This window comes from Chondromyces crocatus (genome assembly GCF_001189295.1).
Lineage (GTDB): Bacteria > Myxococcota_A > Polyangia > Polyangiales > Polyangiaceae > Chondromyces > Chondromyces crocatus.
On record NZ_CP012159.1, the window covers coordinates 6,680,043 to 6,794,813 of the forward strand.

Genomic DNA, 114,771 nt, shown 5'->3' on the forward strand with positions numbered 1-114,771 from the left:
GGGCGGTCCGAGTCGGAGAGGAGCTCGGGGAAGGTGACCTGGTGGCCGATGGAGGGCTTGCGGTCGATCTTGACGCCGGCCGGGTGGGTGCGCGCGACCAGATCGCCGAGGGGATCGGCGGGGGTGGGGCGCTCGCGGGCAGGGACGCGCAGGAGCGCGACGGCCGCGAAGACGATGCACGCGCCGCCCAGGGAGGCGAGCACGAGGGCGCCGGCGCGCGAGGGGCGGCGGTCGGCCTCGGTCTCCTGGATCTGGTCGAGGTTCCGGATGGCGCCAGGGTCCACGATGTCTGCTCGGTGGCTCATTCGCTCCTCGAGGGGTCGCTCAGGTCGTCGTCGTCATGGGCGGGGGATGCCGCGCCTTCAGGGGCCGGCGCGCCGGCGTCGGCGGCGCGCTTCTCCATGTGGTCGAGTGCAGTGATGCCCGCGAGGCGGAGGCCCGCGCCGTAGACGGTGCGGATGGCCTCGACCCACGCGAGCCGTGCCAGGGTCTTGTCGCGATCCCAGTGGGCCTCCCAGCCCGGCTCGGCGGTGATCGCGGCAGAGGGAAGGATGGCGTCGTTCTCGCCCTTGAGCCGGGTCCAGTAGCTCTGGAAGGCCTGCGAGAGGTCCTGGAGGTAGAACAGGGTGCGGTGGGGCTCGCGCAGGGTGGCCGCCTCGGCGATCACGGCAGGGAAGCGGCCGAGTCGGGCGAGGATGGCGAGCTCGTCGGGGTGCGTGAGCTTCTCGGCAAGGGTGTCGGTGATGGGCGGGGGCGTGAGGCCGAAGACCTCGCGGGCGCGGCGCAGGACGGAGCAGAGGCGCGCGTGGCCGTACTGGAGGTAGAAGACCGGGTTGTCGAGGGAGGCCTTCTTGGCGATCTCGAGATCGAGGTCGATGACGTTGTCGCTGCGGCGCGAGAGGTAGAAATAACGGAGGGCATCGGCGCCCGCGCCACGTCGGCCGGCTGCGTGGTCGATCTCTTCGACGACCTCTTCGACGGTGATCAGGTTGCCGAGGCGCTTGCCGAGCTTGTACGGCTTGCCGTCGCGCAGCAGGTTCACGAGCTGGTAGAGCAGCACCTCGAAGCGCTCGCTCGGGAGGCCGAGGGCGCGGAGGGCGCCGCGGACGCGCGCAGTGTAGCCGTGGTGGTCGGCGCCGAGGACGACGAGGAGGCGGTCGTAGCCGCGGGCGATCTTGTCGGCGTGGTAGGCGATGTCGCTGGCGAAGTAGGTGGTGGCGCCGCCCTGCTTGCGCACGACGCGATCCTTGTCGTCGCCCTCGGCCTCGCTCTTGAAGTAGAGGGCGCCGTCGCGCTCCTCGAGGTAGCCGTCGCGTTCGAGCTGGGCCAGCGCGGCGCGGACCCGGCCCCAGCGGTGCAAGCTCTCCTCGGAGAACCAGACGTCGTGGTGGATGCGCAGCTCGGCGAGGGTGCGGCGAATGCCCGGGAGCATGCGAGAACCCGGGACGCCATCGAGGATGCGCGCCGCGGCGACGCGGGCCAGGGTGGAGGGATCGGGATCGGTGAGCGCGGCAGGGTCGTTGTCGCGGATCCAGGTGGCGAGCTCGCGGACGTAGTCACCGCCGTAGCCACCTTCGGGGTGAGGGACGCCTTCGAGGGCAGCGCGCACCGAATCCCCGAGCAGCCGGATCTGGTTGCCGAAGTCGTTGATGTAGTACTCGCGGACGACGCGATGGCCTGCCGCTTCGAGCAAGGCGCCCACGGCGTCACCGAGGATGGCGCCGCGGCCATGGCTGATGAGCAGGGGGCCGGTGGGGTTGGCGCTGACGAACTCGAGGAGGATGCGCTCTCCCGTGGCAGCAGGAGCGCGGCCATAGCCGGTGCCCTGGGCCTGCACGTCACGGAGGACGCGGTGGAACACGGCGGCCTGGAGGCGGAAGTTGAGGAAGCCAGGACCCGCGATGTCGACGGTGCGGAACGCGGGGATGCGGCGCAGGCGCTCGGCGAGGAGGTTCGCGAGGTCGCGGGGAGCGCGGCCAGCGAGCTTCTGGATCGCGAGGGGAGCATTGGTGGCGAGGTCGCCATGCTCCGCGCGCTTGGGACGCTCGACCGCGAACGCCGCGCCCGTCACGTCCGCTGGAAGCTCGCCCGAGGTCGCCAGATCGGCGAGCGCGGCGCTCACGAGACCTTTGACCTGTTCCTCGATGCCCATGGGTGACATCCGCTGTAAACCACAAGGTGCGACATCGCCAAATTTGAGGCCACTGTACGGATGACGATGGCCTCGGGCGGGCGGACCGGAATCCCGGGCCTGGCGTCAGGCGCCGGTACAGGTCGACGGGAAGATGCGTTGACACCGGCTCGTAGCGTGTGCCGAGGTCCTTGGACGTACGGAGGATCCCGACGGAGATGCGCTCGCGAACGGTGAAGCTGCTGTCGCCAGGAGGCCTCCCGGCGCTCGAAAGATCGAAGGATCCGCGGCTCTCTTGGCCGCAGCACGCGCTTCGTCCCACGTCGGTGAGATGGCTGTTCGGCAAGCGGATCCACCGGGGTGGCGACGAGTAGCACCTTCACACCGAGAAGCCGCGCACCGAGACGTCGCGCGCGCTCGAAGATCTGCTCTCGTGGCATTTCCGCATCGTGGAGCGACGCGCGCTCCCACTCGATGTTTGCCGGTCCGAGCATGCTTTCGGTGCCTGTCACGAAGGTCGTGAGGGGCTAGACTGCTCCCGTGCTCGTCGGTGCCGATCTCGGGATTTGAGCGGTCCACCGGCGAAGTGCCATGGCTTGGAAAGGAGATCCAATGCTGCCTGTTCATACAAGGGTGCTGGGAATGACGGCTGCTCTCGTCCTGCTCGGGATCGGGGTCGGCTGCGGTGGTGACTCGTCGGAGACGACGGGCAGCGGGGGCAGCGGCGCGGGAAGCCCGACGAGCGGCGGTGGAAACAGCAGCGGCGACGGGGGATCGCTCTTCCCCTCGGGCCCTGGCGGAGGTGGCCAGGGCGTCGGAGGCAACAACGGCAACTGCAACCCGACGCTCACCGGCATCGTGCGCGACTTCAAAGCGTACAACGGTGGCAACGGTCACCCGGACTTCGAGACGTTCGGTGGTCAGGGGTTGAGAGGTATCGTTCGCGAGGATCTCGGCGAAGACCACAAGCCGGTGTACGCGCACGGCGGAGGCACGGCGCACACGACCGGGCCCAACGAGTTCAACCAGTGGTACCGCGACGTGGCCGAGGTGAACCACCGCATCGAATTCGAGGTGCAGGGCACGGTCGACAACAACGGCCTGTTCACGTACGCCAACAGCGCGTTCTTCCCGATCGACAACCAGGGCTGGGGCAACGAGGGGAACGCGCACAACTTCCACTTCACCTTCGAACTTCACATGACGTTCAAGTTCCAGGGCGGTGAGGTGTTCAGCTTCAGTGGCGACGACGATCTGTGGGTCTTCGTGAACAACAAGCTCGCCATCGATCTCGGCGGTCTGCACAGCGAGCTGAGCGAGACGCTGACCCTCGACGACGCCAAGGCAGCGGAGCTGGGGCTCGTGCCGGGTCAGGAGTATCCGCTCGACTTCTTCCACGCAGAGCGGCACACGACGGAGTCGAACTTCAAGGTGCAGTCGACGCTCGACTTCACCAACTGCAACCCGATCATCTTCTGAGGCCGAGGGTCTGGGGGGGCGCCTCTCTTCCTGGATACGCCCCCGCTCCAGCCCCCATCCCCGCTCAGTCCTGGGCTCGGGCGCGCTCTCTGATCTGCGCGAGGACCAGGTCGATCTGGCGCTCGGTGTCCTCGCGGGTGCCGCTGTTGTCGATCACGAAGTCGGCCGCCGCCACCTTGTCGGCGAGGGGAAGCTGGGCGGCGATCCTGGCGCGCGCCTGGGCCTCGGTCGCGCCGTCGCGGGCCATGGCCCGCACCACCTGGACCTCCTCGGGGACGGCCACCACGACGAGGGGCCTGAACATGTCGGCGAGCCCGTTCTCGACGAGCAGCGGTGCCTCGTAGCAGGCGACCAGCTCGCCGCGCTCCCGGAGCGCGAGGGCTCGGCTCATACCGAGGGCGCCGATGCGGGGGTGCAGGATGCCGTTGAGGCGGCGGCGCTCGTCGTCGTCGTTGAACACGATCTCGGCGAGGCGCGCGCGGTCGAGGGTCCCGTCCGGGCGCAGGACATCGTCACCGAAGGCGCGGACGACCTCGGCGAGGCCTTCGCTGCCAGGGAGGACGACCTCGCGGGCGAGGACGTCGGCGTCGATCACCGGGACGCCCTGGGCTTCGAGGCGTCGGGCGACGGTGCTCTTGCCCGAAGAGAGGCCCCCCGTGAGGCCGAACAGGATGAAGCCCACCTACCCTGAGCCTCCGCCGAGGGCCTGGATGAGGTCGCGCATGCGGGCGAGGTCGGAGTCGGTGAAGCGTTCGTCGAGGAGGTCCGAGGCCAGCACATCGACGTCCCGCGCGAGGTGAGCGAGCGCTCTCTGAAGGATGTCGTCGTGGTCGAAGGCCAGGGGCCCCGTCCGCTCGGTGCCCGATTCGAGGCGGTAACCCAGGTCGGCCGAAGGTTCGAGACGCCACCAGCGGGCTTCGTGCGCATCATCACCCGCCTGGGCCTCCCCGAGGCGGCGGGGCGGGACGAGGGCGAGGTGCGCGACGGAGACCACCCACCCCCGCGGGTCCCGGCCCGGCTCGGAGAAGGTGTAGACCTGCTCGAGGTGGACGCCGCGCAAGCCAGTCTCTTCTTCCAGCTCCCGCGCGGCCGCTTGTTCGACCGACTCACCCGGGTCGCAGAAGCCACCCGGGAGCGCCCAGCGGCCTTCGTACGGGTCTTTGCCTCGTCGGATGAGCAGTACTTGCAAGCCGGGTTGGGGACCACTTGCACTCACATCCGGAGCAATCACGACTACATCCGCGGTCAGCGAGGGCTTGGGGTACGACCTGCTTTCAGCGTGTGCGCTCATGCGTAATCAGCCTACCTCACGGACATCACAACTTCCGAGCACTTAAGTATGGTTCTCAGATCAAATACGCCTACGATGGACCTGTGACGGCAAAGCTCGAGACGGTCGCAGATGCCCGGCCGAGCATCCTGCCAACGCGGCCCGAATCGCATCAGCGGCCGACCGCGGAGGGGCTCGCTTCGTGGCTGTCGCAGATCGATGTCGCGGTAATCGAGGTCGATGGGGATGGCCGCATCATCCGGATGAACGCTGCCGCAGAGCGTTTGACGGGGTGGTCGTTGGCCGAAACGCGTGGTGCCGCCGTGGACGAGGTGGTGCGCGTGGTCACGCCCGATCGCGGAGGTGACGTCGATGACGACGGGGAGCGCGAAGAGATCAGTGGATCCTCGCTTCTGCCCGAACTCTTCGGGGCAGCACCGACGGGTGGCGACGATCGAAGACATCAGACGGCGCTGATTGCGAGACGCGATGGCGAGCTGATCTCGATCCGTCACACGGCCGGGATGATGCCGGCGCGCGGGGGTGAAGGAGCCGCGAGTCCGCAGAGGGTGCTGCTGTTCCGCGAGGTGACGGCCGCCGAGGAGGCCGCGCAGAGCGTGCGGTCCGACTCGCTGACGCATCTGCTGGATCGGCGGAGCATCATCGAGCGGATCGATGTGGCGCTCCAGGACTGCAGGACGAGCGGGGCGACCTATGCGCTCTGCTACATCGATCTGGACAGCTTCCGGCTGGTGAACGCGACGTGCGGCCACGAGGCAGGCGACGATCTGCTGCAGTGGGTGGCGACGCGGGTGAACGAGGTGGTGGGGCCGAACGATGCGGCAGGGCGCATCGGGGGTGACGAGTTCGCGCTGCTGCTGGCCGGTCGTGGGGAGCGAGAAGCAGAGCGGATCGCGAAGGAGCTGCAGCTCGCCCTGCTGGAGTTCCGTTTCGGCTGGGCCGAGAAGACGTTCTCGATCGGGGCGAGCATCGGCCTCGTGGTGATCGGTCCGCAGTTCGAGCGCGCCGCCGATGTGCTGAGCGCGGCGGACTACGCATGCCGGGTGGCAAAGGAGAACGGGCGCGGACGGCTGCAGGTCTACCTGGACGACGACAAGATGGCCGCGAGCCGTCGGTCGATGCAGTGGGTGGCGAGCTTGCAGCGGCACCTGTCCGAGGGGCGGCTGCGGCTGTACGCGCAGGGGATCTACCGGCTGTCGATGCTCGACGATTCGCCGAACAGCGTGGAGGGGCGCAGCGTGCGAAAGCCAGGCGCTCACTTCGAGGTGCTGGTGCGGCAGGTGGACGAGGACGGGCGCGCCGTGTCACCGGTGGGGATCATCCACGCGGCAGAGCAGAGCGGGCTGATGCACGTGATCGACCGGTACGTGGTGCGACAAGCGCTGCGGATGATCGGTGCGTTGCCGCCCGCTGCGCTGCGGCGGCTGGATACGTGCTCGATCAACCTGTCGGGTGTGTCGCTGCTGCGCGAGGGGTTGCTGGACTTCCTGGTGGAGCAGCTGCACCGGGCGCAGGTGCCGCCGAGCAAGATCTGCTTCGAGATCACCGAGACCGCCGCTCTGGCAAACCTGGGCGAGGTGCTCTGGTTCATGCAAGAGATCGGCGCGATGGGCTGCCGGTTCGCCATCGACGACTTCGGGAGCGGACACGCGTCCTACGGCTATCTGGAGAGCTTGCCGGTGGACTACGTGAAGATCGACGGGATGTTCATCCGCGATCTGGCGGACAACTCACTGCACCGCGCCATCGTCGAGTCGGTGCAGCGCATCGGTGCCACGCTGGGAATCAAGACGGTGGCAGAGCAGGTGGAGAACGAGCTGATCTCCAACATGCTGCGCGACATGGGCATCCACTACGGTCAGGGCTGGCACTTCGCTCGTCCCCGACCGCTGCTCGATCTCTGCAACGAGCTCCGCGAAGGGATCTGAGAAGGGGGGCGCTGCCCCCTGCGCTTCTGCTGGTCGCTCTCCCGCGGCAGGGCGATGGCGCGACTCTTTGCGCTCCGGATGGTCAGGGTGAGCTGGCTCTACGCCGCGCAGCAGGAAGGGCGGTCTCTCTCGGAAGAGACGGGGGCAGACGTCAACCGAGGATCTCCGTCGATCGGGTGATGCGGACGCCTGCGCTGCGGAGTTCGTCGAACGTGCGCGCGACACCTTCGGGTGAGATGCCTGCAACGGCGTCCTCGATCAGGGCAGTTCGATAGCCACGCTCCGCGAGGCCGAGAGCAGCAGCACGTACGCAGTAATCCGTCGCGACGCCGTACACGAAGAATTCGGGCGGCGTCTCGGTCGCTGCGACGAGGTCACGCACGAAGGGGTCGGCGAGCGGGTTGATGAAGAGGCTGTAGACCTCTTTCTCGAAGTAGACGCCTTGCGTTTTTCCCTGGAGAAGCTCGTCGAGGGCGACAGACGCGAGGGGGGCCTCGGGGACGTTGGGAAGGAAGCGGAAGCGGGGCGGGAGGGTGCCCTCGACCTTGAGCCAGCCGGGGGTCCCCTTCACACAGTGATCAGGAAAGTTCGGCTTCGTGGCGTCTTCCGGCGGTGGGACGTCGTTCGAACCGAACTCCCATGCATCCCAGGCGTGGGAGTCGACGGAGCCGAGGATGGGGATGCCACGAGCGACGGCATGAGCCGTGAGACGCCTGTACAGATCGTTCGGTGAGCCCTTCACGTACAGCGATCCGGTCTCCAGGCAGAAGTCGTTCTGTACGTCGACGTCGACGAAAACACGGTCGATCTTCATGGTGCCTCGGCCTTTCCTGGCAACGGTCCCTCAGTCTTCCTTGGCAACCTGATGGGACGGCGCAACCCGTGCTCTGACCTCATCGATGAGGCGGGTGAGTCCAGTCGAACGCTGTGGGGTGAGCGGCGTCCAGGGGTCTCCGTCGAGCCGCCGCAGCGATGCAGGGAGCGAGGCCAGCTCGCGCTTCGCGCGTGCCCGGATCGCCGAGAGCGGCTCTGCCGGAGCGAGCCTCTTCCCGCCACGCACGATCTCGGCGAGCAGCGGCGCCGTGCCCTCCGGTCCGTGCTCGTCTGCGAGGGCAATGATGTCCCCCGTGATCTCTCCATCAGGGCCGTGCGAGCGGAACACCTGGTGTGCCCCCGGAAGGGTGGCCTTGCCTTCGGAGAACTTGGCGATCGGGGCGCGGTCCTCCCCTTCCCCGATCTCGACGAGCTTGTACACACCACCGAGCGCAGGCGCGTCCCGCGAGACGACGAGATCGGTGCCCACGCCGTAAAGATCGATGGGCGCCCCCGCGTTGCGAAGGGCGGCGATCTTCAGCTCGTTGACGTCGCCAGAGGCGACGATCTTCGCCTGTCGACAGCCGGCGTCGTCGAGGATGCGGCGGACGCCCTTGCTGAGTGTGGCGAGATCGCCCGAGTCGAGACGGACGCCCTTGAGTTTGTCTCGTGCGATGGCCGCGGCCCGCTTGGCTCCTTCGAGGGTGTCGTAGGTATCGATGAGCAGGATGGAGGCGTTCGGGAAGATCTTCACATAGCCTTCGAAGGCCGCTTCTTCGGTCGGATGCGCCATCGTCCACATGTGGGCGGCAGTGCCCGTGACGGGGATGCCGTAGCGCATGCCCGCCTCGACGTTGGAGGTCGACGCGAACCCGGCCGCATAGGCAGCGCGGGCGGCGTCGACGGCCGCGTCGAAGTGGGTGCGCCGCGTCCCGAACTCGACGACGCCGGCCTCTCCGGCGCTGAGCACGATCCGCGCCGCCTTGGAGGCGACCATCGTGGCGTGGTTCACGGCGGAGAGGACGAAGGTCTCGACGAGCTGGGCTTCGATGAGAGGTGCCGTGATCCTGAGGACTGGCTCCTGCTCGAAGAACACCGTCCCTTCGGGGATGGCCCACAGGTCGCCATGGAAGCGAAAGTCGCGGAGGTAGGCGATGAACTCGGGCGTCATCGCGTCCGCGAGCGAAGGGACGGTCTTCAGGTAGGCGATCTGCTCGTCGGTGAAGCGAAGGTCGGTGAGGTACGCGATGACGCGCTCGATCCCCATGGCGAGGAGGTAACGCCGCTCCTCGGGGAGCCGCCTCACGAACATCTCGCAGGTCGCCGTCCGCGAGGCCATGCCGCGGTGGAAATACCCTGCGGCCATGGTGAGCTGGTAGAGGTCGGTTTTGAGTGCGTCCACGGTTGAGGACGTAGAGACGCGCCAGGCTCCGGTCAACAGAAGACGTCGGACCGCCTTGGCGACATGATGCCGTGCGCACTAAGCTCCCGCGCCATGACGGCTCAGATCCTGGATGGCAAGGCCATCGCGCAGAAGGTCCGCTTGGAGGTACGCGAAGGGGTGGCGCGCTTCTCCGCCGCGCACGGGAGGCCCCCGGGCCTCGACGTGCTCCTGGTGGGCGAGGATCCAGCGAGCGTCATCTACACACGCAACAAGGAGAAGGCATCCCACGAGGTCGGGATGCGAGGGCGGCTCCATCGGCTCTCCGCCGACACGACCGAGGAGGAGCTGCTCGGGAAGATCGCAGCGCTCAACACCGATCCGTCGGTCGACGGCATCCTGGTGCAGCTTCCGCTGCCGAAGCAGATCCGCGAGGCGCGGGTGCTCGACGCGGTGGATCCAGCGAAGGACGTCGACGGGTTTCATCCAGTGAATGCCGGGCTCCTCGCCACGGGCCGCCCCGCCCTCGTGCCCTGCACGCCGAAGGGATCGATGCGCTTGCTCGCCGAGGCCGGCGCGCACCTCGCGGGCGCTCGCGCGGTGGTGGTGGGCAGGAGCAACATCGTGGGGAAGCCGATGGCGCAGCTCCTGCTCGCGGCGCACGCCACCGTGACGCTGGCGCACTCCCGCACCCGCGATCTGGGTGCCGTTTGTCGTGAGGCAGACATTCTCGTCGCCGCAGTGGGTCGGACGCGCCTCATCCAAGGCGACTGGATCAAGGACGGCGCCATCGTGATCGACGTGGGGATGAACCGTGACGACGACGGGAAGCTCGCTGGTGACGTCGACTTCGATGCAGCGCGGAGCCGTGCTTCCTGGATCACACCCGTTCCGGGCGGCGTGGGCCCGATGACCATCGCCACCCTGCTGGAAAACACGCTGCACGCTGCACGAGCGCGCGTCGGCGACGGTTGATTCCAGGGGCTCCGTCCCTTGCCGCGAACAGGCGGCCGTGCTTCCTGAACGTCATGCTTGGTCAGCGCATGACGCGCCCTTTTCTTCATGCCTTGTCTCTCCTGACGGCGGCACTCACCACCTTTGCTGCCGCGGCGTGCGGGGGGGATGAGGCCGGAGGCTCAGGCGGTGGCACCACGACCACGACCACCTCTTCCACGGGTCCAGGCCCTGGAAGCGGAGGAGCAGGTGGACAAGGTGCAGGGGGCGAGGGGCAAGGCGGGAGTGCGTCGCCCGACTGCGGACCTGAAGAAGAGGGAGGCGGTGGGGAGCCGACGCTGACGCTGGACGACGTCCTCGCGTCGCTGCGTACCGATCGGGACGGCACCCTGCACGAGATCTCGCTGACCCGAGGGTGGCCCGCGCTGCTTCCCGACGGCTATCTCTTCGTGTCGACCAGCAGCAACCTGACCCATGTCGCAGGAGATCATGACGGCTGGGTGGGGGCACCGCTCACCGCGGACCAGGGCTTCTCGTGGGCGCTGGTACCGATCGCCTCACCGGGCGGAGGCTACAAGTTCACCGACCTCACCGCTTACGAGGCCGATCCCTGGGCGCGCTCGTACACGGTCGACAGTTTCGGAGAGCTGAGCTTGATCCGGCCATCGATTGCCCACCTCGATCGGTACCGCGACCTCGGTGACGCCGACCTGAAGCCGCGGGATCTGCGGGTGTGGGTCCCTCAGGGGTCGATCAATCGCGTGCTCTACGCACATGATGGCCAGAACCTGTTCTTCGACGGAGGGCCGTTCGGCTCGTGGCGGCTGGAGCAGAGTGTGCCTCCCGGGGTGCTCGTCGTCGGGATCGACAACACGAGCGACCGGATGGACGAGTACACCCACGTGACGGACACCATCGGCGGTAACACGGTCGGGGGGCAGGGAGATGCTTACGTGCGCTTCCTCGGTCGAACGGTGCGGCCCTTGATCCAGGCTCGCTATGGCGAACCAGGGCCCCTCGGGGTGATGGGCTCGTCGCTGGGTGGCCTCATCAGCCTGCACATCGCGGATCGATGCCCGGGGGTCTATGCCTTCGCGGCCAGCCTCTCCGGCACCGTGGGCTGGGGCAGCATCGGCGACGGCAACCGCAATGAGACGATGCTCGAGCGTTACACCGCGCACACCCGGCCGGTCGCCTCGCGGCTGTACCTCGACGTCGGCGGTGGGCCTGGCTCCGGCTGCGTGGATGCCGACGGGGACGGCATCGAGGACGATACGGACAGCTCCCCCGACAACTACTGCGAGAACGAGCAGCTCAGGCGGCAGCTCGCGGCAGGGGGCGCGTACACGGAGGGAGCCAACTTCGACTTCGCGTGGCACGAGGGCGCCATTCACAACGAGGCCGCATGGGCAGCGCGCGTGGGGAACCCCTTCTCGATCTTCGCGGGCCTGTGACACAGCCCCGGCAGGTTCTCACGAGGAGGGTTGCCGCCCCCCGCTGGGCAGCCGACGCGCAGGCCGGGGCCTGACAGAGCGCTCGCCCAGGCTCTCCCGTCATGCGATCGGCTGCTCCTGCCACGACTCCTCCGGACCACGATGCAGCCACCCTCTGGCGAGGTCGCGAGGCGCAGGTCCGGGCGCTCCTCGGCCCCTACGGCAGCGGGGACCTGCTCCCGGGTGACTTCCGCGTTCATCGGCTCCTCTCGGGCCGCGACTTTTACGAGGTGCGCATCGAGGGGCCAGGGGGGGCCCACGGCGCTCTCTACCTCGCTCCCCGCGGCGCGTACCCCGGAGAGACCATCGTCCTGCCGAGCCTGGGGGTGCGGCTCATCTTCGACGCCTCACCCGCAGATGCCCCCTCCCCTCGCCCCGCCCTCGAGCGGCTCCTCGACATCATCCGCAGCAACGACGACGGCCATTTCTGGGAACGGCCTCCGCAGGAAGAATCCGACACGGAGGACAGGCGCATCGAGCCCCTCGACGTCGTGGTGCCTCTGGGCCTCCTGCTCACCGCAGCGCTCCTCGCCCGCCGCCATCTCGCAGGCCGTCACCACGCGCGCGCGGCATCACCGCGCCCACATCAGCCGGGTGGCGTCCTGTCCTCGCGCTTCACACTCGCCGCACTGCTGCTCGTCACGGTGCTGACGGCGATCCCGCTCGCCACCGCCGAGACCGACGACGCCTACACCGTGCTTCGTTACGCGCGGAACCTCGTCGAGCATGGCGAGTTCACCTACAACCTCGGCGAACGCATCTGCGCGCTCACCTCACCGCTCCACGCCCTCCTCCTGGCGCTCCTTTACCGCCTCACGGGTGAGCTTCTCCTCCCGGCCAGGGCGCTGGGCGTTGCCTGCACCCTCGCCGCTGCCGCATCCCTCACGCTGTCCTTCCGGCGGGACGGCACTGCCCTGCGCTGCGGGCTCGCGCTCTTCATCGCCTCCCCGTTCGTCCTCTACTGGACGTTCGGCGGCCTGGAGACGCCCTTGCTCGCAGCGCTCCTCACCTCATCGACCGCGCTCGCCCACACGTCGCGACGCGCGCCCGACGGGACCTCGACGCCCGGCCTCCTCCGCCAAGGCCTACCGTTCTTCCTCGGTGGCCTCGCCGTGATCACCCGCCTCGACGCGATCACCTTCGTCGGCCCCCTCCTCGTCTCCCTGGCCATCCACCCCGGGCCCACCAGCCCCTCGCCAGGACGGCAGTGGGCGGCGCGCCTCCTCGACCTCGTCGCCTTCGCGGCCCCCCCAGCCGCGTGGTTCACGTTCGCCGGCAGCTATTACGGCCACCTCTTGCCCACCAGCTTCTACGTCAAGACGCCTCGCCTCGACGTCCCCTGGCTCCTCGCCAATGCCATGTACATGGCCGACTTCGCGCTCGTCTCTGGCCTGCTGGTGCTCCCTGGCGTCGCCGCCTTCCTCGCGATGAGCAGCACCTCGTACCGCGCTGCAGCCCACGACCACCTTCGCCGCTTCGGGGGCATCCACGCCGGCCTCGCTGGTGTGGCCGCGTATGGCCTCATCGCTGCCACCACCCACCTCTTCTATGCGTTCCGGCTCTTCATCCCCTTCCTGGGCCCAGCCGCGCTCCTCACCGCGGATCTCGTGGCTGGCCTCCGCCGCGCCTCCACGACGGACGAGGGGTCCACGCCTCCCCGGGACACCTCGCCTCCCACGACCAACACGACGGCCACGCCCTCGCTCACGCCTTCATCCCCCACCGCCGCTGCAACTTCCCCCCTCGACCGCCTCTTCGCCGCCAGCACGCTGGTCCTCCTCGCCCTCCAGGGGCTGAGCGCCCTCCAGGTCGCCATGCCCTCCGGCAACCTCAGCGGCGCTCGGACTGGCGAGATGCGTGACCTCGGTGCCCCTGACATGACGGCGTGGGTGCGGCGCTTCGCGGAGCCCGCCGACACCCTGCGGGACCACTGGCAGCGCCAGCCAGCGAGCGCCGAGCGCCCCATGCGCATCGCCACCTTCGCCGTGGGAGCCCTTGCGCACGCCCTTCCCGATGCCCGCGTCTACGAGCAGCACACGGCGTACCGCCACGCCTGCCGCCCCCGGCCCGGCGTGCTGGCCAGCACCGCGGACTACGTCTGCGTCCTTTCCCCCATGCCCGAGGAGACCGAGCTGGACCTCGACCGCTTGCAGCTCGTCTTCGAGACGCAAGCCGAACTCTCGGGCACCGTCCGTCACTACCGGGTCTATTTCAACCCGACGCCAGCGCCCCAGATCCTGCCACCACGCATCGATGCCCCCTGCCTGCTCTGACCGCGACCGCGTCCGGGCCGCCTCGTCTCGCAGCGCACGCTCGGGCCTCGACGCTACTCCGCTTGCCCCCCTCGCGCCGCCCAGGCCTCGGCCACCTGCTCTGCCAGCGCACGCACCGTCAGCGGCGACGAGCCCTCGGCCTTGTTGTTCACCAGCACGAACGCCGGGATTCCCGCCGCCGCAGCAGCGCACACGATCTCGACCACCTCGGCCCGCATGCGGGGGTCCGGCTCGACGATGCGATTGAACGGCGCAAACCGCGCCTTGTCCGCTTCGTAGGCACGCCCGGGCTTCAACGAGAGGCGCACCAGCACGAACGGCGCCTGGGTCACCGGCACGGTCTCCGCCTGGGCTCCCGGAAGCGGCATCGACCGCCAGTAGGAGTAGGCATGCGCCACGCCATGCGCGCGCAGGACCTCTGCGTAAGCCGGTGTCAGGTACGCCCGCTCCCGCAGCTCCACCGCGTAGCGCAGCCCGCGGGGCGCCTCCGAGAGGAAGCGGTCCAGCCGGTCGAGGAAGGCGGGGAGCGGCAGCCGGTTCGCCGCCCCCACTGGCGGCATCTCCAGCAACACTGGCCCCGCGTGCTCGCGGAACGAGCCGAGCAGCGGCCGCGCGTGCATCGCCTCGAACACCTCGACCGACAGAAAGTCCGGGTTCGGCGTCACGGTCGGACCGCGCTCGTCCTCGGGCAGGCCCGGCGCCATGAACACCTGCGACATCACCGCGTGGGGTGCCTTCGACACACACTGGAAGCCCGGCGGGAGCTGCCGCGCATAGCGAAGGTAATCGCCATCGGGCACGGGAGCGTAGAAGCTCCGATCGATCCCCACCGTGGTCAGCAGCGGGTGCTGTGCGTATTCGAGGAGGCCATCGTGCGCCAGCTCCTTCACGCTCCGCGCGCGCGAGTAAACGATGCCCGCCCACCCAGGAAAGCTCCAGGTGCTCGTCCCGAACCGCAGCCCTGGGGGCAGGCGCTCGGCGATCGGTCGCGCCAGGGCATGCTCCTGCTCCAGCGCACGCGCCATCGCGCCATCCTCCCTTTCGGCGGGGGGCGCCCCTCGGTCCTCGAGGGGCGAAGGCGGTGGCTGCTCGAACAACGAAAGCTGATGACTCGCAACACGGTGACGAGGGCTCACCCGCGTGAGCATACTCGCCGCAGCAGCAATGCAAGGGCTCCAGCACCCGCAATCGCACCGCCGGTGCTTTTTGCATTCTCCACCGTCGCGCATCCGCTACAGCTGGCAACTTCTCGACGCTCTCCGGAATGGCTTGATGACGCGGAGCCGTGCGCTCGTTCGGCGGTCGCAATCGGCGCCGCCACCGCAGGCTCGGGAGCGCGTGGGACCACGGCGCCCGGGAATGGCCCGGTCACCACCAGCGTCATTCCCTCGTCCTGCATGTTGAGGAACAGCGCCCGTCCGTCGGGTGAAAAGCAAACGCCTGCCAGCTCGCTCGCGCTCTTCGCATTGCGGCCGAACACGTAGGTCTCCCCGCGCGCGTTCATCACGACGATGCGTCGCTCCGTCTCCCCATCCTCGGCCATGAACAGCTCACCGCCAGCCGAGAAAGTGATGTTGTCGGGCATGTCGAGCGCCTTGCGGTCCGTCGACTCGCCCACCACGACCAGCGTGTCTTCGCCGTCCTCCCCTCCGGGTACGTAGCGGAAGATCTGCCCCGCCTCGACCGGTCCCCCCTTCGTCGCGCACAGGTAGACCGCGCCTCCGTGCCGCGTGAGCCCCTCGCCTCGGCGGAAGAGCGCGGCACCTCGCGCCTGTGCCTGCAAGCGCACGGAATCGGTGCGGGGGTCCGGATCAGGGATGTCCACCCAGTCGACCCGGACCACCTCTCCGGGACGGAGCCTCGCCGACGTGTCCAGCCGGTCACGCCCGATCACCCGCAAGGCCTGAAGCTTGCCGACGAAGGGCGTATCGAGCCGCTCCGGAAGGAAGCGATAGAAGGCGCCGTCGACACGATCTTCGCTCAGGTACGCGATGAGCGTGTCCGGATCGACCACCGCCGCCTCGTGAAAAAAGCGACCGTACGCTGGGATGCGATGCGGTGGCTGGATGCGATCCGCATCGGTACGGCAGAGAAAGACATAGCCGTGGCCCGGCTCGACGGTCTCCTCGCACGAGAGCCATCCCCACGGGCTCACGCCGCCCGCACAGTTCAGGTGCGTCCCGCCGAGCACGAGGTTGCTCGATAGCAGCTCGAAATCGTCGGCGCGGAGCACCACCCGCGTCACGCCGCCCATCCCCTTCGGGTCGAAGGCCTCGGAAGGAGGCGCCTGACCGGGTTCCCATGGGCCGTACTTCGCCTTGCCGGGGACGTTCTCGTGGTTGCGCATCAAGATCAGCGTGTCGTCCGGCCCCTCGAAGCACCCCATCCCGTCCGGACGACCGGGGACCCGGTAGCCGTCGTCCATCCGGTCCATGGACCGTTGCAGGACGCGGTACGAGAACCCCTCGGGCAAGTCGAAGATCTTCTCTGGATCGGGCCGAAGCGGCCCCAGTGGAGAGGCGATCGCGCGCCGCTCGAACAGCCCTGCGAAGGGGACTGCCGCGGCCGTCGCCGCCACCCCTCGGAGGAAGGCGCGACGACCGCTGGAAGCGTGGCGCTCACGACCGAGCGTGGAAAACGGACCGGAACCTGGCTGCGCGCTCGGCGATCGAGGATGTCGTCCCATCAGGCGCGCCCAGGATAGCGCCTCGGCGCCAGCGCATCGACCCACGATGTCCACCGCGGAGCCCCGGTCGCCGTCGCCGGTTCGTATCTACCGGTCCACGATGTCCACCGCGAAGTCCAGGTCGCCATCGTCGGTCCGCAGCGTCAGCGTCGTGGCTCCCACGTCGCTCCCCACGATCACGAACACCGATCGTGGCGTGGTGCTCACATTCCTCCGGTAGTCCGTCTCGGAGCGCGACAGCATGTCGACGTACGCCGGGTACACCGTGGCAACCGCGGCATGCTCCACCTCCGCGGTCGCGTTCTCGCACGCACGACCGTTGTAGGTGCAGTGGAACCCCAGGGCGATCCCCTTCGTGAGCGTGATGGTCTCCTCATGGCTGTCGAGCTCCGCCTGGGTCCCCACGGGAGACACCGTGAGCGCGGACAGGCTCGGCTCACAGCCCAGCAAAAGCCCCGAGAGAAGTGGCAACGGCAGCGCGAGACGACGGATCACGGCAGCACCTCCAGCTCCAGGGTCGTGGTCAGTCCGAGCGCCTCCACCTCCACGGTGGTGATGCCAGCTCCTCGAGCTACCAGCCTCCGGCGGTTGCGCATGCCGTCCTCCAGCACCTGCACCACCTCTGGATCAGCACGCCACGTGCTCACCGCCTCGCCGAGCAACCGCTGCGGCCCGGCGTAAGGCTGGGCCGAGATTCCCAGCTCGTCGCCCACGAGGAGCTGCACCCGGCCGGGCAGATCCCCCACCTCGACCCCTTCGTAGGTGTGGCGATGGAGTCGGATCGCATCCGGCGTCTGCACCCACACATGAAAGAAATCCAGCACCGTGCCGCCCGTCAACACGAGCAGCGAAGCCACCCCGGGAGCGATCCCGTCCACGTGCACCCCGCTCACGGTGAACACCGTGGGGTCCGCCGAGGCGAAGGTGAGCGGCGGCGAGGCGCTCCCCTTCGAGGTGACGGAGACATCGATCGGCAGAGAGGCACCAGTCGCCACCGGGGCATCGATCCCGCCGACCGCGCACACGAGATCGGTCGGAGCACACTGCGGACTCGCCTGGGTTTGCCCCAGCGCCCCCGTGGAATCCTGCGCGCATGCCGTGAGGGCAGGAAGGAAGAGGAATGGCCAGAAACGCATGCGCGCCCCAAAGCAACTCGTATGCCTTGCTCGGAGGTCCTACGAATCCCCTGCATGTCGAGACCTCCGAGATCTCGCCGCCCCCGCCGCCACGCCGCATGCATGACATCTGCGTCACGGGGGAGAACCCGCGCCCCGTTTCATGAAACTCCCAGCCATCGACGCACGTGCTCGGGAAACGCCCCGGTTCGCGAGGCGCGCATGTCGATGGGCCTTTACATACATCTGCTGCAGAAGACCGCTCGGACGCGACGAACCCGGACACGCCACCGACGCTGGCACCACCGAACGGACACCAGATGAACTGACGCAATGCCCCTGCTCGGAAGCTGCCACTGCGGCGGGACGCACTTCGAGGTGAGCGACCCGCCATCCAGCATCACCCGCTGCAATTGCAGCTTCTGCTTCAAGCGCGGTGTGCTCTGGGCCTATTACTCGCCCGATCGATTCAAGTTGCTTTCGAACGAGCACGACGTGATTTGCAGCCGCAATGGCGTCATCACGAACACCCCTGCAACGCCTGTGGATGCGGCACCTGTACAGAGAGCCCCGAGTGGACGACCGAAGGTCAGGATCCTTCGAAAAAGTGCATCGGCATCAATGCGAGGCTCTTTGATGATTTCATGCTCGACACCGTACCTACGGAATCTCTGGACGGTAAGAATCTCTGGTGGTGCTCGAGAGCGACGGCCAGGCAGCGCTGGGACATGCGCAGCCTTCACCCGCATGCGCCAAGGGATCGACATGGATGTCGGCCGCCCATGGACGTTGGATCGCGGAAGCACCGTAGGACGAAGCGCTGACCGGCGACGCGGGGTGCGCCGCCGATCCACCGGTCAGGTGTCGCGCGTCACCCCTTCTCGGGGGTCGTCAGCTTGAGCCCCACCACCGCGACCAGCAGCAACCCCAGGAACATGAGCCGCGCCGGCGAGAGCGACTCGCCGAACATCAACGCCCCCAGCACCGTGGTGCCCACGATCCCGATCGCCACCCACACGGCGTAGGCCGTCCCCATCGGCAGCTCGCGCACCGCGACCCCGAGCAACCCCATGCTCGCGATGATGGTGAGCACGGTCAGGATGCTCGGCAGCGGCTTCGTGAAGCCGTGCGTGTACTTCATCCCGATGGCCCAGCCGGTTTCGAGCAACCCCGCAATGACGAGCAAGAACCAGGACATGACGAACCTCGTGCGTCGTCTTGTCCTGACCGGGTACGGCGCGTCTCGTCCGGGACCCTCGCCAGGGCCACCCTCTTGCGTGCCGCCTAGCTATGGCGGCAGGCACGACCCACGTCAAGCACGACCCGGCGCCGAAAACCCTGGACGAACCTCCCCCTTCGACCCATGCGCCGGCCCCCGCATCACAGCGCGGGCGTGAACAGTGGTTCCCCGTACTCCTTCACGCCGAACTGCCCGATCAGCGCTCGCCCCTCCACCGACCGCAGGAAACGCACGAACGCCTGCGCCCCCTCCCCCTCCGCGTCTCCTGGCGGCTCGAGCACCGAGTAGGTATTCCTGAGCTCGCTGTCCCCCTGGAACACGATCACCAGGTCCAGATGTCTCCTCTGCGCCAGAAATGTCGCCTTGTCCGACAGCGCGAAGGCTCCCTCCTTCGACGCGCGCACCAGCGTCTCGGCCATTCCGGCGCGGGAGACCACGACGAAGGACGCCGCCGTCGGGATCCCCGCCGATTCGAAGACGACCTCCTCCCGTTGATGCGTCCCCGACCCGTCGCCTCGCGACACGTACTTCCGCCCCGATCCTGCGATCCGCCGCATCGCCTCGCGCACGTCCCCTGCGCCTGCCGTCACCGCCACCAGCCCGGCCGGGCCGACGATCACGAACTCGTTGTGCATGAACGGCGTCCGACGCCCGATCCGCCCTGCCGCGAGTGCCGCCACCTCCGCCGAGGGCGCGTGCGTCACCGCCATGTCTGCCTGCCCGAGCTGCGTCGCCTCCAACGCCTTCCCCGAGCCGACCGCGGTCACCTCCACCCGATGGCCGCTCTGCGCCTCGAACGCCGGGAGCAGCACGGCCAGAAGTCCCGAATCCTGCAAGCTGGTCGTGTTGGATAGCCGCAGGACCTTCCCTTCCTTGCTCCGGCTGCACGCCGAGAGCAACGCGACCATCACAGCAATCCCCACGATGAGCCGAAGGCGCACCTGCATGAGCCCAGTCTCGGCGCACGCCTCCGGGACGGCAAGCACCCGCGCTCCCTCGACGCGCGACGTCAGGCGTCAACGCACGACGTCAGCGGTCCACCGTGACTCCACGGTACAGTCCCCTTGTCGCGCGTTGATGCCCTGCGTCGAGCCTGGGCTCGACCGCAGGACCGCCTCGATGGGCCGTGATCCGCTCGCCGATCAGGAGGCCGCGTCGGCGATCGCCTCCGTCGCCGGAACGACCATGGTTTCCGCCTGCGCCGCTTCCTCCCAGGCTTGCATCGACGGCAGCGACAGCACCGCCGTCATGTACGCCTGCGCGACCTCGTCCACCGCCACCCCGTACGTCCGGAAGCGGGTCACCACGGGCGCGTACATCGCATCGGCGATGGTGAAGGAACCGAACAGGAACGGCCCCCCCGCGCCGAACTGCGCTCGGCACGACCGAAAGCTCTCCTGGATCCGGTCCACGTGCACCAGGGCCGCCGCTGGCACCTGGAAGTTCGCCACCCGCCGCCGGATGTTCATCGGCATCGCAGCCCGCAGCTCGGCGAACCCCGCCGCCATCTCCGCGCTCACTGCCCGCGCCACCGCCCGAGCCGCCCGCTCCTCCGGCCAGAGGCGCGCCTCGGGGAACAGCTCGGCCACGTACTCGCAGATCGCAAGCGACTCCCAGATCAACAGGTCTCCGTGCCGCAGCGCCGGCACCTTCCCTGACGGTGAGTGACGCCGGATCACGTCACGGATCGGCTCCTCGGGGTTCCCCAGCGCGATGAGGACCTCCTCGAAATCGACCCCCGCCGCCTTCAGCGCGAGCCAGGGCCGAAGCGACCACGACGAGTAGTTCTTGTTCCCGATGAAGAGCGTGAAGTCAGCCATCGGTCCGAAATTACCAGAGCCCTGCAAGGCCGTCAGGGCACGTACTCGTGCGCTCCCACGTCGGGCAGGCTGATCCCGTCCAGATTCCCGTCGACCGGCCGCGGCACCCCTCGGTTGTCCACCGGGGGTGCGTGCGCGGGATCCGCCGCGTCGATGGCCGCGCTCCCGGGCGCGAGGAGCAAGCTCCCACCGGCCACGTCGAGGAAGGGATCACTCGCGGGCAGCAGGTTCCCGCTCATCACATCCGGCTGCGTCCCGCGCAGAGGGTTCGCGTTCGTCCTCCAGTACAGGTTGTTCGCCACCACCACGCGCGGAAAGAGCCCGGCCACACCGTTCACCCAGACGGCATTCGCCCTGTCGCCGCTCACCCCCTGCGGCACGACGAACGAGTTGTTCCTCACCTCGATCGACGACGCGGCCGCGTCTGCCGCCGTCAAGGCCAGGCACTTCGACGTGTAGACCCCTTCGTAATCCGTCCGGTAGAACTCGTTGTTCACGATGGTCGCTTTCACCCGGGTGCCCGCGGGCGAGGTGACCGCTCCGCACGTCCCCGAACCCGTCTGGTTCACCAGGTACTCGATCGGATCGAAGATGGAGTCTCCGGGCCCCGGCATGAAGCGGTTCCGCTCCGCCACGAGCTCGTGCGACACCGCGGTCGCTGGCAGCCCACCGACCACCCGGAATCCCCGGCCCCCTGCGCACAGCGAGTCGCGGAGCACGATCTGCACCCCACCACCGAACGTCTCGAGCGTCGCGCAGTACATCGTGCCGTTGAGCTGCGTCGTCGACCTGAGCTCCACCCGCTCCGCCGTCAGCGCCAGCGTCCCACCGGCGAGAGCGGCGGACGATGCGCACGCAGGCTGGTTCACCGGACAGGTCGTCAGCGCCCCGCCCGCACTCGACACCACGCGCAGATCCCGGATGCTCGTCGGCGTCGGATCGGCATCCCCGAGGGCGCGCACCGACACGTTCCCCTGGATCTCCGTGCTCGGCCCGTACCCTTGCAAGGACACGTGCGGCCGCATCGCCACATCGCCCGCGTACTGCCCGGGCCTCACGCACACCACGCCAGGGGATGGCGCCGCCGCGATCGCTTCCGCGATCGTCGCGTGATCGTCGGGCACCCGGACATCGCACACCACACAGTCCAGGTCCTCGGGCGCCGAGCACCCCGCAGGACAGCAACCGTCCCCGCTCACGCAGGCGGTGACGGGCGCCGCGGCACAGACCACATCGCACGTCTCCGGGCTGCCCGAGAGCACCTCCTCGGTGCACGCGTCTCCGTCGTCCGGACAGGTCGCCGGGCAATCCCCATCGCAGGTCTCCCCCCCCTCCACCACCCCATCGCCGCACACGGCTGCGGTGCCACCGGCGCCCCCCTGCGCCCCGGCTCCCCCCGCACCGCCCTGCGCCCCGGCTCCCCCCGTGCCCCCCTGAGCCCCGGCCCCACCAGCGCCCCCCTGCGCTCCTCCTCCACCAGCCCCGCCCTGACCGTTCGTCGTCCCCCCTCCGCCTGGCCCCGTTCCGTCTTCCTCGCCACCACAGGCAAAGAAGGCCGCCGAGACCACGGCCACGAGCCCCCAGAGGGCGGACCCCCTCCTCCCTCGGGCGAGCGTGACGAGCGACGAAGACCCAGACAATCCAAGCAACCCGACCATGGCGGTGCAGGGTAGTGACGAAGAGGGAACCCTGTCGAGCTGAAGCGCTCCTTCAACCCGTCACGGCATCCCGCCCGACCCTCCGTCCAGCGAGAGCCCAGCCGCCAGATCCAGCGACACCAGCGCCTCCTTCGTCACCTTCGGCGCCAGCACCTCCAGCGTCTTCTGCGCCAGCTTCCCGAACGCCTCGCGCGGCTGCACATCGTGCTCGGCGAGCCCCACGGCGAACGGCTTCACCGTCCTGATCACCGCGTTCACCGGCATGTTCCCCTGGAACCGGAACGTCACGGCGAGCTCCACGGACTTCATCACCTTCCGCTGGTGCAGCAGAAACTCCCCCGTCACCTTCAGGTTCACGCGCCGCTCCGACCCGCTCCGCTTCCCCAGATCGGTCTCTCCTTCCACCTCGACCAGCCGGATCGCGAACTGTGCCTTCGCGTTCTTCTCCCGGACCTCGGCCGGCGTGTCCGGTGAGATCTCCAGCCACGTCAGCGCGTGCTCGTTCTGCTTCTCGCTCTTCGACTCCGCGCCGAACGCCCCATCCGCTCCGGCCACGGTCTGGAACAGCTCCAGCTTCCCGAGATCCACCGTGACCAGCCCCGTCGTCTTCGTCAGATCCGACGGATCTACCAGCAGCTCCCCCCCGGCCGCCCCGCTCACCCGCCCCCGGATCTTCTCCTTCGGCGCATCCATGAGGAACTCGACCTTGCTGCTCGGCGCATCCACGGCGAACCGCAGCACGCTCGGCGCGGCCGGCTTCGACGCCTCCAGGCTCGTCGCCTCCGGTGCCAGCGGAGCCTTCTCCCCCTCGCAACCGATCCCCCAGGTCGCCCCCATGACCAGGAGCCCGGCGACGACCAGCGCCCTCGATCCACCCATCGTTCCCATCCTGTCCGCCTCGATGTGCTCAGCCTTCACCGCGAACTCCGCGCAGCATCGCACCGCATGATGGCGCCGCCGTCGACGGGTTCTCCACGATCATCCACTGGAAGGACATGCTGGCCGGAGCGCAGCCAGACAGATCTGCCGCTCCGACCGCACCCCATCGAAGAGGCGCAGCCTGTCGATCAGCCCATGAAACCGATCCGCACCAGGATCGTCCCCTCCCACCACGATCGGACGGTTGTGCTCCTGAGGCAGGGCACCCACCGGCGCAGTGGCCACCCGGGCACCGTCGATGTAAAGCCTCCCCTCGTTCCCGTCGTACATGCACGCCACGTACGACCACGCCGCCCCTCGAAGCGCTTGCGGGCTGGACCGGAGCACCCCCCCCATCTGGGGAAGGTGGCAGTCCACAATCCCGTCCTCGTTGACGAACAAACCGAAACGCAAATCGCTATCGACGAGCCCCATCCGCTGCCCCGGTGCCGGCAGCGCTGCGGGTTGGACCCATAGCTCCACCGTCAGGAGGGTGAAGTCGATCGACGGGTTGTAGTCGATGCGCGCATAGCTCCCGCCGTCCATCCGCAAGGCCTTACCGCCCCTCCCGGGCTCGAACCGCGCATTCCGGACGTCCACCAGGTGATTCCCCCTGCCCGAGCGGTCCTCGATCCTTCCCGGCCCCGAGACGCTATCGCCGCCCCCGTGGAACCCATCATCGAACGGGTGACAGGCGACCAGCGTCGGATCATTCGCGTCACAGAAGGGCCCCTCGATGGGCGCATCGCCTCCCGCACCGCCATCACCGCCTCCGCCTTCCTCGCCAGCGCCAGCGCCTCCCGTCCCGCCTCCGGCGCCACCCATCCCGTTCGACGGCTGCTCCCCCGAGGGCGACATCGCCCGCGGCCCGGTCCCGTCCACATCCAGCACGCAGGCCCCGATCAGCAAACCGAGCGCGAACACTGACGCACCGCCGCACCGCCTCATGCGCACAAATTATCCCACGCGCACCACGACCGATAGAGCGCTCACCTCACCCGCCTGGCCATCGTCCAGTGACACCAACATTCTCTTCCCCGCGCTCGCTCCCCGCCCGCGCCATGGCGCAGCTGACGCCCTTCGGTCGAGTGCGCCGGAAGCCGGGCCCTCCCGCACAGCGTGACCGAGTGGCAGGGGGCCCACCGTCAGGCACGACGTGTGTATCGACAGGATTCAACCAGGCTGGCTGCGCTCTAGCGGCTCAGTGAAAGGAAGCATGGAACAGGTACAGGTCACCTTCCGCAACATGTCGACCTCGGACGCCCTCGAGAAGCTCGCGAGGGAGAAGGCCGACAAACTCCAGCGCCTCTTCCCCCGCATCACGAGCTGCCACGTGGTGGTCGAGACGACCGCCAACAGGACTGCGAAGGGGAATGTGTGCCACGTGCGCATCGACGTCTCGGCCCCTGGCGCCGAGCTCGCCGCCCACCATGAACCCCCTCCGCACACCTTCGATGACGCCTACTCGGCCATGCGCACGGCGTTCGACATGATGCGTCGACAGCTGGAGCAGCACTTCGACAAGCTCCGCGGCGACGTCAAGACACACGGGGAACCTCTGCCGGGCTTCGAGGCCACCTACGAACCCGCGCAGGGCAAGGAAGGCCCCCACAAGACGAAGACCGCGCCCGTCCACTGAAGCGCGGAACGCCGCTCCCCGGCCTCCTGGGGCCGGGGGGCACCCGCGCGGCGCCCGGGTAGCTCTGCGGGCCGTTCACGCCCCGACGCCAGAGGAGCACGCCTCAGCGGCGGAACTCGGGCTGATCGAGCACCCGGAGCCAGGTCCCGTCCGCCTGACGACGGGCCACCTGGGCGCGCGCTCCCGCGTCGTCCCGGGGGCGCACCGTGCGCGTCACCGTGGCCGGCGCCGCCATCCTCCCGCACGCCCGCGCCGCGCTCGCCGTGCGCCGGGATCACCCCCTCGCGGGCAAGAAATCCATCTCCCTCGCCGCGCTGCTCGAGCCCCCCTCGTCTGCCTCACCCGCGGCGCCGGCATCCGCACCGCCTTCGACGACGCCTGCGCCAGCCGCGGCCTCCGGCCTCACGTCCCCTTCGGAGCGAGCGCGCCCGACACCGTTGCCGCCCTCGCGATCCGCGGCCTCGGCGTGGCCCTCCTCGCCGAATCCATGGCCCGCCAGCACCGCGCCGAGCTGCACGCCCTTCGCATCACCGACCCGGAGCCTCGCGCGCAGTTCGGCCTCTTCTGGCGAGCAGGACAGACGACCAACCCGGCCGCCCACGCCCTCCTCGGCTACGCACGCGACACCTTCACGCGACCTCGCTGACTTCCCGAGACCTCGCCGATCATTGGCGACGAAGCGCCACCTCCACGCGCACGATCCCCCCATCGCGACCCGACACGCTGCGCTCCTCACGAGCCAGCACCTGCGCTGAACGCACCCGGAAAACCCGGCACATCCTGTGCCCAGCGCAGGGGGCATGAAAACTTCCTCCACGATTGCGCTTGCCCTGCTCCTTGGCCTCTTCAGCGCCGCGTGCGAGGACGACCGCAGCAACACCACGGGTACGGGAACGACCAGCGACCCCACGAGCAGCAACGGCGCCGGAGGCGCGGGCGCGTCGGGAGGTGCGGGTGGCGCCGGTGGCACCGGTGGCGACGGCACCGCGTGCGACACGCTCCCGACCGACGGCCTCTATGCCACCTTCGTGATCACCGGCGAGCAAACTTATCACGCCTCGATCACCAACCCCGATGGTGTGCAGGAAGCGCTCGCGCTGTGGGCTGGAGAGGCGACCGCCAGCATCCCCATCGGCAACCTCGTCTGCGAGCCCGCGCCGTGGAACTGCGGCTGGAGCTGGCATCAGGACCCTGCCACCGTCCGGCTCGCCGAGATGACGATCGAACTCTGCGACGGCACCCCCAGGCTGGTCGAAGCCGGGTGCGCAGACTTCGGAGGCGGCCAGTTCTGCCCGTGGCTGGCGGAACTCACCCAGCTGCGCGACTGCCGCACCGACACCGCTTGCCCCCTCGTCCCCCGCTGAACCACCGCCCACCGCCCTTCCCCACACGCCCGCGCCTCGTCCGATGGCGCCTCACTCGACGCACACGCCCCTCGTGGGCAATGCATGTCGCCCATTCTCGCCCCGAAGCGAATGCATCGTACGAGCCGTCCCGCGGCCGCTCGACGCCTCGTGATAGCGTGGTCTGCCATGACATTGCTCCCTCGGCTGGACGACATCGAAGACATTCGCCAACTCAAAGCCCAGTATGCGGTGCGCGCCGACGCCGTGTTCCGCACGCCGGGGAGCGCCACCGCCGCAGCGCTCGGCGAGCTGTTCACCAATGACGCCATCCTCGATCTCGGCCCCTTCGGCCGCTACGAAGGCAAGCCCGCCCTCCTCAATGCCTTCGAGAACATCCTCCCCCAGAGCACGATCTGGAGCATCCATTACATCGTCAACCCGATCATCACCGTCCAGGGACACCAGGCGCAGGGGAGCTGGTACTTCTTGATCTTCGCCCAGGCGAATGCCACCCCCCGTCCCCCTGCGGCCCCGATCTACGGCGGCTACAACGACAAGTACAAGAAGTCCGGCAATACATGGCGCATTGCCGAATCCATCTCCTTCTTCACGCAGCCGCTCCCCTGACCTCGCGCCTCATGCACCGAAGCGCGGCGCTCGCCTCCCCTCCCCCTGGACTCCCCCGCTTCACCCCGCCGACGGCGGCGGCACCCCCAGCGGCTCCGCGGCGAGCTTCCCGGCCACGCGTTGCAGCAGCGTCGACAGCAGCGCCTTCTCCTCCTCGCTGAACCCCTCGGTCAGTTCCTGCTCCAAGGCGATGAGCGCCGCCCTCGCCTTCGGCAGCCGAGCGCGCGCCTTCCGCGTGAGGCTGACCAGACTCCCGCGCCGATCCTCCGGGTTGAGCACGCGCTGCACCACCCCGTCGCGCTCCATCCGGCCGAGCATCTCCGCCATGGTCGGCTGCTCCACCCTCGCCCAGCGGGCGAGATCCTTCTGCGACATCGACCCTCCGTCACCGAGCGCGTGCAGCACCGGCATCTGGCTCATCCCGAAGCCGAGAGGCCGCAGCAGCCCCTCCTGCTGGCGCAAGAGCGCCCGCGAGGCGACGTTGATCCAGAACGAGACCGTGGACTCCGGCTCCCAGTCGTGCGGCGCTCCATCCTCTTGCATAGGCCCCTATATTAAATTACATCGGCCCCTATGCAAAAGACGAAAACGATCGGCATCGTCGGCGGAGGGCCTGGAGGACTCACCCTCGCGCGGGTCCTCGCCACCCGGGGCATCGTCTCCACGGTCTTCGAGCGTGACCCGCACCCCCTCGCGCGTCCCCAGGGGGGCTCGCTGGATCTCCACACCGACTCCGGGCAGCGCGCCCTGCGCGAGGCTGGACTCGAAGCGCAGTTCAGGGCCGTCGCCCGGTACGACGACCAGGGCGACGCCATCTACGATCACCACGGCAAGCTCCACTTCGCGAACACCGACGCCGCGAGCGGAGACCGACCGGAGATCGACCGCACCCAGCTCCGCGCTCTCCTCCTCGACAGCCTCCCCGACGGCACGGTTCGCTGGGACAGCCGCGTCACCGCCATCACCCAGGTCCCGGGCGGTCGCCACTGCGTCGAGCAAGACGGCACCTCCCTCGGCGAGTTCGACCTCGTGGTCGGCGCCGACGGCGCGTGGTCCCGGGTCCGACCGCTCTTGTCCAGCCACATGCCGACCTACACCGGGGTCCTCTGCATCGAGCTGTGCATCGACGACCTCGACGCCCGCCACCCGGCGCTCGCAGCGCTCGTCCCCCACGGCAAGATCTCGGTGGTCGGCGACTGCCGAGGCCTCATCGCCCAGCGCAGCAGCAACCACCACCTCCGCGTCTACGTCATGTTCCGCATCCCCGAGGCGCAGCTCCAGGGGCTCATCGATCCTGCACATCCCGCACGCGCCCGCGCCCAGCTCGAGGGCATGCTCCCTGGCTGGGCGCCATCGATGCTCGCGTTCATCGACGCCGCGAACGACACCATCCACGTGCGCCCCCTCGTCGCACTGCCCGTCGGGCACCGCTGGGCGCACCGCCCTGGCATCACCTTGCTCGGCGACGCCGCCCACGTCATGCCGCCCTTCTCGGGCGAAGGCGTGAACATGGCCATACTCGATGGCCTGGAGCTCGCGCTGGCGCTCGCGGGCAGCGCCGAGAAAGATTCCGATGAAAACGACTGGAATCACGCCGTGGTCCGTTACGAAGCGGCGATGTTCGAGCGCGCCGCCGCCGCTTCTGCAGGCGCCATGGAGGGCCTCGGCTTCGTTTCGGAGCGAGGCCTCTCGCACGTCCTCGAGACCTTCAGCGCGCTCCATGGCGCGGCGATCCGCGATCCCGCGCTGCAGACGGGCTCCGTACCGACGAGACCGTGCGCTGCCCCCTCACCCTGGCGGTGACATGCCCTCGACATCGAGTTCGGCGAACTCCTGGCGACACGATCGATCCCTGGTGCGCGCCGTCACGCACCATCGCCGGTTCTTGGTCAGCGTGTTGGCCCGATGTACTGTCCGCGCATGGAACACCTGTTCCTCACCCTCGCGCTGACCGTCCCCTGGGCCGGGTTCTTCGTGTTCCTCTTCTGGCTCTTCATGAAGCGTCACCAGGCGGTCGCTACCTGGGAGAACTCACCGGACGGCATGCTGTACCGCGAGGCGCTCGGGTCGTATTTGCTCGCCAAGGCCCGCCTCGAACACGCCGCGCTGGTGCCGAGCCCTCCCTCGATCCGCGCCTCGTACCACGGCGTGATGGTGGGACGGCGCATCCAGCGCCGCTTCACGCAAGAGCCTCGGCAGCAGGTGCAGATGCGCGTGCAGATGATCCTCGTCGGTGGCCATCACCTCACCAGCGAAGGCACCGTCACCGTACCCGTCGCCGAACTCGGCGACCTCGTACCGGGGCACCTCTTCAGCGTGCTCTACGATCCTCGCGATCCGCGCCGCTTCTACATCGACACCCTGCGTCGTCAGCACATCGTGCTGGATGGCGTCATCCACCGCACCCGCATGGCCGAGGAGCAGCTTCGCACTGCCCAGGCATTCCATCAGCCCGCCCCCCCACAAGGTCAACCGCAGACGCCGTGGTAGACGCACCAGGCTGGGCATCAGCGATACCCGCCCGGGTGCGCGGGTATCGCTGATGCCCGCCCGGGTGCGCGCCGTCACGCCTCCAGGCGGTGCTTGGTCACCCTGTGGGCTCGGTGTACCGTCTGCGCATGGAACGCCTGTTCCTCAAAGAACTCTTCATCGCAGCCCTCTGGGGAGCGCTCTTCCTGACCGTCGTCGGGATCGTCTTGCTCATCGCGTACGGCATCAGATTCTTCCAGAAGCGCCAGCAGGTGATCACCACCTGGGAGCGCTCACCGGACGGCCTGCTGTACCGCGAGGCGCATGGGTCGTGGTTGCTCGCCAAGGCCCGCCTCGAACACGCCGCGCCGCTGCCAGTCCCCCCCGTGGTCCGCGCCTGGGAGTACAAGGAGAGGAGTGGACGGTACGTCCAGCACCGCTACACGGAGATGCCTTGTCAGCAGGTGCAGATGCGCGTGCAGATGCTCCTCGTCGGTGGCCAGCAGCTCACCAGCGAAGGCGTCGTCACCGTACCCGTCGCCGAGCTCGGCGACCTCGTGCCGGGGCACATCTTCAGCGTGCTCTACGATCCGAACGACCCGCGCCGCTTCTACATCGACACCCTGCGCCGCCAGAACATCATGATGGACGGCCCCATCCACCGCACCCGCGTCGCCGAGGAGCAACTCCGCGCCGCCCAGGCGTTCCATCAGCCCGCCCCCCCACAAGGTCAACCGCCGGCACCGTGGTAGACGCACCACGACGGCACGACGGACAGGACCTCACCTCGCCCCGCGAACGATCGACCTCCGAGATGTGCCATCAGGCGCCGCCGGCGAGGCTTGGTCCCCCCACCCACGCGATGTAGCGTCGTCGCATGTCGCCGACGCTGCCGGTGGCTTTACAGGTCTGCATCATGGTGTTCGCGATGATCGGCGGACTCCATGTCGGTGCCCTCTCGAGACGCGTCCAGAGGGTCAACGCCTGGAAGGCCTCACCGGATGGCAAGATCTACCGCGAGGCCTCCGCATCGTGGTTGCTCGCCCAGGGCCGGATCGAACACCTCGCGCCCGTGAAGTACTACGTCATCCCATCGTCGCCACGCCGTCCGGTTCACATGGCGACCGAGGATCGCCCTTGTTAGGTTGCGGCCCGATGGAGAACGACGCCGCACCGCACTCCACGCCGCCCGAAGCGTGGCCCCGGGCCCGCCACCTCGCGCTCGCGCTCCTCCGTCCTCTCGGCCGGTTCCTCCACGTCCAGGCCGCCAGCGGCATCGTGCTGCTCCTCGCGTCCCTCGTGGCGCTCGCGTGGGCCAACTCCCCCTGGGCCGCGTCGTACGAGCACCTCTGGCACACGCCGATCCGCGTCGGCGCGGGCGCGCTCGTCTTCGAGCAACCGCTGCACTTCTGGATCAACGACGGCCTGATGACGGTCTTCTTCTTCGTCGTCGGCCTGGAGATCCGCCGCGAGATCCACGAAGGCGAGCTGGCCGATCTCCGGCGCGCCGCCTTGCCCATCGTCGCGGCGCTCGGCGGCATGGCCGCCCCGGCGCTGATCTACCTCGCGGTGAACCCCGAGCTGCCCGGGCGCAACGGCTGGGGCGTCCCCACGGCCACGGACATCGCCTTCGCCGTCGGCGTCCTCGCGCTGCTCGGCAAGCGCGTCCCTTCCGCACTGCGCGTCCTGCTCCTGGCCCTCGCCATCATCGACGACATCGGCGCCATCCTGGTGATCGCGCTCTTCTACACCTCCGGCGTCCTCTGGAGCGGCCTCCTGCTCGCGGGCGCAGGCGCCCTCCTCGTCCTCGGCATGCAGCGCTTCGGCGTCCGCTCCCCGTGGGCCTACGTCGCTCCTGGTGCCGTGATCTGGTGGGGCATGCTGAAGTCGGGCGTACACCCCACCCTCGCAGGCGTGGTCCTCGGCCTGCTCACCCCCGCGCGCCCCTGGTTCGGCCAGGAGGGGTTCCTCTCCGTCGCCAAGCAGAGCGTCAGCGACTTCGAGCGCATCGCCAGCTCCAGCGCGCAGGACCTGCACCTGCTCATGGCGCCCCTCGTCCGCCTCGATCAGGCCCGCCGCGAGGCCCTCCCCCCCGTCGTCCGGCTGCAAGCCTTCCTCCACCCGTACGTCGCGTTCGGCATCATGCCCCTCTTCGCCCTCGCCAACGCCGGCGTCGACGTGCGCGGCGTCTCCTTCGAGGCCTCGGGCGTCTCGCTGGTCATGGTCGGCGTGGTCGCTGGCCTCGTCGTCGGCAAGCCCCTCGGCATCGTCACCGCGAGCTGGCTCTCCGTGAAGCTCGGCCTCGCCGCCTTCCCGCGCGGCGTGAAGGTCCCCGGCGTGCTCGTCGTCGGTTGCGTCGCCGGCATCGGCTTCACCATGGCCATCTTCGTGGCCGGGCTCGCGTTCGACAGACCCGAGCTGCTGGGCGCCGCGAAGCTCGCCGTGCTGCTCGCCTCGCTGACGTCGGCCGTGATCGGGCTCCTGGCGGGGCGGCTGATCTTGCCGGCGCATCAAGCGCCCGACGTCGCCGCAACCACCCCCGACGACGCCGAACGCTCGAACGAGTACTGATCCCCGCGCGGGCCTCGACGGGGATGGCGTCACGACGATCGGGGGTCCAACGACATCGACGATCCAGGTATGCTCGCCCCACGGTGGGAGGGGATCACGACCAGGAGTTCTCGCGCACGGCGACGACTGGTCGAGGACGCCTCCGCATCAACACGCATCAGCGAACGAAACGAGAGTCGATGCTCATCACGCAGACCCAGCTGGCAGCCTTATCGGAGCACGCAAAACATGAATTCGAAGAGGACCTCACACGACAGTTGATGGAGCGGCACCCATGGCGACGATTCGAGGGCATCGCCGAGGCATTACGCTTCGTTCATGACGAGACGCAGCGCGCGGTCGCCCATCGGATCACCGCGAAACCATCGATCGAGAACTACGTCACGGCCTCCTGGCTGCTGGGCGCCTCGGTCGACACCCACGGCGCCGAGATCCATGCCATCGTGAGCGACCTCGAACTGGCGCAGCATCATCGCTCCTTGAAGGCGCTCGACTACGCCCACCAGCACCGAGGCGCCCCCCATGAGTGACTATGGTGACGTGGTCGAGGCGTGCCTGAAGCGAGAGTACGTCATCGTCGTCGGAGCGGAGGACTACTACGATCGCGCTGGAAACAAGATGATGTTCATGGCGCATGCCGTGCGTTACGTGCGGCTGTACGCGAGACGTTTCGACATCACGACGGTCCTCTACTTCCGGGGCAGTGCGCACACGACGGCACAGACGAATGCTCTCGAGACGTCGGTCCGCAAATACGGGGGAACGCCGAAGCCCGTCCGACAATGGAGCGACGTCGCTGCCCACATCAATACGAAACGAGTGAACGGATGCGCGAAGCGAGTGCAGGTGCTCATCTTCTTCGCGCATGGCTCACCTGGCCAGATATGGCTGTCCGCCAGCGAGAAGCTCTTTCTCACAGCGGCCGAGGTTGCCAGGGTGGATGCCAGCTCGTTCGTCCCCAAGGACGACACCAACCCTCGTTATTCGTATCGGCACGTGACTTCCTGGGCATGCCAGACAGCGAACGCCGGCAACACGGGAAGCGCGGAAGACAACCTGAAGGCAAGCCTCGCCCAGACCATGGCGAATACCTGGGACATCGAGGTATACGCCTCCATCACCCAGACCGATTATACAAAGACATGGGCTGGCTGGCATCCCCTGGACACGAATGCCGATCGACACCACATCGACAATGCGGTCTGGGAAGAAGACGGTGCTGACGGCAGCGTCAGGTCGGGAACCGGCAGCGACCAGGGCACCATGCCCAGCGGCATGTATGTGCTTCGCCCGGGCCAGACGTCCGGCTACAGAACCAGGAGTCTCGATTGACGAGGCTCACGCCGAGGCATGCGTCGAGAATCGCACGGGTCGCGATCATCCTGGGCACCCTCATCACAATCGTGATCATAACGGGCAGAGGTCGTCAGATGCAGCACGAGCGACGAGGTGGGTTTCAGTGGAAACCCTTCGAACCTGAAACTCTCGACCGATTCATCGAGCAAGGAGAGGAGGCGAAGAACACCGCGACCCGGCGCACCTCCGTCGAGATGGCGATCCACCCGCAGCACGAAGACCCAAAGCTCGACGAGAGCTGGCTCTTCATCGAGACCCGAGACGCCACGTCCGAGACCGTTCTCTACGCCGGACCATTCACGCGCAAAATCATGCGAAGCGACGTCCCCCATGCCCACGAGTCGACGAGTCTCTTCCTGTGGGCATTTCATCGAGATTCGGGGACCTTCCTCTCCTGGAAGAGCCTCGAAAGCTGGCCCGTGTTCACAGGGAAGCCGATGATCCTCGATCTCTATGACGAATACCGTGACGACGCCGGGGGGTGGTTCCGTCTCCGCTCGGCCGCCGACTGAGGCCGAGGAAGCGCCCCACGCCGGGCGCAGCGCGCTCACGGCGACGGCGCGCGCTGACGGGCTGCGCTGCGGTACCTCTGCGGAGCGCTCCCCGTGACCCGCTTGAACGCCGTGCTGAACGAGCTCTCCGACGCATACCCCAGCGACTCCGCCACCCGCGCCACCGGCGCGTCGCTGTCCCGCAGCGCGCGCTCTGCCAACCGCATTCGCCATTCGGTGAGATAGGCCAGCGGCGCGACTCCCGCGACCGCCTTGAAGTGAAGGGCGAACGACGTCCTCGACATCGCCGAAGCCCTGGCCAGCTCGTCGAGGTGCCAGGCGCGCGCAGGCTCCCCGTGCATCAAGCGCAGCGCCGGCGCGAGGCGAGGATCGCTGAGCGCCCGCAGCCGCCCCGCCCCCTGCTCACCCCCCGCATTCCCCGGCTCCCCCAGGCCGCTCAGGTACACCCGGAGCGCATGCAGGAACATCAGCTGCGCGATCTGCGTCGCCGCGAACTCCGAGCCCGCGCTGCCTCCGCGGTGCTCCTGCACCAGCCGATCGATCAACCACCGCAGCGGCCGGGCCTCGTCGGACGCCGCGCGGATGTGGATGCGCGGCGGCAGCTCGTCGAGCAGCAGCCGACCGCTCGTCGGGTCCAGCGCCACGTGCCCCCCGAGCAGCGAGAACATCTCCCCCTCCCCGACCCGACCGACCCGCAGGCCAGGGTCCGCGAACAGCAGCTCGGCGTCGACCGGCGGCACATCCAGCGCGCTCCCGATCACGAACGGCCGCTGTGCCAGAAGCAGCAGCACGTCCCCCTCTGCCAGCAAGCTCGGCGCCTTCTGCCCCTCCAGGGTCAACCAGCACGTGCCACGCATCAGCACGAAGAACTTCAGCTTCTGCGGCGGCGGAAAGCGCACCGCCCACCGCCCACCGGCCACGAGCCCACCCGACACCACGGTCTGCGCCCGCATCAGCGCGAGCACTTCGGAGAGAGGATCCTGGAGCACGGCTGAACTCCCGCGAAGATTTCCGGTACGGCGCAGCATTCTCCGTTCAACCGCGCGCGTCCAGGATCCCTTCACCGTTTGCCCTTCTGGAGGATCGACATGCGCACCCCTCAAGCTCCCATCCCTTCCGGTTTCGACGCCTTCACCACCGCCGCCGACGTCCTCCGCGGCGTGGACCTGCGGGACAAGACCGCGATCGTCACCGGCGGCTACTCCGGCCTTGGCCGCGAGACCGTCCGCGTCCTCCTGCTCGCAGGCGCCCGGGTGATCGTCCCGACCCGTGACGTCCCGCGGGCCAAGGCCGCCCTCGCCCACATCGACGGCGCCGACGTCCAGCCCATGGACCTGCTCGACCCCGCCTCCATCGACGCCTTCGCCGCCCGCTTCCTCGCGACCGAGCAGCCCCTCCACCTCCTCGTGAACAGCGCCGGGATCATGGCGCTGCCCGAGCTGACCCGCGACGCACGCGGCTTCGAGGCGCAGTTCGCCACGAACCACCTCGGTCACGTCCAGCTCGTCGCGAAGCTCTGGCCGGCCCTCTGCCGCGCCCAGGGCGCCCGCGTCGTGTCCGTGTCCTCCCTGGGCCACCGCTTCTCGCCCGTGGTCTTCGACGACCTGCACTACCAGCGCCGCCCGTACGATCCCTTCGGCGCCTACGGACAGTCGAAGACGGCGAACATCCTGTTCGCGGTGGCCCTGGACGAGCGCGGCAAAGACCACGGCGTCCGCGCATTCTCCCTCCACCCTGGCAGCATCGTGGGCACGGGCCTCGACCGCCACGTCCCCATCGCGGCCCTCGAGGCCGTCGGCATGCTGGATGCGGACGGCAAGCCCATCATCGCCCCGACGAAGGGCTTCAAGACCGTGGAGCAAGGCGCCGCGACGCAGGTCTGGTGCGCGACGAGCCCGCAGCTCGCCGGCAAGGGCGGCGTGTACTGCGAGAACGTGGACATCGCCCCGCTGCGCGTCGTGCCCCCCGGCACCACCTTCGCGATCCGCGACGCCAGCATCATCACCGGCGTCCTGGACTACGCCGTGGACCCCGAAGCCGCCGCCCACCTGTGGGAGGTGAGCCGTGCGCTGCTGGGCCTCGGCGACCTGGAGGCGTAGCGCTCCCGCCTGGGGGCGCGGCCCTCCGAGCGACATTCACGAGGTCCCGCCCCTCTCCTGCTGCCTCTCGCCCCGACCCGCCCCGACCCGACCCGACCGAGCACCCTTCGAGGACCGCTCCTCTCATGACACCGCGTTCGTGCCATCCACCTGCGTGCGGCGTGACGTGGTGCTGGCTCGCGTATCCGGCGAGGCAGGTCCTTGCAGGAGATGTTCCACTCGACGCCTCACGTTCGCCATGATCGTCCCGACGAGACGGACACGACGCGCCCCGGCCCACGGCATCGCGCTGGCAGCAGGAGGTCACGCGCTGAAGAGGCATGCCAGCGTGGGGGTGGTTGCCCCACGCCGGCGCGTCATGGCTCCCTACATGCCGAGAATCACAGAGGTTCGAGTCGTGAAAGGCGCTTCCGTGGTGAGGGTTCGGGTTGTCGTGTCGCCGGACGCGCTTCGCTGGGCAGGGACTGCGCTTCCCTGAATCGTATGTTTGATCTACGTGCCAGCGAATCCGCTTCACGTGCCAGCGAACGAACTTCACTGGACGGTGAATCCGCTTCACGTGTCAGCGAATCCGCTTCGCGTGCCAGCGAATCCGCTTCACGTGTCAGCGAATCCGCTTCGCGTGCCAGCGAACGAACTTCGCTTGGCAGTGAACCACGTTCACGTGACAGGGAACGTCCCTTATCCCACCCTGTGCGCAGGCATGCCTCAGGGAATGCTGGTTCACGTGACGTCGAACGTGCTTCACGTGGCAGTGAATGAACTTCGCTTGGCAGGCAACGCCGTTCACGTGCCGTCGAACGAACTTCGCTTGGCAGGCAACGCCGTTCACGTGACGTCGAACGAATTTCCCTCGGCAGCGAACCGCATTCACGTGACAGGCTGTTCGCCCCATCCTCCCTCCTGCGCGAGCCTGCCTCACTGGTGTCGATTCACGTCTCAGCGAATGAATTTCGCTGAGCAGCGATCGGCCTTTCACGTGCCGTCGAATGGATTTCGCCTGGCAGTCAATGCGCTTCGCGTGCCGTCGAACGAATTTCGCGTGCCGTCGAACGAATTTCGCGTGCCGTCGAACGAATTTCGCCGAAGGGCAAACGCGCTTCACGTGCCAGCAAGCACACTTCTGGAGCTGTCGAACGTCCGTCCATCGACAACGGTCCAGAAGCGACGCCACGCCCCTTCCACCCATCGCCCAGAAAGCGCTGGCGGCAAGGCGGCAGACGCTGACCGGATGGGAGATGACCACGACGCTCGGATCCCGCGCCTCGGGTGCGACGGGAGGCCCTCCGCGGTACGCCTGCGCGCTCGACCGCCGCGGTAGAGGACGCGCGCGTCGTCTACCGTGCTTCGGCGCTCCATGGTCCCCGGGCGTCCGAAATCCAGGCTGCGTCAGTCTGCGCATGGAGGTGATGGGAGCCCGTTCCCAAAGCCTGCAGGCCGTCGCACCAACGCTCGAGCGGCTCGATGCCCTTCAGCTCAGACGGCGCAATGGCCGCCGCCGACGTGAGCGTGGACGGCCAGATGCGTGATGGCCATCGGCGGCATGCACGAGGGCAATCAGGGAGCGCGATGGCCATCCTGCCGTGCGAGCGCCCCTGGCGAAGGCACGCACGACGCGGCGGCGCTTTGTCGTCATCGTGCGATGGTTGCCACGGAGAGCGGGCTTGCGCTCCTGATCACCCAGCATGCCGTCGCCGGCACGTGCCCATGAATCTCTGGACGAGCGAGGCCGCGAGACCGGCAATTCTCGTTCGCAATGCGGAATGCCCACGTCTTTGCCCCGATCGGGCGCCCTCCATGCATCGAAGAGATAGCCGAGGAGGGGTATCGTGGTAGAGCGCTCGTATCCTCAGCAGCCTGCGGGATGACCCGAGACATGGATCGTGCCCATGGCGGGCGTCGGCGCGAACTGCGCCATTCCGCAGGCCCAACCTCGTGACCCGAGATCCGTGACACCCCTTCAGCCGCCGTCTCCTTCTGCTGAGAAGCGCGCCTGGCGTGACCGCCGGCTGGCGCGGTTGCGTGCAGTGGAGCCGTTGCTGCTGCCGTTCGTGCTGGTGGCGGCGTTGATGGCCTGCAAGACCGGGCGGATCGACATCTACACGTGCTCCGATCCCTGCAAGGAGTGCGAGGAGCCGTGTGCGTGCCCCGATGGGACGTGTGTGCCGCTTCCGCCGCTCGGCTGGGAGGGGCCGGTGTTGCTCTGGCACGGGCCGCCCGAGGAGGAGCCGGCGTGTCCTGCACGCGCGCCGGCGCCTGTGTACGAGGGATATCGGGGGCTGAAGACGATCCCGGAGTGCGCGCGGTGTGAATGCTCGGCGCCGACGTGTGCGCTGCCAGAGCGGGTGAGCGCGAGCGCGCAGAGTGATGTGTGCGGGGTAGGGCTGGAGACGAGGGTCTTTCCGGAGGGCTGGGACGGGTCGTGTCTGGCCATCGATCCGCTAAACGCGCCGCGGTCGCTGCGCGTGGGGGCGACGAGCGTGGGGGCGTGCGAGCCGGTGACGGTGAGCATCCACAAGGCGTCGTTCGGGTGGGAGACGAAGGCGAAGGGGTGCATGCTGGGGTGGCCGGCGGAGGCGTGTCCGCGGCCGTACGAGGTGTGCGCGCCGCGGGTGGAGACGGCGCGCGATGGCTTCGAGCTGTGCATCTATCAGCCCGGGAGCGGGAAGACGGAGAACGCGAAGCCGGGGTGGGGTCCGTCGTGCCCGGCGGGGTTTCCCCAGGTGCGGGTGTTCCACGGGGGGGTGGCGGATGATTCGTGGTGTACGCCCTGCAGCTGCGGCGAGCCGGAGGGGAGCGTCTGCGATGGGCGGTTGACGCTCCATGAGGGCGTGGGCTGCCAGGGGGACCAGCAAGAGGTTCCTACTGGGTTGAATGGCAATGCTTGCAGCGTGCCTCTGAATCTCATTCCGGAGATACGCAGCGTTGAAGTCGAACTGGTGAGGGATCAGCCAGGCAGTTGCAAGCCGGCAGGTGGAAATCTGGTCAACGGAGGAATGCTCCTGGAACCAGCCACATTTTGCTGCCGGTAGATCCACCTCGTCATCACACGATGTGAATGGTGCTCGTGGTGCGAACGACGCGACGAATGCGGCTTTATTTCGTTCGGATGGGGCTCGGCAGCCTGGTTTGTTGCGGCGTGGATTCAAGCGTCGAGCAACAGATTGGCAAGGTGACTCCGCAATGCGCAGCGGGGGAATGTGATGAAGCAGTCCCACTCGGCTGGAAAGGGCCGGTATTGCTCTGGAGCGGGACGCCTGCGCTTGCGCCACGCTGTCCGGATGCCGCACCCGTGCTGGTGTACGAAGGCCACACGGGGCTCCAGACGCACGGCGTGTGTGGCGACTGTGCCTGTAGTGATGTGGAGTGCTTGCTGCCTGCGGGTGTGACCATCACCAAAGGGAACTGCGGAGGACCTCTGATCGATGTGTACGCGCCACCCAACTGGGATGGCTCTTGCTGGGCCTTCCCGCCCATCCAGGACCCTGAAGGCGCTGTCTTCTGGGGCTCTTCGCGAACCGAGTGCCATCCGCTCCTCCTTCAGCCGGAGAAGCAAGCCACGTACTCCTGGGAGACGTTCGCTCGGGCGTGCTCGACCTCCATTGGACACAAGGAATGCGAGGACGATACAGAAAGCTGCTTGCCGCCACCGACGCCAGGGTTCGCGCGCTGCGTTTTCAGCGCTGCAAAGGCCAATGACTGCCCGGCGGGATATCCCGAGATGCGTCGTTTCCACGAAATGGTCGAGGATCGTTCGTCCTGCGGTCCGTGTCGCTGTCTGCCCCCGGAGTCGAGTGCATGCCACGTTTTCTTCGGCTTGAGTGAAGACAGTGAATGCACCATTCGGATGCTGGGGACGATGGTGGGCTACGATCTTGGCGTCTGTCAGCTCACGTCGGTACCGCTTCAGTTCGCAAGCATGAGGGCAGAAATCAGGCGGCTCGACCCTGGGAGCTGCACGCCTCAGGGCGGAGAGTTCCTCGGGGGGTTCGAGCCGACGCAACCCACCACGTTCTGCTGTGAGCCCGGCGGGTGAGGTTCGAGTTGCGCTCGCGGTGATGTCCTCATCACCTGGATGTCCTCACGAGTGATGCGCGTCCGCCCTGCGAAGGCTGGCTAGGATGCGAGGAGCGCGTCGTTCCGCGCGCGCTCGCTCTGGAGATGGCGCGCTCATGGCGATGTCGGTCTCACGCAATCAGCCCGCGTTCCCCTTCGTATCGGCTTTTTCCCCGCGTCGCCGTCGAGGTGTTCCGTTCCCCCGAGCGCTGCTTCTCCTCGTCGCGGTGCTCGTCGTCAGCGCCTGCGGTGACGCCGGCGCCCCGCTTCTCTGGTCGAGCACCTCCCAGGCCCTCTGGGAGGCCTCCCCGATCCCGCCGATCCCGCCGCTCCTGTGCCCTGGTCCCGACGAGGGTCCCTCCCCCTTCCCGCCCGATCTCGTGCAGGGGGGTGCGCAAGACCAGCGCGACACAGGAGATCGTCTCCTTCGGGGAGCTCTACGAGCGCATGACCGATGTCGTCACGGGGAACGTCGAGCACCGCTACCATGTTCACAACGACGAGCGCATCGTCTCTCTGGTACGGCGCTCGACAGCACAGGGCACGCGCACGCTGCACGTCCATGCCGACCACCTCGGGTCGATCGATGTGCTCACCGACGGCGTGACCGGCACCGTCACTGAGCGGCGCAGCTACGATGCCTTCGGAGCACCGCGCCATCCCGACTGGGGTTCGGGCCAGCCGCCGTCACTCCACGAGCTGTCATCGCTTGGCTTCACCGGGCATGAGGCGGACCTCGACATCGGCCTCGTGAACATGAAGGGGCGCATCTACGACCCCAAGCTCGGTCGGTTCCTCACGCCGGATCCGCTCGTGCCGCGGCCCCTCTTCGGGCAGAGCTGGAACGGCTACTCGTACGTACGCAACAGCCCACTGTCGCTGGTCGATCCCAGTGGGTTTCAAGAGCAGCCACCTGCAACGGAGGAGGGATGCTCGCAGGGCTGCACCATCTGGGTGTTCGGTCCGCCCCGTGAGCCGAAGCCGCCTGCACCGCCCAAGGTCGTCGAGGGCAACCTGGAGGAAGCCGCGGGCGTCGGCTCGACGCAGGCGCCCGGCGATGTCGGGACCTCCGGGGTCCGTAGCGGGTGGAGTCCGCAGCTCCCAGCCACACTGCAGGCGCTAGCCCGTGGTGACGCCATCGCTCGGCGCATCATGGATGGCGTCCACCTCGGGATGGCCAGGATGCTGCTGGAGTCCGCCAAGCTCGGCATCCTGGGTGGCACCAGCCGCATCTACGTCGCCTACACCACGATCACAGCGGCCTGGAATGGCTACAAGGAGAGCGGGCTGCCCGGCGCCCTCGATGCAGTCAACCCCGCCAGCCAGATGGTCGAAGCTGGCGTGGAGGCCTACGAGGCCGCTGCCGCCGAGGACTGGGAGGCCGCAGGCGCCAGCTTGTTCAAGGCCGGGTCGATCGGGATGTCCATCCTCGCCACCGCTGTCGGGGTTGGGGGCGCCATCACGGCCACCGTCGGGTCGACGGCGAAGGCGGCGGGGAGTGCAGTGAAACCGGGGCCACAGGCAACAGTTCCATACAAGCGGCCTTCCGGAGCGACCACTCCAGCACAACGGGCATCAGTTCAGGGCAAGCCCTGCGTTGATTGTGGCGCAGTAACATCCAAGCAGGTGGCAGATCACAAGACTCCCTTGGTGAAAGAACACTATGAAACCGGCAGCATTGCTCCGGAGCGGATGCGCAGCATCGATGCCGTACAGCCGCAATGCCCCACGTGTTCGGCACGTCAAGGTGCGGAGTTGAGCCGATACGCCCGCGAACAAAAGGTACGACTCGGCCAAGGGAATCCATGATGAAAGGAACACGCTTGGAACAGATCGCAACGTGTCAGCGCTACGGCGCGAAATTCGATCCTCCCGCAGACGATATGAAGGCAGGGGTGGCTCTCAACGTGCGTGAGCGGCTTCAACCGCTCAACGGGCTTCGACATCCACCAGAGGGAGACACGAGTGGGTGGTACATCTGGGCAGGTGAAGGCGACCCGAGCGAAGACCCGGAGTTTTTTCAACCGCTACACATCAAGCATCTGCACGTGTGGTGTCCAGAGCTGGTGCGGCTCCTGGCACTACCACCAGGCTGGAGATTCCTGATCGCAGACAATCATGAAGATGTTTGGGAGGACCCAACATTGCTGAACCCCTGACGACAACCACGTTGTCGAGGGCAATGTGGATGAAGCCGTAAAGCCGCAGGCGCTGGTTCGATCCAGGCGCCGGTCGACGTCGGGACCTCCGGGGTCCGCGGGGCTTCAAGAACAGCCACCTGCGACGGAGGACGGGGGCTCGCAGGGCTGCGCCGTCTGGGTCTTCGGTCCTCCCCGCGAGCCGAAGCCGCCCGCGCCACCCAAGGTCGTCGAGGAAACCTGGAGGAAGCCGCAGGCGCCGGTTCGACGCAGGCGCCAGTCAAGCTGGGGACGTCAGGGGCTCTGACATCCTGGCTTCCTCTGCCCCGCTCGCCGGCGCCAGGCCATGGCGCAGACCAACCCGAGCATCAGGCCAGCCCTGCAGCTTCCCGCGCCGCTGCGTGCCCCCCCGAGGGCGCAGCCGCCCGTCGCCACGAAAGGTGCATCTTCCCCGTCGTCGTCGAGGCGGGCGCACCCGAACACGCCGTCCCGGTCCGCCAGCGGCGAGCAGGTCGCGTCGGGGCCGCAGCGCTGAGGGTCGCCAGGGAAGCACAGGGCGCTGCACACCAGGGACGCGCTCTCGTCGAAGGCGGCGCACAGGCCGAACTCGCAGGCGTCGTCGCTGCCGCACGCCGAGCCGATCGCGCCAGGGCTGGGGCCCGCAAACCGACAGACCTTGCCCTCGGGCAGGTCGCGGTCTCCTGCCCCCTCTGCGGGCGTCGACGCGCCCAGGTCGCCGCAGCGCATCCCCTCGCCGCACGCTTCCTCCTCGGTGCAGGCCTGGGTGCAGAAGGCGAAGCTCGGCGCATCGTCGGGGGCGAGGCAGAGCCCCGAGGCGCAGTTCCGGTCGACGACGCAGCGCTGGCCGAGTTCCCTGGAGGTGCCCTCGACCAGGGTGAGCAAGGGCGCGAGGAAGGTTTCACGGTGCGCGTCCACCCGCACGGCCTCGGAGCCCGCGGAGCAGGCGCCGTCGCCGGAGGAGATGATGCCGAGGAGCACCTCCGCACCGGCGCGTGTGGCGAGGGCTGGGCCTCCGGAGTCGCCGGAGCAAGGCTGCGCGGGATCGGGCTCCACGCGGAAGGTCGAGGAGGCGATGGTGCCGATCGTCGAGCTGCCTTCGCGCTTCTGCGCCGGGAGGGGGTCGTCGCCAGCGACCTGCCCGAAGCCCACGATCCGGAGGCGCTGGCCTTCGTCCGCGGTGACGAGCGCTGCGGCGTTCAGGGGGATGGGGGCCACCTCGAGCGGAGCGCGCAGCACGAGCGCGCCCAGGTCGTGGGCCGCTTCTCCGAGGCGGTAGCGGGGATGAAGGAAGCTACGGACGAGGTCCACCTGCTCGCCCTCGTTCAGGGCGCTGCCCACGAGGAGTGCGTCAGGCAGCGCGTTGACGACGCAGTGGGCCGCGGTCAGGACGAGCTGGGGGCTGACCACGACGCCGGTGCAGCCGATCTTGCCACCGCGCACGAGGCCGACGACCGCGGGGTCACCCAGGGTCAGGGTGCCGTCGGTGATCCACGCCCTGCCCTCGGCGAGGCGCTCGGCGTCGAGCAGTCCCGTGGTGGAGGCGCCTGCTTCGGTCGCGCCGAGCAGTCCCGCGGTGGAGGCGCCCGCTTCGGTCGCATCGAGCGCGCAGCCGGCGGCGAACGGGACGCCGAGCAGCGCTGCCGACAGGGCCGCCGGTCGCAAGGCCGACGCGGCTGGCAGCCTCGTACCCGCGAGCCGCCGGCGCCCCCCGTGGCTTGCCTCGCGCTGCGCCGGCGTGCGGTGCTTCATGGCTTCGACGGCTGGCCTGGACGACGGGCTCCAGGGCTCAGCGCGGGCGGCCGCAGTTCCCGGCGGCGCAGCAGTAGCTCGGGCCCGGGTTCTGCGTGAGGATGCAGTTCACCACGGCGCCGTTGCACCGATCGCAGGCGCCGCCGGGCAGCGTCCAGTACCAGCTCGACGCGGTACACCCGTTCTTCGCGTAGCAGGAGTCGTGCACGTCGCAGCACTTGCCCTTGCTGCCGCAGCTGTTGACGGCCCAGGTCGGGATGTCGCAGCCGTGGCTGTCGTAGGCTTGCTCGTCGGGGGAGACCGAGGCGCGGCCCTGCATGTAGAGGGCGGCGCCGATGGCGTCGCTCAGGCTGGGCAGCTCGCGGAGCTCCTGCTTCAGGCCTCCCGAGGCGGCCTCGACCTCCTGGCTGCCCCCGGCGGCCGTGAACACGGTCCACCGGATCGTTTCGTCGTCGTCGCCTCCCAGGCGGTAGTCGACGGAGAACTGGCGTGCGCCCACCTGGTCGTGGATGGCGACGTGGACGTGCGCCGTGTTCACGCGGGTGGCGTGGGCGACGCGGTTGTCGCCACTCAGGGTCAGCGAGTCGGCGCTCTCCTGCTCGGCGCCGATGTCCCGCGAGGCGTCACGCGCCTCGTCCGCGGGCTCGGCGAGACACCCTGCCACGACACCGCTCCCCAGCACCGCGAGCGCGAGAGATCCAGCGAATCGGAGCGTTCTGTTCTTCAATGCGTCCTCATTTCGGTTGGAGTGTGCCAGCCTCACCAAGGCCCGAGCGCCATGAGCCGTGACGTGCACGGTTCATGGCAGCCCGAGGCCCGGGGCCACCGTGACGCACTCTACAGGCGGGAGGACGGCGGTCGTCAGCTTGCATTCGCGCGCGGAGTTTGCTCCGCGGTTCGCTTTGAAAAAGTCGATGGTCGCTGCATTCATTTCGTGTGCTCCCACCCCGCAATGAGACGACACACTGCGTCGAGCAAGACACCGAGACGTCGCGACGAAAAACTTCCCCCGGCGCTGTCGCGAGTCGGCCGTAGATTCTAAAATGAACACGTGCGTGACATGCGGAGACAGCGCCCGCACCACGCCTCGCCATCATCCTCGACCGTGTGCGACGGCGCCATCACCAGAGCCCTGCCGCGCTGCGCCTCACTCACGGTCGCAGTCCCACCACGCCATCGGGTGCGCCCCTCGGGGAAGCCTGGCAGGATGGCGGCGATCTACTCGCACGGACGCTTGGGCCTGCCCCGGCTCAACATCAGCTTGTATGGCTCTCGGCGCCACGCCAGGTACACGTCGCCCGAGGGGGCGTAGCCCACGGCCGGACACCCCCCCGTCGCGTCGATCACATCGACGACGCTCGGCGGGCCAAACGTGTGTCCCCCATCGTCGGAGGTCTGCAACACAGTCGCCCAGGGGCGGCCAGGAAGCTCCCTGTGACTGCGCGCGACGACGGCTTTTCCAGTGAGCGACGAGGCCAGCTTCGCGCAGGTATTGGGTTCGTCCGGTGGCATCAGCTCCACCTCGGGCCCGAGCATGTTCGAGGCTGGCGAGAAGCTCCGCACGTGGACGGTGCGATTCGCTCCTTGTTGCCAGAGGACGAGCGCCTCTCCTGCGTGGTTGTCCACGATCTGGTGGCGCGATGGTGGGGTTGTCGAGATCGTTATGGTCGCGGGCGGTCCGAAGCTCAGCCCGTCATCATTCGAAGCCGCAATCAGCAGCTCGCCGGCGGGGCTCGCCCTCCACGCGAGGACGAGGTGTCCGTCGACATAGGTCAGGGCAGGGTAGCTCGATCCGTACTCGACCAGAGAGAGCGGAGAGAACGACTCACCATTGTCCAGAGACGTGGTGATGCGGCCGCCAATCGGACTCCAGTAGTCCGAGTGCGTGTCCCAGGCTGCCACCACGATCCCATTGGGACCAGTCGCCACCTGCGGGACATAGGACGCTGGACTCAGCGCAACCGTGGAGGTTGCCGGGGACGATAGCGACATATGGGCGCGATTGTAGAGGATGGTCCCGGGACCATCGAAGAACGTCCATACGAAGTGCGCCGCCCCGCCTCCGATCGCCAGATCGATCTGTTCTGCGAAGATGCCTTCGACGACCACCAGTGGCGGAAGAAACGACGTGCCATCGCTCATGGTCGCGAGGAGCCCCCTGTTGGCCCAGGCCAGCACCGCATGCTCACCATTCATGGTCAGCGCATGCACGGGCGCGTGCTCGCCTCGCGGCGGGCTCAGGGGGGCCGCGAACGTGAAGCCTGGTACAGCGGCCGGTCCGCTGCCCGTCACGAACTCCCAGCTGCTCCCGCCTCCCGTGAGCGCTCGGCCGTGGCGATCGCGGACGTCTGCGGCGAGGGTGACCCTGGCTCGCTGATTGGGCGGCAGCGTGTCGTGAGCCGTGAATGTGAGGTCGTGTCCAGAGACCTCGATGGAACCCATCACCAGGACATCTTCGACCCGAACTGCCAGACTCGATGCCGACACCGTAGCTGCATCAATCGGCTCCGACGCGCGCAACCGGATCACGGTGTTGATTGCGACGTCATTCGAGTCTGGAGCTGGACACGGGGTGAACTCCAGGGGGGAGGGCGCGCCGCCTGCGCCGCCTGCGCCGCCTGCGCCGCCTGCGCCGCCTGCGCCGCCTGCGCCGCCTGCGCCGCCTGCGCCGCCTGCGTCTGAGCCGGTCCCAGCGCCAGAGCTTTCTCCGGGTCGGTCTGCGCTGCATGCGGCCATGGCAGAGAGACAGAGTAACTGGGCAATGATGCCGGATTTCATCACCGTGGAGTCTACCATCGTTCGAGTCTGTGCAGTGGCGCGCGGCTGCCTGGACCATGGCTCATCGGGCCAGGCGCAAAAGCCCGCCGATGTGCTTCCCCTCTCTGCTTCCATCACCGCGATGGCAGGGCACGTACTCACCGCTGGAAGCACGGGGCTCGCGCGAGGCACGCTACTCCTCGGCCATCACCCGTGCAGCTGGGCCGGCAGGTCCGGGATCCAGGATGGTTCGCGGCTCGCTGGTAGGAGATCCAGCAAGCAGCGCAGGGGTATCAGGGCCCGGGCTCGTCGACCATGAGCTCGATGAAGTGCCGGACGCGCGGCTCCAGGAGGCGTTTGCTGGGGTAGAGCGCCACGACTTTCCCCTCGCCTGCCTCGAGGTCGGGGAGTACCCGCCGGAGGCGACCGGCGGCGAGATCCCTGGTGACCAGGAAGTCCGGGAGAAAGCCGATGCCGAGGCCTGCCCTCGCGGCATCCCGGATGGCTTCGCCGCTGTCGAGCCGCAAGCGGCTGCGGCCCGGGGCCTTGATCCAGGTGCCGTCGTCGCCGCGAAACCGCCAGCTCTGCCGCTGGTTGCGGCTGCTGAAGTAAAGGCAGTCGTGGGCGGCGAGATCGTCGAGGGAGAGCGGCTCGCCGCGTTCGGAGAGGTAGGACGGTGAGGCGCAGAGTACGGGCTCGAATCGGGCGACCACCCGGGAGACGAACCGCGTGTCCGGGGTCGTGACGCCGATGCGGACGGCGAGATCGAAGCCCTCTTCGACGAGGTCGACCACGCGGTCGGTGAAGCTCACCTCGGCCTGGATGGCGGGCCAGGCGCGGAGGTATTTCCGGAGGAGCGGGAGCACCACGAGGCGGCCGAAGGCATCGGGGACGGTGAGCCGCAGGACGCCACGCGGTACGCCGCTGCGGCCGGCCACGCTGGCCTCGGCTTCGTCGACGGAGGCGAGGATCTGGAGCCAGCGCTCGTGGAACACGCGGCCTTCGTCGGTGAGGCCGAGGGTCCTGGTCGTGCGGTTCAGGAGGCGGGCGCCGAGCCGGTCTTCCAGGCGGAGGATGGCTTTGCCCGCGGCCGATCGGGAGAGGCCCATGGCCTGTCCCCCGGCGACGAAGCTGCCTGCGTCGACGACGGCCATGAAGGCGAGCACATCGTTGAGGTTGGTGCGCAGCATCAGGATGGGGTTCCGGTGGTTCCGGGGTGGCCGTGGGACAGGGCCTGCGCCTCGGGTGGTTCGCTTCTGTGTGGACGTCCATTCGTCAATCGGCCGGCTACATGAATCAACGCCGCGTCGAGGTCACGGGGGCATCGGTCCCGGTGGCGTAGATGATCAGGAAGGAAGACAGAGATGACCACCAGTGTCAGGACGTACGATCACGGTGTTCCCTGGGAAGGGGATTTCGGTGTCACGCAAGCCTACAGCGTCAACGGGACCATCTACATCTCGGGTCAGTTTGCCCACGATATGCAAGGCAACTTCGTCGGCGAGGGCGATTTCGAGGTGCAGGCCCGGCAGACGCTGGAAAACCTCGATCGTGTGCTGACGGGGTTCGGCATCACGAAGGAGAACATTGCCGAGCTGGAGATCTTTCTCGTCGACACGAAAGCGCATTTCCAGCCCTGCGTGGCGCTGCTCAAGGCCTACATGGGCGGCCATCGCGCGGCAGGCACCCTCATCGGCGTGGCGGGGCTGGCGTTCCCTCATCAGCTGATCGAGATTCGCGCCGTCGCGCACGCGAGCTAGCGCGGCGTGCGCTGCGTTGACGCTCATGACGCCATCTGCGACCCTGGGTCAGAGCGATGCGTCAAAGCGAATTCGAAGCCAAGGTGCTGGATCTGTGGACCCGGACCCGGATTCCGCTGACGCGCGCCAATGTCCTGGTCCACACCCGGGCGTCCCGCGCTCAGATCGAGCGGGGGATGGACGAGATGCTGAAAGGCGGCCTCGTCGAGCTCGACTCGGATGACCAGGGGGAACTCTTGTGGACGGTGCGGGGCGCGGACCGGCCACGATCGGGGCCGGAAACGTTCGCCGAGCTGGAACGGCGGGAGCGGCTGGAGGGGGAGGTCGACAGGCTCCGGTCCGGCGCGAACCTCGCGCTGCGCGCGGCGGGGTTGCCGACGCGGTCTGCGCCGGTGGAGGAGAAGAAGTCGCTGATCGCCTCGGGGGCGCTGTCGTTCTTCTTCGGTCCCATCGGCTGGCTGTACGCGGCACCTCTCAAGGAGGCGTTCCCCGCCATCGTCATCTACGTGCTGCTCTGCGCGCTCCTCCCGAAGTTCTTGCTGGTGTGGATCCTGGGGCTCGTGAGCCCCGTCTCGGCCATCGCAGGGATCCTCTACGCCTGGAGCTACAACCACGAGGGGCGACGCGCTCCGCTGATCGGGAAGGCGAAGGACGCGCTGCCGGTCCGGCGGCTGCGCTGAGCAAACGGCTGCTGGAGGAGGGGGACGCCGCGAGGGTTCGGTCCGTTCGCTTCGTTCTGGCAGGATCGGGCAAGTCGTTGGCCGTGGCCGGCTCACGGTCGCTGCATGCGTGGTGGTCTGCTCCACCGCCATGGACACCTACGGCTATGCAGCGCACTCCGCGGACACGCCTCTCGCTCCCTTCCACTTCAAGCGTCGCTCGCTTCGCCCGGACGACGTGGCCGTGGAGATTCTCTACTGCGGCGTCTGCCACACCGACCTGCACATGGCGCGCAACGACTGGGGAGTCAGCCAGTACCCGCTCGTGCCCGGTCACGAGATCGTCGGGCGCGTCGTCGACGCCGGGGTGAACGTCTCGCGGCACCGCGCCGGCGACATCGTCGCGATCGGGACGTTCGTCGATAGTTGCGGGACATGCGCCCCCTGCCAGCGCGGCGACGAGACGATGTGCAAGAAGGGCGTCTTGCTGACGTACAACGGCCTCGATCCGTCGTCGGGGGAGATGACGCGCGGCGGGTACTCGAAGCACATCGTGGCGAGGGACCGCAACGTGCTGCAGGTGCCGAAGGCGCTCGATCCCTCCCGGACAGGGCCGCTTCTGTGCGCAGGGACCACCATGTACACGCCGCTCGAGGTCTGGAACACCGGGCCAGGGATGCGCGTCGCCATCGCCGGGCTCGGCGGGCTCGGGCACCTCGGTGTGAAGTTCGCGGCTGCGCTGGGCGCGGAGGTCACGGTCATCACGCGCAGCGCCGCCAAGGCAGAGGAGGCCAGCGCGCTCGGAGCGCACCACACGCTGGTGTCGACCGACGCCGCGGCCATGGCACGTCACGAGAGCGCGTTCGATCTCATCGTGGACACGATTCCCGTCGCGCACGACCTGAGAGCCTATGTGACCTTGCTCGATCACGACGGCACGCTGGTGAACGTCGGCGCCATCTCCATGCCCGTGGAGGTGGACATGCTCCCCCTCGTGGTGGGAAGGCGTCGGATTGCCGGCGCAGGCGCTGGCGGGAACCGCCCGACGCAGGAGATGCTGGCGTTCTGCGCCGAGAAGAATGTGCTGCCGGAGACCGAGCTGATCGGGATGGAGTCCATCGCGGAAGCCTTCGATCGCCTCGAACGGGGTGACGTGCGCTACCGCTTCGTCCTCGATGTGGGGGCCTTCAAGCTTCCGTGATCCTGGCGCGGAGGCGCTCGGCGTCGCGGCGCGGAGGCGCACCGAACAGGCGCGCATACTCGCGCGTGAAGTGGGTGGTGCTCTCGTAGCCCACGCGTGTGCTCACGGTGCCCACGTCGAGCGCTTCTCCGAGCAGGAGGTGTCGCGCCTCCTGCAAGCGTAGCTGCTTCTGGTACTGCAGCGGGCTCATCGCGGTGACCGCCTTGAAGTGGCGATGAAACGAGGTGACGCTCATCGCCGCGTCGCGTGCGAGGTGCTCGATGCTGATCGGCTCGGCGTAGTGCTCCCGCAGAAAAGCGACCGCCCTGGCGATCCGTGCGACGTTCCCCTGGTCGAGCGCGAGGGTGCGCAGCATGGATCCGCGCGGACCGCTGAGCACCCGGAACAGGATTTCGCGACGCACGAGGGGTCCCAGCAGCGCAACTTCGTCCGGGTGCTCGAGCATGCGCAGCGCACGCACCACGGCGTCGAGCAGCTCCGGGCTGGCCGGCCCGGTGAGCACCGCCGTCGAGGCCTCTTCCGGTGGAGGCAGTTCGAGATGCATCTGGGCAATCTCGACGAGATGGAACTCCATCGCGAAGGCGAGGTAGGGGACCGTCAGGATGCGTCCGGTGACCGGCACGGCGACCGACACGACCAGCTCATCGCCGGGACCGTACTCGTAGACCTTCTCGCCGTTGGCGATCTCCTTTCGCCCGTCGATGCCGATGCACAAGCGCGGTGTGTAGAGAACGGGAGACGGCGGCAACGGCGCGTCGAGGCGCAGGAGCGTGACGCCTTGCAAGGCCGTGGGCGTCTCGCCCGGCTGGCCACTCAGGCGATGCGCGAGCGTGCGTAGCTCTTCGATTCCCTTCATCGTGCTCACGCTGAGACTAACCATCCCGGGCAGCGCCGGGGGTTCGATGCGTGAGGCGCTCGGGCGGCCGCGTGTGGCCGCGTCGACGTCGCGCCACCTGTCCTGCGGTCAGCCTCGCGCCACCCGTCCGGCCGGGGTCATCACGGCGTCGGTCAGGCTTCCGTCGATCGTCACCTCGGCGCCAGGCCACACGACGCAGCCTCGCAACGTCCCGTGCCCGAGGACGCGGGCGCCGGCGCCGACCACGCTCGCCTCGACGGTCACCCCGTCGGCCACGACCGCGCCCGCCCCCACGAACGCCCCCTCGCGCCGCCCCTGCAACCAGCGCGCGTTCGCCCGCAGGTAGGCCGCGACGGTGCCCACGTCGTCCCAGACCGTGGGCGCGGGGAAGGTCGACAGCGCGCCGCCCTGCCGGAGCCAGGGCAGGTACACGTCGCCCACGAGGCACCCCTCGGGTGGCAGGTCCCGCCGCAAGGCCGCGCCGACGACCTGCACGCCCACGAAATCGCCGCCCGCGACCTCCTCGCCGAACCGCTCGCCGCGCAGGCGCACCACCTCGCCCTGCGCGCCCACGCCGACGGTCCCCACCCCAGACTCGCGGGGGGCCACGGCCAGGGTCGCGGCGACGCCAGCGTGCGCGTGCCGCGCGTGCCGCGCATGCCGCGCATGGGCGGTCACGAGGGCGGCCACATCGAGGTCGATCAGGATGTCGCCGTTCCACACCAGGGCGTCGCCCTCGCCGAGCCAGGCGGCGGCGTTCGCAACCCCGCCCGCGGTGCCCAGGATGGTCGCCTCACGCACGACGTGCACCGGGAGCGCCAGGGGGCCGAGGGCCTCGGCGCCGAAATCTTCGGCGCGGTGGAAGGTGTTCATCACCACATGCTGGACGCCTCCTCGGGCCAGGCGGTCCACGACGTGGGCCAGGAGGGGTCGATCGCCCACCCAGACCAGGGGCTTCGGGCGCTCGTCGGTGAGCGGCCTGAGCCGCGTTCCAAAGCCTGCCGCCAGGATCATCGCGCCCGTCATGCGCGCGCACGCTACTCCCCGCACGCGCGGACGGACAAACTGCCGAAAATTCGACGCCCCCCCGGGGCGCGTGCTACCCCCCGAGGCGTGCGCTCGCGCTTCCGTGATCTCGCTGTCCTCGCCGCGCTAGGCGCGCTCTCGGCGTTCGGCGCCGTGCTCTCGCCTGGATGTGGCACCGACGCCGTGGGCGTCGATGCCTGCCGGCAGATCGAGGACGCACGCTGTCAGGCCGCCTCCGTCTGCGGATACGACGAGGCGCAGGTCAAGACGTGCCGGGAGTTCTACCGGGACCAGTGCCTGCGGGGGATCCAGAATGCGGAGCATGGCGAGCCGGCCGAGAGCGAGGTCGAGGGGTGCATCGCGGCGGTCGAGGCCGTTCGCGACTGCGCCGCCGCGGGGACGCCGACGGTGGGCGAGTGCAGCGGCGTGGTGCTCGCACCGACCGCCGATGGCTCGGTCCCTCCTTGCCTGATCATCACCGAGCAAGTGCATCGTCTCCAGGCATGCGCCTTCGTGGCGACGCCCCCCTCCGGCGGTAGCGGTGGCAACGGTGGGTCCGGAGGTGATGGCGCGGGCGGATCCGGCGGGTCCGGCGGCTCTGGAGCCGAGGACGGCTCCGGCGGATCGGGAGGACCGGCGAACTCCGGGGGCGCAGGGGGTTCGTCCATGGGCGCTGGCGCGTCAGGTGGCACGGGCGGCACCGGTGGCGCCGGCGGTGCGGGCGGGGCGTGAGGACGCGGGTCACAGCACGAGCGATTCCTGCATTTCAGGTGGCATCGGCCCTGTCCTTGGACTAGTTCCGGGTCGCAATGGTCTGCGCGAGAGCCCTGGCCTCCCTGGCCCGCGCCGCCTGGTTGGCCGCCTTCACGGCGACCCTCGGCGGTTGCGCCAACAGCAGCGAGGATCTCGGAACCTTCGAGACGGCGACGGCGATCGTGATCGATCCGAACGCCTTCCCTCGCGGCCTGCCCTGCACCGACGCGCCAGGCGCCATGCAGAGCTACGTGGCCACCCTGATCGATCACACGGATCCGAGCGCGCCGTTCGCGCTGCCCTCGTCGGATCCCCTGCCCTGCTCCCAGCAGACGCAGTTCCGCTACGTGGTCCCGGGGCACGTGTACGCCGCCTCGGTCGACGGCTACGAGCAAGCGTCCAACGTGCTCGTCCCGCGCGGCGGTCACGGGTCGGGCAGCCGGAGGATGAAGCTCGGTACCGGCGTGCGGCGGGACGACGATCGGCGCTGGACCACGCTGCCCGACGTCACACCGCGCTGGCGCATCGACTGCGCCGAGCAGGCCGCGCAGGATGGCGCGTCGCTCAACATGGGCGGCTGCCAGCTCGTCTCGGATCGGGGGACGAGCGCGGTGACCGCCATCCAGTTCGATCTCCAGGCCACGCTCGGCAGCCTCCGGTGCGCGACCGAGGACGGCAGCGGTGAGGTGTCCCGCTTCGACGTGATCCCCTCGGACGGCGCCCAGGCCGAGATCGTCGACGTCCCCTGCCCTCCGGAGGGCCCCATCCGCATCGAGGAGGGCGTCTCCGCCGGGCGGGTGTACACGTTTCGCATCGAGGCCCATGGCCCGCGCGCGACGTACGCGGCGAGCTGCGAGGCGGTCACGGTCGAGAACCGCACGGTCTCGGCGGTGTGCTCCCCGCTGACGGCGAACGGGGTCCTCAACATTCCCGTCGACGCGGTGGTCGAGGCGTCCGGGCTCACCTGCGGGACCACGCTCGGCAACTACATCGTGCGGCTCTCGTCGCTCGCACTCCCGCCGACCATCGACGCCTTCGAGTCGAGCGCGCTGCACTGCACCGAGAGCGCGCGCTTCACGACGCTGCCGCCCGGCCCCTACGAGGGCGCCGTGTACGAGCCCGGCGAGGCGGGTGGCGCGCCGATCGCGATCTGCCAGGGTGAGGTGTCCCCTGGCACCACCACGTTCGCGACCTGCGCGGCCGCGCCCTGACTCTTTCTCTCTACATCACCTGCCCGAAGCATCAGCGGTTCTATGGAAGACACTTCCAATATCCAGCAGAAGGTCCCGGTCAGCATCCAGGACGAACTCCGGACCAGCTACCTCGATTACGCGATGAGCGTGATCATCGGTCGTGCCATCCCAGATGTGCGTGACGGCCTGAAGCCGGTGCACCGCCGCGTCCTGTTCTCGATGCACGAGCAACACATCGGCCCTGGCGGCGCGCACAAGAAGTGCGCGCGCGTGGTCGGGGACGTGCTCGGCAAGTACCACCCGCACGGTGACATGTCCGTGTACGACGCGCTGGCCCGCATGGCCCAGCCGTTCAGCCTGCGGTATCCGCTCATCGACGGGCAGGGCAACTTCGGTTCGGTCGACGGCGACTCGCCGGCGGCCATGCGTTATACCGAGTCGCGGCTGGCGCGCGTCGCAGTCGAGCTGCTCGCCGACATCGACAAGGAGACCGTCGATTTCTCGCCGAACTACGACGACTCCGAGCTCGAGCCGGTGGTCCTGCCGGCGAAATTCCCCCAGCTCCTCGTGAATGGCTCCGGCGGCATCGCCGTCGGCATGGCGACCAACATCCCGCCCCACAACCTGGGCGAGATCATCGACGCCACCATCGAGATCATCCGCAATCCCGAGGTCACCCTGCCCGAGCTGATGCAGCACGTCCACGGGCCCGACTTCCCCACCGGGGGGCTGATCTACGGCAAGAGCGGGATCCTGCAGGCCTACACCACGGGGCGTGGTTCGATCACCATGCGCGCCCGGAGCTCGGTCGAGAAGACGCACAAGGGCGACCGCGAGGCGCTGATCATCTCCGAGATCCCCTACCAGGTGAACAAGGCCCGGCTGGTCGCGAAGATCGCCGAGTGCATGAAGGAGAAGCGCGTCGAGGGCATCAGCGAGGTACGCGACGAGAGCGACCGCGAGGGGATGCGCATCGTCATCGAGCTGAAGAAGGACGTGTTCCCGCAGGTGGTGCTGAACCAGCTCTACCGGCTCACCGACCTGCAGACGACGTTCGGGGTGAACAACCTGTCCATCGTGCAGGGTCGCCCGGCCGTGCTGTCGCTGAAGGAGACGCTGGAGCATTTCATCGAGCACCGCCGCGAGGTGGTGACGCGGAGGACCCGCTTCGAGCTGCGCCAGGCCGAGTCGCAGCGCGAGCTGGTGGAAGGCCTGGGCATGGCCACCACCGACATCGACCGGGTGGTGGCGACCATCCGCGCGTCCGCCGACACCGACGAGGCCCGCACCCGCCTGTGCGCACTGCCCCTGCGCGGGCTCGGCGAGTTCCTCCGCCGCGCCGGCCGCCCTGATGAGGAGTGCGAGAAGGCCGACGCGGCCGGCGACTACTTCCTCTCGGAGCGGCAAGCCAAGGCCATCCTGGAGATGCGCCTCTCCCGCTTGACGGGTCTGGAACGCGAGAAGCTCGCCAAGGAGTACGGCGAACTGGCGAAGACGATCGAGCGCCTCAGGGCGATCCTGGCCGACCAGGAGCTCTTGATGAACGTCATCGTGACGGAGCTCGAGGAGATCAAGACGCGCTTCTCCGACGAGCGCCGCACCGAGATCGTGGCCGCCGAGGCCGAGATCAACGTGGAGGATCTGATCCAGGAAGAGGACATGGTGGTCACGGTCTCCCACGCGGGGTACGTGAAGCGCACCTCGGCCTCGATTTACCGGGCGCAGCGGCGTGGCGGGAAGGGCACGCTGGGGATGGAGGCGCGCGAGGAGGACTGGGTGAGCCAGGTCTTCGTCGCGTCGACCCACTCCCACGTGTTCTTCTTCAGCGACACCGGGAAGGTCTTCGTCAAGAAGGTCTACGAGATCCCCCAGGCCGCGCGGAACGCCAAGGGGCGCGCCATCGTGAACTTCGTGGGGATGGAGCCCGGCGAGAAGGTGGCGGCCGTGATGTCCGTGCCGCGTCTGGAAGAGGGTCGCTTCGTCGTCACGGTGACGCGCCGTGGGCAGATCAAGAAGACGGCGCTGCTCGAGTACGAGAACTACCGCGACAAGGGCATCATCGGGGTGCGCATCGAGGAGAGCGATCAGCTCCTCGTGGCGGCGCTGACCGATGGGACGCAAGAGCTGGTGATCGCCACCCGCACCGGGATGAGCATCCGCTTCTCGGAGGAGCAGGTCCGCGCGACCGGCCGCGCCACGATGGGCGTGAAGGCGATCGAGCTCGAAGAGGGCGACGAGGTGGTCGGGATGGGCACGAGCGGCGACGGCCGCGATCGCGTGCTGGCCGTGTGCGAGCGCGGCTACGGCAAGCAGACGCCCATCGAGGAGTTCCGGAAGCAGAGCCGCGGCGGCAAGGGCGTGATCCTGATCGACGCCAGCGAGCGCAACGGCCCCGTCGTCGGTGTGGCGATGGTGTGCACCACCGACGAGGTGCTGCTCGTCACCGACAAGGGGCAGATGATCCGCACCAAGGTCAGCGAGATCCGCGAGACCAGCCGCAACGCGCAGGGCGTGCGCCTGATGAACGTGGACGACGGCGAGCGCGTGGTCGCCATCGAGGCGTTCGCCGCCGACTCGGACTCCTCGGAGTCCACCGAGCACGCAGAGGGCGCCACGCCGCCCGAGGCCTCTGCCGGTGCCAACGGCCACAGCGCCGATCCCACGCCGGAAGCCTGACACCTCCCGGGGGGACGATCGGCGCGACGCCGGACGCCTCCCCGGTCACCCGGCGCCCCCAGCGCCCGCTCGCCTCCCCTCCCCCCATCGACGCCCACGCCGCTCCTGCGCGAGCAGTGACGCGCTCATCAGGCTCGCGCGACGACGTGCGCGCGCCCCCTGAGCGGAAGGCCGCGTGGCGCACGCATCACGGATTCACGCTTGGTGTTGCTTCACGCCGGGATCGGCGTCGCTGTCCGGCTCGGCAAGAAGCGTCGGAGCTTGAGGCCGAGCAGCGACGTCTCCTGCGTCTTGCGGATGTACCCCGATGCACCGCATTCCTCGGCGAGACGCGCCAGCTCGAGATCCGGCCGGTCAGAGAACAGCACGATGGGACAGTGATGCAGGCCGCTGCGGGCCGTGATCTCGACGAGCTTGTCGCCCGTGAGCGCAGGCATGCTCACGTCCATCAGCACCAGATCCGGCTTCTCCAGGACGAGCGCGCGCGTGAAGCCGATGGGGCTCTCGAGCCCGATCACCTCGTAGTCCTCTTCTTCGAGGACACACCGCACCACCTCTCGGATGATCGAGCTGTCGTCGACGATGAGCACCTTGGTTCTTCGGCGGGACGGCATGGTGGTGACCCAGCAGTACCACAGCGCCGCGTTCCATGCTTGTCCCGGGCGGGCCGGTGCCACCGAAGGTGGCGCGTGGACCCTGAGGCGGTCGTTCTGGAGCAGATGGTCCTGGCATGCGTCCTGCCACGTCTTCGGTCGAGGCGCCGCCGAGCCATCCTGCATGCCTGAGGCGCGCTCTCCGCCAAGGTCCCCCCGTGCCCGCCATCAACCCCATCCCGCAGCCCTCCGAGCCCTCCGAGCCCCCTCAGCCCACCGGGGTGAAGGCGTACGCCGCCTGCATCGGCTGGGGGATGAAACTTCTCGTGCTGTCACTGCTCTTGCTCGAAGGTCTGTATCTCGTTCTGGGCAATCTTTTCCTGGGTCTCGGGGGGTTGAAGCGTCTCGTGAGCTGGGACCCAGAGACGTTCACGATGGATTACGACGTCGCCTGGTCGCTGTGGCCAGGGCACGCGCGGGTCCGGAATTTCAAGATCACGGGCCAGGACACGGTGCTCCAGTGGTCGATGGACATCGAGAAGGCCTCGGTCCAGGTGGAGCTGGCAGAGCTGTTCGACCTTCGTTACCACGCGACGCGTGTGAGCGCGGAGGGGGTGGTCTTCAAGCTGCGGTTCCGCGTGAGCGACGAGGTCGCCGACAGCGCGTACGCCAGGGCCCTGCCCCCCATCGCCGGGTTCGCCGATCCTCCGCTCGCCTTCGTGGGCCCTGTCCTGGAGCCGACGGACGCGGACTACCATCTCTGGACCGCACACCTGGAGAACATCGACGCCCAGATCAAGGAGATCTGGGTCGAGGGCTACCGCTACACCGGCGACATGCACGCCAGGAGCGGCTTCTACTTCAAGCCGCTGCGCAAGTTCTCGCTGGATCCTTCAGGGGTCGAGATCCGATCCGGGGAGCTTCAGACCGCGGATCACGCGGTGCTGCGGGGGATGGAGGGCTACCTGTTCGCGTCCGTCGATCCTTCCGACATGGAGTACGCCGACGTGGCGACGATGCTGAAGGCGACCCAGCTGCACGCCATGCTGGAGGCGCAGGTGCCGGGGCTCTCGTTCATGCGATCGCTCACGGGAGACGATTTCCCTCGATTCCGCGACGGGAGCGGCGCGCTGTCGCTCGATGTGCGGGTCGACCGCGGCGTGCTGTCGCAAGGCAGCCGCGCTCGCTATGCGACGGAACGGCTCGACGTCGACACCCTCGATGGGGGCGCCACGGCCGCCCTGGAGGCCGATCTGCGGGTGCACGAGGGCCGCACCCATCTGTCGGGTGACGTGGACCACGCCACCCTGCGCTGGGCCCGTCCTTCGGGCGGCCCGGTGGCGGTGGTGAACGGAGCGCGCGCCACGCTGGAGATGCCCGCGAGCCTCCTCGAGCCCTGGCTGGTCGAGGACTATGCGCTTCAGCTTCCGTCGGTGCGCGTCCCCGATCTGCGGCGGTTGCTCCCCGACCGTCAGAGTCCCGTGCAGTTCACGCGAGGGTCGGCGGCGTTGCGCGGGGCCCTCTCGGGGCACCGCGGTCAGCCCGGACGAGGTTCGCTGCACGTGGATGTCTGGAACGCCGCCGGGAGCTGGAAGCAGCTCGCGCTCGGGGCGAGCGTGGGCGCGAAGATCGAGGTGGAGGGGGTCGATCTCGTCGGGAAGACGGCGACGCTGAAGGGCACCGCCGGCATCGGGAAGGCCCATGTGCGCGCGGGAGAATCCGCTTACGAGGACTGGTGGGCGCGCGCTCGCTTCAGCGGGGTGAAGGTCCGGCTGGGGAGGAGCATCGATGTGCGTGGCAACGCGAAGGTGGCGATGCGCGATCTGGATCCGTTCGTGGGGACGCTGGTGGGGATGGATCTCTTGCCCGGCTGGTCGAAGCCGCTGATCTCGTCGAAGCAGGTGGACACCGACGTGAACGTGAACAAGCAGGGTACGCGGCTCTCGCTGGGGGTGCAGGCCATCGCCGGGTCTCAGCGGGTGACCGGGTTGCTGGAGCGGCGCCAGGATGACGATCGCGGGGCCTTTCTCATCGAGAGTGGACCGCTCTCGGCCGGCCTTCAGCTGGGTGCGGATGGGGTGAGTGTGAAGCCGTTCGCGGGTGGCGGGTGGCTGAAGGAGCAGCTCGCCGCATTGCGGGGGTGGCGCTGAGGGGCGCGGATCCCGGCGCTCCGGCACGGGTCCTCCCACGCCTCGCGCATGCACACACTGCACGCCGACGGGTTGAAGCCCCAGTGGGATGGGGTGGTCGTGGAATGGAGGATCAGCCTTCGAGGAGTTCGAAGCGGATGCCGGCTTGCTGGAGGCGGTCGATGAGGAGGTTGCCCATGGCGATGGCGGGGGTGATGACGCCGGTGTGGGGCGGAAGGCGGTCGCGGTCGTGGGCGAGGCAGAGGGCTGACTCGGAGAGCATCTTGGCGGTTTCGGTGTAGCCGGGGTCGCCTCCGCTCACGCGGGTGACGATCTGACGGGTGGCGGCTTTGCCGCGGAAGGTGACCTGGAACCAGGCGCGGGCGCGTTCTTCGGCGGTCGGGCCTTCGCCGGGGTTGCGGATCTTGCCGAGGAGGGCGCGGGCGGGGGGGATCTGGGAGAGGGCGAGGAGGGCGCCGAGGCCGGCGAGTCCGGCCGCGAGCTTGAAGGTCGAGCGGACCTGGGCGTAGTGGCCGTAGCGGAAGTCGGGGCCGTAGGCGTCGAGGGCGCGGGCGCTGCGCAGGACGATCTGGGGGTCGATGGTGGGCAGGGGGCAGACCCAGGCGCGCTGGTCGCGGTCGTAGTGGATGCGCGCTTTGATGCCGCGGGCCTTGCGGGGGGCGGGCTCGTAGGAAGGGGTGGAGGGGGGGCGCTTGGGTCGATGGCGCATCGAGCCCATGGCGCCGATGGCGGAGTGCAAGGTGCCGCCGGAGAAGGTCCCCTGGGCGCGGACGAAGCCTTCGAGGTGAATGGGTTCGCCAGCGGGCAGCTTCTCGACGGTGAAGAGGGCGCCGAGATCGTGGGGGATGCTGTCGAAGCCGCAGCAGTTGACGATGCGCAGGCCCTTTTCACGGGCGGGGGCGTCGTAACGCTCGAGGCAGAGGTCGACGAAGTCGGGCTCACCCGTGATGTCGACGTAGTCGGTGCCCTCGGCGACGCAGGCGGCGACGAGGGGTTCGCCATGGCTGGCGTAGGGGCCGACGGTGGTGATGATCACCCGGGCCTGTCGCGCCATCGCTGCGAGGGAGGCAGGATCCGCGACGTCGGCCTCGATGACGCCGACGCTGGCGGGAAGGCCGAGCTCGGTCTGGAGGCGCTCGAGTTTCTGTGCGCTTCGACCCGCGACGGCCCACGGGAAGGGCGAGGCGCCGGCACGGCGCGCCAGGTACTCGGCCACGAGGCGGCCGGTGAAACCGGTGGCCCCGAAGAGGACGATGTCATGGGTGCGGTCGCGGTTCATCGCCTGGCCTGATACCACGGGGCCGAGAATGACGGGGGAGTCCAGCCTCCGAGGGATTTCTCGAGCTGCTGGGCGACGGCGATGGACATGTGATCGCGGGCGTGCGGGGCGACCACCTGGACGCCGAGGGGGAGGCCATCGCGGTTCAAGCCGAGGGGGACCTGGGTGACGGGCAGCTCCATGACGTTGAAGATGGCGGTGTAGGCCCAGCGGAGGGGCGAATAGAGCGAGTGGCCGTGGAGAGGGGCCGGTACGGGGTGGGGGGGGTACAGGAGGACGCCGTGGTCGCCGAGCAGCTCGGCGATCTCGGCGCGCAGCTCGAGGCCGAGCTTCTCGGCCTGCGCCATGCGGCCCGGGAGGCGCTTGCCGACGTCTTCCAGAAAGGCGAGGGCGAGCGCGGGCAGGGTGTGGGGGGAGCGGCCGAGGGGAAGGCGCAGGAGTTCTCGGGCGACGGAGATGCGGCGGCCTTCACCGAGCAGCTCGGCGAAGGAGGGCGTGGGGTGGTCGGACACGAGGTTGCCGGCGGCGACCATCGCGCTCCAGATTTCGAGGGTGCGGGACAGGTGCGCGAGGTGCGCGGGGCGCACGGTGGCGCCGCGCTGAGCGAGGGCCCGGGCGGCGCGCCGCTGAGCGTCGAGCAGGTCGGGGTGCACGCGGTGGAGGCCGTCACCCTCGATGACGTGGACGACCATCGAGGCGACGTCGACGGTGCTCGGATCGCCCAGGGGGAAGACGGTGCAGGCCGGATCGTCGGGGTGAGGACCTGCGAGGAGCGCGAGGAGGGGCATGAGGTCCTCGGCGCGTCGGGTCAGGGGGCCGGTGGTGATGTAGCGGAGCGTGTCGCCCGAGGGGCGCGGGAACTGGCCGGAGCTGGGGACGAGGCCGCCGGTGGGCTTGTGGCCGAAGACGCCGTTGAAGAAGGCGGGCATGCGGATGGATCCGGCGATGTCGGAGCCGAGGCCGATGGGAGCACCGCCCACGCCGACGATGGCCCCCTCGCCTCCCGAGCTGCCTCCGACGGTGCGACGGGGGTCGTAGGGGTTGTTGGAGCAGCCATAGACGCGGTTGTTCGACTCCATCCACATGCACAGCTCGGGGGTGTTGGTGACGCCGAGGGGGATGAAGCCCGCATTGCGGAGGCGGGTGACGGTGACCGCGTCCTCGCTGGCACGCAGCCCTGCGCGCGCGAGGAGGCCAGCCGAGTTGGGCATGCCGACGACGGCGAAGCTCTCCTTGATCGAGCAAGGGACGCCGTGAAATGGCGGGAGCGACTCGACGGGCTCGGTGGCCACACGGGCGTCCGCGACGCGAGCTTCTTCTCGCGCGGCGTCGAAGCGCGTGGCCACCATGGCGTTGATCACCGGGTTGACGCGCTCGATGTGGCGGATGTGCGCGTCGACGATCTGCTCGGACGAGGCAGCGCCAGCGCGGATCATGGCGGCGAGGCGGGTGGCGGAGAGGAGCAGCAGGGGGTCAAGCACGTGGGTCGGATTCTCCAGGGGGTGGCGGCTCGAGCCAAACGAGCGTCGCGCCCCAGCCGCCGCGGGTGGCAGGCGCGTCGCGATAATCGCGGACGGCAGGATGGCGGGAGAGCACGCGGCGGACGACTTGCCGCTGCACGCCTTTGCCGCGGCCGTGAATGACCCGCACCTCGTCGAACCCGCGGGCCTGGGCCTCGGTCAGGTACTCCTCCACTACCGAGGGGATGTCGCGCGGCGCAAACGTGTGCAGATCGATGGAATCCTCGATCGGCATGACGGCGATGGCGTCGGGATCGAGCGCCGCCTCGTCGTCCTCGTCCAGGGGCGGTTCGCCCTCGTCTCCGGTTTCCCCACGATCCCCCCGGCCTGAGGTCCGAGGCGCGGGCCGCTCGGTCAGACGGGAGAAGAGTGCGTGAAACCACCGAAGCACCGTCTCTATGTAGCCGAGGGAGCGGCGCTCGAGCCAGCTTGGTAGCGTGCAAAGTCGGCACGTCGCCGACGGTCAGCGGGCGCATCACGCACGGTGACCCGCTCTCTCAGGCCAGCGATTCACGTCTGGCCGCGGTTCGGAAATGCAATCGTGAGGTGGGACTAATTCTTGCTCGGCCTGCGACTTCAGGGTTCTGCTTTCAGGGTTCTGCTCCTGCCCGGGTCAGGCCCTGCCAGCACGACACTGACACCAGGAGGACGGCATGAAGACGCTGCGCGTACGAGACATCATGACGACCGACGTCCACACCCTGCATGCAGGGATCTCGGTGATGGAAGCCGTTCGCAAGATGAGCGAGTGCGGCATCAGCGGAGCCCCCGTACTCGACGCAGGTCGAATCGTGGGGCTCGTGTCGAAGAGCGACCTGGTGACCCCAGGCAGGGCCTACGAGAAGGAGCCGCGGTACACCATCGATGGCCTGATGAGCCGCGTCGTGTACGCGGTGCGGCCAGGCGACCCGGTGATGACGGCCGTGCGGTTGATGGTCGCCGAGAAGATCCACCGGGCCGTGGTGGTCACCGAAGAGGGGGCGCTCGTCGGCATGCTGACGCCGATGGACATCATGCGCGCGCTGGCGGAGGGTGATCACGTGCAGGAGGGCGACTACGCGCTCGAGGCCCGGCGCGAGATGCACCCGGATCCCGAATTCGCCGTGGGTTACGGGGAGCGGTGGGGGGCCCAGCTGACGAGCTGATCGGTCGCGGGGCTTCTCGCGAGCGCAGCCAGCCACGGACGAGGCTCGACCACGGCGCTGGAGGTGGTCTGGACTTCGCGCGGGCCGCGGGCTAGGACTCGCCGCCCCCGCGCGCCCCTTCTGGCCCGGGGCCACGCTGTGCCTCTTTCGATCGATCAGCTCCGCACGCTCCTCGCCGCCCACCCCGTCCTCCTCGCGCCCATGGAAGACGTGAGCGACGTCGTCTTCCGCAGGCTCTGCCGGTCCCTGGGCGCCGAGCTCTGTTACACCGAGTTCGTGAACGTGGAGGGGTTGCTCCGCGGGTGCCGGACCGCGCGCCGGAAGATGGTGCTGCCGGACGACGACACGCCGACGGCGATCCAGATTTACGGCTCCAACCCGGAGCGGCTGGCCGAGGCCGCTGCCGTGGCCGAGGAGGCGCAGCCCGCCTTCATCGACATCAACTGCGGCTGCTGGGTGCCGAAGATCGCCGGGCGCGGCGCAGGCGCCGGCTGGCTCCGCGATCCTGCCGCGATGGTGGAGATGGCGCGGATGGTGGTGAAGAGCGTGTCGATGCCGGTCACCGTGAAGACGCGGATCGGGCTGGGACCCGAGTCCGAGATGCCGATCATCGATCTCGCCAGGCGCCTGGAAGACGCGGGCGTCGCAGCCCTGACCATCCACTGTCGCACGGCGAAGATGGGCCACAGCGGCGCGGCCGACTGGAGCTGGGCGGCACGCGCCCGCGAGGTGGTGAGCATCCCGGTGATCGTCAACGGGGACATCCGCTCCGGCGAGGATGCTCAGCGCGCCCTCCGCGAGACGGGCTGCGCTGCGGTGATGGTGGGGCGTATGGCCATCGACCACCCCTGGATTTTCCGCGAGGCCAGGGCGCTCATCGAACGCGGCGAGCAGCCGGTGCTGCCCACCCCCGAGGAGCGCCTCGATCTGTGCCGACGGCACCTCATGGCGAACGTGGAGACCCGCGGCGAGCACGCGGGGGTACGGGTGACGCGGCGGCACCTGAGCGGCTACCTGCGTGGTCTCCCCGGGGCCGCAGCGCTGCGCCGCGAGCTTCTCTTCTGTGACTCCCTGGAAGGCTGTCTGCAGATCCTCGACGCGGCAGGGCAGCGGCTGGCGGCCTGAGCGCAGTCGCGCAGGCCCTGACTACGCCTCGCCCACGGGCCCGGATGCCTCGTCCGGCCGGCCAGGTGAGCTGTCCTCGCCCAGCGGATCGTGGGGGAGCGTGCCCCGATGAGACCGGATGAGGAGGTGCGGCGTCGTGAAGAGGAAGTTGGAGACGCGCGACGTGTAGATGTCGGCGGACCGCTCGATCTGACGGGCGAGATGGCTCTTGTCGTTACCGGCGCGCATCAGCAGGCCCCAGCGGGTGTTCGGGTATTCTCCGGAGGCCCGCGCGAGCGGGGCGATGCGCGCGTCGAGCGCGACGAGTTCGGTCTTGAGTTCGGTGACTCGGGCTGCCAGCTCCTCTTCGGACTCGCCTGCGGGCCCATAGCCGATGCGCCGACGCTGCTGTTCCAACCTGAGCCGCGCGAGGCCCCGCTCCAGCCGCTCCTTCTGGCCCATCAAGGTCGAGAGCCTCGCCTCGTCCGGACGCGCCTTGTCGATGGCGCGGATCTCCTCCTCGAGTTCCCGCAGGATGAGCGCCGTACGCCAGCGGAGCACGCTCTTGGAGACGTGCACGTCGCCGTAGATGTGATCCCCCACGTAGAGGATCTCGTCCCCGCTCAAGCCGAGGTGCTGCTCGACCTGGCCGGCGTGGCCACCGAAGTAAAAGCCTCCCGGGCGGACGCCCGTCTGGGAAGGGCGTAGCAACCCTTCCTCGGTGACCACCTCGAACAGGGGGCTTCGGACCGAGAAGAACTCGGGCTTGCGCGCGGCCACGATGACCACGTCGAACAGATCGCGCCAGGTCGTGCCTTCGGGCAGGAAGGCGTCGAATGCGTAGCGCATCATCGACCGGGTGTAGATCCACTCCGAGTTGGTGATGAGCACGAGCCGCTTGCCGGCGTGCTTCTGATCCAGCAGCGCCAGAGGGGTCTCCGGATCGAGCTCCACGAAGCGATCCGGGTCGGCCATGATCTCGTCCTTGAGCGCCCCCTCCATGTGCGCCGCGTCGAGCTGCTGCTTCACGAGGCGGTACAGGTCGGTGTAGCCGAGCACCCCGGGTAGCCGCCGCTCGTCGAGGAGGTCGACGAGCTGAGCGTACATGCACCCCTCCGACAGCGAAAACAGGGTGTTCAGAAAGACCCAGCGTGACTCGGAGAGATCGACGATGGTCCGGGTGTAGATCTGGCGCTGCTCTTCGAAGTCGAGTGCCCGGGTGCCGTGGAACGCACGCTTGACGTAACCGAAGCGATTGACCTTGAGCAGGTTGCCGAGCTGGGTGTCCAGGATCAGGCCGCGGATCACCAGCTCTGGATCGAACGCCAGCTCGCTGACGGGCCATCCTTGGCTGACGAGGTGCTGCTGCAGGTACTCGTAGGCACGCCGCTCCCAGGTCTCCACCCTGTAATGGATCAGGGTGTAGTCCATGTCGTATCCGATCGCCTTGATCGACCGGAGGTTCAGCGTTCGGTTGCAGTAGATCCCGCGAGCGCGGGGCGGAGGGGAAAAGAGAACGTCGGGAGTTACCGTCGCGGTCATCGTGAAATCTTGGAAGTCTGACGAGTTCAGAAGCCGCGGCCGCGGGACCGGGCCGGGAGTGACAGTGGCTGGGCGCGAGGAGGAGACGTGCTGGGGCGGGTCTGCGCACCGAACACCCGGGAAGCGGGGGCGGTCCCGGCCGAGGAACCAGCTCGAGGCCGCGCCGCGGGGTCTTCTTGCTGGGCCCGGGGAGGCTCCTCGTCGCGCTCCCCGTCCTCGGCGCGGCGCACCTCGAGGCCGAGCATGGTCAGCGCTTGCTCCAGGGTCAACGCCGTGCGTACCGCCGCCAGCTCGACGCCCATCGCCTGAAGCGTCATCGCGATCTCCGGGCTGAGTCCGGAGAGGATGGTCGGGGTGCCCATCAATCTGGCCGCAGCGGCCAGGTTGGTGAGCACCGCGCACAAGTGACTGTCCATGATCCAGACGCCCGTGAGATCGATCACGAGCCCCTTCGCTCCGCTCTCATGGATCGCGCGCAGCACGTCCGTGTTGAGCTGTTCGGCGAGGTCGTCGGTCACGTCCCCCTGGAGCGGGACGAGGATGCGATCCCACAGGTTGATGATCGGTAGACGCTTCAGCTCCATAGAATCTCTACGGTTCGATGTCGGCAACCATGACGGTCGCGTCGTCGTGAGGGCGGCGGTACTTGCTCATCAGCGTGCGGCAGGCCTCCTTGGCGTTCTGCCCCCTGAGCGCGGACGGATCGATGCGCGGGGAGACGCCGTCGGAGAGGAGGATCAAGCGATCCCCGGGGGTGAGCTGGACCTCGAACAGGCGCGTGCGGCGGAGGGAGGCGCCTAGAATTCCCGGGCTCGGCACCCAGGGGATCCGGGTCCCCAGGCTGAGCAGCTCCACGTTCCCGACGCTACATCCCTCGAGCTTGCCGTCCTTGCAGACGCACACCATGGCGGCAGCGCCGCGGGTACCGCGAAGCCGGGTGTGGAGCAGGTCGATGAGCTCGCTGACGCTGGCGGTGGGCGAAGATTCGGCAAGGGCATCCAGACCCACCGCCGAGGTCTCGGCAGCACGATCGCCGTGGCCCAGAGCGTCGATCACGACGAACAGGTCCACGCCGTCGATGCGCCGGGTGAACACGGCGTCTCCGGACTGCTGCTCGCCGTCCTTCGGAATGATGAGATAATCTATCGAGACCTTCACAGGTGAACCTCGATCTCGATACGGGTCCCCTGAGGCCCGGAGTCGATGTGAAAGCGATCGGCAAGGCGCTTGACGCCGAGCAAGCCGCGGCCGAGCCCGGTCTTGCTCCGGTACCGACCAGCGAGCACCTCGGTCAGGTTGGTGATCCCAGCTCCCTGATCGAGGGCGACGACGATGAAACGAGCCGGCGGATCCCGGCGGAGGATCATTTCGATGCTCCCTCCAGGCGTGTAATGCACGATGTTGCGAGCGAGCTCGCTGATGGCCGTGGCGACCTTGTGCGAGACGAAGCTTCTCGCCCCGGCACCGTCGCAAACGTCCTTCGCGGTGACGCGCGCCGTGCTGATGTCTGCCTCGTGCCGGATGGGCAGGATCTTCGAGTGGAATGCCAGTCTCTCGCCTCCGAGGGCGGTGAGATCGGCCTTGAGACGTGGAAGCCGGGCCGGCTCCACGTAGAGGCGCGCTCTCCGCTCGATGCTCGGAAGCAGCACGCCGAGATCATCGAGGGTGAAGCGAGCAGGATCGATCTCGGCCTCACGCAGGGCCCTGGTGAGCAGCCCCTCCGCGTTCATCGTGGAGAGGTAGCCGAGCAGCACCTTCCTGATCTGGTCGTATGCGGGGGTCATCAGGTGGCAGCGAGGTGGTCAGGTTACCGGGGCGCTCATCACACGTCGAGGTCGCGCACCGGCTTTCTCGATCACGCCGCTGCAGTCGAGGCCGCCCCCGACACGCGCCGCAACGCACGCAGCTCGCTCCTGGCGAACGCAGCGCCCAGGGCATAGCCACGGAGTGTCAACCGCATGTGAAGTGCGTCGACGTACCCCTCCCGATGCAGCGACGTGATGACCTTGCGGATGTCACCGCGTCGCACGCGGAGCAGATCGGTCAGGACCTGCAGGTTCACCAGAGCGCCTTCCGACTGGAGGTCGAACAGCGCCCGAAGCACGTGGGGGGCGAGCTCTTTGGTATCCATGATGCGCAGCCTACCTGGCCGTCTGAACGGCCGTACAGTTTGTGGCGACGATTTTTACGGGATGTGTGTGTCCGTGATAGGTCGACCCCGTGGCGCCCACTCCCCTACCCCCCCAGGCCGTGATCCTCGCCGGGGGACTGGGGACGAGGATGTCTCCGCGCACCACCCGGACGCCCAAGTTCCTGCTCCAGGTGGCTGGTCGACCCTTCGGCGCCTGGCTCCTCGATCGCCTGGTCGAGGCCGGCTTCGGAGAGGTCATGCTATGCATCAGCCACCTCGGCGACGAGATCCGCGAGGTCATCGGGGAGCGCTGGGGACCCCTCGACGTTCGGTACTCGGATGAAGGCCCCGTGAGGCTGGGCACGGCCGGTGCCCTGCGCGCCGCCCTGCCGAGCCTCGCCCCGACGTTCCTGGTGACCTACGGGGACTCCTATCTGCCCTTCGACTATCACGCCCCGCTGCGCGATCTGGAGGAGCATCCAGCAGCCCTCGGCACCCTGGCGGTCTACCGCAATCAGGATCGGTTCGACGCCTCGAACACGGCGATCCGGGAGGACCAGGTGGTGCGCTATCACAAGCGCGCCATGACCGATCCGCCGGATCCGGAACTCGATCACATCGATTACGGCGCGATGGCGCTGCGTCGAGAGGTCATCGCGGCGCTACCCGAGGGGAAGGTCATGGGACTGGACGCCGTGCAGCAGGAACTCGCAGCGCGCGGTCGACTGCGCGCCTTCCCCGTGGCGACGCGATTCCACGAGATCGGCTCCGAGTCCGGCCTGCAAGCTCTGGAAGCGTTCCTGGGCGGAGCGGCGCCGGTGAGGCCGGCGGAAAGAGAGCAGCGTTCGTGATTGTCTCCCGCGCCCCCGTGCGCTTCTCACTGGGCGGTGGGGGTACTGATTTGCCCGCTTACTCGGATCGCTTCGGCGGATACCTGGTCTCCGCATCCATCGACAAATACATCTACGTCACGGCGAACAAGCGATTTCATCGCGACATCCGGCTCGCTTACTCGAAGACGGAAATCGTCCCCTCCGTCGACGCCATCGAGCACCCCATCTTCCGTGAGGCCCTGCGGCTCGTGGGAATCGAGCATTCGATCGAGCTGACCAGCGTGGCCGATCTCCCGGCGAACTCGGGCCTGGGCTCCTCGAGTTCGTTCACGGTCGCGCTTCTCAACGCGCTCCACACCTACAAGCGGGATTTCGTCTCTTCCGAGCAGCTCGCACGGGAGGCTTGCTCGATCGAGATGGATCGTCTGGGTGAGCCCGTCGGTCGGCAGGATCAGTACATTGCGGCCTACGGAAACATCACGGCGTTCACCTTCGAGACCGATGGCTCGGTTCACGTGGAGCCCGTCCCCGTTCGTGACGAGGTGATGGAGGAGCTGGAGTCGAACCTGCTCATCGTGTGGAGCGGGATCGAGAGACCGGCCCGGGTGGTGCTCGGCGAGCAGCGGGAGCGCATCACGCAGCTGGAGGCCGACGTGATCGAGCGCATGCACCGGATCAAGGAGATCGGTCACGAGGTCCGACGGCTCCTCGTGGCAGGAGCGCTGGACGAGTACGGCGACCTGCTCCATCTCCACTGGACCCAGAAGCGACGGCTGGCCTCGAAGATGACCGATCCGGTCATCGACGAGCACTACGAGGCAGCCCGCACCGCCGGAGCGCTCGGCGGCAAGCTGATGGGCGCCGGGGGCGGTGGGTTCTTCATGTTCTACGTCCGGCCAGGCGATCGGCGCCGTGTCATCGAGACGATGATCGGGCGGGGGCTCCGGATCCTCCGGTTCCGCTTCGACCTCGACGGGGCGCGCATCGTCGCGAACCTGCACCGGTCGTAGATCTGGGCAGCCGGCTCGGGGCCCGGCTATACATCGGCCATGTCCACGACCGAAGCGTTCGTCGATCAGTACCTCCGCGAGACGGCCGAGATCGCGCTGGCCACCCGCCGCGACGATCTCGCCGCGGTCATCGAGGTCCTGTTCAGCGCTTACCAGCAGGACAGGACCATCTACACCTGCGGGAATGGCGGCTCGGCCGCGAACGCGAGCCACCTGGCGTGTGACATCTCCAAGTTCACGTGGGTCGAAGGCAAGCGCCGCTTCAAGTGCACCTCCCTGTGCGACAACGCTGCGCTCATCAGCGCGCTGACGAACGACGTGGGCTTCAACCGGATCTTTCTGGAGCAGCTCGAAGGCCGGATCGTCGCGGGAGACGTGCTCGTCTGCCTGAGCGTCCATGGAGGCTCGGGCGCCGACAAGGCAGGTCCGTGGTCCCAGAACCTGGTGTCGGCGGCAGACTGCGCGAAGCGCGCCGAGGCAAAGGTCGTCGCGCTGGTGGGCTACGATGGGGGAGCGCTCCGGCAGATGGCCGATGCGAGCGTGATCGTCCCTCCCACCCGGGGCGGCACCACGTCGACGCCGCACGTGGAGGGGTTCCACGAGGTGTACCATCACCTGATCTGCGAGCGGCTTCGTCAGCTCGTGGCCGAAGCCTGACGCGAGGTTTCCATGGCGGGTCGCCCGGGGATCATCCTCGATCGTGACGGGACGATCATCGACGTGGTGCGCGATCCCGAGCTGGGGGTCGTGACCACGGCGTTCCACCCCCGGCAGCTCCGGCTGCTGCCAGGTGCGCTGGAAGGGATGCAGCAGCTCGTGGCCGCTGGGTTCACCCTGGCGATCGCCACCAACCAACCGGGGGCTGCGAAGGGCCAGATCCCCTGGGATGCCATCGAGCGCACGAACGGCGCGCTGCTGGATCTGCTGCGAAGCGAAGGTGTTCCCATCGAGGCACTCGAGGTCTGCCCTCACCACCCCGAGGGAGGACCGGGGGGAGATCCCGCCCTGGTCGGGCCCTGCGCGTGCCGCAAGCCAGCCCCCGGGATGATGACGAAGCTGGCGCGAACCCTCCATCTGGAGCCTTCGTCGACGTGGGTCATCGGGGACACGCCGAGCGATGTGACGGCAGCGCGCGCCGCCGGGATGAAGGCTGCACTCGTCTTCGATCCTCGCCGCTGTGAGCTGTGCCCGCTACGCGGCGGCCCTGAGGCTTCCTGTCCATCGACACGGCCGGATCTCGCTGCTCCCCGCATCGACCGGCTGGCCGAGTCAATCATCGCTATTTCGGCGCGAGCTGACCGATGAGCGGGCCGACCCGGCGCGAGAGAGGCTCTCTCTCGATGGTGGAGATTCCACTCGGATCAACGGGAGGCAGCTGGCTGATACGAGCTACCGTCGTGCCATCCGGGCCCAGACGGAGGAGTGGCTCTGCAACGAACATGGCGAACGACGCATACTCGTAGAGCCACTGAGCCAGCATCATCTCCGATTGCTCGGGCCCTGCCAGCACCACGGCATTCTCGATGACGGGCTCCGGATTCACCGTGCCGTCCTCTGCTGGCGCGGCGCCCCGGAAAAGGACGTCGTAGATCCCTGCTCCGCTGGAAAAGGCGCTGAGCTGCCAGCGGACTTCGTCGCCGTGGCCTCCCTCGTCGACGTCGGCGAGGATCGTACGGACGGCCTCGTTGAACAGCGCAACGATCGCCTTCGGCCCGGTGGGTCGGGGTGCGTGGACCGCGACCATCCCCGCCTGGATCAGCTGGAAGATCTGCCGGGTGGCTTCAAACTCGCCCTGGCCGACGACGCGCGCGATCTCTGCGATGGATCGGTGCCCATCGATGGCTTCCCAGGTCTGACGCAGGTCCTTGGCGGGCAGCGCGCGTCCAGCGATCCGCTCGGGGACGTGCTGAATCGAAGGGATCCTCTCGCGGAAGTAGCGCCCCTCGTCCATGCGGCGCACGGCCTCCATGAGAAGGCTGCTCACGGCGAGGTTCTGACGGCTGGCGATCTGCTCTTCGTCGAACCGCTCGAGGAAATAGAACACCCCATCCCCGGCAAGCAGCACCTGGTGGGCGATCTCCTCCGCTTGCCGACCCAGGAGCTGATAGAGGCGCGCTCGCTCCAGGAATCCGAGCCGCACGGCGACCTCGCCGAACCGCTGCTCGGGGCTGGTAGCGGCCAGGGTCGCGTCGATCTGCTCGCGACTCAGCGCGCCGTAGCGATAGAGCACCTCGCCGATGCGGTCGCTTTCGACCGCGGAGCGCGCACCGATGACGGTCCCGGCATCGAAAAAGAGCGAGCGCCCGACCGATCCATCGACGACGACCAGCTCTCCGTCCCAGCCAGCGTGGCCGACCAGAGAAATGATGTCGCAGAGCGCACCTGGCTTCGTGATCTCGCCGGCGAGCCGGACGACGGGTCCGTCTTCTTCGTCCCGCCGACCGTCCTCGCCGACGAAGCGCATGAAGACGACGTGCTCCGGCGAAGGCAACAGCCGGAAGGCTCCTCCTCTCGCCCGCAGCCAGCGGCTCGCTGCCTTGCCAACCGGGTGGGCGGTCCCGGTCGCGTCGATGCGTACCAGGTCCTGGCGCTCTGCGCTCATCGGTTACCCCCGCTTATACCAGCATCTGCGTCCGTAGGAGGTCCCTCGTGCTACCGTCCGCGCGTGTCCGCGCCCATCCCCAGCTCACCTACCGATCTCGCGTCCTCGCTCGGTCAGGCTCGTTACCTGGCGGATCCACCGCTCGCGCTCGCCCTCTGGCTCGCCCTGAAGATGGATCGCCCGCTCCTGCTCGAAGGACCCGCGGGCGTGGGGAAGACGGACCTCGCCCGGGCCTCCGCCCAAGCGCTCGGGCGCCAGCTCATCCGCCTGCAGTGCTACGAAGGCCTCGACGAAGCCAGAGCGCTCTTCGAGTGGGACTACGCCAAGCAGATGCTCTACACGCAGCTCCTGCGTGACTCGATCGGACGGGAGCTGGCGGACACGGCCGGGATTTCCGAAGCCGTGGAGCGACTCGCGGGAAGCGAGGATGTCTTCTTCAGCGAGCGCTTCCTGGTCCCACGGCCGCTGCTGGCAGCGCTGCGGAGTCCGGACCCCGTGGTGCTCCTGATCGATGAGGTCGACCGGGCAGACCCGGAGTTCGAGGCCTTTCTGCTCGAGGTGCTGAGCGAGATGTCCGTGAGCATCCCCGAGCTCGGAACCCTGCGCGCGATACACCCACCGCTCATCCTGCTCACCACGAACGCCACCCGAGAAATGACGGAAGCGTTGCGCCGGCGCTGCTTGCACGCCTTCCTCGACTACCCCACCCCGCAGCGAGAGATCGGGATTCTTCGGCTCGCACTCCCGGGGATCGAGGAGCGGCTCGCTGCACATGTGGCAGCCTTCGCCGCCGCGCTGCGCCAGATGGACCTACGCAAGCCGCCAGCGATCAGCGAGACCATCGACTGGGCGCGCGCGCTTCTGCTGCTGGGGCGGCAGGAGATTGATGCGGACATCGCGCGAGATACGCTGGGCGTGTTGCTGAAGCACCAGACGGATCGCGAAGCGGCAGAAGAGCGACTCGGACAGCTCGTCCGCGCAGCAGGGCAAGGCAGTACCTGAAGGGCGCCTCGGCAGGACGCCCCCCCTCCGCGCTCCCCATCGCGCGATGGACGCTCGCCGAGACGCTACCTGAGCTCGACCACGCGCTCGCCGAACAGCTTCTCGATCCGCCCCAGCATCACGTCATTCGGCTCGATGCGCAGATCTCTGCCCAGCGAGAGCAGCGCCTCCGCGCCATCATCGAGCTGGATCACGAGCTGAACGGGGCAAGCGCCTGGGCTCGCGCGGAGGAGCGCTCCGAGACGATCGAGGTGCTCTCGCCGTGCAATCCGTGATTTGAGGGTGATGGCGACGCTACGCGTCTGCGACAGGATCGCTTGAGACAGGAGCTGCGCCTCGTCCAGCAGCAGCGTCGGCTCACGAGGCGCCGCCTCGGCATCCTCGGATCCCTCTTCGACCATGGGGAAACTCACCTTCCCGGAGATCAGCAGCGGGTCCCCCTTGTTGAGGAGATCCGCGAACGCGTCGATCTGCTTCTCACGAACCTTCACCTCCACGCGCCCGTTGGTGTCCTCCAGCGTGAAGAAGGCGAGCTTCCCGCCTCCCCCCTTGAAAATTCGCTCGCGGTAGCCTTCGACGACCCCGCCGACCCGGACCCTGGACCAGGGATCCATGCTCGCCAGCCCGCTGATCGGGACCACCTGAAAGCGCGCGAGATCCATGCCGTAGCGATCGAGCGGGTGTCCGGAGACGTAGAAGCCGAGTGATTGCTTCTCGCGGCTCAGCGTCTCGCTCTGATCCCAGGGCTCGACCGAGGGATACTCATCCAGCCGCGGTCCCGCGGCCGGCTCCGCCTTGGCGAACAGGCCAAACATGGACGTCTGCCCGCTCTCTCGATCCTTGCTCGCGCTACGCGCTCGTTCCAGGGCGCGATCGATGGCCGCGAAGGCCCGCGCTCTGGAAATCCCCTTCGCCTGGAGGCTCGCCTCGAAGGCCCCGCACTGCACCAGCGACTCGAGTACCCCCTTGTTGACACGGCGGGGATCGATCCTCTCGGAGAAGTCGAACAGGTCCTTGAAGGAGCCGCCGGACGTCCGCGCCTCCAGGATCGCCTCGATCGCTGTCTCCCCGATGCCGCGGATGGCGCCGAGACCGAAGCGGATCTTGGGCTGGTATGGGTCCTTGAGCCTCGTCCCACGGCCCTTCGCGTTGCGCGCCTTGCCATTCGCGGTGCCGTCCGGCGCGCTGTACACCACCGTGAAGTCCATATGAGACTCGTTGATTTCCGGTGGCAGGATCTCCACCCCCCAGGCGCGCCCCTCCGCAATGATGCGCACGACCTTCTCGATCTTGTCTCGATCCGCCGTCATCAGCGCGCAAAGGAACTCGACCGGGTAGTGCGCCTTCATGTAGGCGGTCTGGTAGGTGAGGAGTGCGTATGCAGCGGAGTGGCTCTTGTTGAAGCCGTAGCCAGCGAAGTATTCGAGTAGACCGAAGATGCGCTCGGCATCCTCGATCTTCACGTCCTTCTTCAACGCTCCTTCGACGAAGACGGCCTTCTGCTTCGCCATCTCCTCGGGCTTCTTCTTGCCCATCGCGCGACGCAGCAGATCAGCGCCGCCGAGCGAATACCCGGCAAGCTGCTGCGCGATCTGCATGACCTGCTCCTGGTACACGATGACGCCGTAGGTAGGGACGAGCAGATCATCGACGAGCGGGTGCATCTTCTCGATGGGCTTGCGCCCATGCTTGCAGTCGACGAAGTCCTTCACCATGCCCGTGCCGAGGGGGCCGGGACGGTACAGCGCCACCGCGGCGACGATGTCCTCGAACAACGTGGGCCGCAGATCCTTGAAGAGCTGCTGCATCCCGCTCGACTCGAGCTGGAACACGCCGGTCGTCTCCCCCGACTGGAGCAGCTCGAAGGTCGCCGTGTCTTCGAGCGAGACGGTGCGGATGTCGAACCGCTCCTCCGGCGGCTTCGCCTGTTGCTCCGGGCGCTTCTGGATGAGGTTCGCCGCGATGTCGATGACGGTGAGCGTCTTCAGGCCGAGGAAGTCGAATTTGACGAGGCCCGCGAGTTCGACGTCGTCCTTGTAGTACTGAGTGACGAGGACATCGCCGTTCTTGAAGCAGGGCACGTGATCCCAGAGTGGCCCCTCGCTGATCACGACACCGGCGGCGTGCATGCCTGCGTGCCGGGTGAGGCCCTCGAGCTTCTGCGCCTGTTTCAGCAGCTCGGCGACCGTCGGATCGCTCTCCTGGAGCGCCTTCAGCTTCGGCTCGATCTCGAGCGCTTCCGGGATCGTGTACATCACGCCGGGGCTCTTCTGCGGGACCAGGCTCGCGATCTTCTGGGCCTCGTTCGCGGGGAACGCCATGGCGCGCCCGACGTCCTTGATCACGCTGCGCGCCTTCAGTTCGTGAAAGGTGGCGATCTGCCCGACGGAGTCCTTGCCGTAACGCTCGGCGACGTAGCTGATCACCTTGTCGCGTCGATCCATGCAAAAATCGACGTCGAAATCCGGCATGCTGACGCGCTCTGGATTCAGGAAGCGCTCGAAGAGGAGGTTGTACGGGAGAGGATCGAGATCGGTGATCCCCATCGCGTACGCGACCAGTGAACCGGCCCCCGAGCCGCGGCCCGGCCCGACCGGGATGTTGTGCTCCTTGCCGTAGCGAATGAAGTCCCAGACGATGAGGAAGTAGCCCGGAAAGCCCATCTTCACGATGACGTCGAGTTCGATCTGCAGGCGCGCTGCATAGACGCTTTCGTCGATGGTCTTTCCCGTCCTGCGAATCTCCACCAGGCGCTTTTCCAGCCCCTCCTTCGCCACGTGGCGGAAGTACGAGTCGGTGTCGTAGCCGCTCGGAAGCGGAAACTGCGGGAGCATCGGCTTGCCGAGCTTCAGCTTCAGCCCCGAGCAGCGTTCGGTGATCGCCATCGTCGCGCGCACGGCCTCGGGCCAGTCGCGGAACCGGTGGACCATCTCCTCTGCCGGCTTGAGGAACATCTCGAAGCTGCCGTGGTGTGCTTCCGTCGCTTCCGCGTAGGTGCGGTTCGCCGCGATGCAGGAGAGGTAGAGCTGCCCCTCGCCATCGTCGCGCTCGGCGAAGTGAGCGTCATTGGTGGCCACCACCGGCAGGCCGAGATCTGCGGCTGCCCGTGTGAGGATGCCGTTCAGCACCGTCTGCTCGACGAGACCGTGATCCTGCAGCTCCACGTACAGGCTGCCGGGCTCGAAGCAGGCCCTGAGCCGATCGAGCTCCGCGCGCCCTTCGCCCTCGCCCTGTTCGAGGATCCGCTGCGCCACCACCCCACCCATGCAGCCGCTCAGGCCGATGATTCCCTTCTGGTACTTGGCGACGGTGTCGAGGCGAACGCTGGGGCCGAGCCCACTCGCAGGCTCGACATGACCCGCCGAGACGATGCGGACCAGGTTGTGGTAGCCCTCCTCCGAGGCAGCGAGCAGCACGAGGTGGTCGAGCGGCGTCTCGTCCGCACCATTGCGCGCCACCTGGGGCGCCCCCCAGCCACGCGCGACGTTGACCTCGCAACCGAGGATCGCGAGGAGGCCCTTTTCCTGGCACGCCTTGTAGTGCTGGATGGCGCCGAACATGTTTCCATGGTCGGTCAGCGCCACGGCCTTCATCCCCAGCTTCTTCGCCTGAGCTGCGAGGTCCTTGACCTTCAGCGCCCCATCCAGGAGCGAGTACTGGGAGTGAACATGCAGGTGAGTGAATTCAGCGGTCACGGGAGTAGGTTCGTCCGGTGGGGAGGATCATCGACGATGAGGGTGAATGGTGGCAGTTCGCCCGGCGGGGCGCCCGAACCACCGCAGAAACCTTGGCCCCGACACCGCATTCCGCTACGTCGGGGGACGCTGCCGATCGTGTCGTATGCACCTTTGGCGAGGGCTCTGGTCAGCCTGCGTCGAGGACGGCATAGCGCATCGCGGCACAGGGATCGCCCTTGAAGAAGGTGGTGTGATGGCGATAGCCTCTGGCACCATCCGTGGGCTTGCCTGCTTCGGAGCGCTCCGTCGCTCCAGCGCTCTGAAAAAGTGAGGTTCAGCATGCTTCTCCGCCGTTTCGCCATCGCCGGGTCCATCTCGGTCGCGCTGTTCTCTCTTATGGGCTGTGGCTCTGGTGACACCGATCCGTCGCCTGGTACGCCCAATCCCGAAGAGGAGGTCGGCAAGGTCCCTCCCGGCCCCCCTGCTGAGAAGCCGGGCAGCGGCGAAGGAAAGGTCTACGCCGTCGACCAGCTCTTCCTGGGGGAGACGGATCGCAGCGGTGCCAAGAAGGACGACGCCTGGAAAGACTACGGCTTCAACCTCGATGGCAAGATCTCGGATGCCACCTCGAAGGGGCTCTGCAAGCCGGTCGGCACGGCGACGCCCAGCTCCGTCTACACCGACGGAAATAACGGCATCGATAACTCCTTCGGCAAGAACGTGCTCTCCATCATCACGGCTGCCGAGCCCAATGCATCGGCCGAGGTCACGAAGTCCATCAATGAGGGGGACTTCACGATCATCCTCCAGGTCACCGGACTCGGCGCGGACGCGGCCTACAATCCGCTGACGTCGCGCCTGTTCGTCGGTGCCTCCATGGGATCGGCGCCGGCCTGGGACGGCAACGACGAGTGGCCGCTCGTGCGCGAGTTCCTCAACAACCCGAGCGATCCGAACAGCTCCAAGGTCGTCTTCTCCCAGAGCTACGTCACCGACAACACCTGGGTTTCCGGCACCAAGACCACCCTCGATCTGACGATCGCGGTCGCTGGCTACAACATCAGCCTCCCGATCACCAATGCCCTCATCGCAATGGATCTCAACGCCGAGCACACGGGCGCGAACAACGGGACCATTGCCGGCATCCTTCCGACGGAGCAGCTGATCGCGGAGCTGAAGAAGGTCATCGGCGCGATCCAGCCGTCCCTTTGCTCGGGTTCGGCCGCAGAGACCATCTTCAACAACATCCGGCAAGCGTCTGACGTCCTCCAGGACGGCACCCAGAATCCCGAGAAGGAGTGCGATGGCATCTCCATCGGGATCGGCTTCAACGCCAAGGAGATCAAGCTCGGCGCCGTCGCCGATGCGGCTCCCCCGGCGACCGATCCTTGCGACGCGCCCCCCTCTGACGGCTGAGCATCCTTCTGGCGTCCAGCCATGCGCGATGCCTCGCACATGGCGACGCCTGCGGGGGATCTCGGCGAAGCAGCGTTCGCGGCGCCTCCCCTCCTGCTGTCAATAGCGCTTCACAAACGCATATCTCCCTCGCGGGGAACATCGATCCTCTGGATCCATGTTCCGCGGAGAACTTTCCTTGTTCCGCCGGTGCAGGGATTTGTCTACAAGGCAACTTCAGGCCGAGGGGAGCGAGCATGCCTCTTCACATCCAACGGGACTGAGGACGCCGAACCCCCGGATGAAGATCACGCCCAGAGCAACGTCCAAGTCACGTCGAGCGGATGCTGCTCAGCTCGGGCCGAAGTCCGGGCATCTTCAGAGGAGATCAACTTTTATGCGTAGACTCGTCGCCCCCATTCTGTGCTCCGTGATGATGGTCGCCACCGTCGCCCTGGGCACCGGCTGCACGGCCAAGGCCTCCTTCAACGCAGGCGCCAACCAGCCCGAGGCTGCCCCGGCCCCGGCCCCGGCCCCGGCCCCGGCCCCGGCCCCGGCCCCGGCGGAGAAGAAGCGCCCCCGGATGCGCATGGGCTTCAAGATGAAGGGCTTCCAGCTCGAGCTGCCGGGCCCCATCAACTTCGAAACGGGCACCGCCAAGATCAAGCCCGAGAGCGAAGAGGTCCTCACCATCGTCAGCGACTTCCTGAAGTCCCGCTCGGATGTCTCGGTCCTCCGTATCGAGGGTCACACCGACAGCGTGGGTGACGATGCCAAGAACCAGACCCTCTCCGAGCAGCGTGCGCTCGCGGTGGCGCAGTGGCTCGTCGCCAAGGGCAACGACTGCAAGCGCCTCCTCCCGGTCGGCTTCGGGGAGACCAAGCCGGTCGGTGACAACAACACCGAGGATGGCAAGGCCCAGAACCGCCGCACCGAGTTCCACATCGCGGCCCTCAACGGCAAGGCCGTCGAGAACAAGCCCGTGGACGGTGGTGGGAAGGCCGCGGGCGATCCCTGCAAGTGAGCTGATCCGAGCCCCAGGCCCACCCCGCTTCGCCACCGGCGACCACGGGTGGGCCTTCTCATCAGCGATTTCCCTGCTTGCTCCTTCGCTCACTTTCGCCCAAGTTCCCCGGCATCATGCGAAAGCGGAAGCGCTCGCACCTCATCTGGACCGCAGCCTTCCTCCTCGTCACGCAGGCAGCGTGCGACGCCAAGACCGGCGACGTTCGGGAGTGGACGCCCTCCGACCATGACCAGCCGGCGAGACCCGGGGCCCAGGTCTCCGCACGCCCCGCCGGTGAAGGGTTCGATCCCGGTCTCGTGGATCTGGCCTGGCAGCGCAACTGCTTCACCTGCCACGGCGCGCGTGGACGAGGAGACGGCCCCCAGGGGCCCATGGTCCGGGCGCCCGATCTGACGGACCCGGCCTGGCAGGGCCGCGTGACGGACGCCCAGATCGCCGAGACCATCCGCAAAGGCCGCAATCAGATGCCAGCCTTCGATCTGCCAGACCAGGTCATCGAGGGTCTGGTGCAGCGCGTCCGAGCGTCCCGTGCCCCCTGACAGCCCTCATTGACTTCCGGGAGCTGGCTGTCCACGGTTCGCGACGCCATGGAGGCCAACCCGTCTCGCAACCGCCTGCGCCGCTTTGCGCCCCTGCTTCTGGCAGCTGGCCTGTTCGTCTCCCTTTCCCCGCTCCTCCAGAACGCGCCCAGCGAGCGCCAGGTCGAGCTCCGCCTGCGCGATCCCTCCACAATCATCGGCCTCGAGACCTCGTGGAGCGAGGGGACCGACGCCGACCTCGGGCTCCCGGTGCAGGGCAGCTCCTGGCGCTTCACACGTGGCCAGGCCCCCGCTTCGCTCCGCAACAGCGTCCGCCTTCCGGATGGCACGTACACCCTGGAGGTCACCGTCATCCGCGATGAAGACCGCGACATGACGCGACGTGCCATCACCCTCGGGGACGCCGAGTCCATCACCGTCTCGATCCACTGAAACGGCAAACGAGCCCCACCAGCGCCACCGTTGCACCGAACGCCAACGCTTTGCGTCAGAGCCCGCGAGACGCGCCCCCCAAACATCGATTCTCGCCCACACCTGGTGAAGTTAGACCTGTGTCCCTCGGGCCTCGCATCGGGTCTGCGGCGCCACCCCGACTCTCCAGAAGTCAGCTGCAAGCTGGGCCTCAACCTACCGAAATCATGAGTCTATCTCCCTGATGTGACTCCACGGCCGGCGTTGGTCCGGGACATGCGAACGAATTCGCTTGCTGCGTTGCCCCAGGAACCGTTAATTCTTGGCCCGAAGCTCTGGGGAGTGGCACTTTATCCCACACAACCTTACTCGCCCTCGCTGAGACGTGACGCACGTCTGTCCAGGAGGGAGCGATATGCGGCTTTAGCGAAGCCGTCAGAAGCGACAACGGAGGATCAATGAAGATCACCCCCTGGTATCTGGTTGCCCTGACCCCTTTTGCAGCCATCGGTTGCAGTGGTGCCTACCTGGGCCATGCAGCGGTCGTTGCGCTCACGGTGGGCATCTTTCTGGGGACGCTCTCACTCGGCAGCACCCCTCCCCCTGCGTCGCCCCCCAATGCTCCTGCTTCGTGACACGCCCACGCGCGTCTCGTGCATCAGAGGTGAATCCCTCTCTTCTCTGAATCCAGCCGCGCTGGTTCGCACGAGGCCATGACGCACGACGCTACGGTCGGTCGACTGAAACGGCTCGAAGAGTTCACCTTGATGGACCTCGAGGCGGTGAACCTCGTATTGAGGGGTGACTCCGTCATCGACTGGCACCGGCTGGAGCTGAAGACCGAGGAGGAGGCCCGAGCGCTCCTTCTCGCGCAGGAATTCCGGCCCGATGAGCCGTCCGATCGCGCCCACCTCGAGAACCTCAAGAACGAGGCCATCGGCTATCTCCGCAGGCATTTCGACTTCCCGATCCCGAGCCCCGTCGCTCGCGCGTCGGTCGAAGACCTGCTCCTCCTCGCGTCGGGCAAGGGCCACCGGCAGCTGTGTGCATGCACGATCCTCAAAGCAATGCACATCATCCATCACGTCGCCGGACGTGAACTCCTCTTCTCCATTCCGATGTCCGACCAGGATGTCTTTCACCTGGTGGAGGAGAAGGTCTACCGCGTCATCGGCGGCATGCTCGCCGCTGGCTTCCCGATCACCGAATTCATCGGCGGCAGGAAAAACAAGGACTCGCTCTACACGAAGCTGCTCTCGAAGACGGACACCACGGCGTCCGCCATCTACGACAAGCTCCGGTTCCGGATCGTCACGCGCAGCGCAGACGACCTCCTGCCCGTATTGCTCTACCTGACCGAACGGCTCCTCCCGTTCAACTACGTCACGCCAAAGCAGAGCATCAATACGATCCTTCATTTCAGATCGTATTGCGATAGCAAGCCCTTGCTACGTTCCCTGCTGTCGCAGCTGCAGACGGAGGTCGACGACGACCTCAAGGTGGGAGACAACAGCTTCAGCGACCAGGACTATCGGGTCATCCACTTCGTCGTGGATCTCCCCGTACGCCTGCCACAAGAAATTCTGGAGATGGCTCCGCCCGCCGCGTGGTCGCTCGGACCGCTCGTCTTCGTCCTCTGCGAATTTCAGCTGCTCGACCGGGACACGGAAGCTTCGAATGAAGTCGGCGACGCGAGCCACGCCCGGTACAAAGAACGTCAGAAGCAGGCCGTGAAACGGCGACTCAAGATCGGCGTCCGGCCTCTGCGTGAGCCAAAGCGCTAGATCGGGGGCGCTCCTCGCTCGTCGAGCTGGCCACCCCCTCACCTTGCTCGATGCGTGATCGAGCCCCCCCTCTCCCCGATCCTTCCCCCCTGCTGTCGAATGCCTGGTGCGCCTAGATCCGGCTCTTAAGGGCATCACGGTCCAGCACCACGATTCGACGGCGATCGATCTCGATCACACCCTTGCGACGCAGCTCACCGAGCGTCAGCGTCACGGTCTCGCGCGTCGAGCCAATCATGCTCGCCATTTCCTGGTGCGTGAACGGCGCGGAGATGAGCACGCCGCGCGGGTCAGGGATCCCCCAGCGGGTCGCCGCCTTCAGCAGGAACTCGCAGAGGCGCGCTTCCACGTTGCGGAAAAGCATCGACGCGAGCCGCTCCTCTGTATCGGTGTGGCGTTCGATGAGCGAGCTGACCAGCACGGCCGCGAAGTTCGCGTCGCTCGCCATCAGGCTCTTGAACGTCTGCAGGGGCACCTGGAGCGCCTCCACGTCCTCCGTGGCGATCGCGCTCTCCCGGTGGGTGGTGACACCTCCGAGAGCGGCTTCACCGAGCACATCGCCAGCCCCTCGGTACCCGAGGGACAGGGTCTTGCCATCGTTCAGGCCGCGCGTCAGCCGAACCCGGCCGAGGCTCAGCATGGAGATGGCGATCGCCGCCTCGCCTTGCGTGACGAGAGGCCGCCCCTTGGCGATGCGCTGAATGGTGCCCGCCTCGGCGAGAATGGTCTGCGACGCCGGTGAAGCGGCGTTTCCAAGCGCTCCTCGGCGGATGATCCGGCGCTTCCGCGCGTCGAGATCAAGGGCCCCATCAGCCGCCAGGGCGCCTGGCTGAACCCGAACGTTCCGTGCTGTCGCGTCCTTACCCATCATCATCACGTGCTGCTCCTGCTTACGGTATCGCGGTCATTTCGCTGTGGGGTCGGGTCCGGGGCCCTTTACCCCTGTGCACCTGCGGTCCTGGGGGGGTACCACAGGCGAGCGGTCAGCGGCGCCGAGTACACACTCGTCGACGTGCCACGGCCCCCTCTGACGAGGAAGTGCCAGGCATCGACGCGCATCGATCTTGCATAAACTGCATTTGACATACCCGGAGCGTGGCTCGTACCTTTCGAACGAGCCGGGCTGCACTCGCTAGGAAGGTTCCTCCCGAGGCAGGCTAGTTCGACCGCTCTTCAAAAGTTACGGACGTTGGATGCGCCTCTTTAGCGGCAAAGTAGTCCCCCTTGCGGAAGAACTGATCACCGCACTCGTGGAAAACAAGGATATCGAGTGCGAATCGAAGCATGAGGCAACCCTGGACCTCCAGGCGGTGTTTCACAGCTATCTACAATCCGAACGTGAGGCGACCGAGAAGGCCAAGGACATTCTCCAGGCGCGCGGTCTCCCTCAGAGTGAATTCAGCCGGATCCGGCGACTCGCTGCCGAGCAGAAAGGCATCAAGGTCGGCGAGGACGTCCTGGATTACCTGCTCGATCAGCTCATCGAGATGCTGCTGCACTCGCACAACATCGATGAAGTGTTCGGTGAGGACCACGACCTCCGCCGTCGGATGCGCCCGGTACTCCGGAAGTACCTGGAGCTCGACGAGGCGCTCGACGCCGAGGTCCGCAGCAAGCTGCGTCATGTGCAGGAGGGCTCGCGGACCTGGGAGGTCGAGTACAAGCGCGTCATGGACGACATCCAGCGACGCAAAGGGCTCGTCTGACGATCGTTCGGCGGCGGGCCTCTTTCCCCCCGAGCACCTACCGTTGACGATGAACGCCTTCCTGGTAGGGATGAGGCGCGCGCCGGAGCTATGATCGCACCAGGCGCGACGGAACTGTGAACATCAGCGCCCGACGGCCAGTGGAGCCCGGCTCCTCTCGGCTTCGCGCGTCGCACGAGTGCGCGCTCAGGGCGGAGGTTGAGGATGAGCTGGGTCCCCAAGATCGAACAGAAGCGGCACTTCTGCCACAAGTGCAAGAATGAGCTCGTCTTCGAGGTGAAGTTGCAGCGGGCGGATACGTGCCCGCACTGTGGCGTCGACCTCCACTGCTGCAAGAACTGTCAGCACTGGGATCCGTCTGCGCACAACCAGTGCAAGGAGCACATCGCCGAGTACATCCCCGATCGGGAGCGTGCGAACTACTGCACCTTCTTCACCTTCAAAGATGGTGTGCCGGAGGATGGCTCGACCAAGATCAACGCCGCTCGTGCGAAGCTCGACGCCCTCTTCAAGAAGAAGTAGTCAGAGCCTGGGAGGATCACCATCATGTCCACGCAGCCCCGCTACCTGGTCACCGGCGGCGCCGGTTTCATCGGGAGCAACATCGTCTCGGCGCTGACCGCAGCCGGGGAGCATGTCCGAGTCCTCGACAACCTCGCGACCGGGCGCTGGGAGCACCTGGACGGGATCCCGGCCCAGTCGCAGATCGAGCGAATCACTGGCGACATCCGTGACCCGGAGGCCGTGGCGAAGGCCGCCCGTGGGGTCGAGGTCATCTTCCACCAGGCAGCCCTCGGTTCCGTGCCGCGGAGCGTCGAGACCCCGATCGAGTCGGACACGGTCAATGTGAATGGCACGGTGACGGTGCTCGACGTCGCGCGACGGCAAGGCGTACGGCGTGTCGTGTTCGCCGCCTCCTCCAGCGCCTACGGAGAGACGCCCGAGCTGCCGAAGCACGAGGGGATGACGCCGCTGCCCTTGTCGCCCTACGCGGTGACCAAGCTGGCCTGCGAGCACTACCTCAAGGTCTTCGCCGGCATCTATGGCCTCGAGACGTTGAACCTCCGCTACTTCAACGTCTTCGGTCCCAACCAGACCCCTGATGGCGCCTACGCGGCAGCGATCCCCCGCTTCGTCGACGCCGCCCTCTCCGGACGCGCCATCCCCATCTACGGTGACGGAGAGCAGACCCGCGACTTCTGCTACGTCGACAACGCCGTCCTCGCCAACCTGCTCGCCGCGACCTCCCCCCGCCGCTTCGCTGGCGAGGTGATCAACATCGCCGGGGGACGCCGCATCGCCCTGAACTCGCTCGTCCACGAGATCTCCCGCGTCCTCGGGCGCGAACTCGCGGTCGATCACCTGGCGCCCCGCGCCGGCGACATCCGTCACTCGCTCGCCGACATCTCCCGCGCAAAAGAACTCATCGGCTATGAGCCCCGGGTGCGCTGGGAGGACGGCATCCAGCCGACCGTGTCGTATCTCCAGACACTGCGCGAGCAAGGGCCGTCATCCGCCTCTACGCAGATGACCTCATCCAGGGTCGAGCTGCCGAAGCCGGCAGCCACCTAGCGCGGCAGGGGAACGGTCGTGCGGAGCATGACCGGCTTCGGGCTGGCAGAAGCACCGCTCGGGAACGGGCGCGTCGTCGCCGAGATCCGGACCGTCAACCAGCGGTTCCTCGACGTCCGGATCAAGCTGCCGCGCGAGCTCGCCGACCTGACGCTGTTCTCAGAGCAGATCGTGCGCGAGCGCCTCCGCAGGGGGCGGGTGGAGCTGCACCTCCGCCTGGAAGGCGTGGCCTTCGAGGCCGGCGTCCTCGACAAAGACCGCGCCCGAGCCGCCTACCGAGCCCTCGCCGAGCTGCGCGACGAACTCTCGCCCGGCGCCGAGGTCCCTCTCTCCCTGCTCACCGCGGTCCCCGAGCTGTTCTCCCCGACCCACGCGCCCCAGATGGAGGTCTCGCGCGAGTCCACGCGGCTCGCCATCGACCGCGCAATCCGGGACATGGACGCCATGTGTCGCCGCGAAGGCGAGACCATCGCGGCAGACATGCGCAACCGCGTCACGGCGGTACGAGAGTCCACAGAGCAGATCGTCGAGAGAGCCACGACCGCGCACCGCGCCCTCCACCAGCGCATGCGCGAGCGCCTGGAGAAGCTCCTCGAAGGCACCGACGTCGAGTTCGATCCTCTCCGCCTGGAGGCGGAAGTGGCCCTCCTCGCCGAACGCACCGACATCACCGAGGAGATCGTTCGGCTCAAGAGCCACCTCGAGCAGTTCGAAGGAGTCCTGCTCGCGAGCGCGAACGAGCCCTGTGGGAGGAAGCTCGACTTCCTCCTGCAGGAGATGCTACGCGAGGCGAATACCCTGAGCGCCAAGGCCCAGGACGCCCTCATCTCCCAGCACGCCGTGGCGATGAAGGTCGAGCTGGAGCGCCTGCGCGAACAGGCACAGAACGTAGAGTGAGTGTCCGTGAAGCGCGGCGTGCTCCAGAACGCGCCGCGAAGATGGGAACGAGGAGCGCATGTCGAGCGAAGCTGCAGACGACGATTTTCTTCTCCTGATCGTCTCGTCCCCCTCCGGCGCCGGAAAGACGACGCTCTGCAGCCGGCTCAGGAGCGAGTTCCCCGAGCTGCGCTTCTCGGTGTCGCACACGACGCGCAAGCCCAGGCCGAATGAGGTCGACGGCCGCGAGTACCATTTCGTCGACACCCCCACCTTCGAGCAGATGGTCCGCGGCAACGCCTTCGCCGAGTGGGCTCGGGTCCACGGCCACCTTTACGGAACCAGCCTGAAAGAGATCGAACTCGCCCGGACGACGGCGCGGGGGATCCTGTTCGACATCGACTACCAGGGCGCTCGACAGATTCGCGCGGCGCTCGACGAGGCCGTGTGCGTGTTCATCCTGCCGCCCACCATGGCCGAGCTGGAACGTCGCCTGCGCGGCCGTGGCACCGAAGACGAGCAGGCCACCTTGCGCCGCCTCCAGAACGCGCGCGGCGAGATCGAGCACTACGGGTTCTTCGATTACGTGATCGTCAACGACGAAGTCGATCGTGCCTACGATCAGCTCCGCGCCGTCGTCTTCGCCGAACGGTGTCGCCGGCGCCGCCGCGCGAGGATGTGCGAGCGCCTCCTGACCGAGCGACGGAGCGAGCGATGAAGGGGCCCACCCTCGCCATCATCGGCGGCAGCGGCCTGTACGAGATGGGGTGGCTCGAGGACGCCGAAGAGGTGTCCGTCGCCACGCCGTACGGGCTGCCGAGCGACGCGATCCTGCGGGGCCGCGTCCGCGACGGCGACGTCACCGTCTTGTTCATCCCGCGACACGGGCGTGGCCACCGCTTCTCCCCCTCGACGATCAACTACAGGGCCAACGTCTGCGCGCTGAAGATGCTCGGCGCCACCCACGTCCTCAGCGTCAGCGCGGTCGGCTCCCTGCGCGAAGAGATCGCTCCTGGCAGCCTCGTCGTCGTCGATCAGTTCATCGACCACACACGCCACCGCGTCTCGACCTTCTTCGACGAAGGCGTCGTCGCGCATGTCGGCTTCGCCGATCCGGTATGCCCCATCCTCGCGGACGCCGTCCACCACATCGCCACCGAGGAATCCATCCCGGTGCATCGAGGCGGCACCTACGTCTGCATCGAGGGCCCCCAGTTCTCGACCCGCGCCGAGAGCATGGTCTACCGAGGCTGGGGCGCGCACGTCATCGGGATGACCAACATGCCCGAGGCGAAACTCGCCCGCGAGGCCGAGCTCTCCTACGCCACCCTGGCCCTGGTCACCGACTACGACTGCTGGAGAGCCGACACCGAGGCGGTGAACATCGACGCCGTCATCGACGTCTTGAACCGCAACGTGGGCCATGCCCGCAACGTTGCCCAGCGCCTCGCCCGGAAGCTCCCCGACGTCACGACGAGCCCCGCCCAGAGCGCCTTGAAACGCGCGATCATCACGGCGCCCAAGCTCATGGCCCCCGACGCCCGAGCGCGGCTCGAGTGGCTGCTCGGCCCCCAAGGATGAACGGCTAGCCGCCGCGCGAAAATCCCATTAGGAGTGCCATCGTGACCAGCGCATCCCCTATTTTGATCATCGGCTCCATGGCCTTTGACGACCTCGAGCTCCCCACCGGGAGCGAGCGTGATGTCATCGGCGGCTCCGCGACGTACGCCGCCTTCGCAGCCGCGGTCTTCGCCCCTGTCCGGGTCGTCGCCGTGGTCGGCGACGACTTCCCGGAGACGATGCTCACCACCATGCGTGGCCGGGACATCGACGTGACCGGCGTCGAGCGTGCTGCAGGAAAGACCTTCCGCTGGGCCGGGCGCTACGACACGGACCTCATCCACCGGACCACCCTCGACACCCAGCTCAACGTCTTCGCCTCGTTCAACCCGAAGCTGCCCGACTCCTTCCGGAGCACCCCTTTCCTCCTCCTCGGCAACAACCACCCGGCGCTCCAGCTCGACGTCCTCGAGCAGGTCAACAACCCGGCGTTCGTCGTCGCCGACACGATGAACTTCTGGATTTCCGGGGAACCCCAGACGCTTGCGTCCATGCTGCGCCGCATCGATACCCTCGTCGTCAACGACGAGGAGGCGCGGCAGCTCTCGGGCATCTACAACATCCGACGAGCAGCCCGGGACATCCTGAAGCGAGGCCCGAAGCGGGTGATCATCAAGCGCGGCGAGCACGGCGCGCTCCTCTTCGACGAAGAGGGCATCTTCGCCGCCCCCGGCTTCCCCCTCGAAGACGTCGTCGATCCCACGGGCGCTGGTGACTCCTTTGCGGGTGGCCTCCTCGGCTACCTGGCCACCCAGCAGCAGGTCACGGCCCTCTCCCTCCGCCGCGCCATGCTCCACGCGACCGCGACGGCCTCTTTCTGCGTCGAGGCCGTCGGCACCCGACGGATCTCCACCTTGACCCGGGAAGACGTCACGCACCGCGTGACCGAGATCCGCACCCTGTACGAGTTCGGCGCGAGCACGATGTAGACGCTCCCAGCCGCTGCATAGCCGTGCTAGGCCTTCGTCTATAAGAACATGAAGGCAAACTTCTGGACGACTGCAGCGCTCGCTCTGATGGCTTCTTCCGTCGTCGGCTGTGCTTCCCGCACCGCGCCGTTCAACGAGATGGATGAGGCGTCGATCACCGTCCTCCGGCTCCAGGGGCAGTACACGCCGACGGCGGTCACCCCTGCGGCTCCGACCGGAGGCCTCCCGCAGCTCATCCCTGGCCTGACCGTTCCCCCGGAGCTCCAGCAGATGGGGCAACAGGCCCTCCAGGGACTCCAGCAAGCGCTCCCCGGCCTCATTCCCCCGGGCCTCATCCCTGGCCAGCCGCAGGGCGCCGCGCCCACGGTGACCACCCCGCCTCCCCTCTTCAAGAACACCTTCGTCATCGGGTCGTCGCGGCAGCTCGCCAACGACTCCGTCGACAAGGACCTGCGCGACCAGATCCTCGACATCTTCGGCGACGAAGACAGCTTCTCCGCCGATCGGGGCAACTGCTTCTCCCCCGGCCTCGGCATCAGCATGCAGCGGCCGAACAACCCGGTCCCGGTCGACCTGCTGATCTCGCTCTCCTGCAACCAGGCAGTCGGAGACGGCTTCCGGTGGCCGTACCCCGCGAACGGCTTCACGGGTGAGACCCGGCAGAAGCTCACCACCATCTACCAGCAGCTCTTCGGGCCCGTCCCCCCCGACGCCTGATCTCGAACCTCCTCCACGACCCGTCGCCTCCGCACGGGTCCGCTTCCTCATCCCGTCCCCACATCGTGCGTCTGACGTTGGTCGACGACGGCAACCCGTGTAAGCTGGGTCTTGCCGTCGTCCTGACGCATGACGTTCCCGGCGCGAAGGGCCCAGCGCGACGGGGACCAGCAGCCGCTCTGGGTTCTGCTTCATGAAGCCCCGATGAGCACCAGCCAGAGTCTAGCGCCAGGGAAGGAACTGGGACGCTACGAGCTCCTCCTGCCTGTCGCGCAGGGTGGAATGGCCACCGTGTGGGCTGCGCGGCAGAAAGGCTCGCGCGGCTTCCAGAAGACGGTCGCCATCAAGACCATGCTCCCTGCCCTCTCGGACGACGCCATGTTCGAGAGGATGTTCCTCGACGAGGCTGCCCTCGCCGCACGCATCCATCACCCCAACGTCGCCGAGATCCTCGATCTCGGCGAGCAAGACGAGATCCTCTACATCGTGATGGAGTGGGTGGACGGCGAAGCCCTCTCCGTTCTCGCGCGCGCCTCGAAGAAGAACGACATCCTCATCCCCCATCGCATCTGCCTCCGCATCGCCGCGCAGGCCTGCATGGGCCTCCACGCGGCGCACGAGCTGCACGACGAGAACGATCAGGCACTCGGCATCGTCCACCGCGACGTCTCGCCGCAGAACATCCTCGTCACCTACGACGGCCACGTGAAGCTCGTGGACTTCGGCGTCGCCAAGGCCACGAACCGCGCCGGAGGCGAGACCTCCGCGGGCCAGCTCAAAGGCAAAATCCCCTACATGTCGCCGGAGCAAGCCAAGGGCGGCAACGTCGACCGGCGCACCGACATCTTCGCGTTGGGGATCGTCCTCTACAAGCTGACCACCGGCATCCATCCCTTCGCCGGCGACACCGATCTCGCCACGATGACGAAGATCATCTCGCAGCCCGCGCTCCCTCCGCGCGCCCGCAACCCGCGCTACCCCGCCGATCTCGAGCACGTCCTCATGACGTGCCTGCAGAAGGATCCCGACAAGCGCTTCCAGAACATGCTCGAACTCGAGCGTGCCATTCAGGACTGCCTGCTCCGCGAAGGCACCACCACCGACGAAGACGTCGCCAACTTCGTCCGCACCCTCATGGGCGATCGCGGCCAGAAGCGCCGCGCCCAGCTCCGCGACGCGATCCGCCTGCTCGACGAGCGCGCCACCGCGCCTGCCTTGACGGATGGCCCCCTCGTCCACGAGAACGTGAGCGAACTCCTGCTCACCCAGATGCGCTCGGGTGTAGGTCGCAGCATCCCGGCCCCCCGCCCGAGCGGCTCTGGCCTGGAGATGCTCCCGGACTCCGCCGTCCTCACCTCGCCGACGGCCCTCCCGGTCGAACTCCCCGCTGGCAAGCGCCGCCGCTCGGGCATGGTCGTCGCCGCCGCCGCCATCGCCCTGACCGGCCTCCTCGGCGCCGGCTTCGTGCTCAGCAGCAACACCCCGACCACGACGACGGCCTCGACCCCCACCGCGGCCCCCACCCTCGACCCCGCGCCCCCCGCCACCGCGGAGCCGGCCGCCGCCGCGGTCACCGCCGCCCCCAGCGTCGAACCTGCCGCGCTCGACCTCAGCGCACTCCCCGAGACGCCCACCGAGGACGTGCGCGAGCCCCGCGCTCCGCGCAACGACCCCCGCCCGGCCACCGCCAGCACCACCAAGCCCACCGCGGCGCCCACCACCACAACACCCGTCAAGCCATCGACCAAGTGGGTCCCAAGCGTGACCAACCCCGGGTTCTGACCCCTCGCCAGCAGCGCCAGGCGCGCGAAGCCCTGGCCCTGCTCGCGAGCGTCGCGGTGATCCTCATCGCGCTCGCGGCCCGCCAGTCCACAGGCGCCACCCCCACCGCGCCGGCGTCCCAGGCACCCCTCCACGCCACGCTCCGCCCCCCCTCGCCTCTCCCGAGCGGCGCCACTCCGGAGCGCATCACCACGCCGGATCCCGAGATGGAGCCGAGCTGCAGCTTCCCCGACCGCGGCTTCGGCGCCTACGGCGACTACCGCTCCCTCCCCTTCGGCAAGATCCTCGTCCCGCCCGCCGGAGCCATCCCTGCCGGCGGCCACTACGACCTCCTCATCCACTTCCACGGCGCCGAACCCGTGCGCCGCGAGATCGCCCCCCTCGACCTCGGCCTCGTCATCGCCGTCGTCGACGCCGGCACCCGCTCCAGCGACTACGCACGCGCCATGCGCACCTATGCGTGGGAAGCCCTCCTCGGCAGCATCGACCGCGTCGTCGCCGAGGCGGCCTCGCTCCCCGAAGCCCACGTGAAGCACGTCGCCGTCTCCTCCTGGAGCGCCGGCTCCGGCGCCGTCGCCCAGATCCTCACCGCCGAGCGAAAACCCGACGCCCTCGTCCTGCTCGACTCCCTCTACGGCGGCTACGCCCCGGGCCACCGTGAGCTGATCCCCGGCCAGCTCGGCCCCTACGTCTCCCTCGCCGAAGCCGCCTCACGCGGCGGCCCGCTCCTCTTCCTCACCCACACCACCGTCCCCACCGTCGGTTACGCCTCCACCGAGGAAACGGCGACGTTCCTCCTCCGACAGCTCGGCGCCAGCGCCTCCCTGGTGACCCCCAACGACGGCGATCCCCTCCGCCTCGTCCGCATGTACGACGGCGGCAGCCTCTATCTCCGCGGCTACGCCGGCGCGACCCGCGAAGATCACTGCGCCCAGCTCCGCCTCCTCCCCACCATCCTCACCGAGCACATCCTCCCCGCGTTCGCTCAAGGCAGCTGACACGGCGAGCACGCGCACGGAGCGGCGGGAGACCTCGTCGACGACGCCTCCTGCCGCCCCCGTCACGACGCTCAGTACGACTTCGCGAACACCACCCGCTGCGGGCTCGGCTGCCCCGTGAACAGGCAGGTCCCCTCCCCCGTCAGCGCCTCGGCCCACGGCGCACCGTCGTACCCACCGCTCGGGATACAGCGCACCGTCACCTTGTACCGATCCTTCAGCTCCTGCTCGGTCCTGGCGTCCCCCGCCCAGTGCCCCAGCGCGAACCCACCGTGGATCTCCTTCTCGCCCTTCGCCTTGAAGAACGCATCGAACTCCTCCCGGCTGTTCACCACCCGCGTGTGCTCGTCCCGGAACGCCGTCGCGCGCGCCAGCAGCCCCGCCTGCATCTCCTCCAGGATCGCCACCACCCGGCCGACGAACTCCCCCCGCGGCATGCTCGTCTTCTCCTTCACCGGCCGGTCACGCCGCGCCACCATCACCACCCCACCTTCCACGTCCCGCGGCCCGATCTCCACCCGCAGCGGCGCCCCCTTCTTCACCCACTCCCACTGCTTGTCTCCCCCGCGGATGTCCCGCCGATCCACCTCCACCTCGACCCGCCGATCCCCCAGCCGCTGCGCCCGCAGCTCCTTCGCCAGCGCGTCGATGTACTCGTCCACCTGCGCCCGCGTCTCGTCGCCCCGGTACACCGGCAGCAGGATCACGTGCGTCGGCGCCAGCATCGGCGGCAGCACCAGCCCATCATCGTCCGCGTGGGTCATGATCATCGCCCCCACCAGCCGCGTCGACACCCCCCACGACGTCGTCCACGCGAACTCCTCCGTCTCCGTCTTCGTCTGGAACCGGATCCCGCTCGCCTTCGCGAAATTCTGCCCCAGGAAGTGCGACGTCCCGGCCTGCAGCGCCTTCCGATCCTGCATCATCGCCTCGATGCAGAACGTGTCCACCGCCCCCGGGAACCGCTCGCTGTCCGTCTTCTTCCCCTCGAACACCGGCATCGCCATCGAATCCCGCGCGAACGACGCATAGACGCCCAGCATCTTCATCGTCTCCTCGCGCGCCTCCGCCTCCGTCGCGTGCGCCGTGTGCCCCTCCTGCCACAGGAACTCCGCCGTCCGCAGGAACAGCCGCGTCCGCAGCTCCCAGCGCACCACGTTCGCCCACTGGTTGATGAGCAACGGCAGATCCCGGTAGCTCTGCACCCACTGCGCGAACGCCGCCCCGATGATCGTCTCCGACGTCGGCCGCACGATCAGCGGCTCATCCAGCTTCGCCTCCGGATCCGGCACGAGCCCCCCCTTCGGCCCTGCCACCAGCCGGTGGTGCGTCACCACCGCGCACTCCTTGGCGAACCCCTCCACGTGCTCCGCCTCCTTCTCCAGGAAGCTCTTCGGGATGAACAGCGGGAAGTACGCGTTCTTGTGCCCCGTATCCTTGAACCGCTGGTCCAGGTCGCGCTGGATGTTCTCCCAGATCGCGTACCCCCACGGCTTGATCACCATGCAGCCCCGCACCGGCGAGTTCTCGGCCATGTCGGCGGCGCGCACGACCTGCTGGTACCACTCGGGGTAATCCTCCGCCCGGGTCGGTGTGATCGCGGTCTTTGCGGGTCCCTTCTGGGCTTCGTTCTTCGCCACGGCTCTGTCTCCTTCTGCCTGCTGCAGACTGCCTGATGCACGCCCGACCTATCAGGCCCCCCGCGCCCTGTCGAGCGCCCGCCCCGACGAACCCCGCCCTTTCCCCTTCCCTTGTCGCGGGGCTTTCGCGGCCCTCCCACGCCCGTGCTAACCCACGGCCACCGTGACGCCCCTCTCCCTCCACCCCTTCCGATCGAGCGCCACGTGACGCGCACCCCTGACGCCCTCGTCCTCGGCGCAGGCCCCAACGGCCTCGTCGCCGCCGCGACCCTCGCCCGCGCAGGCCTCTCCGTCCTCGTCCTCGAGGCCGAATCCGAACCTGGCGGCGCCGTCCGCACCGGCGAACTCACCCTCCCCGGCTTCCGCCACGACCTCGGCGCCGCCTTCTTCCCCTTCGGCCAGGTCAGCCCCGCCTTCGTCCCCCTCGACCTCGCCGGCGCAGGCCTCGTCTGGCGCCACGCCCCCCTCGACAGCGCGCACCCTGCCCCTGACGGCACCTGCGCCAGCATCGCCCGCGACCACCACGCCACCGCCCTCTCCCTCGGCGAAGACGCCGAGCCCTGGCAGCGCATCGCCACCTGGCACGCCCGGACCCGCGAGCGCATGCTCGACGCCCTCCTCTCCACCCTCCCGGCGCTTCGCCCCCTCCTCCGCTTCGGCCCGCTCAACCTCCTCCGCCTCGCCGAGGTCGCCCTCTCCAGCGGCCGCGGCTTCTCCAGCCGCACCTTCCGCTCCGAAGCCGCCCGCCGCATCATCCCGGGCCTCGCCCTCCACACCGACGTCGGCCCCGACGACCCCTGCGGCGCCATCGTCGGCTTCATGCTCGCCGTCCTCGCCTCCAGCGCCGGCTTCCCCGTCCCCGAAGGCGGCGCCGACGCCATCACCCGCGCCCTCGTCCACCGCATCGAGGAACACGGCGGCTCCATCCGCGTGAACGCCCGCGTCGACCAGATCCTCGTCCGCCAGCACCGCGCCGCCGCCGTCCGTCTCACCAACGGCGAAGAGATCCCCGCCGCCCGCTTCATCATCGCCGACCTCGCCGCCCCCTCCCTCTACCTCGACCTCCTCCCCGAGCCCCACGTCCCCGCCCGCATCCGCCGCGCCATGCGCCGCTTCCCCCACGGCTTCGGCACCTTCAAGGTCGACTGGGCCCTCGACGCCCCCGTCCCCTGGTCCCACCCCGAGCCCGCCCGCGCCGCCGTCGTCCACGCCGCCGACAGCCTCGACGACCTGTCCATGTTCACCCGCCAGGTCCGCGCCGGCACCCTCCCGAAGAACCCCTACCTGGTCATCGGCCAGCAATCCCTCCTCGACCCCACCCGCGCCCCCGCCGGCCGCCACACCCTCTACGCCTACTCCCGCGTCCCTTCCTCCCTCGAAGGCGGCTGGCAAGCCGCCCGCGAACGCTTCGCCGATCGTGTCGAGCAGCGCATCGAGCAGCTCGCCCCCGGCTTCCGCAAGCACATCCTCGCCCGCGCCATCGCGTCCCCACCCGACCTCCAGGCCATGAACGCGAACCTCATCGGCGGCGATCTCGGTGGCGGCTCTGCCGACATCCGGCACCAGCTCATCTTCCGCCCGGTGTTCCCCTGGTTCCGCTACCGGACCCCCGTGCGCGGCCTCTACCTCGGCTCTTCCTACACGCACCCCGGTGCTGGCGTTCACGGCGCCAGCGGCCGCAACGCAGCGCTCGCCGCCCTCGAAGACGAGACCTGATCGCTACGGCATCCTCTACGCCGTCCCACGCCGCCTCGGGCGAAGGCACGGGCGTGGGCGTCGTGGGTCCTCCCATGCGGCTGCTACGGCATCCTCTACGCCGTCCCACGCCGCCTCGGGCGCAGGCACGGGCGTCGGCGTCGTGGGTCCTCCCGTGCGAGTCGCGCCGTCGTAGCAACCTCGACGTCACGGGCGGCGTAGCGCCAAGACACTGAGGTGAAGCTCGACCTGAAGGCCGGCGCTCCGTCGCACGGGGCCCCCCACGACGCCGACGCCCGTGCCTGCGCCCGAGGCGTGCTCTCCGTGCGTGAGAAGGCCTCCGCTTGAAGGGGGTGGGCATCGGCTTCCCCCCTGGCTCACCGTCGACCAGCACTCCATGAGCCACGAAGGCGTTCGGTAGAGAAGAGGCCTTCACCTGCATGAGCGGTGCAACGTGAGCGACGACGGCGTTCGAGCAGAATGCAGGCCGCGTCCCGATGGCCACATCATGCAGGCCGCGGAGGTGACCACATCATGCAGACCGCGAAAGTGCCGACATCACGGCGAGTCGTGCAGACCGCGGAAGTACCGACAGCACGACGAGATGAGGATGCAGTTCCTGGACAGCGCTCATCCCACGGGACGCGGCCCTCTCCTGGACATCACTCATCCCTGGAGCAATGGCGCCGACCGTTGAGTACTACGCCCGCCGCCACCAGTCTGAGCACGCCTCCCGCGACGGTCTCGGAGACACTCCGCCGCACCCCTGCGAACCTGACCGCCGCATTATCTACGTCCCTCCCGCGATCAGGGATCCACGGGCGTCCGCAATCCAGAGCGAATCCGTCTACGGTTGCGAGCAACGGCAACCCGCGCAACCCACGACAGCCCCCCCACACCTCCAAAGCCCTCCTCGTGGCAGCCAGCGATGGGTGGCGAGGCGTTCCGGGTCTGCGAGGCCTGGGGGGGCCCCGCCGACTCTGAGCCCCGGCCTCCAGGTCACCACCCCCTCCCCACCTCGCCTCGACCTCCCCGCCAAGTCGAGCCTCCCACCAGGGGCGAATCGGCGGGAGGACCCAGGCCTCGCAGACCCGGAACGCCTCGCCACCCATCGCCTCGACGCCGCGAGGAGGCCGCTGCTACTTCCCGGAACCCGACCGAGAAGGCGGCGATTCACCCCCCCGGTAATCCGCCCGCCGCAGCCCGTGCACCGTCATCTTCTCCTGCAGCGTCCGCAGCGGCATCCGCAGACGCCGCGCCGCCATCGCCAGATTCCCGTTCGTCGCCCGCAGCGCGTCCAGGATCAGCTCGGCTTCCAGACGATCCATCTGCGCCTTCAGCCCGATCATCGGCGGAGGCGTCGGCAACAGCGGCTCCGTCGCCGAACGATCCGGCCCTGGACGTGGCGTGCGCCGGATGCTCGTCCCGTTCCGCACCGGATCCGGCAGATCCAGCGGAGAGATCACATCCCCCTGCGTGATCAGCACCGCCCGCTCGATCACGTTCCGCAGCTCGCGCACGTTGCCCGGCCACGGATAGGCTTCCAGAAGCTCCATCGCCTCGGGCTCGATCGTCGCGACGCTCCGCCGGTTCGCGCGCGCAGCGTGTTGCAGGAAGCGCATCGCCAGGGGCGCAATGTCCTCACGCCGCTCGCACAGCGGCGGCACACGCAGCGGCACCACGTTCAGCCGGTAGTACAGATCGGCTCGGAACGTCCCGGCCTCGCACATCGCTTCCAGATCCCGGTGCGTGGTCGCCAGCACCCGCACGTCGACCTCGATCTCGTGGCTCGACCCCTGCCGCGCCACCCGCCGCGTCTCCAGGAAGTGCAGCAACCCCGCCTGCGCAGCGGCTGGCAGATCCGACACCTCGTCGAGCAGCACCGTCCCACCGTTTGCCGACTCGAACACCCCCTCCTGCACCTGCGTCGCGCCGGGCAGCACATCGGCCTCGTGACCGAACAGGATGTTCACCAGGAGCTGCGCCGGCACACCGCTGCACGTCACGCACACCAGCGGCTTCTTGTGCCTCGGCCCGGCCTCGTGGATCAGCCGCGCCAGCATGTCCTTCCCGGAGCCCGTCTCGCCCTGGATCAGCACCGGCGCGCTCGAACGCGCCAGCCGCATCGCCGTCTCCATGATCGGACGCATCACCGCGCTCCGCATCACGATCCCCGCGTCGTCGGGCGGCGGGTTCGCGATCGGCGTCAGCGTGCTCGAACGCGGCTCGCCTTCTTCGTCGCGGCGACCACCGTCCACCGCGCCCCGCAGCGCATCGAGCGCCTCCAGGTTCAGCACCGGCGTCTCCGTCGTCGCGAGCACCCGAAGCGACGCCGTGATCTCGCCGAGCATCACCTCTTCGCCGGGCTTCAGCACCCCGCGCTTGATCTGCTGACCGCCGAGGAACGTCCCGTTCGTCGACCCGAGGTCTTCCACCAGCACATCGCTGCGCTCCAGCGTGAAGCGCGCGTGGCGGCGTGACAGGCTGCGCTCGGGGATCACCAGATCGGCGGACGGATCGCGGCCCACCACGACCCCGGTCCCCTCTTGCAGGCGCACCGTCTCCGAACCCTGCCGGTGGTACACCACCAGCATCACGTGCGCCTGGGGGGGCCGCGCGCTGAGCACGGCGTCCCGGATCTGCGCCATCGCGATCGGATCGGTCTCCGTCGCCGTCCCCGTCAGCGGAGGCAGCTCCATCCTCGCCGGGAGGGGGGAGTCGATTCGCAGAGGCGGCGGGTCCATCCGCACGGGAGGTGGTGGCTCCGTGGGGGCCATGGCCGCCCGACGGGCTTCCTCCATCGCGACACGGTCTGCCTCGAAGTCGCCAACAGCAGTTGGCGCCAACCCACCAGCAACCTCTCCCTCGCCCGGAGGCTGGCTGCCCGGGTGGCCGGTCGAGCGCGCTTGACTCATCGGTCTCCCTTCATGCCGGCTCGAACCCCCGCGCCTCGCTCCACCGCCTGCACCGCCCATCGGCATGTCGTCGAAGCCCCCTCGTCCGGGACCGCGCGACCGCCAGATCTTTCCTGCCCTTTCGCGACGATATGCCGCCTGACCACCCTGGCGCAAGACGCGCCGCAGGACCACCACGCCCGGCCGTCGTTTCCCGCGACAAACTCGCCCAGCCTGGCCCCTCGCGACCCACCTGGCCCCCGCCCCATCGACCGCCGGCCACCTCGCCGCGCGCTGGCCTCATCGCCTCGACGACCGGCCGCGTGACGCCACGCCCCACCGCATCCTCCACGAGTCCACTCGGCCACGGGCCGCCTCCCTGTCTCAGCCCCCCGTCCGACCGTCGCCCTGGTCACAATCGACCGTGACCAGGACCCTCGTCTTCCTGCGGCCGAGGCCTGCCCGCCTGCCGCTGCCCCCCCCGGACCTCACGACCTCAGCTCTTGCGCTTCTTCGGCGCCGCGCCCTCGCTCTTCTTCGCCGCCGACGCGCCCTCACTCTTCTTCGCTGCGGGCGCCGCGCTCTCGCTCTTCTTCGCCGCCGCGCTCTCGCTCTTCTTCTTCGCCACCGGTGCCGTGCGCTCGCCCGCGATGTGCTTCCGGATCCGCTCTGCCACGGCCTCGGGCGTGAACCCGAACTCCTTCTGCAGCACCTTGTCCGGCGCCGACGACCCGAAGTCGTCGTGCCCGATCACCAGCCCCTGCTCGCCGACCACCGCGAGCCACGGGTAGGTCACCCCCACCTCGAGCACCACCCGCTGCACGCCCTTCGGCAGCACCTCGTCGCGGTAGCTCTCGTCCTCGCGCCGGAACTGCTCCCAGCACAGCGCCGAGACCACGCGCACCCGCTGCCCATCGGCATCGAGGATCTTCTTCGCCGCCACCGCGACCTCGACCTCGCTGCCGGTCGCCACGATCACCAGCGTGGGCTCCTTCGCGTCCGCGAGGGTGTACGCACCGCGCAGCATCACCTTCGGATCGAAGCCCTCCTCGCGCGGGATGTTCGCCACCTTCTGCCGCGTCAGCGCGAACGCCGTCGGCCCGTCCTTCCGCCCGAGCGCGTGCGCCCACGCCCCCGCGCACTCCAGCGCGTCACACGGCCGCACCACGTCCAGGTTCGGGATCAGCCGCAGCGCCCACAGCTGCTCCACTGGCTGATGCGTCGGCCCGTCCTCGCCGAGGTAGATGCTGTCGTGCGTGAACACGAACAGCGACTGCAGGTGCGTCAGCGCCGCGATCCGGATCGACGCCCGCATGTAGTCGCTGAAGATCAGGAACGTCGACCCGAACGGGATGAACCCATCCGACGACGCCACCCCGTTCACGAACGCGCCCATCGCGTGCTCGCGGATCCCGAAGTGGATGTTCCGCCCGCCGAACTTCCCGGCCACCACGGCCGGCGAGTCCTCGATGTACGTCTTCGTCGACGGGTTCAGATCCGCCGAGCCACCCACCAGCGACGGCACCAGCGCCGCCACCCGCTGCTCGATCACGCCCGAGTGCGCGCGCGTCGCCGCATCCTTCGCCGGCGCCACCTTCACCAGCTCCTCGAGCAGGTTCTCGGGCACCGCGCGCTTCATCAGCCGCTCGTACAGCGCTGCCTTCTCGCCGCCCGCCTTCTGCAGCTTGTCGACCTCCTTCTTCCAGGCGTCGTGCGCGAGCTTCCCCTGCTCCGCGCGCTGCTTGAAGATCGCCCGCACCTCGTCCGGCACGAGGAACGTCGGCTCGAGCGGCCACCCGATGGCCTGCTTCGTCAGCTTGACCTCCTCCTCACCGAGCGGCTCCCCGTGCGCCTTCGCCGTGTCCTGCTTGTTCGGCGACCCGATGCCGATGTGCGTCCGCGCGATGATCAGCTTCGGCCGCCCCTCCAGCGTCACCGCCTCGTCGAGCGCCTCGCGGATCTGCTCCTGGTTGTGCCCATCGATCCGCTGCACGTGCCAGCCGTACGCCTCGTAGCGCCGGCCCACGTCCTCCGAGAACGCGAGGTCCGTCTTGCCGTCGATGGTGATCTTGTTGTCGTCGTAGAAGAAGATCAGGTTGTCGAGCTTCAGGTGCCCCGCGAGGCTCGCCGCCTCCGCGCTCACCCCTTCCATCAGGTCGCCATCCGACGCGATCCCGAACACCCGCGCCGTCGACACCGGCGCCACCTGGTTGAACCGCGCCCCCAGCATCCGGATGCTCGACGCGATGCCCACCGCCGCCGCGATCCCTTGCCCGAGCGGCCCCGTCGTCGTCTCCACGCCCGGCGTCAGGTGCGACTCCGGGTGCCCTGGCGTCCTGCTCCCGAACTGACGGAACTGCTTGAGCTGCTCCATCGGCAGGTCGTACCCGGCGAGGTGGAGCATCGAGTAGAGCAGCATGCTCGCGTGACCACAGGACAGGATGAAGCGATCCCGGTCCGGCCACGCCGGGTCCAGCGGGTCGTACCGCAGGTGGCGCGTGAAGATCTCGAACGCGATCCCGGCGAGGGCCATCGGCGTCCCCGGGTGACCCGACTTCGCCTTCTCGACCCCATCGACGGCGAGCATCTGGATCGTGTGGACGGCCTTCTCGACGAGCTCGGGGGAATGGTTGGCCTGCTTGTTCATAGCGGGGGGTTCTCCTGGGCTGCGCCGCGCCTCGCAGGCAGCGCGCGGAGTGAACTAGGCGATGTTCGGACGAGATGCCACCCGTAGGTGGAAGAAACGCCCGAAACTCGCCCTGTACCCACCCCACCACACGACGCACGCGGCCCCGGGCGAAGCCGGAGCCTCCTACGGCGCCCCCCGCTCCCGCTCCCCACACCCCGCTCACCCCAGCAGCTCACACGAGCAGCTCACGCCAGCAGCTCTTCCGCGCTCCGTGCCGTCAGTGCGTTGTCAATCCAGCGCTTCAGCGTGTCCACGTCGTCGCACCCCTCGACGCGCGCCCGCGCCGCCGACGTCAGCGGCACTCCGGCGCGCGTCGCGACCTCGACGAGCACCTCGCGCAGCCCCTCGACCTTCCCCGCCTTCAACCCTTCAACCTTCCCCGCCTTCAGCCCTTCGGCCCTGGCCTCGTCGAGCTGCTTCGCGAAGAGCTTGAACAGGAAAGGTGGCGTCGGCAGATCGAGCAAGATCGGATCCTTTATCACCACGGCCTCCAGTGCACGGCGCACCGGCTCCCGGAGCGTCGCATGCATGACCTGAAAATAGACCGAAGCCGTCTCTTCTTCCAGTCGCTCCAGCCCCCGGAGCGCCGCCATCACCACCGGCAATCCGTCAGGTCGATTGCCATGAGCCAGCGCCGACAAGACGCCCAGCTCAGGAGCCAACGACGCGACCGCGCTGTCCGTAATACGAGGGAGCTGCGCCGGCCCGAGCACCCGTGGGCGAAGATGACCATCCGCCAGCTCAGGCCCGAGCGGAATGGGCTGCGCTGCCCATGCGCCCACGCTCTCGCTCGGCGTGACGACCAGCACGAGCACCGGACATCGCTTCCTGGCGCGCAGCACCGTCGTGTACACGGGCCAGACGTACCGCTTGTCCGGATCGATGGAGAGCTGCACCTCGACGACGACCGCAAGTACGAGGTCCCCCGCCGCATCGTGGATCTCCGCGACGAGATCCGCGCGGTACTCGATGGGCTGGAGCTGGTCGAGGGTCGACTCCACCACGGTGACCCGGGCGCGGTGCGGGACGTGGACACCCAGGGGCTCGCGGAGCAAGCGCGGGAGGAGCTCGGGGCGATCCCGGAAGATCTGCACGAGCGCGCTGTGCTGGAGCGAGGGGGACATCGAGCGCGCTGGGGGAGGTATGGGGCAAACCTCCGAGGGGCCGAGCGGGTGTGGGGAGAGGGTGAAAGGATGTGGGACTTCGGGAAGGCTCCGACCGAACCGCTGAGGCCAGCGAGCCGTGACAGGCCGAGGCGTTCGTGGGTATCCGCAACCTCATGGGCGAGGGGCAGGCTCATGACGAAGCTGGAGCGAAACTCTCCAGGAAAGGTCGGCGAGGTCTGACAGGGACTGGATGAAACGTCTTCGGAACCGCGAGAGCGCTGGTTGCGGAGAATCGTCCTTCCGATCCTGCACGACCAGCTCGCCAGGCCTCTCCAAGGCGCACACGACCCCCGGCTCAGCGCCGGCCCGTGCCCTTTGCCCAGCACCTTCCCTGCACTACGCTGACCAGGATCCATGACCCAGCTCGTCCGCAGCACCCAGGCTCCCCTCGCGCCCGCGACTCGCCTCCGAGACATCCCCCGGACCTGCGATGTCGACGTGCCCCTGAGCAGCAATGACCCGCGCTGGCAGGACTTCTCTCCCGCACGCGGCGACGCGGCCACCACCATGCTCGCACGCGAGCTGGAATGGCGCGACGAGGGCAACTTCGTCCATGCAGCCCTCATCAGCCATCGCGGTGCAGGCAAGAGCACCGAGATCCTGCGGCTCACGGAGAGCCTCAGCCGTCAGTACCTCTCCGTCTACCTGGAGGCGACGGTGGACATGGACCCACTCGACATCGAGATGGAGGATCTGCTCCTCAACCTGGTGATCGCCGTCGAGAAGAAGCTGCGCGCGCTGGGGACGCCGCTCGATTCCGCCCTCATCCAGCGCGTCACGCAGTGGTTCCAGGAGGTCGTGCGGACCACGAAGTGGGCTCAAGACTTCAACGCAGAAGCCAGCGCGGGCGCGGAAGCCAAACTTTCGCTCCCGGTCCTCGGGAGCCTGTTCGGTGGGCTCAAGGCGCTCATGAAGCACGAGAGCCAGTACCGCACCGAGGTCAAAGAGGTTCTCCGGAAGTACCCAGGCACGCTGCTCCAGAGCGTCAATCAAGTGCTGGATGCGGCCAACGCGCAGCTCGGGGGCCGCTCGCTGCTCGTCGTGGTGGACAACCTCGACCGTTACGACCCGATCGTCATCGACAAGCTTCTGATGAACGGCGCCGATCGAGTGCGTCAACTCCGATGCAATCTGATCCTCACGCCCCCCATCGGCCTGCTTCTCCAGCCGCGCTCCGCGGCCCTCGACAGCATCTACACGTGCCACGTGCTCTACGCGATCCGGCTCAGGGATCGAAAGCAGCGGTACGACGAATTCCATGGAGAAGGCCGCACTCTGATGGAGGAAGCTCTTGCGAGGCGCATCGACCTCGACACCTTGATCCCTGACAAACCAGCCCGAAACCTCTGATCTTCGCAAGCGGTGGCGCCATCCGGGAGCTGCTCGATCTGGTGACCCAGGCGGCCTACATGGCCAGCGGAGAGGTCATCACCGAAGCCGATGCAGAGCGGTCCATCACCCGACGCAAGCAGCGCATCCGGGATCTGATCAACGCGAACGGCTGGATGGATGCACTGCGACAGATCGCTGACGACAAGCAGATCTCACCCGATCCCAAATGCTTGGCCGTCCTCTTCCACCGGCTGGCCTTCAAGTACAACGGGGAAGGCTGGTACGACGTACACCCGCTCGTCGCGTAGCTGCCAGAGTTCCGCAATGCCCCCACGGACGCACGCTGAGAGGCTGAAGATGCTGGGCTCCTCGATCGGTGCGGCCGCTCGGCCTCCTGGGGACGAGCTAGCGCGGATGTTCACCCCAGAGGACGCCAGAGCCTACGAGCGGTTCGTCACCTGGTCCGAGGGGGCAGGCTTCAGGCTTGCCGTGGTGGAGCTTTCGCTGCCACGGGATCGAGATGCGCTCTTGCGGTGGACCCAGGAGGCGGCGAGTGGCGTGCAGACTGCCCGGCTGGATGGGCCAGGGGGGCTCGCAGTCTGGGATCTGCTCAAAGCGGCTTTTCAGAGCGCAGGGGAGACGCGCTTGTTGATGTTGACGCATCTGGAAGCCGCCGCCGACCGGAAAGCCGTCTGCGCACAGCTCAACATCCAGCGAGATGAACTGACCCGAGCGTTCGCCGTGCCGTGGATCCTGGTGCTACACCCGTCTGCCGCGCTCGATCTGCAACGTCATGCGCCAGATCTCTGCGACTTCGCGACTCTCTGGCTGAAGGTAGGAGCCCCGGATGCGCGAGCACGGCTTGAAGAGACATCCGACCTCGCAAGGGTTTCAGACGATCCGTTGCTGGACTCCCTTCCCGGCGACGCAGTAGAACCGCTCCTTGCCGCCGCGCATAACGCAGCGGCACTTTTCAGAATCGATGAAGCGCGCGATCTCCTCGCGCGGTACGACATGCTTCATCCTGATACGACGAGTATCAGCCCGCATCGGAGCCTGATCGAAGCGCGCCTGCTGAATGCGCAAGGCCAGCCCCTACGCGCAATGGCAATCCTCGAAGAAGCCCATCACCGCTGCAAGGAGGTTCCATCTCCCTTGCATAGCTCTTTGCTCAATCTGATGGGCACGATCCAGATGCACCAAGGAGATCTTGGCCGAGCCTTGGCTCTCCATGAAGATGCTCTGCAACTGGCCATCAATGCCAAGGATGCTTCCAGTCAGGAAGTAGCGCGCAGAGGCATCGCTCTCATTCTCATGTCGACCGCTGAGATCGACAGAGCACTCTCCATATTCAGCACGCAGCTAGCCACCTTCGAGCAGCTCGGCGACATCCGCGCTCGCGCCATCACCCTCGGCGACATCGCACGAATCCTTGTCAAGAAGGGCGACATCGACAAGGCACTCGCCCTGCACCAGGAGCGACTCCTGGTCTTCGAACAGCTCGGCAATCCGAGGGAGACCGCAGCGATACTCTGGCAGATAGCCAGGATTCATCTCTCCAGCCATAAACCACAACCGGCCTTGGAAACCCTCGCCAGGGCTTACGCCATCGTGCAACGAGCCGAGCTTCTGGAAGGCATCAGTGTCATTGGCATCGATATGGGCAAACTGCTCTGCGCGACGGGTGCTCACGAGGAGGGTCTCGCCATTCTCGAGCGCTCTCGCAGCGGCTTCGAGCAGCTTGGCCGAACGGACCGCGCTCAGCAGACCGCGGACCTGATCGCCTCCCTCCGTTCCCCGCCAGACCTCCCCCCCGCAACCTGATCTCCTCCTCCCCAACCCGTACCCCCTCCCCACTCTCCCCGCCCCCCTCCTCATTCCGCCCACGCTCCCCTCCCCCTTCCCGGCCCGACCTCCTCCCTCTCGTGTCCTCCCCGCATCGACCGGTCGAACACCCTCCTGCACCTCGTGCAGCACCCCCTTCGACCGGTCAAACACCCTCCTGCACCTCGTGCAGCACCCCCTTTGACCGGTCAAACACCCTCCTGCACCTCGTGCAGCACCCCCTTTGACCGGTCAAACACCCTCCTGCACCTCGTGCAGCACCCCCTTTGACCGGTCAAACACCCTCCGACCCCACGAAATCCCGCCCCAATCTCCCCCCTTCCTCCTCGCCTCCCTCCTCACCCACCACCCCGAAACCGTCCTCTTTCCTCCCCGGACGGTGGTCCCAGTTCCACCGTGGTCGTTCTTCCGGGGAAACATCTTCTTTCTTTTTTTCTCGAATACGTCAGCAACGCTGCGCGTCAAACCTCTCCGAGAGCGCGCGGTAGGTCCCGGGCGCTTGGAGAGGGATACTTGTATGAGGAGATATAGAAACAGCGCCGGTTCCCCCATCCGCACCGACTACGGCATCGGCTTGCAGGCAGGGCTCCGAGCGTTTCCCGAGACGAGTGCGCTGGCCGACCCGCTCGAGGTGCTCAATGACGAGCTGGAGGTGGCGTACCTGGCGCGGCAGGCGCTCAGGAAGCCGATGGTCCACGCGCGGATGGGGGTCCGGTTCGGCAACTACCACGTGGATCAGGCGATCCGCATGACGCACAGCGCGGCGCACATCGCGGACGGGGGGCGTCGTGGGCCGGTCACCATCGCGCTGTTCCCGGATGGGCTGACGCCGGTCGTGGTGCGCAGGGGGTCGGCGCAGATCAAGCCGTGTGAGGAGCTGCTCGGCAGGTTCTCGAAGAGCAAGCTGCCGGGGGTGGTGCAGCTCGCGGCAACGTGGATGCCGCGCATCCAGACGGCGCTCACGTCGCTGAAGGCCTCGAGCACGAGCTACGAGGGCGCGAGAAAGGCGTACGTGGACGCCTACGCGGAGGAGTTCGCGCAGCGGGCGGAGCACGCGCGGCAGGTGGATCGGCTGATGGGCCTGGTGCGGGCGGAGTTCCCGCGCGACAAGGCGAAGCAGGACGTCATCTTCCCGGATCCGACGCGCGACAAGAGCGTGCCGGCGGAGGAGGACGAGGACGAGGAGGACGAGGCCGCCGCGGCCGCGCTGGCGGAGGCCATGTCGTCGGGCGAGGAAGGCGGTCGGTCCGACGCGGAGGCCGTGACGCCGACCGCGAGCGAAGGGCCTCTCGTGAAAACGGCCCTCGCCACCAGCGGGGCGCCTGCGCCTGACGCGCGCGAGGTCGACGCGGCCTGATCCAGCGGTGAGGGTGGAGGCACGGAGTCCGTCAGCGCTGGCGCTCGACCACGAGCACTGACGCTCACGCCACGAGAGCTGACGCTCACGCCACGAGCGCTGGCGCTCGGCGGCTCAGGCGGCGGACTCCGTGCTGTTCTGGAAATCGTCGGGATCTCTGGAGGACGGGCTCACCAGGTCGCAGCTGATCGGTGGCGCGTCGTCGTGCCAGGTGCCGCTCGCACCGCGGCGGCAGGTCTGGAGCTGGGTGAGCTTGGCGTTCACGAAGTGGGCGAGGCGGGTGACGGTGCCGAAGTGGGTGGCGTCGATCTCCTCCTCGTGGACGTCGATGATGAACTGCTCCTCGACCAGGGTGGCCAAGGTGCGAAGGTCGGCCGCGTCGACGCCGCCCGCGAGGAGGGGCGCTTCGTCGCTCAGGCCGCCTGGACCCGTCCAGACGCTGAGCACCAGATTGCGCACCTGGTCCTGAACTGCTTTCACAGCGAAACTCCCGGCCGCTTGCGGTGCTGCCGAGGTTGAATGCCCCCGGCCATGCCCGTCGCAGGCTCACCCCTCCGATGCGGCGCATGTCGAGGTTGTCGCGTCAGGCGCAGCCTTAGTGCGCGGGCACAACGCAGCGCACGCACACGGGACGATATCCGCGGCGAGAGGGGCGGAAGCGCGCGCGAGGCGGACGGTGCGGCGGAGGCGGTGCGTCGGTCACGGACACAGCGCACTCGGTCACGGACACAGCGCACTCGGTCACGGACACAGCGCACTCGGTCACGGACACAGCGCACTCGGTCACGGACACAGCGCACTCGGTCACGGACGCGGCGCACTCGGTCACGGACACAGCACTCTCGGTCACGGACGCTGCGCAGAAGAAGCGAGGGCGGGGTGCAGCCACCGCGCCACCGCGGGCGGCTCAGGGGCTGTAGCTCAGGCGCCGTTCGAGACGCGCTGGTAAGGGCGTCAGCTCAGGCGCTGTTCGATGCGCACTGGAGCGCGGCAGTTCAGGCGCTGTTCGGGGCGTGCTGGAGCGCGGTGGGGAAGCTGCTGGCGCGGCCGCCGATGGGGGGGGCGGCGGTGCTGGTGAAGCGCTCGGGGACCACGTCAGGGACGGGGGAAAGCGGGGTGTAGCCGCGGTGGGGGGCGATGAGGTTGAAACGGCGGGTGAGCCAGCCGGGGATGAGCAAGGTGTAGGTGCGGGCGACGCGGCGCGGATCGTCGAGGGTGCGCAGCATGGCCTGGTAGGTGACCTCGCCGTAGGTGGCCTTGAAGGCGGCGGCTTGCTCGGGGCGGGAGATCCAGTTCACGACGCCGGCGCGGTCGGCTTCGGGGTGGAACTGGACGGCTTCGATGCCAGGGGCGACGTCGAGGCCGAGGATGGCGCGGCCCTTGGAGATGCCGTCGCGGCTCTCGCGGGCGAGCAGGGTGCCGCCGAGGGCGGCGAGCTTGCGCTCGTCGAGGTCGATGGCTTCCCAGTTGCGGTGCTCGAAGGCGAAGAGGCGGTCGCCGAAGGGGGCGAGCAAGGGGTGCGCCTGGCCCTCGGTGGTCATGTAGATGGGCATGATCCCGAACTTGCGGTCGATGCGCGGGGCGATCTTGGCGACGTCGAAGTGCCGGACGACCATCTCGAAGGAGTGGCAGATGGCGAACATGGCGCGCTGGTCGGCGCCGCCCCGGTGGACGGACTCGACGGTCTCGTCGAGGAAGCGCCCGAGGTCGTAGGTCCAGGGCTGGCCATCGTCGTCGAACGGCGAGCCAGGGCCGCCGGTGCCGATGTAGAGGTCGCAGTCGCGCGGGATGGGGTCGTTGGTGTCGCGCGGGGAGACCTCGTACAGCTCGCAGGGGAGGTCGGGGTTGTAGACGCGCACGCGCTCGAAGAAGGTCGCCGACATGCCACGCAGGCAGCGCATCGCCTGGTTCACGTGGCCGTTGTTCATGTCCACGATACAGAGGCGCAGCGGCCGGAGCTCGGTCGTGGTGGAGGGCGCTCTGGGGGCTTCGGCGTGGAGGTGATGCGTCATCGGCTGGGGTGTCGGCTGTGCGTCAGTGCTGTCTCAAGTGTGCAGCAAAAGCCCCCCTCGCACATGTCCATATCACCCCCTGGGGATCCGGAAAAGCAAGGTGTCCAGGGGTGGGAGCCGGGCTCTTCTGCGAGAAAACCGCGGGGTTTCATCGGCTCGCGGGCTCGCGGTGGGCTGGAAAAAGGCTCGGGCAAGGGGCGAGCGGGTGGCACGGAAGGGTACGGGTTGTGCAATGACGTCCAACGATCTCGGGGGCGGTCTCGGACAGAGTGCGCAAAGCTCGCCCATCCTGGAGCGCTTCTGATAGAAGCCGCCGCGTGAGCGCCAAGAGTCCCGTTCGGGGGGGCGTCGAGAGCCCCTCGCCAGGGACATCGAGCGACGCGAGCGCGGAGAACGGCGGGGCGGGCGCCGCGCCAGGTGGAGGGACGGCGAGCACGGCCACGGGGAGCGCCGTGACAGGCGCTGGTGCCGCGACAGGCGCTGGTGCCGTGACGGCTACGGAGAGCCAGGGTGTGACACCGCGCACAGGAAAGGCGCCGTCCAGCGGGCGCTCGGCGCTGCTGGTGACGGCGGGGATCCTGCTGTCGCGGCTGGTGGGGCTGCTGCGGCAGCGGGTGATGGCCCACTATTTCGGGGCCGGCGCGATGGCCGACGTGATCGCGGCGGCGTTCCGGATCGGCAACATCACGCAGAACCTGCTGGGTGAAGGGACGCTGTCGGCGTCGTTCATCCCGGTGTACGCGAAGCTGCGGGGCGGGGGTCAGGGGCGCGAGGCGGCGAGGTTCGCGTGGGCGTCGCTGGGGTTGCTCGCGCTGGGCGTCGGCGGGGTGTCGGTGCTGGGGGTGCTGCTGGCGCCGTGGCTCTCGGCGGGGCTGGCGGCCGGGTTCGATGCGGCGCGGCTCGCGCGGACGACGCAGATCGTGCGGATCGTCTTCCCGATGACGGGGCTCCTGGTGCTGTCGGCCTGGGGGCTCGGGGTGCTGAACGCGCACCGGCGGTTCTTCTTGCCGTACGCGGCGCCCGTGGTGTGGAGCGCGGTGCAGATCGCAGCGCTGTGGGGGCTCGGTGGGTGGCTGGGCTGGCGCGGGGAAGCGCTGGCCGAGGCGCTGGCGTGGAGCGCGCTCGTCGGCGCGGGGTTGCAGTTCGGGGTGCTGCTGCCGGCCGCGCGGCGGCTGCTGAGCGAGGTGGCGCGCGGGGATGAGGCCGCGAGAGGCGCTGGCGAGAAGGCAGCAAGTGCTGGCAGCGCAGGAGGCGCTGGCGAGAAGGCGGGAGATGCGAGCGAGAAGCCGGAGGGCCGGCTGGGGCTCGACAATCCGAACGTGCGCGAGGCGGCGCGGCGGCTGCCAGGGGCGCTGCTGGGTCGCGGGGTGATCCAGATCTCGGGGCTGGTGGACACGCTGCTGGTGAGCTTCCTGGGGACGGGGGCGAACGCGGTGTTCGGGTATGCGCAGACGGTCTACCTGCTGCCCATGAGCCTGCTGGGGACAGGCGAGGCGGCGGTGGCGCTGCCGGAGATGGCGCGGGAGACGGCGGAGGCAGATCGGGCGCGGCGGGATGCGGCGATCCGGGCGCGGCTGGGGGCGTCGCTGTCGCGGCTGTCGGTGCTGGCGCTACCGGCGATGGGGGCGCTGATCGCGCTGGGACCGGAGCTGATCACGCTGCTGCTGCAGACGGGGAGCTTCGATCGAGAGGCGACGGGGCGGGTGGCACCGCTGGTGGCGGCCTACGGTGGCGCGCTGCTGGGGAATGCGTCGGGGCGGGTGCTGGGGACGACGTGCTTCGCGCTGGGGGACACGAAGACGCCGGCGCGGCTGGCGCTGGTGCGGGTGGTGGTGAGCACGGCGCTGTCGCTGGTGCTGATGCAGGGGCTGTCGGTGCTGGGGGTGGTGCTGGGGGCGGTGATCGCCGGGTGGGTGGAGGCGCTGCTGCTGGCGCGGCGGGTGCGGGCCGAGGTGGGTGGGCTCGGGCTCGAAGCGGTGCGGCTGGGGCGGGTGCTCGCGCTCGCGGGGGTGTCGGTGAGCGCGGGGCTCGGCGCGCGGTGGGCGCTGCCGGAGGGGCTCACCAGTCGGCCGCTGGGCGCGTTCCTGGTGCTGGCGGCGTTCGGTGGGGCGTTCCTGCTGGCCGCGCCGGGGCTCGGGTTGTTGAACGTGCGGTCGCTGCTGCGGCGGCGCTGAGTGGAGGCGCTCGGCGGAGGCGCTGAGTGGAGGCGCTCGGCGGAGGCGCTGAGCCGAGGCGCTCGGCGGAGTCGCTGAGCCGAGGCGCTCGGCGGAGTCGCTGAGCCGAGGCGCTGAGCGGAGTCGCTGGCGAACGCCGCGGACCGCGACCTTCGCGAAGCCATCGACGATGGCGGTCGGCTCAGCCGTCGGCAAGAACCGTCGGCTCGGCCAGCGGCTCGGCTGCCGCTCCGACGGTCGTGGCGGCTGCGACGACAGCCGGTGACGTGGTGACCGGCGCCGTCGCAGCGCTGGCTGTGGCGGTGGCCGCGGCAGAAGCAGGGGCGGCGGCAGGGGAAGCGACGGCAGCAGCGGCGTCCCGGTCGCGGCGCCAGGCGACGTACTCGTGGATGAAGGCGCGCTGGAAGGGGCGGAGCTTGATGCGCGGACGGAGGCGCTGGAGTCGGTCCAAGACCTCGTCGACGGGCATGCCGTCGTGGATGGCGAGGTAGCAGGCGGAGAGGACGACGCTGCGGCCGACGCCGCTGGCGCAGTGGACGTAGACACGCTCGCCACGTTCGATGCGGTTCGCGAGGAAGCGGACGCCGGTGTCGCAGTCCTCGAGGGTGGGGGTGCTCATGTCCCAGCAGGCGACGTGGTGGTAGGCGATGCCGGCGGCGCGGAGGGCCATGACGGGATCGATGAGCTCGTGGGAGACGTTGATGACGGCGCCGATGCCGAGCCGCTGGAGGACCTCGACGTCGCTCGGGAAGAGGAAGCCGCCGAGGAGGAGGTGGGGGGTGATCCAGGTGCGCCAGTCCGCGCCGGGCCGGACGGCGGCGGCAGCACGGCGGGCGATGATCATGGGGTAGAAGACGAGGCGGTAGGGGGTGAAGAGGGCCGTACGGAGGGAGGGAGGGAGCGGCACGGGGGAGTCATGCCTCACCAGGGCTTGGATGACCAGAAGTTGGCCCGCTCGGAGGGGTTCGTGCATGCGTCGGCGATGACGTCGGTGACCTCTCCTTCCCTGGTCTCGCGGGCCGTTCACGCGCTGGCGCTCGCTTCGCTGGCGGCGACCGGATGCACGGGGGCCGAGGGAGGCGTGGGGCTTTCCAAGGGAGCGGCGCAAGGGCCGCTGGAGGTGCCGGAGCCGGCAGCGGACGGGCCGAAGCTGGTGGCGGTGCGCGCGGGGGCGGTGGTGCTGGAGCGGCCGGAGGCAGGCGCGCGGAAGGTGGGGGAGCTGTCGGCCGGGGCGCTGGTGGCGCGGTCGGGGTCGACGTACGGGAAGAAGGGATGCCCGGGAGGGTGGTACGCGGTGCGGCCGCGCGGGTTCGTGTGCAACGGGGATGGGGTGACGCTGCGGGTGGAGGTGGCGCCGCTGCTGCCGGCGCCGCCACAGGTGGCGCGTCCCCTGCCCTACCGCTACGGGCGGGCGCTGACGGCGGGGATGCCCGCGTACGTGGGGGTGCCGGATGCGGCGGCGCTGGGCGAGGCGGAGCCGGATCTGCGGCGGTGGCAGAGCAAGGTGAGCGAGCGGGCGGGGATGCCGATCGGGGCCGCGGCGAACGATGTGCCGCTGGATGAGCGCGGGGTGGCGTCAGGGCCGCCGGTGCTGCTGCCGACGGCGGAGGGCGTGGGGGACGACGGGAAGCGGACGGAGGGGTCGTTCTTCGGGTTCGTGGGGGGGAACGCGGCGGCGCCGCTGGTGCCGCTGTCGGTGGTCGCGGGCGAGGTGGGGGCGAAGGTGAGCGCGCTGCGCAAGGGCAGCGGGGTGGCGATCACGCGGAGCTTCGAGATCTCGGAGGCCGGCGCGGGTGAGGGGCGGCGGTTCGGGGTGACGCCGGAGGGGCGGCTGGTGCCGGCGGACAGGTTGCAAGCGGTGCCGGGGTCGACGTGGCACGGGATCGATCTGGAGAAGGATCCGCTGCCGGTGGCGTTCGTGCATCGGTACGAGGTGCACGCGTGGTCGCTCGCGCCAGGGAAGGCGACGATGACGGACGACGAGCTGGAGAAGCGGACGGCGGTGCCGCTGACGGGGCGTTTCCGGACGGTGGAGGGGATGCGGTTCGAGGAGGCGCGGGCGGGGTACTGGCTGCGGGCGCAGGACCTCGTGGTGGTCGTGAAGCGGACGAAGTTCCCGGACTTCGCGCAAGGGTCGACGCGGTGGCTGGACGTGAGCGTGGCGAACCAGACGCTGACGGCGTACGAGGGGCAGAAGGCGGTGTACGCGACGCTGGTCTCGACGGGCCACGATCAGCTCCAGGATGCGGCAACGACCGCGTCGACGCCGCGGGGGGTGTTCCGGGTGCGGAGCAAGCATGTGACGCGCGGGGTGGATCCGCGCGAGGTGGGGGAAAGCTTCGATGTGGCGGACGCGCCGTGGGTGATGGAGCTGGATCCGGCGGTGTCGTTGACGGGGATGTACTGGAGCGACACGGTCGGCGAGGCGCGGACGTTCCACAACGTGGCGATGTTGCCGGTGGATGCGCGTCGGCTCTTCACCTGGACCGAGCCGCAGGTGCCCGAGGGGTGGCACGCGGTCTACAGCGGCGAGGGCGAAGGGACGATCGTGAACATCCGGCCGTGAGGCCAGGGGTCGGAACCCGGCGTTCGCCGGTCGCGATGGCGTGGGTCCAGGGCCTCTGCGTGAAGGGAGGACCCGGACGCGAGGCACCAGACCATCACGGGTCGCGAGGGTGCGGAGCCAGGCTCTGGTGACGGACGACGTGGAATCAGACAGTGCCTGATTCCGGTTCGTCTATCGTGCGTGTCGTTGCACCAACGGGTGGTGCCGAAGGAGGGAATCGAACCCCCGACCCGGCGCGTATGAAACGCCTGCTCTAGCCATCTGAGCTACTTCGGCGAATGAGGCGGGTTGCGCCCCAAGTCGTAAGCGGGGGCGGACTATGGCGATGAGTCTCGAATCTGTCAAGCGTGCGTGTGTCGATCGTGTGGGTCCGGATCAGTCCGGGAGGCGGAGGCGGCGGCGGGTGTTCGCGGCGGTGTGCTCGGCCAGGGTCTCGAAGGGTTCGTTGCGGAGGCCGGCGATGAAGCGGGCGGTGTGCGCGACGTGGGCGGGTTCGCAGCGCTTGCCGCGGAACGGGATGGGGGCGAGGTAGGGGCTGTCGGTCTCGACGAGGATGCGGTCGGCAGGCGCCCAGGCGGCGACTTCCTGGATGGCGGTCGCGCTGCGGAAGGTGACGATGCCCGAGAAGGAGAGGTCGAAGTCGAGGGCCAGGGCGCGCTCGGCGAAGGGGCGGTCTTCGCTGAAGCAGTGGATGATGCCGCCGACCTCGGAGGCGCGCTCTTCTTCGAGGAGGGCGAGGGTGTCGTCGGCGGCTTCGCGGGTGTGGACGACGATGGGCTTCTGGACCTCACGGGCGATGCGGATGAGGTCGCG

General features: G+C 68.3%; 103 protein-coding genes, 1 tRNA gene, 1 pseudogene and 1 riboswitch (2 of these 106 running past the window's edge). Of the genes and pseudogenes, 59 read left to right on the top strand and 46 right to left on the bottom strand.

Going from position 1 to position 114,771, the window contains the following annotated elements; all coding sequences use genetic code 11:
* Together CMC5_RS24220 and argS are read right to left on the bottom strand one after the other, a co-directional pair.
* On the bottom strand, window positions 1–305 hold the 5' portion of the coding sequence (locus tag CMC5_RS24220; protein ID WP_050432649.1) for an SPOR domain-containing protein. Its footprint begins 508 nt before the window's first position; the window shows 305 of its 813 coding nt (coding positions 1–305); the start codon lies at window positions 303–305; the stop codon falls past the left edge of the window.
* Window positions 302–2,152, bottom strand: a complete 1,851-nt coding sequence (argS, locus tag CMC5_RS24225) for an arginine--tRNA ligase (RefSeq protein ID WP_050432650.1) — start codon at window positions 2,150–2,152, stop codon at window positions 302–304. The genes CMC5_RS24220 and argS overlap by 4 nt, the downstream gene beginning before the upstream one ends.
* Window positions 2,153–2,773: 621 nt before the next feature.
* On the opposite strand from argS, the gene CMC5_RS24230 reads away from it, so the two are divergent.
* Window positions 2,774–3,610: a fibro-slime domain-containing protein gene (locus tag CMC5_RS24230; RefSeq protein ID WP_050432651.1), complete on the top strand. Its 837-nt coding sequence runs from the start codon at window positions 2,774–2,776 to the stop codon at window positions 3,608–3,610.
* Window positions 3,611–3,674: 64 nt separating this feature from the next.
* Here the strand turns inward: CMC5_RS24230 and coaE are convergent, their stop codons facing one another.
* Together coaE and CMC5_RS24240 are read right to left on the bottom strand one after the other, a co-directional pair.
* Window positions 3,675–4,292 (bottom strand): dephospho-CoA kinase, encoded by a 618-nt coding sequence (gene coaE, locus CMC5_RS24235; protein ID WP_050432652.1) that lies wholly within the window; start codon window positions 4,290–4,292, stop codon window positions 3,675–3,677.
* Window positions 4,293–4,901, bottom strand: coding sequence for an NUDIX domain-containing protein (locus CMC5_RS24240; protein ID WP_082362747.1), 609 nt, complete (start codon window positions 4,899–4,901; stop codon window positions 4,293–4,295).
* Window positions 4,902–4,984: 83 nt separating this feature from the next.
* On the opposite strand from CMC5_RS24240, the gene CMC5_RS24245 reads away from it, so the two are divergent.
* A complete protein-coding gene (locus tag CMC5_RS24245; RefSeq protein ID WP_050432654.1) occupies window positions 4,985–6,829 on the top strand; it encodes a putative bifunctional diguanylate cyclase/phosphodiesterase in 1,845 nt (614 codons plus the stop codon).
* Window positions 6,830–6,980: 151 nt separating this feature from the next.
* On the opposite strand, the gene CMC5_RS24250 is transcribed toward CMC5_RS24245, so the two are convergent.
* Together CMC5_RS24250 and CMC5_RS24255 are read right to left on the bottom strand one after the other, a co-directional pair.
* Entirely contained in the window at window positions 6,981–7,643 is a 663-nt protein-coding gene (locus CMC5_RS24250; protein ID WP_050432655.1) for a cysteine hydrolase family protein, read from the bottom strand.
* A gap of 30 nt (window positions 7,644–7,673) precedes the next feature.
* Window positions 7,674–9,044 carry a nicotinate phosphoribosyltransferase gene (locus CMC5_RS24255; RefSeq protein ID WP_050432656.1) on the bottom strand — a complete coding sequence of 457 codons (1,371 nt, stop codon included), beginning with the start codon at window positions 9,042–9,044 and terminating at the stop codon, window positions 7,674–7,676.
* A gap of 93 nt (window positions 9,045–9,137) precedes the next feature.
* On the opposite strand from CMC5_RS24255, the gene folD reads away from it, so the two are divergent.
* The 3 genes from folD (at window position 9,138) to CMC5_RS24270 (ending at window position 13,743) form a co-directional block, all read left to right on the top strand.
* Window positions 9,138–9,998 (top strand): bifunctional methylenetetrahydrofolate dehydrogenase/methenyltetrahydrofolate cyclohydrolase FolD, encoded by an 861-nt coding sequence (gene folD, locus CMC5_RS24260; protein WP_050432657.1) that lies wholly within the window; start codon window positions 9,138–9,140, stop codon window positions 9,996–9,998.
* 68 nt (window positions 9,999–10,066) lie between these two features.
* Window positions 10,067–11,431: an alpha/beta hydrolase gene (locus CMC5_RS24265; RefSeq protein WP_156338841.1), complete on the top strand. Its 1,365-nt coding sequence runs from the start codon at window positions 10,067–10,069 to the stop codon at window positions 11,429–11,431.
* A 101-nt stretch (window positions 11,432–11,532) separates the two neighbouring features.
* Window positions 11,533–13,743, top strand: coding sequence for a hypothetical protein (locus tag CMC5_RS24270; RefSeq protein ID WP_050432659.1), 2,211 nt, complete (start codon window positions 11,533–11,535; stop codon window positions 13,741–13,743).
* A 53-nt stretch (window positions 13,744–13,796) separates the two neighbouring features.
* Here CMC5_RS24270 and CMC5_RS24275 read toward each other — a convergent pair whose 3' ends face one another.
* The 10 genes from CMC5_RS24275 to CMC5_RS24320 form a co-directional block, all read right to left on the bottom strand.
* The gene (locus tag CMC5_RS24275) at window positions 13,797–14,768 is read right to left on the bottom strand and encodes a DUF72 domain-containing protein (RefSeq protein WP_245677722.1); all 972 of its coding nucleotides are present in this window, start codon (window positions 14,766–14,768) and stop codon (window positions 13,797–13,799) included.
* A gap of 107 nt (window positions 14,769–14,875) precedes the next feature.
* The gene (locus tag CMC5_RS24280) at window positions 14,876–16,429 is read right to left on the bottom strand and encodes an alkaline phosphatase PhoX (protein WP_082362749.1); all 1,554 of its coding nucleotides are present in this window, start codon (window positions 16,427–16,429) and stop codon (window positions 14,876–14,878) included.
* A gap of 87 nt (window positions 16,430–16,516) precedes the next feature.
* Window positions 16,517–16,924, bottom strand: coding sequence for a hypothetical protein (locus tag CMC5_RS24285; protein ID WP_050432661.1), 408 nt, complete (start codon window positions 16,922–16,924; stop codon window positions 16,517–16,519).
* On the bottom strand, window positions 16,921–17,565 hold the full coding sequence (locus CMC5_RS24290) for a hypothetical protein (RefSeq protein WP_050432662.1): 645 nt from the start codon (window positions 17,563–17,565) through the stop codon (window positions 16,921–16,923). The genes CMC5_RS24285 and CMC5_RS24290 overlap by 4 nt, the downstream gene beginning before the upstream one ends.
* An 850-nt stretch (window positions 17,566–18,415) precedes the next feature.
* Window positions 18,416–18,742: a quaternary ammonium compound efflux SMR transporter SugE gene (gene sugE, locus CMC5_RS24295; RefSeq protein ID WP_050432663.1), complete on the bottom strand. Its 327-nt coding sequence runs from the start codon at window positions 18,740–18,742 to the stop codon at window positions 18,416–18,418.
* Window positions 18,743–18,751: 9 nt separating this feature from the next.
* A riboswitch (guanidine-III (ykkC-III) riboswitch) is annotated at window positions 18,752–18,815 on the bottom strand.
* A gap of 109 nt (window positions 18,816–18,924) precedes the next feature.
* Window positions 18,925–19,731, bottom strand: coding sequence for an ABC transporter substrate-binding protein (locus tag CMC5_RS24300; protein ID WP_063796635.1), 807 nt, complete (start codon window positions 19,729–19,731; stop codon window positions 18,925–18,927).
* Between the two features lie 195 nt (window positions 19,732–19,926).
* Complete coding sequence (locus CMC5_RS24305; RefSeq protein ID WP_050432665.1) at window positions 19,927–20,604, bottom strand: glutathione S-transferase family protein; 678 nt, start codon at window positions 20,602–20,604, stop codon at window positions 19,927–19,929.
* A 32-nt stretch (window positions 20,605–20,636) separates the two neighbouring features.
* Window positions 20,637–22,178: a choice-of-anchor Q domain-containing protein gene (locus CMC5_RS24310; RefSeq protein WP_050432666.1), complete on the bottom strand. Its 1,542-nt coding sequence runs from the start codon at window positions 22,176–22,178 to the stop codon at window positions 20,637–20,639.
* A gap of 144 nt (window positions 22,179–22,322) precedes the next feature.
* Window positions 22,323–23,141, bottom strand: a complete 819-nt coding sequence (locus CMC5_RS24315; protein WP_156338842.1) for a hypothetical protein — start codon at window positions 23,139–23,141, stop codon at window positions 22,323–22,325.
* 99 nt (window positions 23,142–23,240) lie between these two features.
* Window positions 23,241–24,128 carry a LamG domain-containing protein gene (locus CMC5_RS24320; protein ID WP_082362750.1) on the bottom strand — a complete coding sequence of 296 codons (888 nt, stop codon included), beginning with the start codon at window positions 24,126–24,128 and terminating at the stop codon, window positions 23,241–23,243.
* Between the two features lie 268 nt (window positions 24,129–24,396).
* Here CMC5_RS24320 and CMC5_RS24325 point away from each other — a divergent pair, with 268 nt between their 5' ends.
* Window positions 24,397–24,819: an HPF/RaiA family ribosome-associated protein gene (locus CMC5_RS24325; RefSeq protein ID WP_050432668.1), complete on the top strand. Its 423-nt coding sequence runs from the start codon at window positions 24,397–24,399 to the stop codon at window positions 24,817–24,819.
* 103 nt (window positions 24,820–24,922) lie between these two features.
* Here CMC5_RS24325 and CMC5_RS48650 read toward each other — a convergent pair.
* A pseudogene (locus CMC5_RS48650) lies at window positions 24,923–25,018 on the bottom strand (DUF4440 domain-containing protein); the annotation flags it as partial.
* A gap of 96 nt (window positions 25,019–25,114) precedes the next feature.
* Between CMC5_RS48650 and CMC5_RS49215 the strand changes: the two are divergent.
* The 3 genes from CMC5_RS49215 (at window position 25,115) to CMC5_RS24345 (ending at window position 26,792) form a co-directional block, all read left to right on the top strand.
* Complete coding sequence (locus CMC5_RS49215; RefSeq protein WP_425394841.1) at window positions 25,115–25,465, top strand: LysR family transcriptional regulator substrate-binding protein; 351 nt, start codon at window positions 25,115–25,117, stop codon at window positions 25,463–25,465.
* Window positions 25,466–25,619: 154 nt separating this feature from the next.
* Window positions 25,620–26,183, top strand: coding sequence for a BP74-related protein (locus CMC5_RS24340; RefSeq protein ID WP_050432670.1), 564 nt, complete (start codon window positions 25,620–25,622; stop codon window positions 26,181–26,183).
* 168 nt (window positions 26,184–26,351) lie between these two features.
* Window positions 26,352–26,792, top strand: coding sequence for a nuclear transport factor 2 family protein (locus tag CMC5_RS24345; RefSeq protein ID WP_050432671.1), 441 nt, complete (start codon window positions 26,352–26,354; stop codon window positions 26,790–26,792).
* Window positions 26,793–26,852: 60 nt separating this feature from the next.
* On the opposite strand, the gene CMC5_RS24350 is transcribed toward CMC5_RS24345, so the two are convergent.
* On the bottom strand, window positions 26,853–27,335 hold the full coding sequence (locus CMC5_RS24350; protein WP_050432672.1) for a MarR family winged helix-turn-helix transcriptional regulator: 483 nt from the start codon (window positions 27,333–27,335) through the stop codon (window positions 26,853–26,855).
* A gap of 30 nt (window positions 27,336–27,365) precedes the next feature.
* On the opposite strand from CMC5_RS24350, the gene CMC5_RS24355 reads away from it, so the two are divergent.
* The 8 genes from CMC5_RS24355 (at window position 27,366) to CMC5_RS24390 (ending at window position 33,700) form a co-directional block, all read left to right on the top strand.
* Entirely contained in the window at window positions 27,366–28,595 is a 1,230-nt protein-coding gene (locus CMC5_RS24355; protein ID WP_063796339.1) for an FAD-dependent oxidoreductase, read from the top strand.
* A gap of 117 nt (window positions 28,596–28,712) precedes the next feature.
* Complete coding sequence (locus tag CMC5_RS24360) at window positions 28,713–29,282, top strand: hypothetical protein (RefSeq protein ID WP_050432673.1); 570 nt, start codon at window positions 28,713–28,715, stop codon at window positions 29,280–29,282.
* A gap of 128 nt (window positions 29,283–29,410) precedes the next feature.
* Window positions 29,411–30,013 carry a hypothetical protein gene (locus CMC5_RS24365; RefSeq protein ID WP_156338844.1) on the top strand — a complete coding sequence of 201 codons (603 nt, stop codon included), beginning with the start codon at window positions 29,411–29,413 and terminating at the stop codon, window positions 30,011–30,013.
* 125 nt (window positions 30,014–30,138) lie between these two features.
* Window positions 30,139–30,405, top strand: coding sequence for a hypothetical protein (locus tag CMC5_RS24370; protein WP_050432675.1), 267 nt, complete (start codon window positions 30,139–30,141; stop codon window positions 30,403–30,405).
* Between the two features lie 11 nt (window positions 30,406–30,416).
* Window positions 30,417–31,832 (top strand): Na+/H+ antiporter NhaA, encoded by a 1,416-nt coding sequence (gene nhaA / locus CMC5_RS24375; protein ID WP_050432676.1) that lies wholly within the window; start codon window positions 30,417–30,419, stop codon window positions 31,830–31,832.
* Window positions 31,833–32,011: 179 nt separating this feature from the next.
* Window positions 32,012–32,362: a hypothetical protein gene (locus CMC5_RS24380; RefSeq protein ID WP_156338845.1), complete on the top strand. Its 351-nt coding sequence runs from the start codon at window positions 32,012–32,014 to the stop codon at window positions 32,360–32,362.
* A gap of 10 nt (window positions 32,363–32,372) precedes the next feature.
* Window positions 32,373–33,164, top strand: coding sequence for a hypothetical protein (locus CMC5_RS24385; protein WP_156338846.1), 792 nt, complete (start codon window positions 32,373–32,375; stop codon window positions 33,162–33,164).
* Window positions 33,161–33,700: a hypothetical protein gene (locus CMC5_RS24390; protein WP_156338847.1), complete on the top strand. Its 540-nt coding sequence runs from the start codon at window positions 33,161–33,163 to the stop codon at window positions 33,698–33,700. The genes CMC5_RS24385 and CMC5_RS24390 overlap by 4 nt, the downstream gene beginning before the upstream one ends.
* 35 nt (window positions 33,701–33,735) lie before the next feature.
* Here the strand turns inward: CMC5_RS24390 and CMC5_RS24395 are convergent, their stop codons facing one another.
* Window positions 33,736–34,689 carry an AraC family transcriptional regulator gene (locus CMC5_RS24395; protein ID WP_156338848.1) on the bottom strand — a complete coding sequence of 318 codons (954 nt, stop codon included), beginning with the start codon at window positions 34,687–34,689 and terminating at the stop codon, window positions 33,736–33,738.
* Window positions 34,690–34,788: 99 nt separating this feature from the next.
* Between CMC5_RS24395 and CMC5_RS24400 the strand changes: the two genes are divergently transcribed.
* The 4 genes from CMC5_RS24400 (at window position 34,789) to CMC5_RS42990 (ending at window position 42,014) form a co-directional block, all read left to right on the top strand.
* Window positions 34,789–35,799, top strand: a complete 1,011-nt coding sequence (locus CMC5_RS24400) for an SDR family NAD(P)-dependent oxidoreductase (protein WP_050432681.1) — start codon at window positions 34,789–34,791, stop codon at window positions 35,797–35,799.
* A 1,949-nt stretch (window positions 35,800–37,748) separates the two neighbouring features.
* On the top strand, window positions 37,749–38,831 hold the full coding sequence (locus CMC5_RS24410) for a hypothetical protein (RefSeq protein WP_156338849.1): 1,083 nt from the start codon (window positions 37,749–37,751) through the stop codon (window positions 38,829–38,831).
* A gap of 1,414 nt (window positions 38,832–40,245) precedes the next feature.
* A complete protein-coding gene (locus CMC5_RS24420; protein WP_050432685.1) occupies window positions 40,246–41,664 on the top strand; it encodes an RHS repeat domain-containing protein in 1,419 nt (472 codons plus the stop codon).
* Between the two features lie 14 nt (window positions 41,665–41,678).
* Window positions 41,679–42,014 (top strand): immunity protein Imm33 domain-containing protein, encoded by a 336-nt coding sequence (locus CMC5_RS42990; protein ID WP_245677723.1) that lies wholly within the window; start codon window positions 41,679–41,681, stop codon window positions 42,012–42,014.
* A gap of 273 nt (window positions 42,015–42,287) precedes the next feature.
* Here the strand turns inward: CMC5_RS42990 and CMC5_RS24425 are convergent, their stop codons facing one another.
* The 4 genes from CMC5_RS24425 to CMC5_RS24440 all read right to left on the bottom strand — a co-directional run bounded on the left by CMC5_RS24425 (window position 42,288) and on the right by CMC5_RS24440 (window position 47,710).
* Window positions 42,288–43,763, bottom strand: a complete 1,476-nt coding sequence (locus tag CMC5_RS24425; protein WP_050432686.1) for a S1 family peptidase — start codon at window positions 43,761–43,763, stop codon at window positions 42,288–42,290.
* Between the two features lie 37 nt (window positions 43,764–43,800).
* Window positions 43,801–44,490, bottom strand: a complete 690-nt coding sequence (locus CMC5_RS24430) for a hypothetical protein (RefSeq protein WP_050432687.1) — start codon at window positions 44,488–44,490, stop codon at window positions 43,801–43,803.
* A 491-nt stretch (window positions 44,491–44,981) separates the two neighbouring features.
* Window positions 44,982–46,655, bottom strand: a complete 1,674-nt coding sequence (locus CMC5_RS24435; RefSeq protein WP_342673967.1) for an Ig-like domain-containing protein — start codon at window positions 46,653–46,655, stop codon at window positions 44,982–44,984.
* A gap of 158 nt (window positions 46,656–46,813) precedes the next feature.
* Window positions 46,814–47,710 (bottom strand): LysR family transcriptional regulator, encoded by an 897-nt coding sequence (locus tag CMC5_RS24440; RefSeq protein WP_050432689.1) that lies wholly within the window; start codon window positions 47,708–47,710, stop codon window positions 46,814–46,816.
* Window positions 47,711–47,884: 174 nt separating this feature from the next.
* On the opposite strand from CMC5_RS24440, the gene CMC5_RS24445 reads away from it, so the two are divergent.
* From CMC5_RS24445 to CMC5_RS24455, 3 genes are all read left to right on the top strand, one after another.
* The gene (locus tag CMC5_RS24445) at window positions 47,885–48,280 is read left to right on the top strand and encodes a RidA family protein (RefSeq protein WP_050432690.1); all 396 of its coding nucleotides are present in this window, start codon (window positions 47,885–47,887) and stop codon (window positions 48,278–48,280) included.
* Window positions 48,281–48,336: 56 nt separating this feature from the next.
* Window positions 48,337–48,960: a hypothetical protein gene (locus CMC5_RS24450; RefSeq protein WP_050432691.1), complete on the top strand. Its 624-nt coding sequence runs from the start codon at window positions 48,337–48,339 to the stop codon at window positions 48,958–48,960.
* Window positions 48,961–49,090: 130 nt separating this feature from the next.
* A complete protein-coding gene (locus CMC5_RS24455) occupies window positions 49,091–50,140 on the top strand; it encodes an NAD(P)-dependent alcohol dehydrogenase (protein WP_050432692.1) in 1,050 nt (349 codons plus the stop codon).
* Here CMC5_RS24455 and CMC5_RS24460 read toward each other — a convergent pair.
* Both CMC5_RS24460 and CMC5_RS24465 read right to left on the bottom strand, forming a co-directional pair.
* On the bottom strand, window positions 50,127–50,996 hold the full coding sequence (locus CMC5_RS24460; RefSeq protein ID WP_063796636.1) for an AraC family transcriptional regulator: 870 nt from the start codon (window positions 50,994–50,996) through the stop codon (window positions 50,127–50,129). The two genes, CMC5_RS24455 and CMC5_RS24460, sit on opposite strands and share 14 nt — an antisense overlap.
* A gap of 108 nt (window positions 50,997–51,104) precedes the next feature.
* The gene (locus CMC5_RS24465) at window positions 51,105–52,022 is read right to left on the bottom strand and encodes a nucleotidyltransferase family protein (protein WP_050432694.1); all 918 of its coding nucleotides are present in this window, start codon (window positions 52,020–52,022) and stop codon (window positions 51,105–51,107) included.
* Window positions 52,023–52,109: 87 nt separating this feature from the next.
* Here CMC5_RS24465 and CMC5_RS24470 point away from each other — a divergent pair, with 87 nt between their 5' ends.
* The 3 genes from CMC5_RS24470 to gyrA all read left to right on the top strand — a co-directional run bounded on the left by CMC5_RS24470 (window position 52,110) and on the right by gyrA (window position 56,644).
* Window positions 52,110–52,754: a hypothetical protein gene (locus CMC5_RS24470; protein WP_050432695.1), complete on the top strand. Its 645-nt coding sequence runs from the start codon at window positions 52,110–52,112 to the stop codon at window positions 52,752–52,754.
* Between the two features lie 77 nt (window positions 52,755–52,831).
* Window positions 52,832–53,986, top strand: a complete 1,155-nt coding sequence (locus tag CMC5_RS24475) for a hypothetical protein (protein ID WP_050432696.1) — start codon at window positions 52,832–52,834, stop codon at window positions 53,984–53,986.
* A 42-nt stretch (window positions 53,987–54,028) separates the two neighbouring features.
* Window positions 54,029–56,644 (top strand): DNA gyrase subunit A, encoded by a 2,616-nt coding sequence (gene gyrA, locus CMC5_RS24480; protein WP_050432697.1) that lies wholly within the window; start codon window positions 54,029–54,031, stop codon window positions 56,642–56,644.
* Window positions 56,645–56,856: 212 nt separating this feature from the next.
* Here the strand turns inward: gyrA and CMC5_RS24485 are convergent, their stop codons facing one another.
* Window positions 56,857–57,258, bottom strand: coding sequence for a response regulator (locus CMC5_RS24485; RefSeq protein ID WP_169796643.1), 402 nt, complete (start codon window positions 57,256–57,258; stop codon window positions 56,857–56,859).
* Between the two features lie 197 nt (window positions 57,259–57,455).
* Here CMC5_RS24485 and CMC5_RS24490 point away from each other — a divergent pair, with 197 nt between their 5' ends.
* Window positions 57,456–59,387: a hypothetical protein gene (locus tag CMC5_RS24490; RefSeq protein ID WP_050432699.1), complete on the top strand. Its 1,932-nt coding sequence runs from the start codon at window positions 57,456–57,458 to the stop codon at window positions 59,385–59,387.
* Window positions 59,388–59,499: 112 nt separating this feature from the next.
* On the opposite strand, the gene CMC5_RS24495 is transcribed toward CMC5_RS24490, so the two are convergent.
* The 3 genes from CMC5_RS24495 to CMC5_RS24505 are packed head-to-tail and all read right to left on the bottom strand — an operon-like array spanning window position 59,500 to window position 62,349.
* A complete protein-coding gene (locus CMC5_RS24495; RefSeq protein WP_050432700.1) occupies window positions 59,500–60,666 on the bottom strand; it encodes a saccharopine dehydrogenase family protein in 1,167 nt (388 codons plus the stop codon).
* Entirely contained in the window at window positions 60,663–62,147 is a 1,485-nt protein-coding gene (locus CMC5_RS24500) for an amidase (protein ID WP_245677724.1), read from the bottom strand. Before CMC5_RS24500 ends, CMC5_RS24495 begins: the two co-directional genes overlap by 4 nt.
* Window positions 62,140–62,349 (bottom strand): Smr/MutS family protein, encoded by a 210-nt coding sequence (locus CMC5_RS24505; protein WP_245678584.1) that lies wholly within the window; start codon window positions 62,347–62,349, stop codon window positions 62,140–62,142. The genes CMC5_RS24500 and CMC5_RS24505 overlap by 8 nt, the downstream gene beginning before the upstream one ends.
* Between CMC5_RS24505 and CMC5_RS47805 the strand changes: the two genes are divergently transcribed.
* From CMC5_RS47805 to dusB, 3 genes are all read left to right on the top strand, one after another.
* Window positions 62,248–62,517: a hypothetical protein gene (locus CMC5_RS47805; protein ID WP_245678629.1), complete on the top strand. Its 270-nt coding sequence runs from the start codon at window positions 62,248–62,250 to the stop codon at window positions 62,515–62,517. The genes CMC5_RS24505 and CMC5_RS47805 overlap by 102 nt on opposite strands.
* Window positions 62,518–62,839: 322 nt before the next feature.
* Complete coding sequence (locus tag CMC5_RS24510; RefSeq protein WP_050432701.1) at window positions 62,840–63,331, top strand: CBS domain-containing protein; 492 nt, start codon at window positions 62,840–62,842, stop codon at window positions 63,329–63,331.
* Between the two features lie 138 nt (window positions 63,332–63,469).
* Window positions 63,470–64,456 (top strand): tRNA dihydrouridine synthase DusB, encoded by a 987-nt coding sequence (gene dusB, locus CMC5_RS24515; protein WP_050432702.1) that lies wholly within the window; start codon window positions 63,470–63,472, stop codon window positions 64,454–64,456.
* A 21-nt stretch (window positions 64,457–64,477) separates the two neighbouring features.
* Here dusB and CMC5_RS24520 read toward each other — a convergent pair whose 3' ends face one another.
* The 5 genes from CMC5_RS24520 to CMC5_RS24540 form a co-directional block, all read right to left on the bottom strand.
* On the bottom strand, window positions 64,478–65,977 hold the full coding sequence (locus tag CMC5_RS24520; RefSeq protein WP_050432703.1) for an HAD-IG family 5'-nucleotidase: 1,500 nt from the start codon (window positions 65,975–65,977) through the stop codon (window positions 64,478–64,480).
* Window positions 65,978–66,003: 26 nt separating this feature from the next.
* Entirely contained in the window at window positions 66,004–66,561 is a 558-nt protein-coding gene (locus tag CMC5_RS24525) for an STAS domain-containing protein (RefSeq protein ID WP_050432704.1), read from the bottom strand.
* Between the two features lie 7 nt (window positions 66,562–66,568).
* A complete protein-coding gene (locus CMC5_RS24530; RefSeq protein WP_050432705.1) occupies window positions 66,569–67,135 on the bottom strand; it encodes a SpoIIE family protein phosphatase in 567 nt (188 codons plus the stop codon).
* Window positions 67,132–67,761: an ATP-binding protein gene (locus CMC5_RS24535; RefSeq protein ID WP_050432706.1), complete on the bottom strand. Its 630-nt coding sequence runs from the start codon at window positions 67,759–67,761 to the stop codon at window positions 67,132–67,134. Before CMC5_RS24535 ends, CMC5_RS24530 begins: the two co-directional genes overlap by 4 nt.
* 71 nt (window positions 67,762–67,832) lie before the next feature.
* On the bottom strand, window positions 67,833–68,108 hold the full coding sequence (locus CMC5_RS24540) for a helix-turn-helix domain-containing protein (RefSeq protein ID WP_050432707.1): 276 nt from the start codon (window positions 68,106–68,108) through the stop codon (window positions 67,833–67,835).
* Window positions 68,109–68,197: 89 nt separating this feature from the next.
* Between CMC5_RS24540 and CMC5_RS24545 the strand changes: the two genes are divergently transcribed.
* The 4 genes from CMC5_RS24545 to CMC5_RS24560 are packed head-to-tail and all read left to right on the top strand — an operon-like array spanning window position 68,198 to window position 71,256.
* The gene (locus CMC5_RS24545; protein ID WP_050432708.1) at window positions 68,198–68,959 is read left to right on the top strand and encodes an NTP transferase domain-containing protein; all 762 of its coding nucleotides are present in this window, start codon (window positions 68,198–68,200) and stop codon (window positions 68,957–68,959) included.
* The gene (locus CMC5_RS24550) at window positions 68,956–69,951 is read left to right on the top strand and encodes a GHMP family kinase ATP-binding protein (RefSeq protein ID WP_050432709.1); all 996 of its coding nucleotides are present in this window, start codon (window positions 68,956–68,958) and stop codon (window positions 69,949–69,951) included. Before CMC5_RS24545 ends, CMC5_RS24550 begins: the two co-directional genes overlap by 4 nt.
* A 39-nt stretch (window positions 69,952–69,990) precedes the next feature.
* Window positions 69,991–70,608, top strand: a complete 618-nt coding sequence (locus CMC5_RS24555; protein WP_050432710.1) for a D-sedoheptulose-7-phosphate isomerase — start codon at window positions 69,991–69,993, stop codon at window positions 70,606–70,608.
* A 12-nt stretch (window positions 70,609–70,620) separates the two neighbouring features.
* Window positions 70,621–71,256, top strand: a complete 636-nt coding sequence (locus tag CMC5_RS24560) for a D-glycero-alpha-D-manno-heptose-1,7-bisphosphate 7-phosphatase (protein WP_050432711.1) — start codon at window positions 70,621–70,623, stop codon at window positions 71,254–71,256.
* On the opposite strand, the gene CMC5_RS24565 is transcribed toward CMC5_RS24560, so the two are convergent.
* Window positions 71,231–72,553 (bottom strand): DUF4388 domain-containing protein, encoded by a 1,323-nt coding sequence (locus CMC5_RS24565; RefSeq protein WP_050432712.1) that lies wholly within the window; start codon window positions 72,551–72,553, stop codon window positions 71,231–71,233. The two genes, CMC5_RS24560 and CMC5_RS24565, sit on opposite strands and share 26 nt — an antisense overlap.
* Before the next feature lie 63 nt (window positions 72,554–72,616).
* Between CMC5_RS24565 and CMC5_RS24570 the strand changes: the two genes are divergently transcribed.
* Window positions 72,617–73,555 carry an AAA family ATPase gene (locus CMC5_RS24570; RefSeq protein WP_050432713.1) on the top strand — a complete coding sequence of 313 codons (939 nt, stop codon included), beginning with the start codon at window positions 72,617–72,619 and terminating at the stop codon, window positions 73,553–73,555.
* A 65-nt stretch (window positions 73,556–73,620) separates the two neighbouring features.
* Here CMC5_RS24570 and dnaE read toward each other — a convergent pair whose 3' ends face one another.
* Window positions 73,621–77,250, bottom strand: a complete 3,630-nt coding sequence (gene dnaE / locus CMC5_RS24575; protein WP_050432714.1) for a DNA polymerase III subunit alpha — start codon at window positions 77,248–77,250, stop codon at window positions 73,621–73,623.
* A gap of 321 nt (window positions 77,251–77,571) precedes the next feature.
* Between dnaE and CMC5_RS24580 the strand changes: the two genes are divergently transcribed.
* The 6 genes from CMC5_RS24580 (at window position 77,572) to CMC5_RS24600 (ending at window position 82,388) form a co-directional block, all read left to right on the top strand.
* Window positions 77,572–78,648 carry a hypothetical protein gene (locus tag CMC5_RS24580; protein ID WP_050432715.1) on the top strand — a complete coding sequence of 359 codons (1,077 nt, stop codon included), beginning with the start codon at window positions 77,572–77,574 and terminating at the stop codon, window positions 78,646–78,648.
* A gap of 376 nt (window positions 78,649–79,024) precedes the next feature.
* Window positions 79,025–79,651: an OmpA family protein gene (locus CMC5_RS24585; protein ID WP_050432716.1), complete on the top strand. Its 627-nt coding sequence runs from the start codon at window positions 79,025–79,027 to the stop codon at window positions 79,649–79,651.
* 116 nt (window positions 79,652–79,767) lie between these two features.
* Window positions 79,768–80,193: a c-type cytochrome gene (locus CMC5_RS24590; RefSeq protein WP_050432717.1), complete on the top strand. Its 426-nt coding sequence runs from the start codon at window positions 79,768–79,770 to the stop codon at window positions 80,191–80,193.
* Window positions 80,194–80,241: 48 nt separating this feature from the next.
* Entirely contained in the window at window positions 80,242–80,625 is a 384-nt protein-coding gene (locus CMC5_RS24595; RefSeq protein WP_050432718.1) for a hypothetical protein, read from the top strand.
* Between the two features lie 437 nt (window positions 80,626–81,062).
* The gene (locus CMC5_RS46065) at window positions 81,063–81,239 is read left to right on the top strand and encodes a hypothetical protein (RefSeq protein WP_169796644.1); all 177 of its coding nucleotides are present in this window, start codon (window positions 81,063–81,065) and stop codon (window positions 81,237–81,239) included.
* 78 nt (window positions 81,240–81,317) lie between these two features.
* On the top strand, window positions 81,318–82,388 hold the full coding sequence (locus CMC5_RS24600; protein WP_050432719.1) for a TIGR04552 family protein: 1,071 nt from the start codon (window positions 81,318–81,320) through the stop codon (window positions 82,386–82,388).
* A 112-nt stretch (window positions 82,389–82,500) separates the two neighbouring features.
* Here the strand turns inward: CMC5_RS24600 and CMC5_RS24605 are convergent, their stop codons facing one another.
* Entirely contained in the window at window positions 82,501–83,262 is a 762-nt protein-coding gene (locus tag CMC5_RS24605; RefSeq protein ID WP_050432720.1) for a Crp/Fnr family transcriptional regulator, read from the bottom strand.
* Between the two features lie 319 nt (window positions 83,263–83,581).
* Between CMC5_RS24605 and CMC5_RS24610 the strand changes: the two genes are divergently transcribed.
* The 10 genes from CMC5_RS24610 to CMC5_RS24655 all read left to right on the top strand — a co-directional run bounded on the left by CMC5_RS24610 (window position 83,582) and on the right by CMC5_RS24655 (window position 92,588).
* Window positions 83,582–84,094, top strand: coding sequence for a DUF507 family protein (locus CMC5_RS24610; protein ID WP_050432721.1), 513 nt, complete (start codon window positions 83,582–83,584; stop codon window positions 84,092–84,094).
* A 204-nt stretch (window positions 84,095–84,298) separates the two neighbouring features.
* On the top strand, window positions 84,299–84,616 hold the full coding sequence (locus CMC5_RS24615) for a hypothetical protein (RefSeq protein WP_050432722.1): 318 nt from the start codon (window positions 84,299–84,301) through the stop codon (window positions 84,614–84,616).
* 24 nt (window positions 84,617–84,640) lie between these two features.
* Window positions 84,641–85,666, top strand: a complete 1,026-nt coding sequence (locus CMC5_RS24620; protein WP_050432723.1) for an SDR family oxidoreductase — start codon at window positions 84,641–84,643, stop codon at window positions 85,664–85,666.
* Between the two features lie 27 nt (window positions 85,667–85,693).
* Window positions 85,694–86,563 carry a YicC/YloC family endoribonuclease gene (locus tag CMC5_RS24625; RefSeq protein WP_245678585.1) on the top strand — a complete coding sequence of 290 codons (870 nt, stop codon included), beginning with the start codon at window positions 85,694–85,696 and terminating at the stop codon, window positions 86,561–86,563.
* A gap of 58 nt (window positions 86,564–86,621) precedes the next feature.
* Window positions 86,622–87,260: a guanylate kinase gene (gmk, locus tag CMC5_RS24630; RefSeq protein ID WP_050432725.1), complete on the top strand. Its 639-nt coding sequence runs from the start codon at window positions 86,622–86,624 to the stop codon at window positions 87,258–87,260.
* Complete coding sequence (gene mtnP, locus CMC5_RS24635; protein WP_050432726.1) at window positions 87,257–88,123, top strand: S-methyl-5'-thioadenosine phosphorylase; 867 nt, start codon at window positions 87,257–87,259, stop codon at window positions 88,121–88,123. The genes gmk and mtnP overlap by 4 nt, the downstream gene beginning before the upstream one ends.
* A 77-nt stretch (window positions 88,124–88,200) precedes the next feature.
* Window positions 88,201–89,091 carry a PfkB family carbohydrate kinase gene (locus CMC5_RS24640; protein WP_245677725.1) on the top strand — a complete coding sequence of 297 codons (891 nt, stop codon included), beginning with the start codon at window positions 88,201–88,203 and terminating at the stop codon, window positions 89,089–89,091.
* An 87-nt stretch (window positions 89,092–89,178) separates the two neighbouring features.
* Entirely contained in the window at window positions 89,179–89,808 is a 630-nt protein-coding gene (locus CMC5_RS24645) for a hypothetical protein (RefSeq protein ID WP_245677726.1), read from the top strand.
* Between the two features lie 204 nt (window positions 89,809–90,012).
* Complete coding sequence (locus CMC5_RS24650; RefSeq protein WP_050432728.1) at window positions 90,013–91,590, top strand: serine/threonine protein kinase; 1,578 nt, start codon at window positions 90,013–90,015, stop codon at window positions 91,588–91,590.
* Window positions 91,557–92,588 (top strand): alpha/beta hydrolase, encoded by a 1,032-nt coding sequence (locus CMC5_RS24655; RefSeq protein ID WP_050432729.1) that lies wholly within the window; start codon window positions 91,557–91,559, stop codon window positions 92,586–92,588. Before CMC5_RS24650 ends, CMC5_RS24655 begins: the two co-directional genes overlap by 34 nt.
* Before the next feature lie 71 nt (window positions 92,589–92,659).
* Here the strand turns inward: CMC5_RS24655 and proS are convergent, their stop codons facing one another.
* The gene (gene proS, locus CMC5_RS24660; RefSeq protein ID WP_050432730.1) at window positions 92,660–94,228 is read right to left on the bottom strand and encodes a proline--tRNA ligase; all 1,569 of its coding nucleotides are present in this window, start codon (window positions 94,226–94,228) and stop codon (window positions 92,660–92,662) included.
* A gap of 204 nt (window positions 94,229–94,432) precedes the next feature.
* Between proS and CMC5_RS24665 the strand changes: the two genes are divergently transcribed.
* Window positions 94,433–95,944 carry a phytoene desaturase family protein gene (locus tag CMC5_RS24665; RefSeq protein ID WP_050432731.1) on the top strand — a complete coding sequence of 504 codons (1,512 nt, stop codon included), beginning with the start codon at window positions 94,433–94,435 and terminating at the stop codon, window positions 95,942–95,944.
* 1,118 nt (window positions 95,945–97,062) lie between these two features.
* Here the strand turns inward: CMC5_RS24665 and CMC5_RS24670 are convergent.
* From CMC5_RS24670 to CMC5_RS24680, 3 genes are all read right to left on the bottom strand, one after another.
* Window positions 97,063–98,838, bottom strand: a complete 1,776-nt coding sequence (locus CMC5_RS24670; protein ID WP_245677727.1) for a sigma 54-interacting transcriptional regulator — start codon at window positions 98,836–98,838, stop codon at window positions 97,063–97,065.
* 475 nt (window positions 98,839–99,313) lie between these two features.
* Window positions 99,314–101,464: a transketolase gene (tkt, locus tag CMC5_RS24675; RefSeq protein WP_063796341.1), complete on the bottom strand. Its 2,151-nt coding sequence runs from the start codon at window positions 101,462–101,464 to the stop codon at window positions 99,314–99,316.
* Between the two features lie 227 nt (window positions 101,465–101,691).
* On the bottom strand, window positions 101,692–102,630 hold the full coding sequence (locus tag CMC5_RS24680) for an RpnC/YadD family protein (protein ID WP_050432733.1): 939 nt from the start codon (window positions 102,628–102,630) through the stop codon (window positions 101,692–101,694).
* A gap of 396 nt (window positions 102,631–103,026) precedes the next feature.
* On the opposite strand from CMC5_RS24680, the gene CMC5_RS24685 reads away from it, so the two are divergent.
* From CMC5_RS24685 to CMC5_RS24700, 4 genes are all read left to right on the top strand, one after another.
* Complete coding sequence (locus tag CMC5_RS24685) at window positions 103,027–104,022, top strand: hypothetical protein (RefSeq protein ID WP_050432734.1); 996 nt, start codon at window positions 103,027–103,029, stop codon at window positions 104,020–104,022.
* Between the two features lie 59 nt (window positions 104,023–104,081).
* Window positions 104,082–104,312, top strand: a complete 231-nt coding sequence (locus CMC5_RS46070) for a hypothetical protein (RefSeq protein WP_169796645.1) — start codon at window positions 104,082–104,084, stop codon at window positions 104,310–104,312.
* A gap of 106 nt (window positions 104,313–104,418) precedes the next feature.
* Window positions 104,419–105,828 carry a tetratricopeptide repeat protein gene (locus CMC5_RS24695; RefSeq protein ID WP_050432736.1) on the top strand — a complete coding sequence of 470 codons (1,410 nt, stop codon included), beginning with the start codon at window positions 104,419–104,421 and terminating at the stop codon, window positions 105,826–105,828.
* A gap of 538 nt (window positions 105,829–106,366) precedes the next feature.
* On the top strand, window positions 106,367–107,206 hold the full coding sequence (locus CMC5_RS24700) for a hypothetical protein (RefSeq protein WP_050432737.1): 840 nt from the start codon (window positions 106,367–106,369) through the stop codon (window positions 107,204–107,206).
* 114 nt (window positions 107,207–107,320) lie between these two features.
* Here CMC5_RS24700 and CMC5_RS24705 read toward each other — a convergent pair whose 3' ends face one another.
* Window positions 107,321–107,665, bottom strand: a complete 345-nt coding sequence (locus CMC5_RS24705) for a hypothetical protein (protein ID WP_050432738.1) — start codon at window positions 107,663–107,665, stop codon at window positions 107,321–107,323.
* A 536-nt stretch (window positions 107,666–108,201) separates the two neighbouring features.
* Window positions 108,202–109,218 carry a type 1 glutamine amidotransferase family protein gene (locus tag CMC5_RS24710; RefSeq protein WP_245677728.1) on the bottom strand — a complete coding sequence of 339 codons (1,017 nt, stop codon included), beginning with the start codon at window positions 109,216–109,218 and terminating at the stop codon, window positions 108,202–108,204.
* 317 nt (window positions 109,219–109,535) lie between these two features.
* Here CMC5_RS24710 and murJ point away from each other — a divergent pair, with 317 nt between their 5' ends.
* Window positions 109,536–111,392 carry a murein biosynthesis integral membrane protein MurJ gene (gene murJ, locus CMC5_RS24715; protein WP_245677729.1) on the top strand — a complete coding sequence of 619 codons (1,857 nt, stop codon included), beginning with the start codon at window positions 109,536–109,538 and terminating at the stop codon, window positions 111,390–111,392.
* Window positions 111,393–111,573: 181 nt separating this feature from the next.
* Here murJ and CMC5_RS24720 read toward each other — a convergent pair whose 3' ends face one another.
* A complete protein-coding gene (locus CMC5_RS24720) occupies window positions 111,574–112,299 on the bottom strand; it encodes a protein-tyrosine phosphatase family protein (RefSeq protein WP_063796342.1) in 726 nt (241 codons plus the stop codon).
* Window positions 112,300–112,338: 39 nt separating this feature from the next.
* Here CMC5_RS24720 and CMC5_RS24725 point away from each other — a divergent pair, with 39 nt between their 5' ends.
* Entirely contained in the window at window positions 112,339–113,958 is a 1,620-nt protein-coding gene (locus CMC5_RS24725; protein ID WP_245677730.1) for a L,D-transpeptidase, read from the top strand.
* A gap of 199 nt (window positions 113,959–114,157) precedes the next feature.
* Here CMC5_RS24725 and CMC5_RS24730 read toward each other — a convergent pair.
* A tRNA-Met gene (locus CMC5_RS24730) sits at window positions 114,158–114,234 on the bottom strand.
* Between the two features lie 99 nt (window positions 114,235–114,333).
* Window positions 114,334–114,771 carry the 3' portion of a TatD family hydrolase gene (locus tag CMC5_RS24735; protein WP_050432739.1) on the bottom strand. The gene runs 339 nt beyond the window's last position, so the window shows 438 of its 777 coding nt (coding positions 340–777); the start codon falls outside the window, past its right edge; its stop codon occupies window positions 114,334–114,336.

Coding starts and splice junctions, on each gene's coding strand:
- CMC5_RS24540 (WP_050432707.1), bottom strand. CDS start 68,108: ATGGATACCAAAGAGCTCGCCCCCCACGTGCTTCGGGCGCTGTTCGAC.
- CMC5_RS24685 (WP_050432734.1), top strand. CDS start 103,027: ATGACCCAGCTCGTCCGCAGCACCCAGGCTCCCCTCGCGCCCGCGACT.
- mtnP (WP_050432726.1), top strand. CDS start 87,257: ATGAAGGGGCCCACCCTCGCCATCATCGGCGGCAGCGGCCTGTACGAG.
- argS (WP_050432650.1), bottom strand. CDS start 2,152: ATGGGCATCGAGGAACAGGTCAAAGGTCTCGTGAGCGCCGCGCTCGCC.
- CMC5_RS24700 (WP_050432737.1), top strand. CDS start 106,367: ATGAGGAGATATAGAAACAGCGCCGGTTCCCCCATCCGCACCGACTAC.
- CMC5_RS24380 (WP_156338845.1), top strand. CDS start 32,012: ATGCTCATCACGCAGACCCAGCTGGCAGCCTTATCGGAGCACGCAAAA.
- CMC5_RS24400 (WP_050432681.1), top strand. CDS start 34,789: ATGCGCACCCCTCAAGCTCCCATCCCTTCCGGTTTCGACGCCTTCACC.
- CMC5_RS24495 (WP_050432700.1), bottom strand. CDS start 60,666: ATGAACCGCGACCGCACCCATGACATCGTCCTCTTCGGGGCCACCGGT.
- CMC5_RS24525 (WP_050432704.1), bottom strand. CDS start 66,561: ATGGAGCTGAAGCGTCTACCGATCATCAACCTGTGGGATCGCATCCTC.
- CMC5_RS24240 (WP_082362747.1), bottom strand. CDS start 4,901: ATGAGCGCACACGCTGAAAGCAGGTCGTACCCCAAGCCCTCGCTGACC.
- CMC5_RS24710 (WP_245677728.1), bottom strand. CDS start 109,218: ATGACGCATCACCTCCACGCCGAAGCCCCCAGAGCGCCCTCCACCACG.
- CMC5_RS46070 (WP_169796645.1), top strand. CDS start 104,082: ATGGCCAGCGGAGAGGTCATCACCGAAGCCGATGCAGAGCGGTCCATC.
- CMC5_RS24305 (WP_050432665.1), bottom strand. CDS start 20,604: ATGGCTGACTTCACGCTCTTCATCGGGAACAAGAACTACTCGTCGTGG.
- CMC5_RS24510 (WP_050432701.1), top strand. CDS start 62,840: ATGAAGACGCTGCGCGTACGAGACATCATGACGACCGACGTCCACACC.
- sugE (WP_050432663.1), bottom strand. CDS start 18,742: ATGTCCTGGTTCTTGCTCGTCATTGCGGGGTTGCTCGAAACCGGCTGG.
- CMC5_RS47805 (WP_245678629.1), top strand. CDS start 62,248: ATGGCGGGAGAGCACGCGGCGGACGACTTGCCGCTGCACGCCTTTGCC.
- CMC5_RS24485 (WP_169796643.1), bottom strand. CDS start 57,258: ATGCCGTCCCGCCGAAGAACCAAGGTGCTCATCGTCGACGACAGCTCG.
- CMC5_RS24445 (WP_050432690.1), top strand. CDS start 47,885: ATGACCACCAGTGTCAGGACGTACGATCACGGTGTTCCCTGGGAAGGG.
- CMC5_RS24595 (WP_050432718.1), top strand. CDS start 80,242: ATGGAGGCCAACCCGTCTCGCAACCGCCTGCGCCGCTTTGCGCCCCTG.
- CMC5_RS24535 (WP_050432706.1), bottom strand. CDS start 67,761: ATGACCCCCGCATACGACCAGATCAGGAAGGTGCTGCTCGGCTACCTC.
- CMC5_RS24365 (WP_156338844.1), top strand. CDS start 29,411: ATGGAACGCCTGTTCCTCAAAGAACTCTTCATCGCAGCCCTCTGGGGA.
- CMC5_RS24520 (WP_050432703.1), bottom strand. CDS start 65,977: ATGACCGCGACGGTAACTCCCGACGTTCTCTTTTCCCCTCCGCCCCGC.
- CMC5_RS24360 (WP_050432673.1), top strand. CDS start 28,713: ATGGAACACCTGTTCCTCACCCTCGCGCTGACCGTCCCCTGGGCCGGG.
- CMC5_RS24560 (WP_050432711.1), top strand. CDS start 70,621: ATGGCGGGTCGCCCGGGGATCATCCTCGATCGTGACGGGACGATCATC.
- CMC5_RS24605 (WP_050432720.1), bottom strand. CDS start 83,262: ATGATGATGGGTAAGGACGCGACAGCACGGAACGTTCGGGTTCAGCCA.
- gmk (WP_050432725.1), top strand. CDS start 86,622: ATGTCGAGCGAAGCTGCAGACGACGATTTTCTTCTCCTGATCGTCTCG.
- CMC5_RS24290 (WP_050432662.1), bottom strand. CDS start 17,565: ATGCGTTTCTGGCCATTCCTCTTCCTTCCTGCCCTCACGGCATGCGCG.
- CMC5_RS24300 (WP_063796635.1), bottom strand. CDS start 19,731: ATGCAGGTGCGCCTTCGGCTCATCGTGGGGATTGCTGTGATGGTCGCG.
- CMC5_RS24450 (WP_050432691.1), top strand. CDS start 48,337: ATGCGTCAAAGCGAATTCGAAGCCAAGGTGCTGGATCTGTGGACCCGG.
- CMC5_RS24340 (WP_050432670.1), top strand. CDS start 25,620: ATGAAAACTTCCTCCACGATTGCGCTTGCCCTGCTCCTTGGCCTCTTC.
- tkt (WP_063796341.1), bottom strand. CDS start 101,464: ATGAACAAGCAGGCCAACCATTCCCCCGAGCTCGTCGAGAAGGCCGTC.
- CMC5_RS24270 (WP_050432659.1), top strand. CDS start 11,533: ATGCGATCGGCTGCTCCTGCCACGACTCCTCCGGACCACGATGCAGCC.
- folD (WP_050432657.1), top strand. CDS start 9,138: ATGACGGCTCAGATCCTGGATGGCAAGGCCATCGCGCAGAAGGTCCGC.
- CMC5_RS24345 (WP_050432671.1), top strand. CDS start 26,352: ATGACATTGCTCCCTCGGCTGGACGACATCGAAGACATTCGCCAACTC.
- CMC5_RS24650 (WP_050432728.1), top strand. CDS start 90,013: ATGAGCACCAGCCAGAGTCTAGCGCCAGGGAAGGAACTGGGACGCTAC.
- CMC5_RS46065 (WP_169796644.1), top strand. CDS start 81,063: ATGAAGATCACCCCCTGGTATCTGGTTGCCCTGACCCCTTTTGCAGCC.
- CMC5_RS24355 (WP_063796339.1), top strand. CDS start 27,366: ATGCAAAAGACGAAAACGATCGGCATCGTCGGCGGAGGGCCTGGAGGA.
- CMC5_RS24590 (WP_050432717.1), top strand. CDS start 79,768: ATGCGAAAGCGGAAGCGCTCGCACCTCATCTGGACCGCAGCCTTCCTC.
- CMC5_RS24625 (WP_245678585.1), top strand. CDS start 85,694: ATGACCGGCTTCGGGCTGGCAGAAGCACCGCTCGGGAACGGGCGCGTC.
- gyrA (WP_050432697.1), top strand. CDS start 54,029: ATGGAAGACACTTCCAATATCCAGCAGAAGGTCCCGGTCAGCATCCAG.
- CMC5_RS24435 (WP_342673967.1), bottom strand. CDS start 46,655: ATGGAAGCAGAGAGGGGAAGCACATCGGCGGGCTTTTGCGCCTGGCCC.
- CMC5_RS24695 (WP_050432736.1), top strand. CDS start 104,419: ATGTTCACCCCAGAGGACGCCAGAGCCTACGAGCGGTTCGTCACCTGG.
- nhaA (WP_050432676.1), top strand. CDS start 30,417: ATGGAGAACGACGCCGCACCGCACTCCACGCCGCCCGAAGCGTGGCCC.
- CMC5_RS24250 (WP_050432655.1), bottom strand. CDS start 7,643: ATGAAGATCGACCGTGTTTTCGTCGACGTCGACGTACAGAACGACTTC.
- CMC5_RS24475 (WP_050432696.1), top strand. CDS start 52,832: ATGGTCTGCGCGAGAGCCCTGGCCTCCCTGGCCCGCGCCGCCTGGTTG.
- CMC5_RS24370 (WP_050432675.1), top strand. CDS start 30,139: ATGTCGCCGACGCTGCCGGTGGCTTTACAGGTCTGCATCATGGTGTTC.
- CMC5_RS24275 (WP_245677722.1), bottom strand. CDS start 14,768: ATGGCGCGTGCGCTGGAGCAGGAGCATGCCCTGGCGCGACCGATCGCC.
- CMC5_RS24610 (WP_050432721.1), top strand. CDS start 83,582: ATGCGCCTCTTTAGCGGCAAAGTAGTCCCCCTTGCGGAAGAACTGATC.
- CMC5_RS24425 (WP_050432686.1), bottom strand. CDS start 43,763: ATGAAGCACCGCACGCCGGCGCAGCGCGAGGCAAGCCACGGGGGGCGC.
- CMC5_RS24670 (WP_245677727.1), bottom strand. CDS start 98,838: ATGAGTCAAGCGCGCTCGACCGGCCACCCGGGCAGCCAGCCTCCGGGC.
- CMC5_RS24465 (WP_050432694.1), bottom strand. CDS start 52,022: ATGACGGGCGCGATGATCCTGGCGGCAGGCTTTGGAACGCGGCTCAGG.
- CMC5_RS24460 (WP_063796636.1), bottom strand. CDS start 50,996: ATGAAGGGAATCGAAGAGCTACGCACGCTCGCGCATCGCCTGAGTGGC.
- CMC5_RS24555 (WP_050432710.1), top strand. CDS start 69,991: ATGTCCACGACCGAAGCGTTCGTCGATCAGTACCTCCGCGAGACGGCC.
- CMC5_RS24265 (WP_156338841.1), top strand. CDS start 10,067: ATGACGCGCCCTTTTCTTCATGCCTTGTCTCTCCTGACGGCGGCACTC.
- CMC5_RS24640 (WP_245677725.1), top strand. CDS start 88,201: ATGGCCTTTGACGACCTCGAGCTCCCCACCGGGAGCGAGCGTGATGTC.
- CMC5_RS24455 (WP_050432692.1), top strand. CDS start 49,091: ATGGACACCTACGGCTATGCAGCGCACTCCGCGGACACGCCTCTCGCT.
- CMC5_RS24580 (WP_050432715.1), top strand. CDS start 77,572: ATGCTTCTCCGCCGTTTCGCCATCGCCGGGTCCATCTCGGTCGCGCTG.
- CMC5_RS24325 (WP_050432668.1), top strand. CDS start 24,397: ATGGAACAGGTACAGGTCACCTTCCGCAACATGTCGACCTCGGACGCC.
- CMC5_RS24645 (WP_245677726.1), top strand. CDS start 89,179: ATGGCTTCTTCCGTCGTCGGCTGTGCTTCCCGCACCGCGCCGTTCAAC.
- CMC5_RS24280 (WP_082362749.1), bottom strand. CDS start 16,429: ATGGGACGACATCCTCGATCGCCGAGCGCGCAGCCAGGTTCCGGTCCG.
- CMC5_RS24350 (WP_050432672.1), bottom strand. CDS start 27,335: ATGCAAGAGGATGGAGCGCCGCACGACTGGGAGCCGGAGTCCACGGTC.
- CMC5_RS24315 (WP_156338842.1), bottom strand. CDS start 23,141: ATGGGTGGATCGAGGGCGCTGGTCGTCGCCGGGCTCCTGGTCATGGGG.
- CMC5_RS24615 (WP_050432722.1), top strand. CDS start 84,299: ATGAGCTGGGTCCCCAAGATCGAACAGAAGCGGCACTTCTGCCACAAG.
- CMC5_RS24680 (WP_050432733.1), bottom strand. CDS start 102,630: ATGTCCCCCTCGCTCCAGCACAGCGCGCTCGTGCAGATCTTCCGGGAT.
- CMC5_RS24620 (WP_050432723.1), top strand. CDS start 84,641: ATGTCCACGCAGCCCCGCTACCTGGTCACCGGCGGCGCCGGTTTCATC.
- CMC5_RS24585 (WP_050432716.1), top strand. CDS start 79,025: ATGCGTAGACTCGTCGCCCCCATTCTGTGCTCCGTGATGATGGTCGCC.
- CMC5_RS24565 (WP_050432712.1), bottom strand. CDS start 72,553: ATGAGCGCAGAGCGCCAGGACCTGGTACGCATCGACGCGACCGGGACC.
- CMC5_RS24600 (WP_050432719.1), top strand. CDS start 81,318: ATGACGCACGACGCTACGGTCGGTCGACTGAAACGGCTCGAAGAGTTC.
- CMC5_RS24320 (WP_082362750.1), bottom strand. CDS start 24,128: ATGAGGCGGTGCGGCGGTGCGTCAGTGTTCGCGCTCGGTTTGCTGATC.
- CMC5_RS24230 (WP_050432651.1), top strand. CDS start 2,774: ATGACGGCTGCTCTCGTCCTGCTCGGGATCGGGGTCGGCTGCGGTGGT.
- CMC5_RS24440 (WP_050432689.1), bottom strand. CDS start 47,710: ATGCTGCGCACCAACCTCAACGATGTGCTCGCCTTCATGGCCGTCGTC.